General features: G+C 39.5%; 120 protein-coding genes, 5 tRNA genes and 1 pseudogene (2 of these 126 only partly in view). 92 read left to right on the top strand and 34 right to left on the bottom strand.

What is annotated here, in order from left to right:
• Positions 1-163, bottom strand: partial view of a Maf family protein gene (locus IF202_RS13995; RefSeq protein WP_191595522.1) — the 5' portion only. 440 nt of this gene lie to the left of the window's left edge; only the first 163 of its 603 coding nucleotides appear in the window; it begins with the start codon at positions 161-163; its stop codon lies beyond the left edge, outside the window.
• Between the two features lie 116 nt (positions 164-279).
• On the opposite strand from IF202_RS13995, the gene IF202_RS13990 reads away from it, so the two are divergent.
• The 7 genes from IF202_RS13990 to fabF all read left to right on the top strand — a co-directional run bounded on the left by IF202_RS13990 (position 280) and on the right by fabF (position 5,405).
• The gene (locus IF202_RS13990) at positions 280-822 is read left to right on the top strand and encodes a YceD family protein (RefSeq protein WP_235963526.1); all 543 of its coding nucleotides are present in this window, start codon (positions 280-282) and stop codon (positions 820-822) included.
• A 17-nt stretch (positions 823-839) separates the two neighbouring features.
• Positions 840-1,019 carry a 50S ribosomal protein L32 gene (gene rpmF / locus IF202_RS13985; RefSeq protein WP_024025546.1) on the top strand — a complete coding sequence of 60 codons (180 nt, stop codon included), beginning with the start codon at positions 840-842 and terminating at the stop codon, positions 1,017-1,019.
• An 11-nt stretch (positions 1,020-1,030) separates the two neighbouring features.
• Positions 1,031-1,975: a fatty acid synthesis protein gene (locus tag IF202_RS13980; protein ID WP_191595521.1), complete on the top strand. Its 945-nt coding sequence runs from the start codon at positions 1,031-1,033 to the stop codon at positions 1,973-1,975.
• Positions 1,976-1,987: 12 nt separating this feature from the next.
• Complete coding sequence (gene fabD, locus IF202_RS13975; protein WP_191595520.1) at positions 1,988-2,911, top strand: ACP S-malonyltransferase; 924 nt, start codon at positions 1,988-1,990, stop codon at positions 2,909-2,911.
• 45 nt (positions 2,912-2,956) lie between these two features.
• Positions 2,957-3,691, top strand: a complete 735-nt coding sequence (gene fabG, locus IF202_RS13970) for a 3-oxoacyl-ACP reductase FabG (RefSeq protein WP_191595519.1) — start codon at positions 2,957-2,959, stop codon at positions 3,689-3,691.
• 131 nt (positions 3,692-3,822) lie between these two features.
• Positions 3,823-4,056, top strand: coding sequence for an acyl carrier protein (gene acpP, locus IF202_RS13965; RefSeq protein ID WP_191595518.1), 234 nt, complete (start codon positions 3,823-3,825; stop codon positions 4,054-4,056).
• Between the two features lie 107 nt (positions 4,057-4,163).
• Positions 4,164-5,405: a beta-ketoacyl-ACP synthase II gene (gene fabF, locus IF202_RS13960; RefSeq protein WP_191595517.1), complete on the top strand. Its 1,242-nt coding sequence runs from the start codon at positions 4,164-4,166 to the stop codon at positions 5,403-5,405.
• A 44-nt stretch (positions 5,406-5,449) separates the two neighbouring features.
• On the opposite strand, the gene IF202_RS13955 is transcribed toward fabF, so the two are convergent.
• Positions 5,450-5,857 (bottom strand): PA2817 family protein, encoded by a 408-nt coding sequence (locus IF202_RS13955; RefSeq protein ID WP_191595516.1) that lies wholly within the window; start codon positions 5,855-5,857, stop codon positions 5,450-5,452.
• A gap of 62 nt (positions 5,858-5,919) precedes the next feature.
• On the opposite strand from IF202_RS13955, the gene IF202_RS13950 reads away from it, so the two are divergent.
• From IF202_RS13950 to queF, 3 genes are read left to right on the top strand one after another with little or no spacing between them, the layout of a single operon-like run.
• A complete protein-coding gene (locus IF202_RS13950) occupies positions 5,920-6,834 on the top strand; it encodes an ABC transporter ATP-binding protein (protein WP_191595515.1) in 915 nt (304 codons plus the stop codon).
• Positions 6,835-6,838: 4 nt separating this feature from the next.
• Entirely contained in the window at positions 6,839-7,612 is a 774-nt protein-coding gene (locus IF202_RS13945) for an ABC transporter permease (protein ID WP_191595514.1), read from the top strand.
• 12 nt (positions 7,613-7,624) lie between these two features.
• The gene (queF, locus tag IF202_RS13940) at positions 7,625-8,440 is read left to right on the top strand and encodes an NADPH-dependent 7-cyano-7-deazaguanine reductase QueF (protein WP_191595513.1); all 816 of its coding nucleotides are present in this window, start codon (positions 7,625-7,627) and stop codon (positions 8,438-8,440) included.
• 101 nt (positions 8,441-8,541) lie between these two features.
• Here queF and bcp read toward each other — a convergent pair whose 3' ends face one another.
• Positions 8,542-8,991 (bottom strand): thioredoxin-dependent thiol peroxidase, encoded by a 450-nt coding sequence (gene bcp, locus IF202_RS13935; RefSeq protein ID WP_191595512.1) that lies wholly within the window; start codon positions 8,989-8,991, stop codon positions 8,542-8,544.
• A gap of 194 nt (positions 8,992-9,185) precedes the next feature.
• Here bcp and dapA point away from each other — a divergent pair, with 194 nt between their 5' ends.
• From dapA to IF202_RS13910, 5 genes are all read left to right on the top strand, one after another.
• Positions 9,186-10,067, top strand: coding sequence for a 4-hydroxy-tetrahydrodipicolinate synthase (dapA, locus tag IF202_RS13930; RefSeq protein WP_191595511.1), 882 nt, complete (start codon positions 9,186-9,188; stop codon positions 10,065-10,067).
• On the top strand, positions 10,064-11,137 hold the full coding sequence (locus IF202_RS13925; protein WP_191595510.1) for a hypothetical protein: 1,074 nt from the start codon (positions 10,064-10,066) through the stop codon (positions 11,135-11,137). The genes dapA and IF202_RS13925 overlap by 4 nt, the downstream gene beginning before the upstream one ends.
• Before the next feature lie 43 nt (positions 11,138-11,180).
• A complete protein-coding gene (gene purC, locus IF202_RS13920; protein WP_191595509.1) occupies positions 11,181-11,897 on the top strand; it encodes a phosphoribosylaminoimidazolesuccinocarboxamide synthase in 717 nt (238 codons plus the stop codon).
• Between the two features lie 77 nt (positions 11,898-11,974).
• The gene (locus tag IF202_RS13915; RefSeq protein ID WP_191595508.1) at positions 11,975-13,219 is read left to right on the top strand and encodes a lipoprotein-releasing ABC transporter permease subunit; all 1,245 of its coding nucleotides are present in this window, start codon (positions 11,975-11,977) and stop codon (positions 13,217-13,219) included.
• Complete coding sequence (locus tag IF202_RS13910; protein ID WP_191595507.1) at positions 13,212-13,913, top strand: ABC transporter ATP-binding protein; 702 nt, start codon at positions 13,212-13,214, stop codon at positions 13,911-13,913. Before IF202_RS13915 ends, IF202_RS13910 begins: the two co-directional genes overlap by 8 nt.
• An 86-nt stretch (positions 13,914-13,999) precedes the next feature.
• Here the strand turns inward: IF202_RS13910 and IF202_RS13905 are convergent, their stop codons facing one another.
• Positions 14,000-14,518 (bottom strand): DUF2062 domain-containing protein, encoded by a 519-nt coding sequence (locus IF202_RS13905; RefSeq protein WP_191595506.1) that lies wholly within the window; start codon positions 14,516-14,518, stop codon positions 14,000-14,002.
• A gap of 257 nt (positions 14,519-14,775) precedes the next feature.
• Between IF202_RS13905 and IF202_RS13900 the strand changes: the two genes are divergently transcribed.
• The 9 genes from IF202_RS13900 (at position 14,776) to pgm (ending at position 22,936) form a co-directional block, all read left to right on the top strand.
• Positions 14,776-16,503, top strand: a complete 1,728-nt coding sequence (locus tag IF202_RS13900; protein ID WP_191595505.1) for a ComEC/Rec2 family competence protein — start codon at positions 14,776-14,778, stop codon at positions 16,501-16,503.
• Positions 16,504-16,517: 14 nt separating this feature from the next.
• Positions 16,518-17,144 (top strand): MotA/TolQ/ExbB proton channel family protein, encoded by a 627-nt coding sequence (locus IF202_RS13895; RefSeq protein WP_191595504.1) that lies wholly within the window; start codon positions 16,518-16,520, stop codon positions 17,142-17,144.
• Entirely contained in the window at positions 17,141-17,563 is a 423-nt protein-coding gene (locus IF202_RS13890) for an ExbD/TolR family protein (protein ID WP_191595503.1), read from the top strand. Before IF202_RS13895 ends, IF202_RS13890 begins: the two co-directional genes overlap by 4 nt.
• A complete protein-coding gene (lpxK, locus tag IF202_RS13885) occupies positions 17,560-18,597 on the top strand; it encodes a tetraacyldisaccharide 4'-kinase (RefSeq protein ID WP_191595502.1) in 1,038 nt (345 codons plus the stop codon). Before IF202_RS13890 ends, lpxK begins: the two co-directional genes overlap by 4 nt.
• On the top strand, positions 18,590-18,787 hold the full coding sequence (locus IF202_RS13880) for a Trm112 family protein (RefSeq protein WP_191595501.1): 198 nt from the start codon (positions 18,590-18,592) through the stop codon (positions 18,785-18,787). Before lpxK ends, IF202_RS13880 begins: the two co-directional genes overlap by 8 nt.
• Positions 18,784-19,254 carry a low molecular weight protein-tyrosine-phosphatase gene (locus IF202_RS13875; RefSeq protein WP_191595500.1) on the top strand — a complete coding sequence of 157 codons (471 nt, stop codon included), beginning with the start codon at positions 18,784-18,786 and terminating at the stop codon, positions 19,252-19,254. Before IF202_RS13880 ends, IF202_RS13875 begins: the two co-directional genes overlap by 4 nt.
• Positions 19,255-19,297: 43 nt before the next feature.
• Positions 19,298-20,368 (top strand): UDP-N-acetylmuramate dehydrogenase, encoded by a 1,071-nt coding sequence (murB, locus tag IF202_RS13870; protein WP_191595499.1) that lies wholly within the window; start codon positions 19,298-19,300, stop codon positions 20,366-20,368.
• Positions 20,369-21,172, top strand: coding sequence for a glutamate racemase (gene murI, locus IF202_RS13865; protein ID WP_191595498.1), 804 nt, complete (start codon positions 20,369-20,371; stop codon positions 21,170-21,172).
• 120 nt (positions 21,173-21,292) lie between these two features.
• Positions 21,293-22,936 (top strand): phosphoglucomutase (alpha-D-glucose-1,6-bisphosphate-dependent), encoded by a 1,644-nt coding sequence (gene pgm, locus IF202_RS13860; protein WP_191595497.1) that lies wholly within the window; start codon positions 21,293-21,295, stop codon positions 22,934-22,936.
• Between the two features lie 88 nt (positions 22,937-23,024).
• On the opposite strand, the gene IF202_RS13855 is transcribed toward pgm, so the two are convergent.
• From IF202_RS13855 to IF202_RS13840, 4 genes are all read right to left on the bottom strand, one after another.
• Entirely contained in the window at positions 23,025-23,249 is a 225-nt protein-coding gene (locus IF202_RS13855; protein WP_191595496.1) for a hypothetical protein, read from the bottom strand.
• 14 nt (positions 23,250-23,263) lie between these two features.
• A complete protein-coding gene (locus tag IF202_RS13850; RefSeq protein WP_191595495.1) occupies positions 23,264-24,412 on the bottom strand; it encodes a Na/Pi symporter in 1,149 nt (382 codons plus the stop codon).
• Between the two features lie 143 nt (positions 24,413-24,555).
• Positions 24,556-25,296 (bottom strand): spermidine synthase, encoded by a 741-nt coding sequence (locus IF202_RS13845; RefSeq protein ID WP_191595494.1) that lies wholly within the window; start codon positions 25,294-25,296, stop codon positions 24,556-24,558.
• Positions 25,297-25,370: 74 nt separating this feature from the next.
• Positions 25,371-26,948: a (Fe-S)-binding protein gene (locus tag IF202_RS13840; RefSeq protein WP_191595493.1), complete on the bottom strand. Its 1,578-nt coding sequence runs from the start codon at positions 26,946-26,948 to the stop codon at positions 25,371-25,373.
• 232 nt (positions 26,949-27,180) lie between these two features.
• On the opposite strand from IF202_RS13840, the gene IF202_RS13835 reads away from it, so the two are divergent.
• The 19 genes and pseudogenes from IF202_RS13835 to IF202_RS13745 all read left to right on the top strand — a co-directional run bounded on the left by IF202_RS13835 (position 27,181) and on the right by IF202_RS13745 (position 49,643).
• Positions 27,181-28,152, top strand: a complete 972-nt coding sequence (locus IF202_RS13835; protein ID WP_191595492.1) for a 1-aminocyclopropane-1-carboxylate deaminase/D-cysteine desulfhydrase — start codon at positions 27,181-27,183, stop codon at positions 28,150-28,152.
• A gap of 148 nt (positions 28,153-28,300) precedes the next feature.
• Entirely contained in the window at positions 28,301-29,182 is an 882-nt protein-coding gene (locus IF202_RS13830; protein WP_191595491.1) for an NAD(+) kinase, read from the top strand.
• 42 nt (positions 29,183-29,224) lie between these two features.
• A complete protein-coding gene (locus IF202_RS13825; protein WP_191595490.1) occupies positions 29,225-30,103 on the top strand; it encodes a rhomboid family intramembrane serine protease in 879 nt (292 codons plus the stop codon).
• Positions 30,104-30,140: 37 nt separating this feature from the next.
• Positions 30,141-30,419: a YeaC family protein gene (locus IF202_RS13820; protein ID WP_191595489.1), complete on the top strand. Its 279-nt coding sequence runs from the start codon at positions 30,141-30,143 to the stop codon at positions 30,417-30,419.
• Positions 30,419-31,243, top strand: a complete 825-nt coding sequence (locus IF202_RS13815) for a DUF2797 domain-containing protein (protein ID WP_191595488.1) — start codon at positions 30,419-30,421, stop codon at positions 31,241-31,243. Before IF202_RS13820 ends, IF202_RS13815 begins: the two co-directional genes overlap by 1 nt.
• Before the next feature lie 10 nt (positions 31,244-31,253).
• Entirely contained in the window at positions 31,254-33,887 is a 2,634-nt protein-coding gene (gene pepN / locus IF202_RS13810) for an aminopeptidase N (protein WP_191595487.1), read from the top strand.
• A 247-nt stretch (positions 33,888-34,134) separates the two neighbouring features.
• Complete coding sequence (locus tag IF202_RS17745; protein ID WP_191595486.1) at positions 34,135-35,505, top strand: polymorphic toxin type 50 domain-containing protein; 1,371 nt, start codon at positions 34,135-34,137, stop codon at positions 35,503-35,505.
• Between the two features lie 10 nt (positions 35,506-35,515).
• A complete protein-coding gene (locus IF202_RS13800) occupies positions 35,516-35,839 on the top strand; it encodes a hypothetical protein (protein WP_191595485.1) in 324 nt (107 codons plus the stop codon).
• A gap of 44 nt (positions 35,840-35,883) precedes the next feature.
• On the top strand, positions 35,884-36,264 hold the full coding sequence (locus IF202_RS13795) for a hypothetical protein (RefSeq protein ID WP_191595484.1): 381 nt from the start codon (positions 35,884-35,886) through the stop codon (positions 36,262-36,264).
• A 71-nt stretch (positions 36,265-36,335) separates the two neighbouring features.
• Entirely contained in the window at positions 36,336-36,545 is a 210-nt protein-coding gene (locus IF202_RS13790; protein WP_206705491.1) for a Type I secretion system protein TolC, read from the top strand.
• A gap of 111 nt (positions 36,546-36,656) precedes the next feature.
• A pseudogene (locus IF202_RS13785) lies at positions 36,657-36,950 on the top strand (transposase); the annotation flags it as partial.
• Between the two features lie 289 nt (positions 36,951-37,239).
• Positions 37,240-40,767: a hemagglutinin repeat-containing protein gene (locus IF202_RS13780; RefSeq protein WP_191595483.1), complete on the top strand. Its 3,528-nt coding sequence runs from the start codon at positions 37,240-37,242 to the stop codon at positions 40,765-40,767.
• Positions 40,768-40,769: 2 nt separating this feature from the next.
• Positions 40,770-41,102 (top strand): Imm45 family immunity protein, encoded by a 333-nt coding sequence (imm45, locus tag IF202_RS13775; protein WP_191595482.1) that lies wholly within the window; start codon positions 40,770-40,772, stop codon positions 41,100-41,102.
• 254 nt (positions 41,103-41,356) lie between these two features.
• Positions 41,357-41,671 (top strand): hemagglutinin repeat-containing protein, encoded by a 315-nt coding sequence (locus IF202_RS13770; RefSeq protein WP_407943815.1) that lies wholly within the window; start codon positions 41,357-41,359, stop codon positions 41,669-41,671.
• A gap of 214 nt (positions 41,672-41,885) precedes the next feature.
• The gene (locus IF202_RS13765) at positions 41,886-42,857 is read left to right on the top strand and encodes a transposase (protein WP_191595480.1); all 972 of its coding nucleotides are present in this window, start codon (positions 41,886-41,888) and stop codon (positions 42,855-42,857) included.
• Positions 42,858-43,186: 329 nt separating this feature from the next.
• Positions 43,187-44,647 (top strand): coiled-coil domain-containing protein, encoded by a 1,461-nt coding sequence (locus IF202_RS13760; protein ID WP_191595479.1) that lies wholly within the window; start codon positions 43,187-43,189, stop codon positions 44,645-44,647.
• A 172-nt stretch (positions 44,648-44,819) separates the two neighbouring features.
• Positions 44,820-48,554: a methionine synthase gene (gene metH, locus IF202_RS13755; protein ID WP_191595478.1), complete on the top strand. Its 3,735-nt coding sequence runs from the start codon at positions 44,820-44,822 to the stop codon at positions 48,552-48,554.
• A gap of 40 nt (positions 48,555-48,594) precedes the next feature.
• The gene (gene cobO / locus IF202_RS13750) at positions 48,595-49,203 is read left to right on the top strand and encodes a cob(I)yrinic acid a,c-diamide adenosyltransferase (protein WP_191595477.1); all 609 of its coding nucleotides are present in this window, start codon (positions 48,595-48,597) and stop codon (positions 49,201-49,203) included.
• Positions 49,204-49,289: 86 nt separating this feature from the next.
• Positions 49,290-49,643, top strand: coding sequence for a RidA family protein (locus tag IF202_RS13745; RefSeq protein WP_191595476.1), 354 nt, complete (start codon positions 49,290-49,292; stop codon positions 49,641-49,643).
• A gap of 77 nt (positions 49,644-49,720) precedes the next feature.
• Here the strand turns inward: IF202_RS13745 and IF202_RS13740 are convergent, their stop codons facing one another.
• Positions 49,721-50,218 carry a cyclic nucleotide-binding domain-containing protein gene (locus IF202_RS13740; protein WP_191595475.1) on the bottom strand — a complete coding sequence of 166 codons (498 nt, stop codon included), beginning with the start codon at positions 50,216-50,218 and terminating at the stop codon, positions 49,721-49,723.
• A 309-nt stretch (positions 50,219-50,527) separates the two neighbouring features.
• Between IF202_RS13740 and IF202_RS13735 the strand changes: the two genes are divergently transcribed.
• Positions 50,528-52,114 carry an ABC-F family ATPase gene (locus IF202_RS13735; RefSeq protein WP_191595474.1) on the top strand — a complete coding sequence of 529 codons (1,587 nt, stop codon included), beginning with the start codon at positions 50,528-50,530 and terminating at the stop codon, positions 52,112-52,114.
• 91 nt (positions 52,115-52,205) lie between these two features.
• Here IF202_RS13735 and IF202_RS13730 read toward each other — a convergent pair whose 3' ends face one another.
• From IF202_RS13730 to IF202_RS13715, 4 genes are all read right to left on the bottom strand, one after another.
• The gene (locus IF202_RS13730) at positions 52,206-53,042 is read right to left on the bottom strand and encodes an MOSC domain-containing protein (RefSeq protein ID WP_191595473.1); all 837 of its coding nucleotides are present in this window, start codon (positions 53,040-53,042) and stop codon (positions 52,206-52,208) included.
• Positions 53,043-53,161: 119 nt separating this feature from the next.
• The gene (locus IF202_RS13725) at positions 53,162-54,328 is read right to left on the bottom strand and encodes a type III PLP-dependent enzyme (RefSeq protein WP_191595472.1); all 1,167 of its coding nucleotides are present in this window, start codon (positions 54,326-54,328) and stop codon (positions 53,162-53,164) included.
• A gap of 263 nt (positions 54,329-54,591) precedes the next feature.
• Positions 54,592-55,011, bottom strand: a complete 420-nt coding sequence (locus tag IF202_RS13720; protein WP_191595471.1) for a DUF6691 family protein — start codon at positions 55,009-55,011, stop codon at positions 54,592-54,594.
• Between the two features lie 13 nt (positions 55,012-55,024).
• Positions 55,025-55,423, bottom strand: coding sequence for a YeeE/YedE family protein (locus tag IF202_RS13715; RefSeq protein ID WP_191595470.1), 399 nt, complete (start codon positions 55,421-55,423; stop codon positions 55,025-55,027).
• Between the two features lie 221 nt (positions 55,424-55,644).
• Here IF202_RS13715 and IF202_RS13710 point away from each other — a divergent pair, with 221 nt between their 5' ends.
• Both IF202_RS13710 and IF202_RS13705 read left to right on the top strand, forming a co-directional pair.
• Positions 55,645-56,109, top strand: coding sequence for a DUF6942 family protein (locus IF202_RS13710; protein WP_191595469.1), 465 nt, complete (start codon positions 55,645-55,647; stop codon positions 56,107-56,109).
• Positions 56,109-56,552, top strand: coding sequence for a tellurite resistance TerB family protein (locus IF202_RS13705; RefSeq protein WP_191595468.1), 444 nt, complete (start codon positions 56,109-56,111; stop codon positions 56,550-56,552). Before IF202_RS13710 ends, IF202_RS13705 begins: the two co-directional genes overlap by 1 nt.
• An 88-nt stretch (positions 56,553-56,640) precedes the next feature.
• Here the strand turns inward: IF202_RS13705 and IF202_RS13700 are convergent, their stop codons facing one another.
• The gene (locus IF202_RS13700) at positions 56,641-57,225 is read right to left on the bottom strand and encodes a superoxide dismutase (protein ID WP_191595467.1); all 585 of its coding nucleotides are present in this window, start codon (positions 57,223-57,225) and stop codon (positions 56,641-56,643) included.
• A 158-nt stretch (positions 57,226-57,383) separates the two neighbouring features.
• Here IF202_RS13700 and IF202_RS13695 point away from each other — a divergent pair, with 158 nt between their 5' ends.
• The 4 genes from IF202_RS13695 (at position 57,384) to IF202_RS13680 (ending at position 61,778) form a co-directional block, all read left to right on the top strand.
• The gene (locus IF202_RS13695) at positions 57,384-58,301 is read left to right on the top strand and encodes a hypothetical protein (RefSeq protein ID WP_191595466.1); all 918 of its coding nucleotides are present in this window, start codon (positions 57,384-57,386) and stop codon (positions 58,299-58,301) included.
• A gap of 220 nt (positions 58,302-58,521) precedes the next feature.
• Positions 58,522-59,427, top strand: coding sequence for a sulfate adenylyltransferase subunit CysD (cysD, locus tag IF202_RS13690; RefSeq protein WP_191595465.1), 906 nt, complete (start codon positions 58,522-58,524; stop codon positions 59,425-59,427).
• A gap of 46 nt (positions 59,428-59,473) precedes the next feature.
• Positions 59,474-61,087 carry a sulfate adenylyltransferase subunit CysN gene (gene cysN / locus IF202_RS13685; RefSeq protein WP_191595464.1) on the top strand — a complete coding sequence of 538 codons (1,614 nt, stop codon included), beginning with the start codon at positions 59,474-59,476 and terminating at the stop codon, positions 61,085-61,087.
• 220 nt (positions 61,088-61,307) lie between these two features.
• Complete coding sequence (locus IF202_RS13680) at positions 61,308-61,778, top strand: Lrp/AsnC family transcriptional regulator (protein WP_235963524.1); 471 nt, start codon at positions 61,308-61,310, stop codon at positions 61,776-61,778.
• 96 nt (positions 61,779-61,874) lie between these two features.
• Here IF202_RS13680 and ctlX read toward each other — a convergent pair whose 3' ends face one another.
• The 4 genes from ctlX to IF202_RS13660 form a co-directional block, all read right to left on the bottom strand.
• Positions 61,875-62,801, bottom strand: coding sequence for a citrulline utilization hydrolase CtlX (ctlX, locus tag IF202_RS13675; RefSeq protein ID WP_191595463.1), 927 nt, complete (start codon positions 62,799-62,801; stop codon positions 61,875-61,877).
• 2 nt (positions 62,802-62,803) lie between these two features.
• Positions 62,804-63,892, bottom strand: coding sequence for an ornithine cyclodeaminase (locus tag IF202_RS13670; RefSeq protein WP_206705490.1), 1,089 nt, complete (start codon positions 63,890-63,892; stop codon positions 62,804-62,806).
• Between the two features lie 452 nt (positions 63,893-64,344).
• Positions 64,345-65,097 (bottom strand): siderophore-interacting protein, encoded by a 753-nt coding sequence (locus IF202_RS13665; RefSeq protein WP_191595462.1) that lies wholly within the window; start codon positions 65,095-65,097, stop codon positions 64,345-64,347.
• Complete coding sequence (locus tag IF202_RS13660) at positions 65,078-65,545, bottom strand: MarR family winged helix-turn-helix transcriptional regulator (RefSeq protein WP_191595461.1); 468 nt, start codon at positions 65,543-65,545, stop codon at positions 65,078-65,080. The genes IF202_RS13665 and IF202_RS13660 overlap by 20 nt, the downstream gene beginning before the upstream one ends.
• 192 nt (positions 65,546-65,737) lie before the next feature.
• On the opposite strand from IF202_RS13660, the gene IF202_RS13655 reads away from it, so the two are divergent.
• From IF202_RS13655 to nadA, 16 genes are all read left to right on the top strand, one after another.
• Positions 65,738-66,217, top strand: coding sequence for a transcription elongation factor (locus IF202_RS13655; RefSeq protein ID WP_191595460.1), 480 nt, complete (start codon positions 65,738-65,740; stop codon positions 66,215-66,217).
• Positions 66,218-66,411: 194 nt separating this feature from the next.
• Positions 66,412-68,193: an aspartate--tRNA ligase gene (aspS, locus tag IF202_RS13650; RefSeq protein WP_191595459.1), complete on the top strand. Its 1,782-nt coding sequence runs from the start codon at positions 66,412-66,414 to the stop codon at positions 68,191-68,193.
• Positions 68,194-68,357: 164 nt separating this feature from the next.
• On the top strand, positions 68,358-68,915 hold the full coding sequence (ruvC, locus tag IF202_RS13645) for a crossover junction endodeoxyribonuclease RuvC (RefSeq protein WP_191595458.1): 558 nt from the start codon (positions 68,358-68,360) through the stop codon (positions 68,913-68,915).
• Positions 68,912-69,514: a Holliday junction branch migration protein RuvA gene (gene ruvA / locus IF202_RS13640; RefSeq protein WP_191595457.1), complete on the top strand. Its 603-nt coding sequence runs from the start codon at positions 68,912-68,914 to the stop codon at positions 69,512-69,514. The genes ruvC and ruvA overlap by 4 nt, the downstream gene beginning before the upstream one ends.
• A 3-nt stretch (positions 69,515-69,517) precedes the next feature.
• On the top strand, positions 69,518-70,531 hold the full coding sequence (gene ruvB, locus IF202_RS13635) for a Holliday junction branch migration DNA helicase RuvB (protein ID WP_191595456.1): 1,014 nt from the start codon (positions 69,518-69,520) through the stop codon (positions 70,529-70,531).
• Positions 70,532-70,540: 9 nt separating this feature from the next.
• Positions 70,541-71,221, top strand: coding sequence for a protein TolQ (tolQ, locus tag IF202_RS13630; RefSeq protein WP_191595455.1), 681 nt, complete (start codon positions 70,541-70,543; stop codon positions 71,219-71,221).
• Positions 71,221-71,649, top strand: a complete 429-nt coding sequence (gene tolR, locus IF202_RS13625) for a protein TolR (protein WP_191595454.1) — start codon at positions 71,221-71,223, stop codon at positions 71,647-71,649. Before tolQ ends, tolR begins: the two co-directional genes overlap by 1 nt.
• On the top strand, positions 71,649-72,596 hold the full coding sequence (locus tag IF202_RS13620) for a cell envelope integrity protein TolA (protein ID WP_191595453.1): 948 nt from the start codon (positions 71,649-71,651) through the stop codon (positions 72,594-72,596). Before tolR ends, IF202_RS13620 begins: the two co-directional genes overlap by 1 nt.
• Positions 72,597-73,895, top strand: a complete 1,299-nt coding sequence (gene tolB / locus IF202_RS13615; RefSeq protein ID WP_191595452.1) for a Tol-Pal system beta propeller repeat protein TolB — start codon at positions 72,597-72,599, stop codon at positions 73,893-73,895. It abuts the gene before it with no gap.
• A 19-nt stretch (positions 73,896-73,914) separates the two neighbouring features.
• A complete protein-coding gene (gene pal / locus IF202_RS13610) occupies positions 73,915-74,478 on the top strand; it encodes a peptidoglycan-associated lipoprotein Pal (protein ID WP_191595451.1) in 564 nt (187 codons plus the stop codon).
• The gene (gene ybgF / locus IF202_RS13605) at positions 74,475-75,266 is read left to right on the top strand and encodes a tol-pal system protein YbgF (RefSeq protein WP_191595450.1); all 792 of its coding nucleotides are present in this window, start codon (positions 74,475-74,477) and stop codon (positions 75,264-75,266) included. Before pal ends, ybgF begins: the two co-directional genes overlap by 4 nt.
• 41 nt (positions 75,267-75,307) lie before the next feature.
• Positions 75,308-75,383, top strand: a tRNA-Lys gene (locus IF202_RS13600).
• Positions 75,384-75,411: 28 nt separating this feature from the next.
• Positions 75,412-75,487 (top strand) — tRNA-Lys (locus IF202_RS13595).
• Between the two features lie 28 nt (positions 75,488-75,515).
• Positions 75,516-75,591, top strand: a tRNA-Lys gene (locus tag IF202_RS13590).
• Between the two features lie 28 nt (positions 75,592-75,619).
• Positions 75,620-75,695, top strand: a tRNA-Lys gene (locus IF202_RS13585).
• A gap of 41 nt (positions 75,696-75,736) precedes the next feature.
• Positions 75,737-76,780, top strand: a complete 1,044-nt coding sequence (gene nadA, locus IF202_RS13580; protein ID WP_191595449.1) for a quinolinate synthase NadA — start codon at positions 75,737-75,739, stop codon at positions 76,778-76,780.
• Positions 76,781-76,803: 23 nt separating this feature from the next.
• On the opposite strand, the gene IF202_RS13575 is transcribed toward nadA, so the two are convergent.
• A complete protein-coding gene (locus IF202_RS13575; protein WP_191595448.1) occupies positions 76,804-78,324 on the bottom strand; it encodes a coiled-coil domain-containing protein in 1,521 nt (506 codons plus the stop codon).
• Positions 78,325-78,435: 111 nt separating this feature from the next.
• On the opposite strand from IF202_RS13575, the gene IF202_RS13570 reads away from it, so the two are divergent.
• Together IF202_RS13570 and IF202_RS13565 are read left to right on the top strand one after the other, a co-directional pair.
• Entirely contained in the window at positions 78,436-79,002 is a 567-nt protein-coding gene (locus tag IF202_RS13570; protein WP_191595447.1) for a nitroreductase family protein, read from the top strand.
• Positions 79,003-79,093: 91 nt separating this feature from the next.
• A tRNA-Ser gene (locus tag IF202_RS13565) sits at positions 79,094-79,181 on the top strand.
• Between the two features lie 111 nt (positions 79,182-79,292).
• Here IF202_RS13565 and IF202_RS13560 read toward each other — a convergent pair.
• The 3 genes from IF202_RS13560 to yciH all read right to left on the bottom strand — a co-directional run bounded on the left by IF202_RS13560 (position 79,293) and on the right by yciH (position 81,232).
• Entirely contained in the window at positions 79,293-79,700 is a 408-nt protein-coding gene (locus IF202_RS13560) for an acyl-CoA thioesterase (RefSeq protein ID WP_191595446.1), read from the bottom strand.
• A gap of 28 nt (positions 79,701-79,728) precedes the next feature.
• Complete coding sequence (locus tag IF202_RS13555) at positions 79,729-80,739, bottom strand: GGDEF domain-containing protein (protein ID WP_206705489.1); 1,011 nt, start codon at positions 80,737-80,739, stop codon at positions 79,729-79,731.
• 148 nt (positions 80,740-80,887) lie between these two features.
• Positions 80,888-81,232: a stress response translation initiation inhibitor YciH gene (gene yciH / locus IF202_RS13550; RefSeq protein WP_191595445.1), complete on the bottom strand. Its 345-nt coding sequence runs from the start codon at positions 81,230-81,232 to the stop codon at positions 80,888-80,890.
• A gap of 143 nt (positions 81,233-81,375) precedes the next feature.
• On the opposite strand from yciH, the gene IF202_RS13545 reads away from it, so the two are divergent.
• On the top strand, positions 81,376-81,915 hold the full coding sequence (locus IF202_RS13545) for a GNAT family N-acetyltransferase (protein WP_191595444.1): 540 nt from the start codon (positions 81,376-81,378) through the stop codon (positions 81,913-81,915).
• Here the strand turns inward: IF202_RS13545 and IF202_RS13540 are convergent.
• The 3 genes from IF202_RS13540 to IF202_RS13530 are packed head-to-tail and all read right to left on the bottom strand — an operon-like array spanning position 81,869 to position 84,206.
• Positions 81,869-82,621 (bottom strand): pseudouridine synthase, encoded by a 753-nt coding sequence (locus IF202_RS13540; protein WP_191595443.1) that lies wholly within the window; start codon positions 82,619-82,621, stop codon positions 81,869-81,871. The genes IF202_RS13545 and IF202_RS13540 overlap by 47 nt on opposite strands.
• Positions 82,621-83,556: a D-2-hydroxyacid dehydrogenase gene (locus IF202_RS13535; protein ID WP_191595442.1), complete on the bottom strand. Its 936-nt coding sequence runs from the start codon at positions 83,554-83,556 to the stop codon at positions 82,621-82,623. Before IF202_RS13535 ends, IF202_RS13540 begins: the two co-directional genes overlap by 1 nt.
• A complete protein-coding gene (locus IF202_RS13530; RefSeq protein WP_191595441.1) occupies positions 83,553-84,206 on the bottom strand; it encodes an arylesterase in 654 nt (217 codons plus the stop codon). The genes IF202_RS13535 and IF202_RS13530 overlap by 4 nt, the downstream gene beginning before the upstream one ends.
• A gap of 25 nt (positions 84,207-84,231) precedes the next feature.
• On the opposite strand from IF202_RS13530, the gene IF202_RS13525 reads away from it, so the two are divergent.
• Genes IF202_RS13525 through IF202_RS13515 form a run of 3 tightly spaced genes read left to right on the top strand, consistent with a single transcriptional unit; the run spans position 84,232 to position 89,757 of the window.
• Positions 84,232-84,915 (top strand): ABC transporter ATP-binding protein, encoded by a 684-nt coding sequence (locus IF202_RS13525; protein ID WP_191595440.1) that lies wholly within the window; start codon positions 84,232-84,234, stop codon positions 84,913-84,915.
• Positions 84,912-87,371 carry an ABC transporter permease gene (locus IF202_RS13520; RefSeq protein ID WP_191595439.1) on the top strand — a complete coding sequence of 820 codons (2,460 nt, stop codon included), beginning with the start codon at positions 84,912-84,914 and terminating at the stop codon, positions 87,369-87,371. Before IF202_RS13525 ends, IF202_RS13520 begins: the two co-directional genes overlap by 4 nt.
• Positions 87,372-87,414: 43 nt before the next feature.
• Positions 87,415-89,757: a DNA polymerase II gene (locus IF202_RS13515; protein ID WP_191595438.1), complete on the top strand. Its 2,343-nt coding sequence runs from the start codon at positions 87,415-87,417 to the stop codon at positions 89,755-89,757.
• Positions 89,758-89,799: 42 nt separating this feature from the next.
• Here the strand turns inward: IF202_RS13515 and IF202_RS13510 are convergent, their stop codons facing one another.
• Entirely contained in the window at positions 89,800-90,582 is a 783-nt protein-coding gene (locus IF202_RS13510; protein WP_191595437.1) for a TatD family hydrolase, read from the bottom strand.
• Positions 90,579-91,766 carry an EAL and HDOD domain-containing protein gene (locus IF202_RS13505; RefSeq protein ID WP_191595436.1) on the bottom strand — a complete coding sequence of 396 codons (1,188 nt, stop codon included), beginning with the start codon at positions 91,764-91,766 and terminating at the stop codon, positions 90,579-90,581. The genes IF202_RS13510 and IF202_RS13505 overlap by 4 nt, the downstream gene beginning before the upstream one ends.
• 114 nt (positions 91,767-91,880) lie before the next feature.
• Here IF202_RS13505 and IF202_RS13500 point away from each other — a divergent pair, with 114 nt between their 5' ends.
• From IF202_RS13500 to IF202_RS13475, 6 genes are all read left to right on the top strand, one after another.
• Complete coding sequence (locus IF202_RS13500) at positions 91,881-92,816, top strand: chemotaxis protein CheV (RefSeq protein WP_191595435.1); 936 nt, start codon at positions 91,881-91,883, stop codon at positions 92,814-92,816.
• Between the two features lie 111 nt (positions 92,817-92,927).
• On the top strand, positions 92,928-93,743 hold the full coding sequence (locus IF202_RS13495; protein ID WP_191595434.1) for a sulfite exporter TauE/SafE family protein: 816 nt from the start codon (positions 92,928-92,930) through the stop codon (positions 93,741-93,743).
• A 131-nt stretch (positions 93,744-93,874) separates the two neighbouring features.
• Positions 93,875-94,867, top strand: a complete 993-nt coding sequence (gene hemH / locus IF202_RS13490; RefSeq protein WP_191595433.1) for a ferrochelatase — start codon at positions 93,875-93,877, stop codon at positions 94,865-94,867.
• A 1-nt stretch (position 94,868) separates the two neighbouring features.
• Positions 94,869-95,609 (top strand): HAD family hydrolase, encoded by a 741-nt coding sequence (locus tag IF202_RS13485; protein WP_191595432.1) that lies wholly within the window; start codon positions 94,869-94,871, stop codon positions 95,607-95,609.
• Entirely contained in the window at positions 95,606-95,941 is a 336-nt protein-coding gene (locus IF202_RS13480; RefSeq protein ID WP_206705488.1) for a hypothetical protein, read from the top strand. The genes IF202_RS13485 and IF202_RS13480 overlap by 4 nt, the downstream gene beginning before the upstream one ends.
• A gap of 79 nt (positions 95,942-96,020) precedes the next feature.
• Positions 96,021-96,533, top strand: a complete 513-nt coding sequence (locus IF202_RS13475; protein ID WP_328797230.1) for a topoisomerase DNA-binding C4 zinc finger domain-containing protein — start codon at positions 96,021-96,023, stop codon at positions 96,531-96,533.
• Here IF202_RS13475 and IF202_RS13470 read toward each other — a convergent pair.
• Positions 96,530-97,417 (bottom strand): TIGR01777 family oxidoreductase, encoded by an 888-nt coding sequence (locus IF202_RS13470; protein ID WP_191595431.1) that lies wholly within the window; start codon positions 97,415-97,417, stop codon positions 96,530-96,532. The two genes, IF202_RS13475 and IF202_RS13470, sit on opposite strands and share 4 nt — an antisense overlap.
• Positions 97,418-97,583: 166 nt before the next feature.
• Here IF202_RS13470 and IF202_RS13465 point away from each other — a divergent pair, with 166 nt between their 5' ends.
• From IF202_RS13465 to IF202_RS13435, 7 genes are read left to right on the top strand one after another with little or no spacing between them, the layout of a single operon-like run.
• A complete protein-coding gene (locus tag IF202_RS13465; RefSeq protein WP_235963522.1) occupies positions 97,584-97,991 on the top strand; it encodes a sirohydrochlorin chelatase in 408 nt (135 codons plus the stop codon).
• Between the two features lie 38 nt (positions 97,992-98,029).
• A complete protein-coding gene (locus tag IF202_RS13460) occupies positions 98,030-99,421 on the top strand; it encodes a Wadjet anti-phage system protein JetA family protein (RefSeq protein WP_191595430.1) in 1,392 nt (463 codons plus the stop codon).
• A complete protein-coding gene (locus IF202_RS13455; RefSeq protein ID WP_191595429.1) occupies positions 99,421-100,065 on the top strand; it encodes a DUF4194 domain-containing protein in 645 nt (214 codons plus the stop codon). Before IF202_RS13460 ends, IF202_RS13455 begins: the two co-directional genes overlap by 1 nt.
• A gap of 9 nt (positions 100,066-100,074) precedes the next feature.
• Positions 100,075-103,491 (top strand): SbcC/MukB-like Walker B domain-containing protein, encoded by a 3,417-nt coding sequence (locus IF202_RS13450; protein ID WP_191595428.1) that lies wholly within the window; start codon positions 100,075-100,077, stop codon positions 103,489-103,491.
• Between the two features lie 11 nt (positions 103,492-103,502).
• Positions 103,503-103,817, top strand: a complete 315-nt coding sequence (locus IF202_RS13445; RefSeq protein ID WP_191595427.1) for a BolA family protein — start codon at positions 103,503-103,505, stop codon at positions 103,815-103,817.
• A 16-nt stretch (positions 103,818-103,833) separates the two neighbouring features.
• The gene (locus tag IF202_RS13440; RefSeq protein ID WP_191595426.1) at positions 103,834-104,136 is read left to right on the top strand and encodes an STAS domain-containing protein; all 303 of its coding nucleotides are present in this window, start codon (positions 103,834-103,836) and stop codon (positions 104,134-104,136) included.
• A gap of 10 nt (positions 104,137-104,146) precedes the next feature.
• The gene (locus IF202_RS13435) at positions 104,147-105,292 is read left to right on the top strand and encodes a fused response regulator/phosphatase (protein WP_191595425.1); all 1,146 of its coding nucleotides are present in this window, start codon (positions 104,147-104,149) and stop codon (positions 105,290-105,292) included.
• Between the two features lie 33 nt (positions 105,293-105,325).
• Here the strand turns inward: IF202_RS13435 and IF202_RS13430 are convergent, their stop codons facing one another.
• A complete protein-coding gene (locus tag IF202_RS13430; RefSeq protein WP_191595424.1) occupies positions 105,326-105,973 on the bottom strand; it encodes a UPF0149 family protein in 648 nt (215 codons plus the stop codon).
• A 96-nt stretch (positions 105,974-106,069) separates the two neighbouring features.
• Here IF202_RS13430 and IF202_RS13425 point away from each other — a divergent pair, with 96 nt between their 5' ends.
• The 4 genes from IF202_RS13425 (at position 106,070) to IF202_RS13410 (ending at position 109,879) form a co-directional block, all read left to right on the top strand.
• Positions 106,070-107,836, top strand: a complete 1,767-nt coding sequence (locus IF202_RS13425) for a RecQ family ATP-dependent DNA helicase (RefSeq protein WP_191595423.1) — start codon at positions 106,070-106,072, stop codon at positions 107,834-107,836.
• Positions 107,827-108,348 carry a SprT family zinc-dependent metalloprotease gene (locus IF202_RS13420; protein WP_191595422.1) on the top strand — a complete coding sequence of 174 codons (522 nt, stop codon included), beginning with the start codon at positions 107,827-107,829 and terminating at the stop codon, positions 108,346-108,348. Before IF202_RS13425 ends, IF202_RS13420 begins: the two co-directional genes overlap by 10 nt.
• A 114-nt stretch (positions 108,349-108,462) precedes the next feature.
• Positions 108,463-109,302, top strand: coding sequence for a tRNA 2-thiocytidine(32) synthetase TtcA (gene ttcA, locus IF202_RS13415; protein ID WP_206705487.1), 840 nt, complete (start codon positions 108,463-108,465; stop codon positions 109,300-109,302).
• A gap of 10 nt (positions 109,303-109,312) precedes the next feature.
• Positions 109,313-109,879: a YfaZ family outer membrane protein gene (locus IF202_RS13410; RefSeq protein ID WP_191595421.1), complete on the top strand. Its 567-nt coding sequence runs from the start codon at positions 109,313-109,315 to the stop codon at positions 109,877-109,879.
• A gap of 77 nt (positions 109,880-109,956) precedes the next feature.
• On the opposite strand, the gene IF202_RS13405 is transcribed toward IF202_RS13410, so the two are convergent.
• From IF202_RS13405 to hemN, 3 genes are read right to left on the bottom strand one after another with little or no spacing between them, the layout of a single operon-like run.
• The gene (locus IF202_RS13405; RefSeq protein WP_191595420.1) at positions 109,957-110,499 is read right to left on the bottom strand and encodes an adenine phosphoribosyltransferase; all 543 of its coding nucleotides are present in this window, start codon (positions 110,497-110,499) and stop codon (positions 109,957-109,959) included.
• Between the two features lie 23 nt (positions 110,500-110,522).
• A complete protein-coding gene (fnr, locus tag IF202_RS13400) occupies positions 110,523-111,281 on the bottom strand; it encodes a fumarate/nitrate reduction transcriptional regulator Fnr (protein WP_191595419.1) in 759 nt (252 codons plus the stop codon).
• Between the two features lie 21 nt (positions 111,282-111,302).
• Positions 111,303-112,673 (bottom strand): oxygen-independent coproporphyrinogen III oxidase, encoded by a 1,371-nt coding sequence (gene hemN / locus IF202_RS13395; protein WP_191595418.1) that lies wholly within the window; start codon positions 112,671-112,673, stop codon positions 111,303-111,305.
• A gap of 179 nt (positions 112,674-112,852) precedes the next feature.
• On the opposite strand from hemN, the gene IF202_RS13390 reads away from it, so the two are divergent.
• Positions 112,853-113,437: an alpha/beta family hydrolase gene (locus tag IF202_RS13390; RefSeq protein ID WP_191595417.1), complete on the top strand. Its 585-nt coding sequence runs from the start codon at positions 112,853-112,855 to the stop codon at positions 113,435-113,437.
• Between the two features lie 72 nt (positions 113,438-113,509).
• On the top strand, positions 113,510-113,737 hold the full coding sequence (gene tusA, locus IF202_RS13385; RefSeq protein WP_191595416.1) for a sulfurtransferase TusA: 228 nt from the start codon (positions 113,510-113,512) through the stop codon (positions 113,735-113,737).
• A 99-nt stretch (positions 113,738-113,836) separates the two neighbouring features.
• Here the strand turns inward: tusA and IF202_RS13380 are convergent, their stop codons facing one another.
• Together IF202_RS13380 and IF202_RS13375 are read right to left on the bottom strand one after the other, a co-directional pair.
• A complete protein-coding gene (locus tag IF202_RS13380) occupies positions 113,837-114,430 on the bottom strand; it encodes a CBS domain-containing protein (RefSeq protein WP_191595415.1) in 594 nt (197 codons plus the stop codon).
• 48 nt (positions 114,431-114,478) lie between these two features.
• Positions 114,479-114,784, bottom strand: a complete 306-nt coding sequence (locus IF202_RS13375) for a hypothetical protein (RefSeq protein WP_191595414.1) — start codon at positions 114,782-114,784, stop codon at positions 114,479-114,481.
• Positions 114,785-115,025: 241 nt separating this feature from the next.
• On the opposite strand from IF202_RS13375, the gene adhP reads away from it, so the two are divergent.
• A protein-coding gene (gene adhP, locus IF202_RS13370) for an alcohol dehydrogenase AdhP (protein WP_191595413.1) crosses the window boundary here: on the top strand, positions 115,026-115,343 show its start. 693 nt of this gene lie beyond the right edge of the window; the window shows 318 of its 1,011 coding nt (coding positions 1-318); its start codon is at positions 115,026-115,028; its stop codon lies beyond the right edge, outside the window.

Genomic DNA, 115,343 nt, shown 5'->3' with positions numbered 1-115,343 from the left:
ATGCTTTAGCTATGGTTAAACGTTTTACTAAATCTATCGCTGACTCTTGAGAAAAAGGGCTTTCGTCAATGTTTGGGCTATGGCATTCAAATGTTATGTTCAGGCGCGTTAATAGGCTTTTTCGGTAGGGTGAGGATGACCCCAAAATGATATTTTTTTGCATGCTAATTTTATCGTTTTGTTAGAATTAAAGAATATTTTACTTTTTTTTACGTCTAAAGCTTCTAAAGAGTGAAAAAAATCACTTTAACACCACTTAGACTTTGACAATTAGGGCGCTTGGCAATAGTATTTGCCGCCATGTTGAATGATACGTTACCTAAATATTTTGACCCTCGCAAATACGCCAGCCATGAGTCGGCGCTTGAAGGGTACATGCCCCTTAATAAATTTAAGGAGCTTTGTGCTATATTAGCCTCTGATGAAGGTAATGTTTTTATTCATCTAGACTTTAGAGTTGATGAGGATAGGCGCTACATTGCTACTGGATCATTAACCGCTCAAGTACAAGTTGTTTGTCAGCGTTGTATGGGAGCTGTTTCTCATGATTTGGCGTTAGATTTATCCTTGGCCTTTGTTTATGATGAAGACCACGCGAAAAATATACCGGATAATTACGATTCTGTTGTCATGATCGACGGTGACGTAATTCTAGTGGATATGGTAGAGCAAGAAATCATACTTGCCTTACCAATTGTCGCTTATCACGAAGAAAGTGGTTGCAACCCAACAGCTGTAAAGTATGCATCGTCTACCGATGACGCACCGGATGACGAAAAACCGAATCCATTTAGTATATTGGCCCAATTAAAGGCCAAGTAAAGTTAGGAGCTCCAAAAATGGCAGTACAAAAAAGTAAAGTTACTCGTTCACGTCGCGGCCAGCGTCGTTCACACGATGCTTTGACTAGCGCAACTCTATCTGTAGAAAAGACTACTGGTGAACTTCACCGTCGTCACCACATTTCTGCTGATGGCTTTTATCGTGGTCGTCAAGTTATCACCCCTAAAGGTGAGTAACTAAGGTACCCATGATTAGGGTAGCTTTAGACGCTATGGGCGGGGACTTAGGTCCCCGCATTGCATTTGATGGCGCGGTAGATATTCTCTCCCGCCATCAAAATGTAGTCATCACTATTTATTATTCCCCGTGTTCTGGTTTAAATCTCCCTACACCTAATGAACGTTTATCTCTGGTAGTTTGCTCTGATGTGATTGATGGAGATGAAGAGATAGTTTTATCTTTATTTCGGCGTCGTAATAGCACCCTTTATCGCTCATTAGATGCCTTGGCACAATGCTCTTCGGATGTTGTTGTAACTGTAGGTAATACTGGAGCAATGGTGGCCCTTGCCCGCCATATATTGGGTTTATTGCGACCTAAACTATACCCCGCATTAATTAGGGAGCTTTACTCTAATCCATTACGTTGTCTAGTTGATTTAGGAGCTAATGTACATTGCCCGCCATCTATGTTGGTTGGTTTTGCAGAATTGGGTGCTGCGTATATTGAGGCTTTGAGTGATGAGACTCCAAAGGTTGGTTTGCTTAATGTAGGTGTTGAAAGTACTAAAGGAAGTGCTGTTATTAAAGAAGTTGATGGTGTTTTATCAAACCAATCTTGGCCGATGTATCTTGGTTATGCTGAGGGTACAGAGTTATTTGAGGGTGAAAAAAACGTCATTGTTTGTGATGGTATGGTTGGAAATGCAGTGTTAAAAGCTTCAGAAGGTTTGTTGTCTTTTATGATGAAGCGGTTTGGAAATGTGGATGGCGCATCGTCTTTGTTTGAGACTTTTTACCAAACTGAACGCCGGCATGGCGCTTGTTTAGTCGGGGTACGTGGCAATTTGGTAAAAGGTCATGGTTGTTCTGATTTGACGGCAATGATTGGTGCTATTGAATATGGAATTGATATTGCGCGAGCAGACTTGTACTCTGCTATGAAAGCGCGGCTTTGTAATGAGATTTTATAGTTAGGAGATTGAATGAGCACTAAATTAGCTTTTGTTTTTCCTGGGCAGGGTTCTCAGCAGTTGGGAATGTTGGCCGATTTGGCAGAAAAACACGATATAATAGAGAAGACCTTTGCAGAAGCATCAGATGTTCTTGGTTATGATTTATGGGATCTGGTTCAAAATGATACAGAGAAATTAAATCAAACAGATAAAACCCAACCCGCTCTTTTGACTGCAAGTGTTGCTTTGTGGCGTCTTTGGGAGCAACAGGGTGGCGACAAACCTGCTTATGTTGCGGGACATAGTTTAGGTGAGTATTCTGCATTGGTTTGTGCTGGTGTTGTGGCTTTCTCTGATGCTGTCTCATTGGTTAAGTTACGCGGCGAATATATGTTGCAAGCCGTCCCGGCAGGTGAAGGTGCGATGGCGGCTATTATCGGTTTGGATGACGACAAGGTTGTTGCGGCGTGTGAAGCGGCAACCGGTATTGTAAGTGCTGTGAACTTTAACTCACCAGGCCAGGTTGTTATTGCCGGTCATGTGGCAGCGGTTGAGAACGCAATGGCGAATGCTAAAGAGGCTGGTGCGAAACGCGCATTACCTCTTCCTGTTAGTGTGCCATCTCATTGTGAACTGATGATTCCTGCTGGAAAAAAATTGGCGGAAAAATTAGAATCCATTGAATTTAACACACCATCTTGTGTTCTTGTTCAGAATGTAACTGCTCAAGCGGTATCTGATCCCTCTATCATTAAGGCAAATTTAGTTACTCAATTGAGCGAGCCTGTATTGTGGACTCAATCTGTTGTATTGCTTTCTGAGCTAGGTGTTGTGAAAACACTTGAATGTGGTCCTGGTAAAGTATTGAGTGGCCTAAATAAACGAATTATTAAGGGACTTGCTTCATCATCTCTGGGTGATTTGGCTGGTTTTGAAGCGGCGCTGTCTGAATAGTGTTGTTTTATATTTATTGAAGTAGATCGATAGTTGGAGATATGTATGAGCCTTGAAGGAAAAATTGCTTTAGTTACTGGAGCGACTCGTGGTATCGGTAAAGCAATTGCAACTGCACTTATTGAGCAAGGTGCTACCGTTATTGGAACCGCAACGAGTGAGTCTGGTGCGCAAAGTATTAGCAAATATTTGGGTGACAGCGGTAAAGGCTGGGTTTTAGATGTATCATCTAGCGAATCTGTTGATTCTGTTGTTAAAGAAATTACAGCGGAGTTTGGTGCGCCAACTATTTTGATTAATAATGCGGGCATTACTCGTGATAATCTAATGATGCGGATGAAGGAAGATGAGTGGGAACAGGTTATTAATACTAACCTCACTTCTGTGTTTCGTGTTACAAAAGCTTGCTTACGTGGTATGACTAAAGCAAAATTTGGTCGTATTATTAGTATTAGTTCTGTTGTTGGCTCTATGGGTAATGGCGGACAAACGAATTATTCTGCAGCAAAAGCTGGGTTAGAAGGTTTTAGTCGTTCTTTGGCAGCAGAGATTGGATCTCGTGGCATTACAGTTAACTGTGTTGCTCCAGGGTTCATTGAAACGGACATGACTAAGGAGCTTCCTGAAGAGCACAAGGCTAAATTAGTCGAAAAAGTGCCTTCAGCTCGCCTTGGTCAACCAGAAGAAATTGCGGCAGCAGTCGCATTTTTGGCGTCGCAAGGCGCTGCTTACATCACTGGAGAGACATTACATGTCAATGGCGGTATGTATATGTCGTAATTTGAGTTGAATTTTATATTTAATTCAACGAAAATACGTTTCCGGTTTAGTGTAAGAATCACGCCTTTTAGGTTATCGAATATTATAATATGCTCACACTGAGCTATTAACGAGTAGAGTAGGAATTTCTAATGAGCAGCATCGAAGAACGCGTTAAAAAAATTGTATGTGAACAACTAGGTGTTAAAGAAGAAGATGTTATCAATTCTGCATCTTTTGTTGATGACCTAGGTGCAGATTCCCTAGATACAGTAGAGTTAGTAATGGCTCTTGAAGAGGAATTTGATACTGAAATTCCTGATGAAGAAGCTGAAAAAATCACTACCGTACAAGCAGCGAACGACTACATCAACGCTAACTTGTAAGATTTTGGTTTACTGAGTTTCCCGAAAAGCCGCTTGTATTCTTTATGAGCGGCTTTTCTTATTAATAGCTCGTCAAAAATTAAAGGGCGAATTGCTGGAGGAATCTTATGTCTCGTCGTCGGGTTGTAGTCACAGGAATGGGAATGGTGACACCCCTTGGCAATAATGTGAAAGATACGTGGGATAATATACTGGAAGGAAAGAGTGGTGTTTCGGATATCACTTGTTTCGATGCTAGCCAGTTTTCCACTCGTTTTGCGGCACAGGTTAATGGTTTTGATGCGACTCAGTATATGAGCGTAAAAGAAGCCCGCAAAATGGATCTTTTCATTCAATATGGCATTGCTGCTTCCGTTCAAGCATTAGAAGATGCCAATCTTAATGCTGACACAACGGATTTGTGCCGCGTAGGGTGTGCAATAGGTTCAGGTATTGGTGGTTTACCAATGATTGAAAAAAACCTAGAGCTCTTGAATGAATCAGGCCCGAAGCGTATTTCTCCTTTTTTTGTTCCAGGCGCGATTATTAATATGATTTCTGGTCATGTTGCAATTCGTTTTGGCTTTAAAGGTCCTAACATCTCAATTGTAACAGCTTGTACTACTGGTACTCATAATATTGGTATGGCTGGTCGTATGATCGCTTATGGCGATGCTGATGTTATGGTTGCTGGCGGTGCGGAAATGGCTATTACTCCTTTGGGTATTGGTGGCTTTGGTGCTGCAAGAGCATTATCTACTCGTAATGATGACCCAAAGACAGCAAGTCGTCCTTGGGATAAAGACCGTGATGGTTTTGTTATGGGTGATGGTGCTGGTATTTTGGTTTTAGAAGAGTATGAGCATGCCATTGCTCGTGGCGCTAAAATATATGCCGAACTTGCTGGTTTTGGTATGAGTGATGATGCACATCATATGACAGCTCCACCAGTAACAGGTGAAGGTGCTGCTTCTGCAATGCGCGCTGCGTTGAAGGATGCTAATCTTAAACCTGCAGATATTGATTATATTAATGCTCATGGTACGTCTACACCGGCCGGTGATTTAGCCGAAACTCAAGCAGTAAAAACACTGATGGCTGATGATGCTTCTGATGTGGCAATGAGTTCTACTAAATCTATGATAGGGCACTTATTGGGTGCTTCTGGAGCGGTTGAGTCTATTTTCTCAATTTTAGCGATTCGAGATCAGGTCGCACCGCCCACAATCAACCTCGAAGAATTGAGCGAAGGTTGTGATTTAAACTATGTTCCTGGTACACCGCAAAAACGTAAAATTGATGTTGTGTTGAATAACTCGTTTGGTTTTGGTGGTACTAATGGGACTTTGGTCTTTAAGAAAATTACTTGAAAAATAAATGGGCGAGCTTAAATAAGCCTCGCCCATTTATGCTTTTAATGTACTTGGGTTGGTGAACCACGTAACGAATTGATCTCATCTGAGATGTTGTAACTTTTACTCTGACTGTCTAGTTGATATAAACGATCTTCCAGCTGTTGGTAGAGTTCAATTTCTTCGTCGCCTAAAAAGTGCAGGCATTCTCCGCCTGTAAACCACAATAGTTCCCTTTTAATTAGTGGGACTAGGTTTGCATAGCAACGAATGAAGCGTGATAATATTTCTTGTGAATTAAATGTGTAGTCATGAGTGTTTTCCTGAATGTCATTTATCAGGTTGTCCCATTTTTTCAAGAAGTCTAATTCTTCTTCAGCTAAATCTGGCTGATTAAAAGGATCGTGCTCTGCGATACGTTGGCGTAAATCAGCGAAAGCGTCAAATATGTATTGTGTGCGTGATTCCACGTAAAACCCTATTCAAATAAATAACAATATAAGTCGGCTATTGCCGTGCGAGATATTTAATTATGACATATGCAATCGAAATTAGTGACCTTAAAAAACGTTACGAAGGTGGTTTTGAAGCATTAAAAGGTATAGATCTAAAAGTAAAGAAAGGAGATTTCTTTGCTTTACTTGGACCAAATGGTGCGGGTAAGTCCACTACAATTGGTATTTTGTGCTCTTTAGTAAACAAAACCTCAGGTAATGTCTCTATTTTTGGTACCGACATTGATAAAGATTTTGCTGGGGCAAAAAAACATCTTGGTGTCGTTCCTCAAGAGTTTAATTTTAATGTTTTTGAAACTGTATTTAATGTTGTCGTTACTCAGGCTGGCTTTTATGGAATCAGTCGATCTGTTGCGATTAAGAGAGCAGAGAAATATCTAAAGCAGTTGGATTTGTGGGATAAAAAAGACGATCAATCTCGTATGTTATCTGGCGGTATGAAACGTCGTTTGATGATAGCAAGAGCTCTTGTGCATGAGCCTGACGTGCTTATTCTTGATGAACCAACTGCGGGCGTCGATATTGAGTTACGTCGCTCTATGTGGGAATTCATCAAAGCATTAAATGAGCAAGGTACGACAATTATTCTGACGACTCATTATCTAGAAGAAGCAGAGCAGTTGTGTCGTAATATTGCCATTATTAATGATGGTGAAATTGTCGAAAATACGAGTGTCAAAGCCTTGTTAAAAACGCTCAATCAGGAAACCTTTATTTTAGACCTGGATAAAAATATTCCAGAGGGTTGGAATTTGCCAAATTATAATGTAGTGCTAAATCAAGACGCCAGTTCTATTGAGGTAGAAGTAGTAAAAGGGCAGTCACTTAATACTATTTTTAAAGCTCTAGATACTATATCTGTGAATGTTATCAGTATGCGTAATAAATCTAATCGACTCGAAGAGCTTTTCGTTAAATTAACTAAAGGGTAAGTAGATGAAAAACTCTGAAATCTGGATTGCGTTTTATACTATTTTAATAAAAGAAATTCGTCGATTTACTCGCATATGGCCGCAAACATTATTGCCGCCGGCAATTACAATGACTTTATACTTTGCTATTTTTGGTAACTTAATAGGTGATCGAATTGGTACCATGGGTGGGTTTAGCTATATGGAATATATTGTTCCTGGCTTAATCATGATGTCCGTGATTACAAACTCCTATTCAAACGTATCATCCTCATTTTTTTCCGCTAAATTTCAGCATAGTGTGCAAGAGCTATTAGTATCGCCTACACCTAACTGGGTGATCTTAGTAGGTTATGTTTTAGGCGGTGTAACGCGGGGCTTACTTGTGGGTTTAGTTGTCACAATATTGTCGTTGTTTTTCACTCATCTAGCATTGGAGAGCTTATTTATAACTGTTCTAGTTGTGTTTTTAACTGCGATTATGTTTTCGTTGGGAGGCTTTGTTAATGGTATTTACGCACAGAGTTTTGATGACGTTTCAATTGTTCCTACTTTTATTTTAACGCCACTAACTTATCTTGGTGGTGTTTTTTATTCTATTGATTTGCTACCAAGCTTTTGGCAATCCGTATCATTGCTTAATCCTGTACTTTACATGGTTAATGCTTTTCGCTATGGGGTCCTAGGGGTGTCTGATATCAATATATATTGGGCGTTAGTGATTGTAAGTTGTTTTATTGCTGTGTTGTTTTGGTATAGCTTGTATTTGCTGGATAAAGGCAAAGGTATTAGAAACTAAGGAAAATGTTATATGGGTTTTTTGCCTTTAGGTCAGCAGACAGAATATGTTTCTGAGTACGATTCTGGGTTGCTTTACCCCATTGCAAGAGTCGATAAATGGATAGATATGGGCATTCAATCTGAGCGTCTTCCATTTCATGGGGAGGATGTGTGGAATGCCTATGAATTATCTTGGTTAAATTTGAAAGGTAAGCCTATGGTTGCTTTGGCGGAATTTCGTTTGCCTTGTGATTCGCCGAATATTATCGAATCTAAGTCGTTTAAACTATATTTGAATTCGCTAAATCAGATGCGTTATGAGTCAGTCTATGATGTTCAGGCTATTCTAGAAAAAGATTTATCAAACGCTGCAAAAGCCGACGTTACTGTTATTATTAGAGATGTTGACTCTATTTCTTCTCTGGTTGTGCTAACGCCAGACTATTGCATCGATGAATTAGATATTAATGTTACAGATTACCAACCAAATGCTGATTTATTAGTGATCAAAAGTACATCTAACATTGTTGAAGAGCGCTTAGTTAGCCATCTTTTGAAATCGAACTGCCCAGTTACTAATCAGCCTGATTGGGGGTCGGTTTTTATTGATTATAAAGGACCACAGATTGATCATGAAAGTTTACTGAAATATGTCATTTCTTTCAGAGAGCATACTGATTTTCATGAGCAATGTGTAGAGCGTATTTTTATCGATATCATGCGTCACTGTCGGCCTGAACATCTAACCATTTATGCCAGGTATGTTCGACGAGGAGGTCTTGATATTAATCCTTATCGCTCTTCTATGCCTTTGGTGTTGGGAAATGATCGTTTAACTAGGCAGTAACGACTAAGAGTTAGGGTAAATGCATTTGTTTAATAAAAAAGCACGACCAAATTGGTCGTGCTTTTTTATACTGTGTTGATAAGGAGAGTTTGAGATAGATACTATTTTAAAATCTGTGCTGCATGCTCTTTGGTTTTTACTTTGCTAATGATGTCTTCAATCATACCGTTTTCATCAATGATGAATGTTGTTCTGACTGTCCCCATAGACTCTTTACCCATGAATTTTTTGAGCTGCCATCTTCCGTATAGCTCATGTACTACTTTATCTGTATCTGCGATTAGAGGAAAAGGTAAGTCGTATTTGGTAATGAAGTTTTGATGTTTTTTCTCAGTGTCCGTGCTGATGCCAAGCACCACAAAGCCTTTTTCGAGCAGTGTATTGTAGTTGTCTCGAAGGTCGCAGGCTTGAGCTGTGCAGCCAGGCGTAGAATCTCTTGGGTAAAAGTATAAAACTACCTTTTTACCTTTGAATTGACTAAGAGTAATTATATCGCCGTTTTGATCTTTCGCGTTAAATTCTGGTGCTTTTTGTCCAATTTCAATTGTCATAACTTTATTCTCTATTCAATGTGATTTTTAATGGAAAGTGACTGGAATATTATTAGCTTATCAACACATAGGGTGAAAATCCCCTTGAATAATGTTTCTTATTAATTTACACCTGCTTTACGCACCTCAATTATTGTTAAACCAGAGTCTGGACGTTACTATAGGCGCGCTTATAATTTTATCGGAGACTCGGAATGATCACAGGTAGTTTAGTTGCGCTTATTACACCTATGTCACCAGATGGCGCTGTAGATACTAAAAAATTAGATGATCTAATAGAGTTTCATATTAATGAGGGGACTCACGGTATTGTCGCAGTAGGGACAACCGGTGAATCTTCTACATTGACAAACGAAGAACATGCAAATGTTATTCGTCAAGTTGTTACTACTGTAAATGGCCGTATTCCTGTTATTGCAGGTACTGGTGCAAATGCAACCCATGAAGCCATTGATCTTACGCGACGCGCTAAAGAAGCAGGCGCAGATGCTTGTTTACTGGTAACGCCTTATTATAATAAACCGACACAAGAAGGTTTATATCTTCATTTTAAAGCGATTGCTGATGCAGTCGATATTCCTCAAATTCTTTATAACGTCCCTGGCCGAACCGTGTGCGATATGCAAAACGATACCATAGTGCGGCTCTCTACGATTAAGAACATCGTAGGTGTCAAAGATGCGACAGGCGATCTAAAGCGCGGTGAGGCACTAGTTAAAGCAGTACCTGAAGGTTTTGCTGTTTATTCTGGCGATGACCCAACAGCGGTCTCCCTTATGTTGATGGGGGGTAAAGGCAACATTTCTGTAACTGCAAATGTAGCGCCTAAAGCTGTGGCTCAAGCCGCAGAGTTTGCATTGGCTGGTGACACTGAAAAAGCTCATGCTATGGATAATAGTATCAAGCTACTGCATAGAAATTTGTTCTTAGAATCTAACCCTATTCCGGTTAAATGGGCTTGTAGTCAATTAGGTTTATGTAATGAAGGTATTAGATTGCCATTAACCCCTTTATCCGAACAGTATCATTCCGCCGTTAGAGACGCGATGGTTCAAGCTGGAGTTCTATTAGTATGAAAAAACTCACTTCGAAAATTATTGGAATTAGTTCATTTACTTTACTATTATCGGGCTGTAGTTCGCTGTATACGGACCACTCAAATGATTATCAAGATGAAAAGCCAGTTGAGAACTCATTGAAGGCGCCAGCTAATTCAACATCATCTAATGATCGTTTGGTTATTCCAAATGAAAATACAATTGCAGATTTAGAGTCGTCTAAACCTTTTGTAACACCACGTGCTAAGTTTATCTTTTACCCTATGGTTGCTGTTGGTATAACCGAAAAAGATAATGCAATTGAATTTTCTATTCCAGCGAATGTATCTCAATCTAAGCATATTATTGTTGATTTCCTTTCTGCTCTATATGGTGCTGGAGAGTCTATTTCTTCGCAAACAGAGAGTCTTATCACTTCAGTACCTTTTGAGTTTCATCCGCAAGGTAGTTTGGCGTCATTATGGAGTAGCATTACTCGTGTGTACCCTGCAAGAACTGCCTTCTCTTTTGAATTTACAGTAATTGAAGGAAGTACATTGGTGTCGGTTCAATTCCGTGAAGAGCAAAAAGACAGTGAACCTAGTGATTGGATGAGCCCAATTAAAAATGAAGATGCATACTCTACTGCAATCCGATTATGGGGAACAATAGGTCGTAAATTAAATGAATCTTCTGCTTATTTATCTAATATTGACGATACTCCAGATTCTCCAATTTGGATCAATCATAGCGGTCTTTACTCTATTCATTTAGGAAATAATGTTTCCCTTGCTGAAATTGATGCAAAATTAAACGCGGCTGGAATGTATGTCATGGAAGGTTCTGAGAATGTACTTGCTCCAGTACCGCAAGAAGAGGTAGCGCGTATTGGTGATGTGGTAGATTTTAGCATTCCAATAGCTAATGGTGAAAAACAAAAATTATTCAGCGTACGTCGTCGTGATTTAGATGATGTTAGTTGGGATAAACGTGAATATTCTTATGAAATCACGCAGCAAAAAGCTGGTGATTTTTTATATATTGATGTCTCAAAAATGGAATACCCTGAAGTTGTTTCATTTCATCTGATACAACGTTTTGTAAACTAAAGAAAAAATCATTCCTTATAAAATGAAAACCGGAGACTTTCCAATGGAAAAGCGACAAGAGCTGTATGCTGGCAAGGCAAAATCTGTATTTCGTACAGATGATCCTGATAAAATGGTTCTAGTATTTCGAGATGATACGTCGGCATTTGACGGAAAAAGAATTGAACAGCTAGACCGTAAAGGTATGGTTAATAATAAGTTCAACGCTTTCATCATGACAAAACTACAAGAAGCTGGCATTCCTACTCATTTTGAAAAATTACTCAGTGGAACTGAATCGCTGGTTAAGTGTCTAGATATGATGCCGATTGAGTGTGTTGTTCGAAATGTAGCGGCTGGTAGTTTATGCCGTCGTTTGGGCGTAGAAGAAGGTATTACTCTAACGCCACCAACATTTGAATTGTTCCTTAAGAACGATGCATTAGGCGATCCAATGATCAACGAGTCACATGTTGAATCTTTTGGTTGGGCGAAAGCTGAGGACCTTGTTAAAGCCAAAGAGCTTACTTATAAGGTTAATGATGTATTAAAGGCTCTTTTCGCAAAAGGCGGAATGATTCTGGTTGATTACAAACTGGAATTTGGTATTTACAAAGGTGAAGTTTTATTAGGAGATGAGTTCTCTCCGGATGGCTGTCGTTTATGGGATGCTGAAACCAAAGAAAAATTAGATAAAGACCGTTTCCGTCAGGGTTTAGGTGGTGTTATTGAAGCCTATGAAGATGTAGGTCGTCGTATTGGTATTGATTTCGACGCATAACTTCAGATTGGTGACTTTGTTTATAATGGAGGAACTTAGTTTCCTCCATTTTTGCTATGCAAGGATAAGGATACACATTGATTAATTTCCTCCCCATTGCTATCGGTTTGCGCTATGCACGTGCAAAACGCTCCAATCATTTTATTTCTTTTATTAGTTTTTCTTCTATTGCTGGCCTCGCTCTTGGTGTGATGGTCCTTATTACTGTTTTATCGGTAATGAATGGCTTTGATCGTGAATTACGTCAACGTATTTTAGGTATGGTTCCCCATGCTACTTTATGGGGGAACCCAGAACTAGATGATTGGCGATCTACTGCTCAGCTTGTTGAAAAAATGCCGAATGTTGTAGGAGTAGCTCCAAATATTCAAGCCCAAGTTATGTTTCAGTCTGGTTCTAGTGTTCATGGTGCTATTTTAAATGGCATCAACCCAGAGATGGAAAAAAAGGTCTCTATTATTGACGAGAATATAGCGACTGGGTCGTTAGAGGCACTTGATGAAACTCGATTTGGTATCGTGTTGGGGGCACAGTTAGCGAAAATGCTCAAAGTAGAGATAGGCGATAAAGTCACTGCTATTCTGCCAAAAGCGAATGTTTCTATTGTCGGCGTTGCACCCGTTTTAAAACGTTTTACGCTCGTAGGAACTTTTGAAGTAGGGGCCGAGTTAGACAGTAGTCTTGCTTATATTAATATAAAAGATGCTGCTAAATTAAAGCGTTATAAAGAAGACTCTGTTGAAGCATTAAGAATTTCATTTGATGACTTGTTTGTTGCACCTTCTCATATCTGGGATATTGCTCGTGCAGTACCTGGACAGAATAGAGTCAGTGATTGGACTAGAACTCACGGTAATTTATTTCAAGCAATCAAGATGGAAAAGACCATGATTGGTTTGTTGCTTCTACTTATTGTTGCTGTAGCCGCGTTTAATATTGTCTCTACTTTGGTTATGGTGGTAACAGATAAGCGTAATGATATTGCGATTCTAAGAACAATGGGGCTAACATCTGGTCAAGTAATGTGGATCTTTATCGTACAAGGGATTTTTATTGGTATGTTGGGTACACTTATTGGTGTCGTATTGGGCGTGACTTTAGCGCTCAATGTGAGTGAAATAATTGCTGGGTTACAAACTTTATTGAATGTTGAGTTTTTAAGCGCAGATGTATATTTTATCAATTACTTACCGTCACAGCTTGAATGGTCTGATGTGGAGTTGATTGTATCTTCTGCCTTTATCATGACGGTTGGTGCAACAATATATCCAGCGTGGAGAGCGTCGAAAGTAGAGCCTGCGGAGGCATTGCGCTATGAATAGTGACATAGTACTAGAGTGCCAATCGCTTTCTAAGCAATATCAAGATGGTAAGCAGATTGTTGATGTTTTTAAATCTATTGATCTGGCTTTATACAAAGGAAAAGCCTGTGCCATTGTTGGTGCCTCTGGTTCAGGAAAAACCACTTTATTAAATTTGTTAGCTGGGTTGGATTTGGCAACGTCTGGTGATGTGAAGTTGTCACAAGTGTCCTGGTCTAGTATGAAAGATGCAAAACGCTCTAAAATGCGTAATAAAGAAATGGGCTTTGTTTATCAGTTTCATCACTTATTACCAGAGTTCACAGCGTTAGAAAATGTCTTGATGCCAATGTGGATTGCTGGTGTTAATAAAAAAGAAGCTAAATTACGTGGTGAAGAGCTGTTGGCTCAAGTTGGGTTAAAAGACCGTTTGAATCATAAACCATCACAACTATCGGGTGGCGAAAGGCAGCGTGTCGCAATTGCACGAGCGTTGGCGAATCGGCCTGCTTGTGTATTGATGGATGAGCCTACAGGTAATCTAGATGAGGCGACGTCTTTGGACATTCAAAACCTAATCAATGAACTCAAAACTACCTATAATATGGCATTTCTTGTCGTGACTCATGACGAAAAAATGCTTAGCTGGATGGACTCTGCCTATCGACTATCGCAGGGTGATTTACAAATGTTAAAAGAATCTGATGTTTCATAGGATAGAGCGGAAGATATTTTAAGTAAGTCTGTGTAATAACGTAAAAAGCCAAGGCAATTTTTTGCCTTGGCTTTTTACGTTATTTATTAGTTGTTTTTGTTACGTAACTTGCGCTCTTTCCAACGCTTAATGACGTGAAAGCGCCAAGAAACAATAATAATGGCATAGCCAATGGCGCCTATTACCAATCCAGATGCAATTGAACCGACATAAAGGGGGAGCCAAATATGCTCCATTTTATCCCATATCCATTCAACGGAAAGTTTGAAGTGCTTTGTATCATTCGAGCCTAGTATTAAAATGCCTACTTTGTAGTTGAAGTAAAAGACAAATGGCATTGTTAGTGGATTAGTTATCCATACTAGTGCTATAGATAAAGGAATGTTTGCCCGTAGTGGAATGGCAAGTAAAGCCGATGCGAGCATTTGAAAGGGCATTGGGATGAAAGCCCAAAATAAACCATTAAAGAATGCACGAGCGACTGATTTTCGATTTAAATGCCATAAGTTGGCTTCATAAATTTGAGACCCTAAGAGTCCTAACGCTTTACTTTTCTTAAGCTTCTCAGGGTTGGGTATGAATTTTCTTAAATGGCTTTTCGGCATAATCAGGTAGAAAATAGTTTAGCAATTTAAGACATGGAGGTCTTATGTTACTAAGTAGTTTGTCCATTTTGATGGGCGCCATTTTGGTGCCGAGTGATTATTTGTGGGTGTATTCTACGCATATCATTTTGATGTGTCTCTACTTAATCTACAGAAAGAGTTTAATAGTCATATGTTTGACTTTACTGTCCTTAATTATCGTCATATTTAGTGAGTTTTCAAATGAAAGGCCTTTAGCATTAAATATCGGACAAAAAGTGCTCGTTAATTTTTTTGATAAAGAGCTAATCATCAAAGATGTGAGTCTTATAGACGCTCATTCAGTGCCAGAAGGGGATAATCTTAGTATTGTTTACTTCTCTCAAGATGGTGACCTCCACACACTTAATAATTTTTCCCTTACTCGTACTAACGCTCATTTGTATGAATATAATAATGAATCTGCAAATGTTTTTTTGCATGGTGTCATCGACCGCATTACATTGCCCGATAAAAATGGCCCATGGTGGCAGCGTAATCTTTATATTAAACGGCAGTCTGCTCAGCTGAACCTTCAATTTTCTAGCGTTAAATTTAATATAGCCACTCCATTAAAGTTGTCTATAAGGGAGCGTTTTTTTATTAAGTTAGATCAAGCATTTTCTAGCTTTTCATCGTGGCGTTTTTCAAAGGCGTTATTACTAGGTCAGGATAATCTATGGGGCGAGCGAGACACTTGGATAGTTCGTACACTAGGACTAGCGCATTTATTTGTGGTTTCAGGTCTACACACGGGCTTTATGTTTGTTATTGGGCGTTTAATCAGTCGATTAGTATGGCAAACCTGTCCGGCTAGAGTGTTGTTATCAGGCATTACACGTTGGCATTGTGATGCGATAATTATTATTCCTCTTTTATTTGGTTATGCTTACTTAACAGAGTGGGGAGAGCCTGTGGTAAGGGCTTCAATTATGTTAAGCCTATATTTATGTTCTCGGATGTTGGCTCTAAAGTTTTCGGCTTATAGTATTGTTACCTTGGCTTTATGGCTGGTTTTGCTTATAGAGCCTAGGTCTATATTAAGCCCAGGTTTGTGGTTGTCCTTTAGTATGGTGTATTTATTAATTGGTTTTTGTCAGACAGCAACGAAATTATCCCGTTTATTTATACTACAAGTGATGCTAACTACTGCTTCTATGGTGATGATTCTCGGTTGGCAAGAGGCTATTTCGAGTGGTTCTATTTTAATGAATGTCTTACTCATTCCATTCGCCGCGTTACTCTGGTTTCCTTGGGGCATTGTTTCTTGTCTTGAAGTATTGGCCTTAGGTTCTACCTACAGTTATGCTCTGTTGGACTCTTTACTAATTCACCTTATTGGTGGTCTTGAATGGGTTGCTTTTACTATACCTTTATTGTTTTTTGAGACTTTTTCGTCAAATATTCCAAGAATGGTTATGATTTTCCTAGTAGGCTTTTGGGTATATCAAAGTCCTCTTAAGCGCAGTTTAATTAGCGTAATTTGTATTTGGTTTGTACTATTTTCTTCTATGATAATTGATATAAATAACCCGGAATTTTCTTTGCTAAATAGCGAAAATGAACTGTTTTTGAAAAATGGAAACAATATTTTATTATCAGATGCCTGGGCTGGTAATGAAATCGAAGAACTGATGTTTGGTGGTTATCTAGCTAGCAGGTTTAATAAAGGTTACATGCTATCGCCAAAAAATATTAGAGAGTTATCTTCTCAAAATCTGCTAAAGCACAATGTCAAATGGATTGTTTTAAAACGGAAAGCGCCTGATGAAGTTGTTAAAATGTTAGATGCTTTACAGGTTGATTGGCTGGTGATTTCATCAGGAGAGTCTCTAGGGTTCTATTTTCAAAAAAAACGAATTTCATTGCGTCATTCCGCCTGCATTTATTCATTTTTTCTCTTTAAATCTGATACTTGCAAACGTGTAGAAAAGTTAGAGAGTGTGTTAAATTACATACATACTTAAAATTGGAGAGCAAAGTGTTAGCCTTTATTCAAACTGGTGGTTTTTTTATGTGGCCGTTAATGGCGTGCTCTATTTTAACGCTTGCTATTATTCTTGAGCGATTTTGGACACTTCGTAAAGCTGGCGTGGCTCCGAACGGTCTTTTAAATGAAGTGATGACGCGATTACGTGATGACCGAATGACAATTGATTACATTCGTTCTATGCAATCTAAAGCAGGATTATCTTCTATTTTTGCAGCTGGATTATTAAATTCAAAGCATGGCCGTAATGCAATGAAAGAAAGCGTTAGGGAAGCGGCGAGTCATGTTATTCATGAATTAGAACGTTTTATGAACACCCTTGGTACCATCGCCGCTATTTCCCCTTTGTTGGGACTGTTAGGTACTGTTGTTGGCATGATAAAAGTCTTTTCCGTATTAATGGAAAGTGGAGCAGGTAATACTGCGTTATTAGCTGGCGGCATTTCAGAAGCGCTTTTAACAACCGCAGCAGGGTTAGGTGTTGCTATTCCTGCTCTTATTTTTCATCGTTTTTTTAGTCGTAGAATTGACGTGCTTGTTGTCACTATGGAGCAACAATCAACTAAATTAGTTGATTCATTGCATAGTGATCGTGATAAACCGGGAGTAACCAAGTGAGATTTCGCCGACAAAAAATCGATGATGTTCAAATTAACTTAACGCCGTTAATTGATGTTGTTTTTTTGTTGCTGATTTTCTTTATGGTCAGCACCACGTTTAATCAAAGCACTGAGCTCACTATAGACTTACCAACAGCCACATCCCAAGCGCCTAGCTCTGACCGTTCAAAAAATGTAGAGCTGGTTATTACCGCGGATGGTCAATATGTGATTAATGGGCAGACACTTATTAATGAAAGAGTTAGTACGCTTGTTCAAGGGTTGAAAGAGGTAACTAAAGGCGACAATAATAAACCTCTGATTATTACTGCTGATGCAAAAGCATCTTATGACATGGTACTTCGAGTGTATGATGCTGCTGCAAAATTAGGCATTACAAAATTGGCGCATACAGCACAAAAAGAGCAAGCGCAGTGAGTATAGAATCACTTTTTACTCGTTCTTGGTACGGGCATTGTGGTTGGACAAATATACTTCGTCCTATTCAACCTCTGGTTAGGCATGTCGTTGAATCTAAAAGAACGTTTTTTTTAGAAGAGAGCGATGCGTCTTTTAAGGCTCCAGTCCCTGTGATTATTGTCGGCAATATCAGTGTTGGTGGCACAGGAAAATCTCCCATGGTGGTTGCTCTTTGCCAGTTGCTTATCGAGCAAGGTTATCGACCTGGCATCGTTTCAAGAGGGCATGGTGTTAATATTAATAAACCAATGAGTGTTCAGGCAGATAGTTTAGCCAGTATGGTTGGCGATGAGCCAGTTATGTTGGCTCGCCGTACAAATTGCCCTTTGGTTGTTTTCCCCAAAAGAGCCACAGCAGTTAAGTATTTACTTGCGACAACAGACGTTAATATCGTTATCAGCGATGATGGTATGCAACATTATCAGCTTGATAGAGATATTGAAATTGCAATGTTGGATGCCAAACGAGGTTTGGGGAATGGTCAATTATTACCTGTTGGACCATTAAGAGAACCCGTAGAGCGGCTCAATGATGTCGATTTTATCGTCAGTATTTCAGATGAAATGACAGACACACTCGAAGCACTTAACTTGCCTATTGTTTTGGCACCTTTGGTTTCTACACAATTAATATCGTTAGATGGAACTAGGCAATTAAGTTGTGGTGAGGCATTTTCAGAACAAAAAAAATGGCATGTTATGGCTGGCATCGGTAACCCAAAACGTTTTATAGATACATTGCAAACATTAGGTCTAGAGAAGAGAAATACGAGCCATCAATGGTTTAAAGACCATCATTCATTTAGCGTTTCAGATATTCCCACTAATGATGGGGTTATTATGACGGAAAAAGACGCGGTGAAATGCCAATCTCTTAATCTATCAAATACAAATGTTTGGTACTTACCTGTTTCTATGGTGTTGCCGGAAACATTTCAGCAAGCCTTTTTAGAAAAATTAAATCTTATTAAAGTGGATGATTACCATGAATAAAGCACTATTAGATATCCTTGTTTGTCCTGTTACTAAATCAATGTTAACCCTAAGTAAAGATGGTAATGAGTTGATTAGTAAAGTTGGCGGTATGGCTTACCCTGTTCGTGATGGCATACCAGTGCTATTGGAGACGGAAGCTCGTACATTGACAGCAGAAGAACGATTAGAGTCAGGTTCTACAAAATGAAATCCTTTAAAGTACTGACAGTCTGCTTAGGCAATATTTGTCGATCACCTGCAGCTCAAGGTATTTTAGAAAAAATAGCATCTGAAAATAACATGTTTTTAGAGTTAGATTCTGCTGGAACAGCGGCGTACCATCTTGGTAAGTCTCCAGATCCGCGTTCGACTTCTGCCGTTAGAAAGAATGGAGTAAACATCACGGGTCAAAAAGCCAGACAGGTTATGCTGTCAGATTTTGATGAATTTGATTGGATTCTTGCAATGGATAAGGAAAATCTAGCAAATCTTCATAAAATACAACCTGAACAAAGTCGAGCAAAGCTTGTCATGTTTGGTGAATTTAGTTCACAAGTAAGCTTTGGCGAAGTAGATGATCCTTATTATGGTGGTGACGAAGGATTTGATCTAATGCGAGAACATCTTACCGAAATATCAAATGCGTTTGTACGTCACCTTAAACATCAAATCTAGTCGTCCATTCATGTAAACTACAACAAGAAGATTTAGCCTTTTCATGACCATGCTATTTAATACTGAAAACTCATTTGCCCAGAACATTGAAGAAAACATTCAAAAAAATGTGTCTCTAGAGACGTTTAATACCTTCCGTTTTTCCTATTGTGCAGAGTATTTCGCTATTGCGGATAGTTTAGATTCCTTAAAGGTATTATTGGCTTGGGCTAAGCATTTTGAAAAGCATATCACTGTTATCGGTGGTGGCAGTAACTTACTTATTTCTGCTGACATTCCAGGATTAGTCATTATAAATAGATTGACTGGAATACAAGCTAGGGAGCATTCAGGGAATTTTGTTAGCCTTACTGTAGCAGCTGGTGAAAATTGGCATCAGACTGTTGAACATACGGTACAGCAGGGCTGGTTTGGTATTGAAAACCTTGCGCTTATTCCTGGTACAGTGGGTGCTGCACCAGTACAAAACATTGGTGCATACGGCGTTGAAGTTAAAGATGTTGTGACTAGGGTTCAAGTCGTTGATAGAGAGACTGGAGATGTGTATTGGATTAACGCAAACGATTGTGGTTTTGCGTATAGGGACAGTCATTTTAAAGGTAAGTGGAAAGACAGATATATTATTACGTCGGTAGAAATCTTACTTAAAAAACAAGCAGAACTCTTGCTCAGTTATGGCGGTTTAATAAATCAAATCCATGGCGAAGCTGATCTTCTTAGTGTGTTTAATGCCGTCTGCCAAGTACGAAGTGAAAAACTACCTTCACCAGATAAGCTGGCTAATGCTGGCAGTTTTTTCAAAAACCCAATTATCAGTGTTGCGCAACACGATGAATTGAAAACGTCTTTTCCTCAATTAGTGTCTTTTCCATTTAATGGTGAATATAAGCTTGCGGCTGGTTGGTTAATCGATCAAGCAGGTTGGAAAGGGCAAAAATATTTGGGCGTTGGCGTATATGATAAGCAAGCGCTTGTTTTGGTGAATTATACGGAAAGAACGGCTAAAGCGTTATTAGAGCTTGAAGTGAAAATCAAAAGTACAGTGTTTGACCGTTATGGTGTAAAACTTGAAAGAGAACCTGTTCAATTACCTTGTACTCGTGAGATCGTCTAATTGAAAATTGGTATCATTGATTCTGGTGCTGGCGGCTTAACTATCCTCAATGCTATACATAATAAACAACCTTATCTCGACTTGTTGTATTTAGCAGATGAGGCTTATGCACCGTATGGTGATAAAAGCATTACCCAGTTACAGGATAGGCTGGTAAAAATTGGTCAGTTTTTTGAATCAGAAAAAGTATCCGCCATTGTCGTGGCTTGTAATACAGCAACTGTTGCCGCGATAGATGTGCTTAGAGCCAGTACAGCGTTACCTGTCATTGGCGTTGAGCCTGCGGTGAAACCTGCTTTTCGAATAAGTAAACAGCGTAAAGTGGCCGTACTTGCTACTCCAGTTACGGCCAAAAGCGCGCGTTTAAATCAATTAATTCATCTTTGGAAAGCAGATAGCCAAGTGGCTATTATGTCGAGTGGCACATTGGCTTTTGATATTGACGCTTTGCCTGAAACACAAGAAAAGATAGAAGATACCATTCATCAGCTCAGTAAAGAAATACTAGAAAAAAAGATAGATACCTTAGTGTTAGCTTGTACCCATTACCCTTTAGTGAAGCACTTGTTTGAAAGGGTGTTAGGTGATGAATGCGAGATTATTGAACCAAGTGAAGGCGTTACCGCTCAGCTTATACGTCGGTTATTAGATAACCATTCCGATAGCGTGAGCGCGCTCATGAAGTCTAAGCCAATAGGTGAAATTGAGCTATGCAGCTCGTTTGGAACGAATAATATGAAAAGGCTGATGTTTTGGGTATCAAAACCTGAAGCCATTACTACTCAACGAGTGGTTAAGATTTAGGTCTCCCTAAAGATCACTGCAACAACAGACTCTATTATTGCTCGGTTAAACCGTTGAAAGACTTATGGATTTAAGGGAGACTAATTAGATCGGTTTTAAAGACTTTATAAGGCGTTAAATATGGCAATTCATCCTTTAGCTGGACAACTGGCTCCTCACGATTCTCTCGTGAATATTCCCGAACTCATGACGGCTTATTACCTAAAAAAGCCGCGTATTGAAACGCATCCAGAAGAACAAGTAAGCTTTGGTACATCAGGTCATCGTGGTAGTGCATTATTAGTCAGTTTTAATGAAGACCATATCTTAGCGATTACTCAAGCCATTGCAGAGTATCGACAAGCTCAAAAAATAACGGGACCTCTTTATCTTGGTAAAGATACTCACGCATTGTCTGAGGCGGCATTTAAAACCGCATTGAGCGTGCTCACCGCAAACAATGTTCGAGTTCGAATACAATTAAACGGCGGATTTACACCCACCCCCGTTATTTCTCATGCGGTGTTAACACACAATAAAATTCAAAGCGACCTTAGTGATGGTGTTGTTATTACGCCTTCTCATAACCCTCCAGAAGATGGAGGTATCAAATACAACTCTATAAAAGGTGGTCCAGCAGATAAGGATATTACAGATCGGATTGCTAATCGGGCGAATGAGCTATTAGGAAAAAAACTTGAGGGTGTTAAGAGATTTACACCAGAAGAAGTTGAAAAAAGTGGATTGATTGAACCTTTTGATTACATTAATCACTATGTTGATGATCTAGAAAATATCATAGACATGACATCTATTGCTAAAGCAAAAGTTCGTATTGGTGTCGATCCAATGGGCGGTTCAGGTATACATTACTGGGAACCTATTGCGAAAAAATACGGCTTAGACATAACGCTAGTGAATCCAGAGGTTGATCCTACCTTCCGTTTTGTACCCGTTGATAAAGATGGGCGTATCAGAATGGATTGCTCATCACCTTATTCAATGAGTGGTTTATTAAAACTGAAAGATGATTTTGATATTGCTGTCGGTAACGATCCAGACTACGACCGTCACGGTATTGTTTGTGCGGGATCTGGTTTGATGAATCCAAATGCCTATTTAGGGGTTGCGATTGAGTATTTGTCTCAGCACCGAGAAGCTTGGCCTAACGATGTTCAATTTGGTAAAACGCTAGTATCAAGTGGAATGATTGATCGAGTTGTAAAAGGCCTTGATAGAACACTTTGTGAAGTGCCAGTAGGTTTCAAATGGTATGTAGAAAGTATGTTTGAAGGCTCAATGGCATTTGGTGGTGAGGAGAGTGCAGGGGCATCTTTTTTACGTAAAGATGGGACGGTTTGGACAACAGACAAAGATGGTTTTATTTTGGCTTTACTTGCCGCTGAAATATTGGCTGTCACAGGTAAAGATCCACAAACTCTTTATTTAGAGCAAGTAGAAAAATACGGACAACCTTTTTATAAGCGCATAGATGTCGTTGCAACACCTGCACAAAAAAATATTCTCGGAGCGCTTGATACAAAAGATGTAACGCAAACAGAATTAGCTGGTGAAACTATTGAAAGTGTATTGACGCATGCACCAGGTAACGGTGCAGCTATTGGTGGTTTAAAAGTATCCACCAAGAATGGGTGGTTTGCGGCTAGGCCATCTGGCACAGAAAATGTGTATAAAATTTACTTGGAAAGCTTTGTTTCTGAAGAGCATCTTGCTGAGTTGGAAAAAGAAGCGAAAATATTAGTTGATAGTGTCTTAAAGGCTTAATTTTTATTTCGACGCTTTGAGTTGCATTCAACCATAAAAAAACCTCAGCATTTTGATAGATACTGAGGTTTTTTTGTTCTTAGGTGTGCTATTTATTCTTTTTAGACTCTTCAAGAAGATAGGCAATAAAATTCTTGATGCTATTCAAATTAAACTCTGCGCTTGTCATATGATGATCTAAATCTTTGATCTCATGTTCTTGTTGAAGGTGCTCACGGCGAACTACTTCTTCTTTTAGTTCTTGTAGTGTGAGTTGTGTTTCATCAATTAACTTATTTAGTCTTTCAGTCGATAACACATGTAAATTGCTCATATAATTCTCCTTAATTAAAGTTGGCTGCTAATGCCTAAGCAAAGGGCTGGAGCGACAAAAAATACACCTAGAATATAGCCAAGAGCCGCAAATTTGTTTTCGGCAGCTGTCGCACCTAAAGCTTCTGCAGCTTTGACAGGTAGGTTACGTAAGATGGGAAGGCCATAAATAACGACGACGCCTAAAATGTTATAAACAAGATGGATAAAAGCAATTTGCAGTGCGGCTTGAGCATTACCTGTTACGGCAGTTGCAGCAAGAACAGCTGTCACACAAGTGCCAATGTTTGCACCTAAGGTAAAGGGATAAATTTCTCTTAGCTTAAATGCACCAGATCCTGCCAGTGGCACCATCAAAGAGGTTGTTGTTGAAGAAGATTGAACCAAAACAGTGACCAAAGTACCTGACATAATTCCAGACAAAGGGCCTCGGCCGATTGCTGTATGCATGATGTCTTTTGCTTTACCCACCATAAGTTTCTTTAGTAGCTTACCTACCATGGTGATTGCGACAAAAATCAAAGCAATACCAATCAATATAAGCGTAATACCACCGATTTGATCACCTAGGGAATGAGTTGCACTTTTTACGGTGTTCACAACTGGCGCTGTGGCGGTTTTGACAAAATTAAAGCTTTTGATTGATGAATCACCAGAACCGTAAAACAAGCTAGATAACCAGCCCCCCGTTTTTTCTAAAAGACCAAAGGCCATTTCCAGAGGTAAGAATATAAGAACAGATAGTAGATTGAAAAAATCATGTACCGTTGCAGCAGAGAAGGCGCGTTGGAATTCTTCTTTAGCACGAACGTGGCCCAGAGAAACAATGGTATTTGTGATAGATGTACCAACATTGGCACCCATAACCATAGGGACGGCCAATTCAACAGGAAGCCCACCAGCGACCAGTCCAACAATGATTGACGTAACAGTTGAAGATGATTGAATCAGTGCTGTGGCGACAATACCTACGACCAGGCCTGCAAATGGGTTGCTAGCAAAAGCAAATAGCTCTTTTGCATGACCACCAGCAGCCATTTTAAAACCACCACCGATCATGCCAACGGCGCAGATTAATAAATACACTAATAGAGCAACAGTTATCCATTGCATATAGTTTTGAGATTCACTTTTGTTTGGAAGTACCGCTTGATTATTTTCCATTGTGACGTTCTACCTAATAGTTAGTTGGTAAAACGGATACTACGTGGGTACCTTTACAGAAATGTGACTTGAGATTTCTTTGTTGGGCAGTTTCTACTGCTCGCCTAGTTATAAGCTGAGCAGTATGAGGTTGATGACGATTTTTAAAGAGGAGTTAATCGTGATAACCACTTAGTGAGAGGGATATCTAGTTGAAGGCCTATTTTTTGAGCGATCGCTTTACGTTCTTTTGTTGCCAAATGACATTTCTTTTTGCCTGCAATAATAACCCAGTTACCAGTACCTGTATCAACGGCGCTAACGTCAATGAAATGTTTTTTGATGAGGTTGTTTAATTCATCATGATCTTTTTGTTCATTCCAGCAGTTTAATGCCAACCAACCATCGTCTTTGATGTTTTTGGCGCAGTTCTCTATAAAGCTTTCTTGCAAGACGGCTCGATCCATACCGTCGGTGTTATAAATATCAGTCATTAAAAGATCGACTTTTTTCGGTAAGCCTTGTTCTAAATAGTCAATAGCATTAGTAACTTCTAATGTTATGCGTTTTCCTTGAGGCAGCTTAAAGTACATCTGCGCTGCATCTAGAACTTCTTGACGTAATTCTACCGCTGTAATTTGGACACTCGGAATGGAGTGGTAAAGTGCGTTAAGTAAGGTTCCGCCGCCTAGTCCTAAAATGCAAACTCGTTTAGGTTGGCAGAATATTAAAGGTAAAACCATTGCTTGCGTATATTCATGCTGAAGGATATGAGGTGTTGATATTCTAATTCTACTTTGCTCATCGCCTTCAGCGAATGATAAAATTCGGTATTTGCCATCATCAAAAACGCGAATTGGACCGAGTTCATCTGCACTGTCATGTAATAAATTTTGGTGACTCATTGTATTCCTTTGCTGAAAGTGATGTAAAAAAACAAGATTTCGAATCTTCTAGTCTTAGCTGTACGTAATATTAATTAAATGATTGGTATGTCTCTTAAGTGCTTTAATAGTATTTGGGCTGGATGAGGGATATCGACATTGTTGAGCTGTTTTGCTTGTTTTCGGGAAAAGTACCCAGTGGCAACAAGTTTATCATGAAGCTCTTGTTTCACTATTGCTTCTTCCCAAGACGATTTACCTTCATTTGTGTCAATCGTACTAAAGCAATTAACCTTTTCTATATGCAGTTCGAGCCCAAGAATGCGATAAATTTCTTGCCAATTTTGTGTTGATGTTATCGAATCGGTTTTTTCCGATTCATGGGCCATTAAATAGTAAGTGGATTTTTCACAAACCAATGGTTGCTTGATTAAATGTTCTTTTTTCCCCGCTAGCCAATCCTGCATAAAATGAACAGTTGGGATTTGTCGACTAGTACTAAAGTTTTTAGCGTATTCCGAGCGATAAGTGAGAGTCATAGAAGGATCTATACCGATAAATGGCAATCCGTAAAAAGACAAATTCTGTATCATATCAAGATTTTTACGAGCAGCTCGATTAAAGGACTTCATAAAGCCGAGTTTATACAATGGTTTACCATTTGGCGTATAGGGTGCGAGGTAAGCTTGAAAGCCTAAACGGCTTAACATTTCCATCGTATCTAATACTAATTCTGTTTCAAAATAGCTGGTGTAAACATCTTGAATCACAATCACTGCTCGTAGCCGATCTTTTGGACTAAGAGACTCAATCGACAGGGGGGTTGCTAAACGAATACCTCGGCGTACCATTTCTTTTTTAAGGTTGAGTTTACTAAACTGGGTGCTATTGCTTAAACCAAGATATTTGTTGCTGATACGGTTAACCCAGCGACTACCCATTATCCAATTATAAGGTTTAGGAAATATGGAGGCGACTGGACTTATGAATTCTAAAAAGCCAATTAGATAATCTTTAAATGGGCGTAAATAGCGACTGTGATAAAGTTCAAGAAAATTTGTTTTAAATGCTTCTATTTCAATATTGCTAGAGCCCTGGTCTATGCAAAACTCGCAGGGAGAGAAACTCATCATAGATTCATAGACTTCGTTGGAAAAGTCATAATCTCCACGACGCTTACTAATAGTGTTTTTTAGTTTTGGAAAGAAACTGATTAGATAATGGCTCCGTTTTATCGCTTTACTGGCTTTTTTTAAGTCGAACTTCTGTTGGTTTATTCTTCTTAACCATTCACTCATCAATAATGTTCTTTTTGACGAATGGACATTGAGCTTCAATGAAGCATCAAGCTTGCTATCGGCCATATGTTTGGATAGATCGATGATTAATCCATCTGTAATCAATAGACCGTTTTTTGCTCTATTAGAGAGAAATGCAATATCTTGAAATTCTTCTAAAGCAGATAGTTCAACTAGAGAGCGAATATCTTGTTCACTCTTAGGACTAATAATCGCCTGAGGTAGAGTTTGATAAAGTGGGTCATCTATCGAAAGAGTCGCCGCATTCGTAAAATCTGGATGTATGTCTCCTGAAAAACCTGAAGCATTAAGGCGCTCAATAAATGAAAGGTATTTTGCCTGAAAAGGTGACGCTTCGGAAAGTTTGGGAATCACGTTTCATGTCCATAAATGATGAGTGTAGGAATTTTAACAAAAAATGCACTTGAAAGTGACACTTATAAAATCAAACCATGCTTAATAATAGATTAAGGCTGCTAAACGGCAAGTACCGACTTTGTCGGTGATGTAGATATGTATCACTGAGATAAACAAAGGTTCTATTAATAGGTTATATTGTTTGTTACGAAACCGTATCCTTCAACTTTTCCTTCGATTAGGTCCATCTGTGTCATTAATACACTCTGTGATATTACCTGCATCTTACCAATGTCTTTCTCATCACGATTATCAAGTAGATATTTATCGTGGAGATCTAGAGCATGCAACCGCACCTGGTAATAAATGGCACAAACTTCAGTATCACCTAAAGGAAGCCAGAAAGCGTAATGCGACTGTGATTGCAACATTTGGAGGACCGTTTTCTAACCATCTTCATGCGTTTGCCATGACGCTTAAAAATTTACCTTTTAAAGCTGTTGCGGTTGTTCGTGGCGAGTTGCAGCCACAATTAACGCCGACATTAAGAGATGCTGTGGAATGTGATGTTGAATTATGGCCATCCTCTAGATCAGACTATCGGCTAGAAACATCTTCTGAAGTATCCAGTATGATCAATACACTTTATGAGAATGTTTACTGGATTCCAGAAGGGGGTGGTGGACACCTAGGTGCGTTAGGTTGTCGAGACTGGGCTGATAGTATTTACCACCTTGATACTGAGTACGACGCATGGGTTATATCATCAGGTACAGGAACGACCGCCGCTGGATTACTAGCTTATGATAAAGCACCTGATTTACATGTTTTTAGTGCGTTAAAAGGTGCTGCAGAGCAAGAAGGCGATATTATTGAGTTAGCTAATCGACTCATTGAAAAAAACGTAGTCGAAATAGGTGCTTCTGAAATAAGTTGTTCAAAAAAATTATTTTTCCATGATGATTGTCATGAAGGTGGTTATGCAAAGCAAAGCAAAGCATTAAAGGATTTTATACAAGAGTTTGCAATAGCTAATCCAAGTAGTGCACTTGATCCTGTTTATACTTGTAAGAGTATGTTCGCGATTTTAACTGCAATTAAAAAGGGTATCTGGCCTTATTCCCGTACATTATTTATCCATACAGGAGGGCTGCAAGGCTGGAGAGGCTATCCTTCAGAGAGCAATCCGTTTATATCATCGTCTGAAACTCAATCTTCATAACGAGAATAGCTTTAACCATATGGCGAGAGTTGACGGCTTCATGTTAAGGTTGCGACACTTATGTAAAACCCACATAAAGTCTAAATAAAGCGATAACATCACAAAGTGGGTTGTTTTTATTACACTGGCAGACGAAAGAGAATGACGAATGAGTCCTTTTAAACGTGTTGGGATTATTGCTCGATTAGACAAACCTCAGATTATAGAAACAGTGAAAAAACTGATGGAGTATCTTCAAGAAAAAGACATTGCACCTGTCCTTGAAGGTCAGCTAGCGGCGATGATGCCAGGTATTAAAGTGGCGTCTTCCATGCTAAAAGAGTTAGGTGATCATTGTGATATGGTCATGGTAGTTGGTGGCGATGGTAGCTTTTTAGGTGCAGCTCGTGCGATCTGTAACTACGATATTCCTGTATTAGGTATCAACAGAGGCACATTAGGTTTTTTAACAGATATTTCTCCACATCGTTTACAAGAAGAGTTAGACCCAATTTTTCGTGGTGAATACCATGAAGAGAAACGCTTCATGATTGAGGCTAAAATAAAACGTCAAAATCGACCAAGTGGTGAGGGAATAGCTCTTAATGACTTGGTTCTACACCCAGGTAAATCTGCAAGAATGATTCGCTTTGATCTATTTATTGATGATCAGTTTGTAATGAATCAAAAATCCGATGGTTTAATTGTTGCTACGCCAACAGGCTCAACTGCTTATGCTCTGTCTGCTGGTGGACCTATTTTACTGCCAAAACTTGATGCATTGGTATTAGTGCCTATGCACCCGCATACATTAAGTAATAGACCTATTGTGATTGATGCGAATGCGCGAATTCGTATTGTTGTGTGTGAGTCAAACCTTACATACCCAAGTGTTAGCTGTGATGGGCAACTTAATATTACTGCTGCGCCTGGTGATGAAATTCATATTTCGAAAAAAGCAGGGAATATTCGATTGATCCATCCTAAAGATCATGATTTCTATAATGTTTGTCGTGATAAGTTAGGCTGGCAAAGCAGTTATCGTGCTTAAAATTTAATTGTTTATGTTTGTTTAAAAGGTGCTGCGTAGGTTATGTATTTAGTTTATCAATTTGATGTAAATGATGACCCAGTGATGCTGAGTAAAACATTATGGCGATTGAAAATATCCCATAAAATAACAATGAATAAAAACCAGAATGAACTATGGCTGTCAGACCCCTCACACCAAGCAACAACGCTGCAATTAATTCAAACGTGGAAAGATGATCCTCAAGCATTACTCCGCGTTAATCTTAATAGAAACCAAGAACCTAATCATTCAAGGGGTCTAATGAGTCAATTTCGTAGCGCACCAGCGACTGTCATTATCATTTTAGCCGCTCTTATTGTCGCGGCTATCACACAATTAGATTCGGACGTGATGAAGATAAGATACTTCACCATTAGTCCACTTGAGGTCATCGGTAACCAAGTTCGTTTTTATCCTTTATCTGAACTAATGACCAAAGGTGAATATTGGCGGTTTTTTTCGCCTGCGTTGTTGCATTTTAGTGTGATGCATATCGTCTTTAATGTCTTGTGGGTATGGGATGTAGGCCGACGCTTAGAGCGAATCGTTGGCTCGTCTTTGTGGTTACTGGGTGTTTCTCTTATCGCAATTGTGAGTAATGTTTTACAATTTGAAATTACTGGAAACCCTCTTTTTGGCGGTCTTTCAGGTGTTGTTTACGGTTTGATTGGCTTTGCATGGCTCATGCCTATTTTAAACCGTCAATGGCCAACAATTATTAGGAAGCCATTAATGATTTTTTTCATGGTGTGGCTAGTCGTAGGTTATACACCGCTGACTGAAATGATAGGTTTAGGCAGTATTGCCAATACAGCCCATACCATTGGCTTAGCATCTGGTTTGGTGTTAAGTCTGGTTTATTGGTTTGTAGCAAAAATACGTTCGTATAAAAATGTTTGAGCGTCACTTAGTAGGCGTCGTTAGATGAGAGTATCCCATGAATTTTAAAGAAATGATCGACAACATGTCACCAGAAGTTTATACGAGCTTAAAGCAAGCTGTAGAACTGGGTAAATGGCCTAATGGTGTACGTTTAACAGAAGAACAAACAGAGTTATGTCTACAAGCTGTTATTACTTACGACTACAGCAACAAAACAGAGAAAGACCGAGTCGGCTATATAGACACTAAAGTCCATGATGCGTGTGAGAGTAAAACTTCAACGAATGAGCATGAAACGATTAAATGGGTTGATAGTCCTAAGGGAAAAATTTGATGTTACAAGGTAGCCTCAAAAAAATGTCGACCGAAGTAATAGATAATAATGTTCAATATTATCTAGACCTTGGGAATCAACGTGTTGCAGTAAATGATTTATTAGGAAGAAAGGTCTCTTTACACATAGACGGTACGATTCATTGTACGAATTGTGGAAAAGTCACTAAGAAATCTTTTAGCCAAGGTTACTGCTTTAATTGTTTTAGAAAGTTGGCCGCTTGCGATACTTGCATGATGAGCCCAGAGAAATGCCATTTCCATTTAGGGACGTGTCGTGAGCCTGAGTGGGCTGAACAGTTCTGTATGCAAAGCCATTATGTTTATTTAGCAAACTCTTCTGCATTAAAAGTGGGTATCACTCGAGGTACTCAGCTGCCTACACGTTGGATAGATCAAGGCGCTACCCAAGCCCGACCTTTATTTCGAGTCAATACTCGAAGAATGTCTGGCCTAGTTGAAACCTTGTTTAAATCTGAAGTAGCGGATAAAACAAACTGGCGCAACATGTTGAAGGGTTCTTCTATCGTTATGGATCTTGAACGAGAACAAGAACGCTTGATCGGCCAGCTTTATGAAGGCCTAGATGCCTTGCAGCATGAGTTTGGCCTGCAATCTATTACCGATTTATCTGATGAAAATGAAACACACGAATTCAATTATCCCGTTTTAGAATATCCCACCAAGATAACCAGTATTAACGCCGAGAAAACACCGCTCATTGAAGGGACTTTAATGGGGATTAAAGGCCAATATTGGATATTAGATACTGGGGTAATAAATATTCGCAAGTACACGAGTTACCAAGCGACATTGACATTTTAGGAGAGAAGAGATGAAAGAGAGTCAGCCTTCAACGATATATTTAAAAGATTATAAAGTTCCTCCTTTTCTAATTGATAAAACTGAGCTTACCTTTGATCTAGACGAAACCACTACCGTAGTGACATCTCGTTTACACATGCGTCGTAACCCTGCATCAGGTAAATCTACTGAGCCATTGGTTTTAGACGGTGGAGAAGACGTTAAACTGATTGGTCTTGCAATGGACGATTATGCGTTACCACCAGAAGAGTACCGCATAAGCGAAGGTAAGCTTATCATTACCGCGACAGCGGATGAGTTTGTTTTAACTTGTGAAACATTAATCGAGCCGCAAAATAACACTCGTTTAGAAGGACTTTATCGTTCTTCGTCTATGTTTTGTACTCAGTGTGAGGCAGAAGGTTTTCGTCACATTACGTATTACTTAGATCGACCTGATGTCATGTCTGTTTTCACCACGACCATTATTGCAGACGAAGCGCGTTATCCTGTGATGTTGTCTAATGGTAATCAAGTTGAAAAAGGCAAAACTGAAGAGGGTAAAACCTTTGTTGTTTGGCATGACCCTTTTCCGAAACCTGCGTATTTATTTGCCTTGGTTGCAGGAGACCTTGCGGTTAAAAACGATTCCTTTGTGACGCAAAGTGAACGTGAAGTAACACTCCAAATTTTTACTGAGCCTCACAACCTAGATAAAGTAGATTACGCAATGGAAGCGCTTAAACGTTCCATGCGTTGGGATGAAGAGGCTTACGGTCGTGAATACGACTTAGATATTTTTATGATTGTGGCCGTTGATGATTTCAACATGGGCGCAATGGAAAATAAAGGGCTGAATATATTCAACTCTTCTTGTTTGCTTGCGAGCCCAGAAACCACAACAGACGATTCTTACCTTCGAGTCGAAGCCATTGTTGCACACGAGTACTTCCATAATTGGTCAGGCAACCGTGTTACGTGCCGTGATTGGTTTCAGTTAAGCTTAAAAGAAGGTTTTACGGTTTTTCGTGATCAAACCTTCTCGGCTGACATGCATTCAGAAATCGTTAAACGTGTTGAAGATGTGTCTTTCTTAAGAACAGCCCAGTTCGCAGAAGATGCTGGTCCAATGTCTCATCCTGTTCGTCCTGCTTCTTTTATCGAAATTTCAAATTTCTATACCTTAACGATTTACGAAAAAGGCGCAGAAATTGTCCGTATGGTTCACACTTTATTGGGTGCTGAGAAATTCCGCGCTGGGTCTGACCTATACTTTGATCGCCATGATGGACAAGCGGTTACCTGTGATGATTTTATTACCGCAATGCAGGATTCATCAGGCGTCGACTTAACGCTTTTCAAACGTTGGTATTCTCAAGCAGGCACACCGGTTGTCACGGCAACAGATGAGTTTGATAGCGCTTCAGGAACCTATCGTTTAACCATGAAGCAACAAACGCCAGCTACTAAGAATCAACCAACAACACTGCCGCTTCATATTCCTGTTCGAGTAGGGTTGTTAGACACTTCAGGTAAGGTTCTTACGTCAGCATTAAGTGGCAGTACGTCAGAAGAGCATGTATTACATTTGAATTCGAGCGAACAAACTTTTGAATTTACAGGCTTAACGTCTAAACCTGTTCCTTCATTATTACGTGGCTTCTCTGCACCAGTGAAGTTGCATTATGATTATTCAACCAGTGATTTACTCTTGTTAATGTCTTCCGATACGGATGGTTTTAATCGTTGGAGTGCGGCACAGCAGATTGCAGTCAACGAACTGACTATGCTCATCAATCAGTCGATTGCAGGTGAATCATTATCCCTTGAATCGCAATTGGTTAAAGGTTTTAAAGCCTTGTTGAGTGATGAAAGCTTAGACCCAGCCATGGTTGCGCTCATTCTAACCTTGCCGAGCCAAGCGTATTTGTCTGAGTTAGCCAATCCGATTCATCCAGCCGCTATTAAAGAAGCGCGTCAGTATTTAAAAACGTTACTGGCTAATGCGTTGTCTGGTGAATTTGAACTACTTTATAACAAACATAATATTCAAGGCGAGTATCAAGCGACAGCAGAAGACATTGCCCATCGTTCGTTGAAAAATACAGCCTTGTCTTATTGGGTGGAAACAAACAGCGATCAAGCTCATCAAGCTACATTTGAACAATTCCGAACAGCCAATAACATGACAGATCAATTTTCTGCTTTGTCCATTGCCGTGCATTCAAACAATGCGAAAGCGACAGATATGCTGGCGGCTTTCTACGAACAATGGAAAGCAGAACCTCTGGTTGTGAATAAGTGGTTAATGTTAAGTGCAAGCCAAGATAGTAGTGATGCGGTTGCAAGTGTTAAAGCCTTGATGGAACACACAGCCTTCGATTTGAAAAATCCAAATAAAGTCCGTTCTGTATTAGGTGGGTTTGGACAGAGCATCTCTGGTTTCCATAATGAAGATGGCAGTGGTTACCACTTTTTAGCAGATCAAATCATTCTGTTAAATTCGCGTAATCCACAAATTGCCTCTCGTCTTTGTACGCCGCTTACCCGTTGGAAAAAAATGGAAGCAAAACGCAGCGAGAAAATGAAAGCAGAACTTGAACGTATCTTGGCGCAAGACCTGTCGAAAGACGTTTACGAAGTTGTTTCTAAAAGCCTTGCCTAGGTGCAAATACGTTTTTAGATGATTTTTTAGATAGCGGTTTTTAAAAACCTCCTTGATTGTTTCTTGGAGGTTTTTTACTTTTTATTGATGAATGTATTTTTTGTGTTTTTTAAACTGTAATAGAGGTTACTGACTGTACAATTAAAGATTGGTTTTGATGTTACTGTAATTTACAAAGCTCTAAGAAAAAGCTTGAAGGCTTGATAATATTGGACTCTTAGGGTGCCTGTCCTGTTAAGATGTCACCGTGGGTGGGGAAAGCATTGACGACCAAGCGCAATTCGCAGACGTAAACCGCGATGTGGCAACCAGCCAAGAAATCACCAAAGACATGGAGCGTGGTGGGTTGGATGCCAGTGTGGCCGTGGATCACAGGTTACTGACGGAAGCAGGGCGTAATGAGATCGCTAACGATTTTGAAGCCACTAAAGAAGCCCTAATTAACAGTGCTGATTTTATCGCCGACGAACTTGCCGTACTTGGAGATGATTTGCCTGAAGAGCTTCGAGCGAAACTAGGCGACACAGGTGAAGATTTCTATGATGCTTTGATACGTGGTGATTTCACTCAAGAAGACATTGACCTGATTATGTCTCGGTCAGGTGTGGTTGCTGGGTTAGAAGCACTGGAAGTAGTGAATGCTAATGAAAGTGAGGCAGCTGCAGCGTTAGTTGATATTAAAGGAGAAACAGAAACCGTTCCAAATAATGTAACTATAGGAAGTGATGGCGTTATTGCAATTGAAATAATACCAGATAACCCTAATATAGTAGAGCAAGGCCTTGCAGGGCTTGGTCAAATACAGCAGTCGATTGACGAGTTATCAGAGACCAATCCAATAGCAGCAGAAGCGGTAATGTTTGGTCTAGGTGCAGTGACAGGTGGTGTGGTAACGCAAGCTGCAGGCTATGCGGTAGAGAAAGCAATAGAGCTGACATCAAATGTTTCTGATACTGTTTCGAATGCAATTGAGTCAGTCGCAAGCACTATAGATGATGTATTGAATGGCGCTGGAGGGGTTGTCACTGGAGAAGGCACAGAAGATTTTGTGGATGGTATTGTAGATGAGCAAGAAGATCCCGATTACTATGAAAATGCCGAACTAGGAAAATCCAACCAAGATATTAAAGATGGTATTGTACTAGCGGCAGAGATTGTTGGATTAGGGCTTGGTACTAAGAGTGTAACGAGTGGTTCAGGGAGCGACTCTGGGTCAAATAGTTCTGGTGCAGAGGTTAATAATAATTTACTTCAAAGCACAAAGGTAGAAGATAGATTTCCTTCAGCGAGTCAGCCAAATTTAAATATTGCTGAAGGAAGTCAGAATAAGCATATTGTAGGTACTAACCAATATAAAACTGCAAGTCAGTCCGGTGTACGCAGCACTATTAATGATGGTATTGACCCTCAAAAATTAGTCAATCAATATGCTGGAACTGGGCAACACGTTAATCCCAATAAAGCTCCACTAGGTCAGCCTGGTTCTACAGAAAGGATCAAGACCGATAGCCCTATTGGTGAATATGTCGATGTTCAAGGTATAAATCATGGGCCTACTAATAATTTTACAATTAGGTATAGCAAAAAAGGTGTGCATATAGTTCCTGCTGCACCTTAAGGTAAATAATATGCGAGATCAAAAATCTATAGAACGAAATTTACAACTATATGATCGGGTTAAGATGGCGTGGGTAACACATTTAATTGGTGTTATATCTGTTTTGGTTCGATCTATTGGGCTTTCTTATAGTGAGGAAACTAAAACTATTTCACTCCATGTAGTCTTTGAATCAGACCCTAGTGAAGATGAGGTAGAATTGTATGAAGACGCAGAAGCAGAATTTATTTCTGGTTTGGATGATGAATATTTAACGTATTTAGATATAAAGGTAATGGGCAAGGAAGCTATTGAACAACCGAGCTGGGGATTTGTTTTTAAACGTTTAGAGTAATGGTGCAGAGGTAACACCCATTTACTGGCGCTGCTATTGCTTTAATGACAAATAAATCTACTAATTTTAATGTTTTTGTGAGCGGTTCAGTTTCTAATCTTTTAGGTCAAACTACAGGTTTAGTAGTTGATGAAGCTAAGTCTAATGGTCTGAAATTTAATTTTGATAATATTGATCTAGGTGAAATTGATTTTCTGCAAGCTGGTGTATCTGGAGCGGCAAGTGGAGCTAGTTCTGTATTTAAAGCGCAGCCAACGCTTGGAAGAATTTTGATGGGAGATGTTAGTGCAGGGTTGTTTGTTGGTGTCGCAGAAAGTTCTGTACCAGAATATACGGTAAATGATCTTTTTAGTATTGAAAATAATGTAGATCAAAAGCTTACTAGGACAGGCACCCTAAGAACTCAGTATTTACAAAGCCTCTAGCTTTTTCTTGACCATATTTAAATACACTGTATATAATCACAGTATATTTTCTCAAGGAAGAGAGATTGAATATGCCAAGGTCAAGGAAAGAACAAGTCAGTTTACAAGACACCCCTTATTACCATTGTGTGGCTCGTTGTGTGCGACGGGCTTTTTTGTGCGGTGATGATCCTGTTACAGGAAACAGCTATGAACATCGTCGTGGCTGGATAGAGACCAGATTACTCTTTTTAGCCTCCGTCTTTTCTATCGATATTTGTGCTTATGCCACAGCTTACTAGGACAGGCACCCTAAGAACCCAGCATTTACAAAGCCTCTAGCGTTTTCTTGACCATATTCAAATATACTGTATATAATTACAGTATATTTTCTCAAGGAAGAGAGATTGAATATGCCAAGGTCAAGGAAAGAGCAAGTCAGTTTAGAAGATACCTCTTATTATCATTGCGTGGCTCGTTGTTTGCGACGAGCTTTTCTATGCGGTGATGATCCTATTACTGGAAACAGTTATGAACATCGTCGTGGCTGGATAGAGACCAGATTACTCTTTTTAGCGTCTGCCTTTTCCATAGATATTTGTGCTTATGCCGTGATGAGCAATCACCTTCATGTTGTTTTGCATGTAGACGCTGAAAAGGCGAAATCATGGTCAACGTTAGAAGTATTACAGCGCTGGCAAAGCTTACTGGGACAGGCACCCTAAGAACCCAGTGTTTTCAATAGGTTACGAGTTCTTTGAGAGGAGCTTACTGGGACAGGCACCCGAAGAATCTAGTGTTTTCAATAGGTTACGAGTTCTTTGAGAAATTAGTCATTTAATCAATTCTAAGTCTCTGCATTTAGACTCCTATCGAAAATCATCCTCTTATCGTTAAATATCCGCTGTCGATCAGGTCTCTGAAAGTTACCAATCTGAGAAAGAAGGCACCTTTAAAGTCAAAGCCAACAGTTCAGGTTCGGTGGCACAAACCGCGGTGGAAAGTTCCCTTGTTAGCACGGGTGGCAACGTTAGTGTGACGGCGGATGACAACATCACCCTAGAAGGCGCGACACTCAGCAGCAGTGAAATACTGTCTTTGGCCGCTGGCGGTAACGATGCCGAAGCCGTTACACAAAACTCGGCGGGCGATTACATCAATGCCGATGGGGAAGAGGTGGGCGATATTAACATCACCACCCAAGCCTTAACCAACACCTCCTACAGTGAATCGTCTTCTGGTTTTCGAGGCATCTTAAAAGACATGGTAAAAGGCTTTTCGGTCTTGGCTTCCACACTCACACTCGGTGTGGTTCATGGTGATATTGCCGTTGGAGAATCTGAATCTGTTCGCAGCGAATACACCACCCAACAAGCGTCTAACCTACAATCCAATGACTTAACCATAGACGCCAGCAACGACGTGTCGATTATCGGATCAAACGTTTACGTGGCCGATAGCGCCACCATCAACGCACAAAACGTCGTGATCGATGCAGCACAAGAAACCAGTGTAGAAAGCGAATCGCACACCACATCGAGCGTATCGGCAGACGGCGCTTCGTTCTCTTCGGAAACTGGCGAAGCGACTTTAGTGAGCCTTACGACCACCGATCAAACGGAAACCACCACTAACACCTCGAATACTTGGTCTGGTTCCAGCTTGGATGTGGGTAATTTAACCATCAATGCACAAGAAAATGTTGCCATTATTGCCAGTGACATTACGGTAGAAAATGACGTTAATATTGACGCAGAAAACATCCTAATCGGTGGGCGTGAAGACACATCGAACACCACAACAGACAGCATAACCAAAACAGAAACACTTACAGTAGGGGTGAAAAACGCCTATGTAGATGTGCTGTTGACAGTTCAAGCGTTAAAAGACGCCAAAGACGCAGTAAATGATGCCGAAGATGCGTATGACGAAGCGAAAGCAAAAGTCGCCGCAGGGACATTACCAAAAAGTGACTTAGAGTTTTATAAGTATCAAATAGAGTCTGCCGAAGACAAAGAGAAATACGCTCAAATAGCGGTTACGAGTGCAACAATAGCCGCTGTTACCAACTCCGCCACCTATGGTTTTACCGCGACGGCTGGTGTCAGTACCTCGACAACTACGACCTCTCAATCGTTTACAGAAGGCGTTTGGAATGGCTCCAGTATTAGCGTTGGCAATAGCGCTTCTATCAACAGTGGTAACAACCTGACAGTTGAAGGCTCGGCTGTTGCGGCAGGTGAAACATTGGAAGTGAATGCCGATAACATTGAAATACTTGCCGGTACCAATACTTACTCGACAACAACCAGCAGCGATACCCAAAGCGCGAACGTTAGTGTCAGTTACAGTGGTGGCCCTTCTGTGTCTGGTAGTGGCGGTGTCAATACCAGTTCAAGCGACAGCAGCAGCGACAGTACTTCCTATACAAACTCAAGTTTAAGTGGCGGTAGTATTGTCAGCAACAGTGACTCTTTAACATTGGAAGGCGGTAACATTTACGGTGATAGTGTTGATATCACAACGGATCAATTAAGCATCACCAGTTTACAAGATACGGCAGAAAGTGAGAGTCAAAGCCAAAGTGTTGGGCTTAATATAGGTGGTTCTAGCGACAGTGATTCCAATAATGTATCACTCAGCTACAGCGAGACTAATACAGAGTCTAGCTACGCCAGTGTTAACCAGCAAAGTGGCATTCTCGCTGGTGATGGTGGTTACCAAATTAATGTGACAGGCAACACCAATCTAGAGGGTGGGTTAATTGTCTCAACCGATGTCGCAGAAACAGAAGGGAATAATAGCTTTAGCACAGGGACTCTGACTCAGAGCGACCTTGAAAACCACGCAAGCTTTAGCGGTGATAGCTTTGGTGTGGATGTATCTGCCAATGAAACAGACACAGGAGGTTATGGCATATCCAACTCCATGGGGAGTGGTGATACCGCCTTTAACCAAACCTCTACCACGAGCAGTGGCATCAACACGGCCAACATCACCATTACAGATGGCACGGCACAGCAAGTACTCACAGGAGAAACGGCTGACCAAGCCATTGCCAATGTAACCACAGACACCACCACAGAAACAGCGGAACTGAATAGTGGTGCATTAAACAATAACTTCAATCAAGCAGACGTGGAAGCACTTGTTAATGCAGAGCAAGCCGCGGCGAAAAGTGTTGACCAAATGGCGACACAAGCCAAAAACCTGCTTGGTGAATTTATCGTTTCTAAAACAGACACTCTAGATGAGAAATTAGCAAATGGTGAAATAACATCAGAGCAATATAGTGAGGAAGTTCAGACTTTACAAAACTACAATTTATTACTGAATACCGTCAGTGTTGCCATCACCACGCCAACAAACGGTGTGGCAGGGCAAGTGGCTGCGGCCGCTTCACCAGCCGCATCGTATGCGATTGGTCAATACTTTAAGAGTCAGGCTGCGAGCAATGGTGGCCAATTGAGCGGTGGAGAAGAAGCAGCTCATGTATTGGCGCATGGCATATTGGCTGCTGCCGTTGCTTCTGCGGGTGGTAATGACGCATTAACAGCAGGTGTCGCTGCTGGCGCATCAGAAGCGGTGGCCCCGCTTTTATCTCAATGGCTGTATGGGGAAGAAGATGGCAGCAAACTTAGCCTAAGCCAACAAGAAACGCTTGGTTCAATTTTAAGCCTGACCTCAGCCGCGATTGGCGCGACGACAGGGGATATGAATGATGCGGTGGCGGCTGGGGTGGCGAGTGAGACAGCGGTGGAGAATAATTACGCTGCTTCTCTCTTTGTTCAGGCAGCAGAAATTGTATTACCTAGAGTCGCGCCGTTGTTAGGAGCGGCAGCAGCTGGAGCAGTACTAGAAGATCAAATAGAGAGGCTTAAAAACTCACCTGAATATGAAGAAATGACTGACGTGATGAAAATCACAACAATATATGCGCTCTACAAAGTTTCTCAAGCTGATGTTCCAGCCATTGGTGGAAAAGAGATACATGAAGTTAATTTAGAAGATAATATCCTTGCTCAACCTATCCCAGACAAAGAGGGTGTTTATATTTTACCAGGAGCGGACGGCTCTGAAATTCAAATAGATATTACGAGTGGAGGCTATCAACCTGCAAGCGAGACAGGTGTTTCGACAGAAACGGTCGTCGGAGGTGGTTATCAGATAGCAGATGATTTAGGGCTAGGGGCGGTTTATAGTAAGGAGTTTGACTCTGATGATTTTAAACGTAGCCTGGTGAATTTACCTGTGGGAGAAAGGGTTGCAGAAATTAAAACTACAGTGAATGAGTTACAAACAGAACTTGGCCTAACTAAAAGTAATAAATTAACAAAATTAAATCAAAGAGACGTGTATGTAGGAGAAGATGGGTTCCTTTACGCATTAGATACTCAGCATGCAACTTTTGAAAAGGTCAACGCTAAAACAGGTAAGCATATAGAGGAAGTTAATTTAGATTTAACGGAACAGAATAAAAATAAGTATGATAGTAGTGGTAGTCATGATTTGAAGGTTAAATAAAAATGATTTGGAAAAAAATTTCAGATATAAAATCCGACTCTCTTCAACTTGGTGATATTTTATCATGCAAGGCAACATATCCATATGAAGACAGAGTTGAAATGATGCTTTTTGATAATTTAGATAAAAATAGAGGAATGGGGCTTATATGTACAACAGGTATTAAGTCAGGAAAGATTGCTGTTGTTCTGCCTATCGAGTCTACATTCAATGGCAAGAATGTATCCGTTGAATGGCTCATTCAAAACTGGAATCATTGGATTTTTCTGGATAGTGATATAAATGAAGTGTTTGTATCTAAAGGTTATAGTTTAACTAATTTAGTCCTAGATTAATCGGTACAGGAAGAGCTTTGTCCCGTCCAGACGTCCAGATACTATTAAGGGGCAAGTTTACTGGGACATATATGGACACTCCCGTGCCGTCAAGCCGTAGTTATTCTGCCATCAAGCTCGTAGCTTACTGGGACAGGCACCCTAAGAATCTATTGTTTTCAATGGGTTACGAGTTTTTTTGAAAAACCTAGTCAGTTAGTCAATTCTAAGTCTATGCATTTAGACTCATATCGAAAACCATCCTCTATTGTTAAATATCCGCTGTCGATCAAACCTCCCAAAGCTATCAATCGCAGAAAAAAGGCACTTTTAAAGTCAAAGCCAAAAGCTCTGGCTCTGTGACCCAAACCGCGGTGGGCAGTGGCTTGGTGGCCAATGGTAACGTCAGTGTACAAAGCGGTGAAAACATCACCCTTGAAGGGGCGGAACTCAGCAGCGGCGAGACGCTTTCTTTAGGCGCAGGTAACGACGGAGCAACCGCTGTCACACAAAACGAAAACGGCGATTACGTTAATGAAAGCGGTGACGTGGTGGGGAACATCACCCTCGCCACACAAGAATTGCACTAGCTTACTGGGACAGGCACCCTAAGAACCTAGTGTTTTCAATAGGTTACGAGTTTTTTTGAAAAACCTAGTCAGTTAATCAATTCTAAGTCAGAGATTTTACTGGGACAGGCATGTTAAGAACCCAGTGTTTTCAAGGCTTCCAGCTTTTTCTTGACTACATTCAAATACACTGTATATAATTACAGTATACTTTCTCAAGGAAGAGAGGTTGAATATGCCAAGGTCAAGGAAAGAGCAAGTCAGTTTAGAAGATACCCCTTATTATCATTGTGTGGCTCGTTGTGTGCGACGAGCTTTTCTATGCGGTGATGATCCTATTACAGTAAACAGTTATGAACATCGTCGTGGCTGGATAGAGACCAGATTGCTCTTTTTAGCGTCTGCCTTTTCCATAGATATTTGTGCTTATGCCGTGATGAGCAATCACCTTCATGTTGTTTTGCGTGTAGACGCTGAAAAGGCGAAATCATGGTCAACATTAGAAGTATTACAGCGCTGGCATACATTACACAAAGGAACAATGTTCACTCAACGATATGTGAGAGGGGAGAACTTACCAAATTACGCTGTAGTGCTAGCCGAAACGATTGCAGAAACCTACCGACAACGGCTGATGGACATCAGTTGGTTTATGAAAGAGTTAAATGAGCCGATTGCCCGAAGAGCGAATTTTGAAGACAACTGCACTGGCCATTTCTGGGAGGGACGTTTTAAATCCCAAGCATTATTAGATGAAGCCGCGTTAATGGCTTGTATGGCCTATGTTGATTTAAACCCACTTCGAGCGAGCATGAGTAAAACACCTGAAGAATCAGATTTTACCAGTGTGAAAAAACGCATTACTTCTGCTAAAAGAAAACACCAACCAAAAACACTATATCCTTTTATTGGTAATCCAAGAAAAGGCATGCCGAAAGGCTTACCTTTCAAATTAACTGACTACCTTGAATTGATCGATATGACAGGTCGAATCATACGAAAAGATAAACGAGGGTCAATAGATGCCTCATTACTCCCTATTCTTAAGCGTCTAAACATCTCAACCGAAAATTGGTTGTGTATCGCAACTGAATTTGAGAAAAGAACAGGCAGTTTAGTTGGGCAAGAGCATTCAATAGATCATTATTGTGAGAAAAACCAACGACAGAGAAAACCTAAAAGGCAAAGCCTTCAACTATCCGCCTAACCAGCTATAAAAACTCAATGAAAATCCATTCATTATCATAGTGATTTGCCTCAGTATGAATCAGTGTGCCTCCAATTCAGCGTTTAAACCCTTTTCTGCAATATTTTTTCTTCAAATATAATAAAAGAGACTTTTGAATCAACTCCTTGAAGCATTGTACAGATTCTGAATGTCGTGTTTTATAATGCCTGTCCTGTTAATTCTCGTGGCGTGAATCCCATTTAAAGCCTTATATTGACTCGTTCTTTGCATTCCTTACCCGAATCTGTCATAAAAGAAGTAACTTATTGTCGACCTTTTGACTTGAATTCAGGTATTAAGGAGTGAAAATGAAAGCACGTAAAAGAATATTCACCCCAATTCTATTAGGGTTAATGGTTTCTGCCTGTAGTACTTCTTCCAACACTTCTTCTAGCAGTGATGCAGGAACCATAAGCGCTTTGGAAAAAACAGAGATTGCAGATCTAATAGAGAGCTCTGAAAAAGAGCAAACTGATATATCTGTTTTAGATACTAAAAAGCTGAGTAATGATAATGCTAGGCTTCTAGATAATATCGCGTCAAAAAATACAATGATTCACTCGCTCAATCAACAATTGGCTACAAATGACATCAAAATCTCGTCTTTGAACCAATCACTTGATGAAAAGGATGCTCTGATTTCTGCTTTGCAAACATCGGTGTCTGATGCTCGAGATTTAGCCGAGTTGGAAAAACAAAAGCAGTCCAGAGAAGATCTAGAGTCTCAAAATGCCGCGTTAAATCTAGATAACGAGCTTCTAACTCGTCGAATTAATCAATTAGTGAATGAAAACACGTCATTAAAAGAACAAATTGTAAGCTTGCAAAACACACCGACGTCTCAAGATGGTTTGCAAGAAAATTATTATGCTTTGCTTACTAAGAATACCAAGTTGCAAGAAAAATATGCCAACCTCGAAGTAGACAACACTGCAAACTATCAGCAATTAATCGCATTGAAAAAAGAGAGCCTTGTACTGGCAGAGCAATTATCTGATGCCAGAGCTGAAATTGCAGATCAGAAAAGAATTAATGATGCTTTCAAAATAAGAGAACAAGAGAATGCGCTAAAATTAAAACGCGTACTTGTTAAAAGTGAGTCATCTGAGGCTCGTTGGAAAGACCTTGATAATCAACTTGCCCAAGCTCAACAGCAGAATGAAACTTTAGCCTCTCAGCTGAATGCTGTAAGGGTGGAATTAATAGCAAGTGAAAATAAACTTGGGGAGCTTTCTTTAGCGCTTGATAACGCTCAAAAAAATCTAGATCTACAAGAAAATGACGGTATTTCAATTGGAGCCGCAATGGACGCATTGCGATCTCAAATGTTAGTAACGCTACAAAATGTTGAATGGCTTTTACCAAGTGAGAGTGCTCTTTATGACACTTTTGAAATTCTTGTTTCAGCGGATGTACAGCCTTCGTTTGCGGGACAAACGTTTTCAGCGGAATTAGTAACAGACAGTGATACTAAGATGATTAGTGACAGTATTGTGAATGCCGTCGTTCAAAATGGTCGTTTACAATGGCGCTGGCGTGTATCAGGTTTGAATGAAAACACAAATGCACAACTTAACCTTTTTGTTAGTCAACAAATTAACATTGAAGGTCAAAATATAATGAGACAAGTCTATCGAGATGGCCAGAATGTATCTCTGATTAATACGAATCTGTTTGAAAAATACGGGTATTGGGGAATAGCTATTTTACTTGGTTTGTTGGGTGGCTTCTTTATCGGCCGTTTGAATAAATCAAAAAATACGCTTTAATCTTTCAATGCTAAATTTGGCGTTATAGGAATAGAAGGCAGATCACATATTTTCACTGACCTGCTTTCTATTCTTCCCTCGAATCATTCAACTCTACATTACTTTTTTTCAACGCGAAATTAATTGCTTTTCGGTATAGTACTCTTGCATATTCTTTCTTGAGGTAGTGGTCGTGGTAAAGTCTGGTTCGTATTCTATTATTGAAAAACGTTTAGCTGAAAATGTATTGATCCTTGATGGCGCTATGGGCACCATGATTCAAGCGTATAAGTTAGAAGAGCAAGATTACCGTGGTGAGCGCTTTGTCGATTGGGAAAGCGATCTAAAAGGCAACAATGACTTGTTGTCTTTGACTCAGCCTCAAATAATCAAAACTATCCACACAAGCTATCTTGAAGCTGGTGCGGATATCATCGAAACGAACACCTTCAATGCTAACTACATATCCATGCTTGATTATCACATGGAAGCGCTTAGCTACGAACTAAATTTTGAGTCCGCTCGACTTGCTCGTGAAGCGGCAGATGAATTCACTAAGCAAAACCCAAATAAACCTCGTTTTGTTGCGGGTGCGGTTGGCCCAACCAGTCGTACTTGTACTATTTCACCCGACGTAAATGATCCTGGCTTTCGTAATGTACATTTTGATGAGTTGGTTGAAGCCTATACAATAGCTGTTGATGGCTTGGTTAAAGGTGGCGTAGACCTTATTCTTATCGAAACCATTTTTGATACCTTGAATGCCAAAGCCGCAATTTATGCCGTATTAGACTATTTCGAAAAAACAGGTGTCCGTTACCCAATCATGGTTTCCGGTACGATTACTGATGCATCTGGTCGTACTTTATCTGGTCAGACTACGGAAGCCTTTTGGAATTCCATTTCCCACGCTAAACCTATTTCTGTTGGCTTAAACTGTGCGTTAGGCCCTAAAGAGTTACGCCAGTATTTAGATGAATTATCTCGTATTGCTGATGTTCATGTTTCTTCTCACCCAAATGCAGGCTTACCAAACGCGTTTGGTGAGTACGATGAGACACCTGAAGAAATGCTTGAAGAAATTCAAGAGTGGGGTGATTCCGGTTTCTTAAACATCATTGGTGGTTGTTGTGGTACTTCACCAGAGCATATTAAAGCCTTTGCAACCGCCTTTGCTGATGTGAAACCACGCGTCATTCCTGAAATAGAAAAAGCATGTCGGTTATCTGGTCTTGAGCCCTTTAATATTGATGGCAATAGTTTGTTTGTGAATGTAGGCGAGCGTACTAACGTGACTGGTTCAGCCATGTTTAAACGCCTTATTAAAGAAGGTGACTTTGACTCTGCCTTGAGCGTGGCTCGCCAACAAGTAGAAAATGGCGCACAGATTATCGATATCAACATGGATGAAGGCATGTTGGACTCTCAGGCTGCAATGGAGCGCTTTTTAAAATTGATCGCGTCGGAACCTGACATTTCTCGTGTTCCTATTATGTTGGACTCTTCTAAGTGGGAAATTTTAGAAGCAGGTTTAAAATGGGTTCAAGGTAAAGGCGTTGTGAACTCCATAAGCATGAAAGAAGGCGAGGAGAACTTCAAAGAACAAGCACGTAAGCTGATGAAGTACGGCGCAGCGGTTATAGTGATGGCTTTTGATAGCGAAGGGCAGGCAGATACTCGCGCACGTAAAATCGAAATATGCCGTCGCTCTTATCATATTTTAGTAGACGAAGTTGGCTTCCCACCAGAAGACATTATCTTCGACCCGAATATCTTTGCAATTGCGACCGGTATTGAAGAACACAATCGTTATGCGTTGGACTTTATAGAAGCCACTGGTGATATTACTCGTGAGCTTCCTTACGCTAAGATTTCTGGCGGTGTATCGAATGTCTCTTTCTCGTTTCGCGGTAATAATCCCGTTCGTGAAGCGATTCATACGGTCTTCCTTTATCACGCCATCAAACAAGGCATGACAATGGGTATCGTTAATGCAGGGCAGTTGGCTCTGTATGAAGATATTCCAACCAAACTACGAGACGCAGTGGAAGACGCTGTATTGAATCGCACACCCGATGCAACAGACAATCTATTGGCTATGGCCGGTGAATTCGCTGGCACAGGTGAAGTCGCTGAGAAAGAAACTCAAGAATGGCGTAATTTACCTGTAACAGAGCGATTAAGTCATGCGCTCGTTAAAGGTATTACTGATTTCATCGATGAAGATACCGAAGAAGCACGTTTGTCTTTTAATCGACCTTTGGAAGTGATCGAAGGGCCTTTGATGGATGGAATGGGTATTGTTGGTGATTTGTTTGGTGCTGGTAAAATGTTCTTACCTCAAGTGGTTAAATCCGCTCGAGTGATGAAAAAAGCCGTCGCTTTTTTGATGCCGTATATCGAAGAAGAGAAAGCGCGAAACATGGACACAGGTTCATCAAGTAATGGCAAAATTGTCATGGCGACAGTGAAGGGTGATGTTCACGATATCGGCAAAAATATCGTTGGTGTTGTACTTCAATGTAATAACTTTGAAGTTGTCGATTTGGGCGTTATGGTATCAGCCGAAAAAATCCTTCGTACGGCAAAAGAAGTGAATGCAGACATGATTGGTTTGTCAGGCTTAATTACGCCATCGCTTGATGAAATGGTTCACGTAGCTAAAGAAATGGAACGCCAAGGTTTTGAATTACCAGTGATGATTGGCGGAGCAACAACGTCTAAAGCGCATACCGCTGTGAAGATTGAGCAAAACTATAAACGTAATCAAGTGGTTCATGTGACCAATGCATCCCGTAGTGTTGGCGTTGCCAGTGCATTGCTAAGCAAAGACACAGAGCGTCGTCAGAAATTTGTTGATGAGATTAAAGCGGATTATGAAAAGACTCGAATCCGTTATAAAGATCGCACAAAAGCAGGTCGACGGGTGTCTCTTGAAAAAGCACGATTAAATAAAGCGCCGATGAATTTTAAAGATAATATTGTGACGCCAAAGAAACTTGGTGTGACTGTGCTCACTGAAAAAGATATCGACTTCGCCGTTGTGAAAGAGTACATCGATTGGACACCATTTTTCCAAACATGGGAATTGGCAGGCGCATACCCACGCATCCTAACGGATAAAGTGGTGGGTGTTGAAGCAACGCGGGTTTTTGAAGACGCGCTCGTGATGTTAGAAGAAGTTATCACGAAAGGTGAGCTAACTGCTCGAGCTGTTGTTGGTGTATTTCCAGCAAACCAAGTCAATCACGATGACATTGAAATTTACGCAGATGATTCTCGTGAAGAAGTCATTGAGCGATTGTCTTTCTTACGTATTCAGAATGAATTAACCGCACCGGGTAAATACAATCATAGTTTGGCTGATTTTATTGCGCCAAAAGAAGACGCTATTCCTGATTATATTGGAGCGTTTGCTTGCGCCGCTGGTTTTGGTATTGATCCTTTAGTAGCGAAATACGAAGCCGATCATGACGATTATAATTCCATTATGATTAAGGCCGTTGCTGATCGCCTTGCAGAGGCTACTGCAGAATATTTACACGAACGTGTTCGTAAAGATATTTGGGGTTATGCTGCTAATGAAGACCTTACTAATGCTGAATTGATTAAAGAAAAATACCAAGGGCTTCGCCCGGCACCAGGTTATCCTGCTTGTCCTGATCACACTGAAAAATCCAAACTGTGGGATTTACTAGACGTAACCAAGAATACTGGAATGGAAATGACGGAAAGTTATGCCATGCTGCCAACGGCTGCAGTAAGTGGTTGGTATTTTGCTCATCCAGATGCAACGTATTTTGGTGTTGGTAAAGTCGGCCCTGATCAAGTCGATAGTTACGCTGAGCGTAAAGGAATGAGTAAAGACGACGCTGAACGTTGGTTGGCTCCAAACCTTGGATATGATCCAGAAGACGACCGTATTTAACATTAAATCATCTCATAGTCTAAAAAGGTGAACTGAACCCATGGCAAAAACCATTACAGACCCAGAACAACATAAGAAGCGCATGCAGGCAATTAAGTTGCATGTAGATAAACGCATCGCCAATGCACAAGAAGATAAAGGCACTTTTGTATTGCTGACGGGTAATGGCAAAGGTAAGTCTAGTTCTGCACTGGGTATGGTGGCTAGAGCGTTAGGCCATGGCATGAAAGTGGGTGTTGTTCAGTTTTTAAAAGGTGAATGGAATACGGGCGAAATCGATTTTTTTAAAAAACAAAATGGTGTCCAATGGGAAATTATGCCTGCGGGTTTCACTTGGGAAACTCAAAATCGAGAATCTGATATTGCCTCTTCACAACAAGCATGGGAAAAGGCAAGTGCTATGTTGTCAGACCCTAGTATTGATTTGGTTGTGCTTGATGAATTAACGTATTTATTGCATTACGAATATTTGAATGAAGATATTGTACTACAAGCGTTAATGGGTCGCCCTGATAACCAACATCTTGTCGTAACAGGTCGTGGCGCTTCTGATGCCTTGGTAGAACTTGCTGATACAGTGAGTGATATTAAAGAAGTTAAACATGCTTTTAAACGTGGGGTTAAAGCGCAAAAAGGGCTCGAATTTTAAGCGTTAGCGGTTTTGAGCTTTTACTTGTGAAATAAAATTTCCGATAGAATATCGTTATTATTTTTATTTATTATATAGAGGTTTGTATGGCGACAATTGAACGTATAGAAGGAGGCTCTCGCATGAGTCGTATCGTAAAACACAATGGTACTATTTATCTTTGTGGTCAAGTTGGAGCGGATGCTAATACAGGCATTACCGAACAGACTGAAACGATGCTCGAAAAAGTAAAGACGCTATTAGAGCAGGCAGGTTCGGATAAAGAGCACATATTATCAGCAACGATTTACATTCGAGATATGAAAGACTTCTCAGCAATGAATGCTGTTTGGGATGCTTGGGTGCCTGAAGGTTTTGCTCCTGCTCGTGCGTGTGTTGAAGCACGCATGGCCAGAGCTGAGCTATTAGTTGAAGTGTCTGTCGTCGCAGCAGAGAAATAGTTTTATAGAGATAGGCTGATGCGTCAGCTTATCTCTTTTATGCTTATCTTTTCTTGTAAAGAATAGGTTATGAACGACTATAATATTTTCTTAACGCTTATGTTGTTTTCTACCAGTACATTGCTAAGCACACGTATAGTACGAGCCATATCTCTTGATAAATTCATCAATAAAATGCCAAAATCGAACGGAAAGTCGTCATGAAAATCACTAAATAATTCAGAAGATATTTCCAGTAATAAACTATTCTCTAAGGAGTAAAGGCTGCCCACACGCTCATGCAATGCGATCATGGAGACAAAGCCAATAGCCTCACCAAAAGAAACGGTTCGAGTATGTGTTTCTTTATTTTCATGATGTTTATAAAAGTCTAAGTTTCCATGCAATACAGCATAAAAGCTCCCGCCTTTATTCCCATAAGCAAAAACTTCATCTCCTGTTGCTGCGTCATATAAAATTCCATTTTCTAATAAATAGTATATTGATGCATCAGATAGCGCGCCAAATATAGAGCCTTCTTTTAAATGTGAAGGTGACAGGTTGTATTGGGAATCTTTTACTAAGACGGTTTTCATTTTCGCCTCCGTCAATATGAGTATTATTATACCATCGGCTACAAAGTGTTTTTCTTGATAGTCGAGCTGTATTGTTTAGTTTTAGCTTTAATTTTTTCGAAACAATAGGCCTTTTTTGTATTCTCTGGTAACCCTGATTACATACTGTGTAACAGAGTGCTTTCGTTTACTTTTAAAAAGAAATGTTTTACCTATCAAAATAAGCGTTTTGTCTCTTAAAAAAATAGACGGATCTGTGCGATAATGACTCACATAATCATGGTTCTTTAATAAGGGCTAAAACTTACATACGATAAACGGAAGAATGCTTTGTTAACAACGGCTAATATCACCATGCAATTTGGTGCCAAACCTCTTTTTGAAAACGTTTCTGTTAAATTTGGTGAAGGTAAGCGCTACGGCCTTATTGGTGCTAATGGATGTGGTAAGTCTACATTCATGAAAATCCTTGGCGGAGACCTAGAGCCTAGCTCAGGTAACGTTTCTAAAGATCCAAATGAACGTCTTGGTAAATTGAAGCAGGATCAATTTGCTTACGAAGAATTTTCTGTTCTTGATACTGTTATTATGGGTCACACAGAGTTGTGGGCAATAAAAGCAGAAAAAGATGCGATTTACGCGAACCCAGAGATGACCGAAGCTGATGGTTTACGTGCCGGTGATTTAGAAGGTGAGTTCGCTGAAATGGATGGTTATACCGCTGAGTCACGTGCTGGAGAGTTGTTGTTAGGTGTTGGTATTTCTAGCGATCAACACTACGGTCTGATGAGTGAAGTGGCTCCTGGCCTAAAACTTCGAGTTTTGTTGGCCCAAGCTTTATTTTCTGATCCTGAAATTCTATTACTGGATGAGCCAACAAATAACTTGGATATTAATACTATCCGTTGGTTGGAAGGTGTTCTAGTTGAACGTAACTGTACTATGATCATCATTTCCCATGACCGTCATTTTCTTAATTCTGTTTGTACTAATATGGCAGATTTGGATTACGGTGAATTGCGTTTGTTCTCTGGTAATTATGATGAATACATGATGGCATCAACTCAAGCCCGCGAACGTTTGCTTTCTGATAATGCTAAGAAAAAAGCTCAAATTAACGAACTTAAATCTTTTGTAAGCCGTTTCTCTGCTAATGCATCAAAATCCAAGCAAGCAACATCTCGTGCGAAACAAATTGATAAGATTCAATTAGAAGACGTTAAACCTTCTAGTCGTCAGAATCCGTTTATTCGCTTTGAGCAAGAAAAGAAATTACATCGTCTTGCTGTACAAGTTGAAAACCTTGCAAAATCTTATGATGTTGAATTGTTCAATAAATTGAACATGATGGTTGAAGTGGGTGAGCGTATTGCGGTTATCGGTCCAAATGGTATCGGTAAAACAACATTGCTTAAATGTTTAGTTGGTGACACAGAATTAACCAAAGGCACTGTGAAATGGTCTGAAAATGCGCAGATTGGTTACTACGCTCAGGATCATGCTCATGATTTTGAGAAAGACGTAGATTTGATCGAGTGGATGTCCCAATGGGGTCAAGAAGGCGACGATGAGCAGATTATTCGTGGCACACTAGGGCGCTTATTGTTCTCTCAAAATGACATCAAAAAATCTGTTAAAGTGTTGTCTGGTGGTGAGCAAGGTCGCATGTTGTTCGGTAAAATGATGTTACAAAAACCGAATGTGCTTGTGATGGATGAGCCAACAAATCACATGGATATGGAATCGATAGAGTCTTTGAATCTGGCGCTTGAAAATTATCCAGGAACTTTGATTTTTGTTTCTCATGACCGTGAGTTTGTATCGTCTCTTGCTACTCGTATTATGGAAGTGACAAGTGACGGTATTGTCGATTTCCACGGCACATATGACGAATATCTGTCTAAATTAGACGCTTAAGATTCTAGCTTTATATCGATCTTAAAATATCCCAAAAAAAGGAAGCCAATCGGCTTCCTTTTTTGTTTTATTAGATAGTTAGAATGATTTTTTAGCGACGGTCTAAATATGAATAAGACTCTTGGTATTCAAGTACTTCTACCTTGTCATCAAGGTTGATTACACCAGTATTAAGGGCAATCAAATTAATGCCAAACGTAATACCTTCTTTTCCTAATAAACGGAATTTCCCCAGCGTCTTTAATGGCTCACCTTTTTTCATTCTTTCTGCTGTATCTGGTTTTATCGTAATGAAAATACAACGCTCACAAGGTTTAACGTTCTCAAATTCAACTTCACCAATTTTAATCCGTTTCCAATTATCTTCTTCAAACGCATTATTGCCTTGAACAACAAGGTTAGGGCGGAATTGAGCCATAACGTTCGTTTCTGGGCAGGTCCGATTTAGTTCTGCCAGTGATGACTCTGTAGTCAGTAAGAAAGGGTAACCATCAGCAAAAGCGACTGGTGATTCAGGTCGACGACTGGTGTAACGCTTTGATTGATTTGTGAAGTGAGCAAGATTGATTGGTTGTTTTAATAGTTGGCCAAACCAGGCATTAATGTCTTCTTTAGCCAGTTGAGCTTCAAGTCTGTCGTCCCAAATCATAACTTCTTGGTGATTATCGGAGAAGTTACTTGGGTTGATAGTGATTTGATTGGCCATGTCAGGGTGAGATAGTTGCCATTTACTTTCTTCAATCAAGGTTGCATTAATTAAAGTAAGTGTTGGGTGCTCTCGGCCTGTGATAAAACTACCATCGGGTTTTACTAGCATATAGCGGCGATCACCCCAAAGACCAGCGTGGTCAACCTGACTACTTTTTAGCGGAATCCCTTTGACAGATTTAATAGGGTAGATCGAGAGTTCACTTAAAATGTAAGACATGGGGCTTCCTTTTATATTGGCTTTTATTATTACTTAGAACATCATTCTTTCCAACCCATAAAAAAGCCTCAGAGCTTGGGCTGTGAGGCTTAGTGGTATTAAATACGAGTAAAAGAATCTTACAAGTAATAAGAAGCTAACGGGGGAAAGCCGTTGAATTCAATTGCACTGTAAGTGGTAGTGTACGCACCTGTAGAAAGCCAGTACATGCGGTCACCTATCGCTAAATTAAGTGGTAACCCGTATTTGTAGTTTTCGTACATGATATCCGCACTGTCACAGGTTGGGCCAGCGATGATGACTTCTTCTAATTCGCCTTTCTTATCTACATAAATTGGGTACTTGATAGATTCATCTAAGGTTTCAATTAAGCCAGAGAATTTACCCACATCTGTAAATACCCATCGATTAAGTGCTGTATTTGATTTACGAGAAATTAAAACAACTTCACTGACTAACACACCAGCATTAGATATTAGCGAACGACCAGGTTCAAGAATAATACGTGGTAATTCTGTACCAAAATCCTCTTCTAAGAAGCGTGTAATCTCTTCTGCATAGGTAGATAGCTCATTAGTACGGGTAATATAATTAGCTGGAAAACCGCCGCCCATATTGATCATTTGCAGTGTAATGCCTTCTTCTTCTTTAAGGCGCTCAAAAATTACCTTTACACTTGCAATAGCCGCATCCCAAGCTCCAATATCACGTTGCTGTGAACCAACATGAAAAGAAACACCGTAAGGAGTAAGTCCAAGCTCTTTTGCCAAGACAAGTAAGTCCATTGCCATATCAGGGCGGCAACCGAATTTACGTGAAAGAGGCCAGTCAGCAGTCGCTGTACCTTCTGTTAGTATGCGAACATAGATGTGCGAGCCTGGTGCTGCTTTAGCTATGTTGCGAAGGTCTGCTTCAGAATCTGTAGCAAACATACGCACGCCTTTCTCATAGAAGTAGCGAACATCGTTTGCTTTTTTGATTGTGTTGCCATAGCTAATGCGATCTGGAGATACATCACCAATGGCAAATAGCTTATCCAGCTCATAACGTGATGCTACGTCGAAGTTTGAACCTCGATCACGTAACAGCGTTAGAATTTCTGGTGCTGGGTTGGCTTTGATTGCATAAAAAATATCGGCAATAGGAAAGCCTTTAGTGATTTCTGTATAGGCTTCATTCACGATCTCTGTGTCAATAACCACAAAAGGTGTTTCTTTTGTTGCAGCAAAAGCTTTGAAGCGAGCGAAGCGCTCAGGTGTGTAGAAAGCGTTGACGTCAATAGTCATAGATAGATCCTCATTGTACAAAACATAAACCGATTTTAAGTAAACGCCTTTAGCTTCTCCCGTCCTACTTATGGCTGTTACTTATCCGGTTTTTTAATGACCTTAAGCGACTAGCGCAGCAGTTGAAGCGGTGCGGATTATGTTCAGCAATGACGCGGGCGCAATTTAAAACCAGAGCGATCTGACGTCAAGTGTTTTTTTAGGTTTTTTTAATAAAAAAAGAGACTGCGATGAGTCTCTTTTATCTGAAGTTTATTGAAACGTTATTTATTCGTTATATAAGCCTGAAAATAATGCAGTCCACTGCCAGCGATCAAGGCGGCAACAAAATAAACCCCTTCGCTTGGATTGTTTACTAAAGCGGTTAATCCAGGCCCTGGGCAGTAACCACTTAACCCCCAGCCAATACCAAAAAGTGATGAGCCAATAATCAATTTTGAATCAATTTGTTGTAATGTTGGGATTTGCCATTTTCCTGAAAATAGAGGAGTAGTACGTTTTCTTTGGACAGAATAGCCTATCATTCCAACTGAAATGGCGCTGGCCATAACAACGAGTAGAGAAGGGTTCCAATCTCCAAAAATATCTAAAAATCCAATAACAACAGATGGGTTTGTCATCTCTGAAAAAGCCAAACCTAAACCAAACAACAAACCAGAAATCAGTGTAATAACAGCATACATAATTATTCTTTTCCTAATTTGTGATGGATACGGTGATGATTGCTACGACCATGAAAACAGCAGTAGCAACTAATGATCGTGGTGATAATCTTGAGATACCACAAACACCATGCCCACTGGTACAACCACCGCCAAGTCTGGTGCCATAACCTACTAGCAGGCCTGAGATAATCAATAGCCATGGACTTCTACTTTCAGGAAATGCAACCGTTTGCTCAGTAAGTACACCATAAGCACTGCCTCCAATAATGAGACCTGCGATAAATAAAAAAGGTAACAAGCGTCCTTTCTTAAACAAAAGCTGCGATAAAATACCGCTTATACCAATTACTTTGCCAAGACTTAATAGGTAAATAGTAGTTGCCAAGCCAATTAATAGACCGCCAATAAGCGGGTTAAATATAGTGTCCATGAAAACCTCATACAGATATATAAGTATATTCTAATTTATATAATTAGATAATACTAATGTTGTGGTGGAATATATTTTAATTAGCTTATTAAGTCGGATTGGTTATTGGTTGATAGGGTTGTCTTTTGGGTGTGCTTTTAATTTCACAGTTTTTACCTATTAGATAGCTGAAAATAGCCAAGGTACAATGTACTCTTGGTTATAATAGAGAAGGAGACAGAATGAAGGAGTTATGGCTTGGCGCTTCAATTGAGAAGGCTCGGTGTGTTTTTCTTTTGCCTAATCGGCCTATTTTACCCGGCGTGAACGATGAACTCACTGTGGCGACATATGATGTAGCTGCTTTAATAGACCTTAACGGCAATCACTGGCGTAAAATTTTTACGATAATAGCTAAATTGGTTGTACCTACTTATTCTAATTGGCGTGAATTTCGTAATAATAACCTGTTAAATGAAGTAGGAATTGTCTTTTCAATCGATCAAATAAAAGATTATGAAGGTGTAGTTTATGTCATTGGAAATACATTTCGTGATGTTTTCCCCATCTCTGCTTTAGCGAAAGTATTAGGTGATAGGCATCTCGCTTATGTATCCCTTCCTTATATTTGGAGCCCCTATTTAGATTATCGTCAATTTCCTAACATACTGATTGAATCACTACGTGAATACACTTTGGAGAAGTAATGCTTAAAGCTTTAAAAAGCCTGTTTACACTTCCTGTTGAACAGGGCGAACAAATATCGTATCAAAAAGCAGTTGCTTCACTGTTGATGGAGGTTATGCTCGCTGATCATGAGGTTAATGAACAAGAGGAAGCGCAAGTTAAATCCTTTCTTCGAGAAGTAAGTGAGCTTGGAGACGACATTGATATTCTTTATCAAGAAGCTCGTACAGGAGTGGAGGATGCAAATGATTTGTATCAATTCACTAAGGTTGTGAATGAGACGGCGACATTGGAACAAAAAATGTTGTTATTAAAAGCCTTATGGCGTGTTGCGTTAGCAGATAATAATATTGATGCACATGAAGACCATCGTATTAGAAGAATTAGTGAGCTGTTGTTTATGCCTCACTCAGAGTTTATTCAAGCAAAGTTATTTGTGCAGCATGAAATGAAAACTGAATAGATTTGCTTGTAACCATAAAAAAACGCGGCATAGGCCGCGTTTTTTTGACTGGACTGACTAACGTTTTAAATAAAACGATTAAAAAGTCTTAAGCTGAAAAGTTTGCTGCCGCAAATTCCCAGTTAGCTAATGCCCAGAAACCTTTAAGGTAGTCAGGGCGAACATTGCGGTAATCAATGTAGTAAGCGTGTTCCCAAAGATCGACAGTAATAACAGCAGTTTGACCACTTGTCATTGGTGTTGCTGCATTACTTGTGTTGACGATTTCAAGAGAGCCGTCTGCATTTTTTACCAACCAAGTCCAGCTAGAACCGAAGTTGTTCACTGCTTTGTCGTTGAATGCTTCTTGGAACTGAGCAAAAGAACCCCATTTCGCATTGATTGCTTCTGCTAGAGAGCCTGTCGGCTCGCCGCCGCCATTAGGGCTTAGGCTATTCCAGAAGAAAGTGTGGTTCCAGATTTGAGCTGCGTTGTTGAAAACAGGTCCAGCTGAAGCAGATGTAATGATCTCTTCAAGTGTTTTGTTTTCGAATTCAGACCCAGGAAGCAATCCGTTCAACTTCACAATGTAGGTGTTGTGGTGCTTGCCGTGATGGTACTCAAGCGTTTCTACAGACATGTGAGGCTCAAGAGCATCTTTGGCATAAGGAAGGGCTGGTAATTCAAAAGACATTTCAATTCTCCTTGCTTTTTAATTAACGAAAAATACTTGTTATCAAGCAGTTAATGGTGCTTATATAGTAACACTGAACAATCTAAGATAATATTATTTAGACTTGTTCTGACTGGATTGTTCATAATTTTTACTAATAGCGAATATATAAGATTTTCATGAATAGAGACGATGATGTTGAGATCCCAAGCCTGACTCTGGATCAGGATGAAGTCAGTGAAAGACGACCTAATGTAGCTGAAACAAGAAAACGGCCTACACCTTCTCCTACAAAGCCTGCTCACGCACCGAATCTAGTGCATAAAAAGACCAGTCTTGTTGGTGTTTACTTTTTACTCCTAGTGATTTTATCAGTTTCTGCGAGTGCGGGTTATTGGTTATGGCAACAAAACATTCAGCTTCGTGAAGAGCTTTATGGTGCAAAAGGTGAAATACAGAACCTTGACCATCAATTAATCGCGGCAGATGTTTCTGCTAATCAGCAAGGTCAAACCTTAGAAGAAACATTAAAAACGCATGACAGTGAAATTCGTAAGCTTTGGGCAATCGCTTACGATAGAAATAGAAAGGCAATTGCTGATAATAGCGCCGCTATTGAAACACTGGAACGTAAAAATTCTGAGATGCGTGACACAATATCAACTCAATCTAAACGTGTTGCAATTCAAGCCGAAGCTTTTAATGATGTTGAGGCTGGATATAATAAGCTGATCCCTACCGTTGCGGCCATCGATGACGTAGTAAAAACAATGTCTTCAACTCAAGAAGAGCAAGCCACTCAGCTGCAGACAGCAGAAGCCAAAATTTCTGCATACGAGAAAAATAATGATATTCAATCATTAAGTTTGTCTCAAATTCAGCAAGACTTGACGACACTACATCAAAAAATTGCAGCCTTTGAAAACAAACCTGAGGCAGTCAGCTCTGCCGATGTTGTTGAAATTGAAAAGCAACTGGCGACTCAGCAGGATGCGATAAACTCAAGTGATGCATTTAGAACACAAGTGAACGGTGAAATTATCCGATTACGTAAACAGATTAACCAACTTATGTTGGAGCAACAGCTCAACGAATAGTAAGTGATAATAGAATAACTCACATTTTAAAAAGGCTGATTCTCAGCCTTTTTTATTACCTGAAATACAGTGGAAAAACTAAATTCACCATTTGAGATGTAATTGAGCGCATCTTTTTAAATATAAATATTCAATTAAAGTCTAAGTGGTGGAGTTTTTATAACTTTAAGGCATGTTATAGTGGAAAAATACACACTCCTTACAACAGAGATGAGGGTTTATGACTGAGGAAAGGTTAACTCACTTAAAGCAGCTTGAAGCGGAAAGTATTCACATTATTCGTGAAGTTGCGGCTGAATTTGATAATCCGGTAATGCTGTATTCCATTGGTAAAGATTCGGCGGTCATGCTGCATCTTGCTATGAAGGCATTTTACCCTGGCAAACCACCGTTCCCTTTGATGCACGTTGATACAACGTGGAAGTTCAAAGAGATGATCACTTTCCGTGATGAATTGATGGCGAAGTTAGGTTTAGATCTTATCGTGCATAAGAATCAAGAAGGTATTGACCAAGGTATCGGTCCATTCACTCATGGTAGTTCTAAACATACAGATGTGATGAAGACACAAGGCCTTAAGCAAGCCTTAGACAAATACGGTTTTGATGCCGCATTTGGTGGTGCTCGTCGTGATGAAGAGAAGTCTCGTGCCAAAGAACGTGTGTATTCTTTCCGTGATAAGCAACATCGTTGGGACCCTAAAAACCAGCGTCCAGAGCTTTGGAATATCTACAACGGTAAAGTAAACAAAGGCGAGAGCATTCGTGTTTTTCCATTGTCTAACTGGACGGAATTGGATATTTGGCAATATATTTACTTAGAAAGCATTCCAATTGTGCCTCTTTACTTTTCTGCGAAACGCCCAGTGGTTGAACGTGATGGCACTATGATTATGGTTGACGATGAGCGTATGCCGTTGAATGGTGAAGTACCTGAAATGAAGTCGGTTCGTTTCCGTACCTTGGGTTGTTACCCTCTAACAGGTGCAGTGGAATCTGAAGCGGCAACGTTGCCTGAGATCATTCAAGAAATGCTTTTGACAACAAGTTCAGAACGTGAAGGCCGAATGATTGACCATGACTCTTCCGGTTCAATGGAAGAGAAGAAAAAACAGGGCTACTTCTGATCTTGAAGTAAAGCAAGTTTCGAGCAAAGAAAGTTTGGAGTGAAACATGTCTCACCAGTCAGAATTGATAAGCCAAGACATACTTGGTTATTTGAAACAACATGAAGAAAAAGATCTACTGCGCCTTCTTACTTGTGGCAACGTAGACGATGGTAAAAGTACGCTTATTGGTCGTTTATTGCATGACTCTAAATTGATTTATGAAGATCATTTGGATGCAGTAAAGCGCGACAGTAAAAAATCCGGTACGCAAGGCGAAGAAATTGACTTAGCTTTGTTGGTAGATGGTTTGCAAGCAGAGCGCGAGCAGGGCATTACGATTGATGTGGCTTACCGTTACTTTTCTACTGAGAAGCGTAAGTTCATTATCGCGGACACACCGGGACACGAACAATACACACGTAACATGGCAACAGGCGCATCAACGTGTGACCTTGCGATTATTTTGATTGATGCGCGTTACGGTGTTCAAACACAAACTCGTCGTCATTCTTACATCGCCGCTTTGCTTGGTATTAAGCATATTGTGGTTGCCGTGAATAAGATGGATTTAGTGGATTTCTCTGAAGCGAAACATGACGAGATTAAAGCGGATTACCTGGCGTTTGTTGATCAGCTTGGCAATCGTAAACCACAGGACATTCAATTTATCCCAATGTCGGCGTTAAAAGGCGACAACGTGGTAAACCCATCGGAAAGTATGCCTTGGTATAAAGGCTTGCCTTTGATGGGCATGCTGGAAACAGTTCAAATTAACCGTGACGTGAAACGTGATTCATTCCGTTTCCCTGTTCAGTATGTCAATCGTCCGAATCTCGATTTCCGTGGTTTCTCTGGAACCATCGCCGCAGGTGTTGTTAAACCAGGTGATGAAATTGTTGCCTTGCCTTCTGGTAAGAAATCAAAAGTTTCTGAGATCGTGACGTATGATGGCAATTTAGAATCGGCAAAAGCAGGGCAAGCGGTAACGATTACACTGGAAGATGAAATCGATATAAGCCGTGGCGATATGTTGTCTCATCCAGGTCAAGAGCCGTTGATTGCGTCAACGCTTCGCACTTCTGTTGTGTGGATGGCGGATCAACCATTGGTGCCAGGAAAATTATATGATTTCAAGCTAGGTACACAAACGGTTCCTGGTAAAGTACATCATTTCAATCATCGTATTGATGTAAACACACTTGAACACACTAATATTGATACCCTTGAGTTAAATGGTATCGGTGATTGTGTCATTCAGTTTGATGCGCCAGTTGCTTTTGATGAATATCAAAATAGTCGTTTGACTGGTGCTTTGGTTATTATCGATCGCTTGACGAATGTGACTGTTGGTGCAGGTATGGTTGAAGAAGCCATTGCTGAATTGGATGCTGATTCTGTTGTTAGCGCAGAAGATCGTGCTGCTCGCCTTGGTCAAAAACCAGCGGTTATTGCACTTTCCGCTGACGTGTTGGCGAAAGCTGATGCAGTAGAGCGCCTATTGTTGCGTCAAGGTATTGTTACCTTGGTAAAAGCGGATGCAACAGCGCAGGAAGCGGCTTTGATTCGTCAAACAGGTGTTGCCTTCTTGGTAGCGGATACCGTGATTGCAGATTCTGAAATCACAGAAACCAACCTGGATGAAGTGGTTGAGCGAATTATTGAGAGTGTTCGTTTGTAATACTTTCATAATCAGTGCTTGATTTTTAGATGTAAAAATCAAGCTGAAATATATGAAAATAACCTCCAATAGCTAGATTATCTAATTACTGGAGGTTTTTTTATGTCTCAATGCAATAGAGTATTTAAGTCACATTAATTAAATTTGTTTTAAAGCTACCTAGCAAATTGTCAATAATATAAAAAGTGTGCTCAAATTATTATTATATTGCTAGACTATAATGAACAAAATTCAATCTTCTGAGGAAGCCATGCATCCCACTCGTCCCCATTCGTACGATAAAATAGACAGAGAGCTCATTGCTTTATTGCGCAACGATGGGCGTGCGTCTTTATCCAAACTGTCTAAACAGCTCCACGTGTCTCGTGGCACAGTACAAAATCGATTAGACCGATTACAAGCATCTGGTGTCTTATTAGGCTTTACTGTTCGGGTATGTGAAGACTATGGAATAGACACCATTCGCGCCATTATGATGATAGAAGTTGTCGGAAAATCGACCACCCAAGTTATTCGATCTCTTAAGGGGTTCCCTGAACTGATTACATTGCACTCTACAAACGGTGCATGGGACTTATTAGCTGAAATACAAACATCGAGTCTTGCTGAATTTGATCGAGTACTAAATCAGGTGCGAATGGTTGATGGCGTGCTGAACAGCGAAACCAGTATTTTATTAACGTCAGCTTAAAGTAGGGTTAATCAACGAGAAGGCGTGTTCGCCCAAAAAACACGCCGATAATTTTACGGCGTGCTCTTTTCCATTATAGTTATTCCAATTATGTGTTTATCTTGGTGTGAGATGCACGCCAGCAAGAGTACATCGGACTGACCCTCCTGCTAATTCAATGCTGGGAATATCTAACTCTAATAAGGTCGATGACTTTTTGATAATGCTTACTTGTGCGGCCGTTAATGCTGCTGACGCTCTAGATGATAAAGCAAGAATACTTTTCTCACCATTGTGTAATTCAATCGCATTGCCTGCAAAGTCAGCAATTTGAGATTGTGTTAAATCAATGACTTCACGACCTGAATATTCAAATCTCTTAATCATTTCATCACGGCGTTTCGGATTTTTTATCATATCCAAGCAAATAAGAACAAAAGAAGTCGCAACACACATCAACACATTGGTGTGATAAATCGCGACGCCATTGTCATCTTCGGCCTCAAACACCATGGGCTCATAATTAAAATGGGTGCAAAATCGTTCCAGTACGATCGGATCTGTGCGATTGGATTTCACCGCATAAGCAATACGGTCAATATGATCTAGCACCATAGCGCCTGTGCCTTCCAGAAAAATACCATCTTGCTCTAAACCAGAATAATCAATTACATCTTGTACTCGATACTGGTTTTTAAGCATATCCACCACATCTGAACGACGCTCTTTTCGACGCGCCTCAGAATACATCGGATAAAGAGCCACATGGCCACCAGAATGGGTAGAAAACCAATTGTTCGGAAAAACAGAATCTGGTGTTTCAGTGCTTTCATCTTCGAAAATGTGAACTCGAATTCCAGCATCTTCTAGGCGCTTCGCCGCCACACTTAACTCTTTAAACGCTGAGCGTGCCAGTTCCATTTTATCCATCTCCGCGCTATCTTGCTGAAAAGCATTATCAGCGGCCGTTTCCGGATTTACTTTGAAATGATGCGGTCGAATCATCACCACCGCTTGAGGAGCCTGAATGTTAGACAGCGCCATCTTTACGCCACCGCCTTTGACATGGCACCTGAACGGCGCACCATGCCAAACAAATCACGAGGCTCATCCGGATCGGCAATCATATCAAGGTTTTCATAGGTTGCACTCATTCCTGGACGACTTATCTGATCGCGAATATAACGCAGTGCTGAAAAGTCTTCTGTCGCAAAACCAACACCATCAAATAGGGTTATTTCATCATCATTCTCACGACCCGCCAATTCATCACGAATGACTTGCCATAACTCGTTCACAGGATAGTCATCATCAAGCTGCTGTAACTCACCTTCAATACGCGTTTGTGGCGGATACTCAACAAACAACTTAGAACGCAAGACAAGCTCTTTTTGTAGTTCAGTTTTACCTGGGCAATCTCCACCAATAGCATTGATGTGCACACCAGAAGGCACCATGTCATCGGTTAAAATCGTGGCATTTAGCTTATCTGCGGTACAAGTTGTAATAATATCGGCGCCGGTAGCCGCCTCACGAGCAGAATCACACACCACAATATCAAAGCCATAGCTCTGCATATTATCAACGAATTTTTCGCTTGCTACAGGATCAATATCGTAGAGTCTTAGCTTCTCAATACCTAATAAGGTTTTAAACGCTAAGGCTTGGAACTCAGATTGTGCACCATTACCAATCAAAGCCATGCAACGTGAATCTTTACGAGCAAGATGCTTCGCTGCCACAACGGAAGTAGCGGCTGTGCGCAGTGCGGTTAATATGGTCATTTCTGTAAATAAGATAGGATAGCCTGTATACACTTCCGATAAGACACCAAAGGCCGTAACTGTTTGTAGTCCTTCTTTCATATTTTTTGGGTGACCATTTACATATTTAAATCCGTAGAGCTCACCGTCACTGGTTGGCATCAATTCGATCACGCCTTCTTTTGAATGAGCCGCAACACGTGGTGTTTTATCAAACAGTTGCCAACGTCTAAAATCTTCTTCCACATATTCAGCAATGCCTTTGAGCATATTTTCTATACCCAGTTTACCAATGATTTTCATCATGTTATCCACACTCACAAAAGGCACAATGTTTAGATCTTTATTCATGTTTAGTTTGTCGATAGTCATCGTTTTACTCTCCGCTTTACGTTTCAATACTTGATTTTGGTAAAGTTTAGAGAAAGATGCTGCCAAGTAAAATGGCAATTATATGCAGATATTTAATAAGTTTTTGTCATATTTAACAAATGTTTTGATCAAAATGACATTTCATTCAAAATGACATTTCATTCAAAATGATCGACTCCACGAATAAGCGATTCCAACGTTATCATCGATCGATAAGCCTTAGGGCCAAACATCTTCTACATAATTCGTCAGGTGGCAATGGCGGCGTACAACGAAAATATCTAAGAGAATGGTGATATGGAGTGCAGAGCTCACTATAAGACTTATATCAAAGTAAAAAATATGTTCGAGAATAGAAGGTTCTTAAGTGACCTATAAATGGACTATTCAATTACTAAATAGTCCATTGTTGGCTTTTTTATCTGTCTTAATATTACGATGTTGGCATTGAGTTATTGTTGAGACGAATAAGCTTGGCCAGCGTCGATACGCTTTTCGATTTTATGTTGTTCTTCGTTATTGCCTAACTTCCAATAACTTGAAATATATAAATACTCTTTAGGTATGGTTTTTTCTTTTTTAAAAAAATCACGTAAAGTCTTCATGCTGCTAAATTCACAAGCTGCCCAGATTGAAGCTTGGCCTTCTAGCCAATCTAAAGATTTCACTTCATCTAATAATGCGCTGACATTTTTTCCAGGATAGGGGTTAATAACCCACTTTAATGTCATACCACTTGGGTGCTTTAAGTCTTGAATGTCAGCCTTGCTGATAACCTCTATTACCGCATAGCCTTTGGAGTCATTTGGTAGCTCGGCGAGGTTTACGCTGATTGCAGGTAGGGCAGTCATGTCGCCAACCAATAATTTCCAGTTCGATGACACTTCAATCATTTTTTTAGGACCAGGGCCGCCAACAAGAATAGAGTCATTCTCTTGTGCTTTTTTTGCCCATGTGCAAGCGACACCACTGTCTTCGTGTAGCATAAAGTCGATATCTATTTCATCTGATCTTTGGTGTCGAATAGTATAGGTTCTGAGTAAAGGCTTAGCGTTACCATTGGGGAAAATGAGTTTCACATAACCACTTTCTTGATTTGCTGGGATCGTTGTTATGTTTTCACCGCCCAAAGTCACTCGTAGCATATTTGGAGTTATTTGCTCTTTTCGGATAACAATTAATTCTCTAGGCTTTGGTTTGTTCATTGTAGACTCCTGATGTTTTTGATTCTGCTTGCTGCAGGTTGCTCGCCATTATGTTTGCAATGTGAATGAAGTCTTTGACTTCTTGATCTGTTAATCCAGTTGTCATGGTCTGAATAACGTGTGTGTTGAGTTTGGTTATTTCTATAAGTAACTCGTTGCCTGAATTAGTTAGATTAAGTAGTTGGCTACGATGATTGCTTGGGTCTCGAATTTTTTCTACGTGTTTTTCGCTTACTAAATCCTTTAATATCCTTGTCACTTGGGATTTATCAAGTGAAATCCTATTGGCTATATCGCTGGCAGTGCAACTATTGATGTGCTTTATGCACTTAAGTGTGCGGATGTGGCTTACTGAAATAATTACTCCAGAAGTATCAATGGCTTCTTTCATTTTACTTCTGTATTGATGTGTTAGTTTGTGCAGTGATTCTGCAATTGAATCTTTCAAACTGCTTCCTTCTTTATTAAATGGTAATCATTATCAATATAAGATCCTCAGTTGATAAAGTCAACTGAGGGTGTTGTAAATGTTAAAAAAGGCATGATTTATCCTTATTTTGAGTGGTAGCGTACTTCCAGTGCTGTCTTTATAAAGCTGAACCACTACAATGCCTGAATATAAAACGAAATAGATGAGTGTATGGATAAACAAAAAATACATGATGCAATTACTTCGGCGCTACTGCGGCGTTTTGAGACCGCTAAATGGGCTGCTGAGCAAGCGCATGACGCAGCCACAAGTAAAGAGAGTATTGCTGAAAATAAATACGACACTTTTGGTTTGGAGGCTTCATATCTCGCTCATGGGCAATCTCAACGCGTTCTGGAGTGTGAGCAAGATTGGCTGTCTTTTTCTAAGTCCGTGAAAAGTATGGAGCAGGATGTTGTTGGTTTATGGGGTTTTGTTAAATTGATCTCGGTTGATTTGCAACATCTAAAATATTTCTTTATTTCGCCTTGTGCTGGTGGGTTAACTGTTGAATATGATGATATGTCTGTCTTTTTGGTCACACCATCAAGTCCAGTTGGCAAGCTATTAATAGGTAGGTCGGTTGAAGACGAAGTGGATTTGCTTCAAAGCGGTCAACAAGTCGCATACGAAATAGAGGCTGTTTTATAGTAAGAACTAGATGATGGCTTTATAACTATGACAAATTTAACTCAAACCCTAGAGAGTCAGACTCTGTTCGCATATAATGCTTTGCCTTAAAAAATTCTGTTCTTCTGCTTGTCTTTGATTGTTAATTAAAAGCAAACAGAAAACACTCTAAGAACACATTCATCTCTTACTGAGACAGTAATAGGAAAGAAATTATGCGCAGCCATTATTGCGGCGAATTAAATGCTTCTAATATTTCACAAGAAATCACTTTATGTGGTTGGGTTCATCGTCGTCGAGACCACGGTGGCGTTATCTTTTTGGACATTCGTGACCGCGAAGGTATTACTCAAGTAGTTTTCGATCCAGATCGTGCAGAGAGTTTTGCTATTGCTGACAGTGTTCGTAATGAATTCGTTGTCAAAATGACTGGCTTGGTTCGTGCTCGTCCAGAAGGAACTGTTAACCCAAACATGAACACGGGTGAAATTGAAGTATTGGGTACAGAATTAGAAATTTTAAACTCTGCTCAAACACCACCATTTCAGCTTGATGAAAATCAAACAGTTGGTGAAGACGTTCGTCTTAAAAATCGTTTTATTGATTTGCGTCGCCCTGAAATTCAACAAAAAATGCGCTTCCGTTCGAAAGTAACGTCTGTTCTTCGTAATTACTTAGACGACAACGGTTTCTTAGATATTGAAACGCCTATTTTAACTCGTGCAACACCTGAGGGGGCGCGTGATTATTTGGTACCTAGTCGTACTCAGCAAGGTAGTTTCTTTGCACTTCCTCAGTCACCGCAACTGTTTAAACAGTTGTTGATGGTGTCTGGTTTTGATCGCTACTACCAAATTGCAAAATGTTTCCGTGATGAAGATTTACGTGCTGACCGTCAGCCAGAATTTACTCAAGTCGATATTGAAACGTCGTTTATGAGTGAAGAACAAATCATGGGTATGACTGAGAACATGATTGTTGAGCTGTTTAAAGAATTAATGGATGTTGATTTGGGTACATTCCCACGCATGCCTTATTCTGAAGCGATGGAAACATACGGTAGTGATAAGCCTGATCTTCGTATTCCTCTAACAATTGTGTCTGTGTCTGACCTAATGAAAGACGTAGATTTCAAAGTGTTCTCTGGGCCAGCAACGGATCCAAAAGGCCGAGTTGCCGCACTAAAAGTACCTGGCGGTAATTCGTTGACTCGTAAACAAATAGATGAGTACACGAAGTTTGTTGGCATCTATGGTGCGAAAGGTCTGGCTTATATCAAAGTAAATGATAAGACTAAGCTTGAAGATGGCGATGATTGTGGTCTGCAATCTCCAATCGTCAAATTCTTACCAGTTGCAGTGCGTGAAGCGATAGTGGCACGATTAGACGCTCAAGACGGCGATTTAATCTTCTTTGGTGCGGATTCTGCAAAAGTAGTTAACGAAGCGCTGGGTGCATTGCGTTGCAAGCTAGGTGAAGACATGGATCTTTACACTTGTAAATGGGCGCCTCTTTGGGTTGTTGACTTCCCTATGTTTGAAGAAACTAGTGATGGTGGTATTACCGCAATCCATCATCCATTCACGGCGCCTTCATGCTCTCCAGAAGACCTTAAAGCGAATCCTTTGACGGCATTGTCTCAGGCATATGACATGGTTCTTAATGGTACTGAGTTAGGTGGTGGTTCTATTCGTATTCACCAGTCTTCAATGCAGGAAACAGTATTTGAGCTTCTTAATATCAGTAAAGAAGAGCAAGAAGAAAAATTCGGTTTCTTGTTAGATGCATTGAAATTTGGTGCGCCACCACATGGTGGTTTGGCGTTCGGTTTAGATCGATTGGTTATGTTAATGACCGGTTCTCAATCGATTCGTGATGTTATTGCTTTCCCGAAAACGCAAAGTGCGACTTGTTTATTAACTCAAGCACCTGGCGCTGTAAGTGAAAAGCAACTAAAAGAATTGAATATTCGAGTTAGAAAACCTGTTACAGAATAGTAATGGTTAGTCTTTAAACTTACGTTAAAACAGTAAGTTATGTTAAAGATTTGCAAGAAAAATGTAAAAGGCCGCTTATTAGCGGCCTTTTTTATATTTTTACATTGCATACTTGTGTAAGTACTGTTGGAATATACAGTAATGATAAATAATGTAGGCAGCGAATGACAACCACGAGAATATTAGCAATTGATCCGGGCTCTCGAATAACGGGGTTTGGTATCATTGATGTTTCAAATGGTAAATCAGTTTACGTTAACAGTGGTTGTATCCGTTTACCGGATGAAGTTCTGTCAGTAAGGCTTAAGCATATTTTTAATAATGTCTCGACTTTGTTGGCTGACTATAAACCGAATGAATTTGCGATTGAGGAAGTGTTTTTAGCTAAAAATGCTAACTCCGCCTTGAAGCTTGGTCAAGCCAGAGGGGTTGCTATTGTAGCTGCCTCTTTACAGGATTTATTCGTGAATGAGTATGCTGCACGACGAGTGAAACAGTCTGTAGTGGGTAATGGTAATGCCGATAAAGAACAAGTGCAGCTTATGGTTCAATTATTACTAAAGCTTACTTCTAAACCTCAAGCTGATGCAGCTGATGCGTTAGCAATCGCTTTGTGTCATGCAAATACACGTACTTCTGGCGGTTTGGAATATGGTGTTGGTAAGCGAGCGGGGCGTTCTTCAAAACGCTGGACTGAACAAGACGTAAGGAAGTCGTTGTGATCGGAAGAATTGTAGGTACTTTGATAGAAAAAATGCCACCTGAGCTTTTGGTTGATGTGAACGGCATAGGGTATGAGATTAGTGCCTCTATGACGACAGTTTATGATCTACCTCAAATTGGTGAAACGGTTACTCTGTTTACTCATTTTTTAGTAAAAGAAGATTCACAAACACTGTATGGTTTTATAGATAAAAATGAGCGCGCTTTATTTAGAGTGCTGATTAAAGTCAATGGAATAGGTCCAAAAATGGCCTTGGCCGTATTGTCTAGTATGTCATCTGAAGAGCTGATTACAAACGTACAAGAATCGGATGTGACTGCATTAACCAAAATTCCTGGTGTTGGTAAAAAAACAGCAGAACGCCTTATTATTGAACTGCGAGATAAACTAGGACAGGCGGCAAAGAATGATTTGTTTTCTGCGCCGACAGTGTTACGTCAGGTACAAGCAGACCCTAGGCAAGAGGCTGAGTCTGCACTTATTTCTCTTGGCTATAAGCCTCAAGAAGCAGCAAAAGCCATTGCTGGTGTTCCAATGGATGCTTCCAGTAGCGAAGATGTTATCAGGGCAGCCCTGAAAGGAATGTTAAGGAACTAGGGCATGATTGAACAAGATCGTATTATTTCAGCTGAGTTAAAAGGTAATGATAGGCAAGTGGATCGTGCTATTCGTCCACAGGCTCTTTCTGAGTATATAGGCCAGCCTGTTGTTAGAGAGCAAATGGAAATATTCATTCAAGCGGCTCGACAAAGAAAAGAACCACTTGATCATACTTTAATATTTGGTCCGCCGGGGTTGGGTAAAACAACTCTGGCGCACATTATTGGTAATGAAATGGAAACAGATGTAAAAACAACGTCTGGTCCTGTGTTAGAGCGTGCAGGTGATTTGGCTGCATTGCTAACTAATTTAAATGAAGGGGATATTCTTTTTATCGATGAAATTCATCGATTGAGCCCCGCCATTGAAGAAATTTTGTATCCGGCTATGGAAGATTATCAACTTGACCTTATGATAGGTGAAGGCCCTGCTGCAAGATCAATAAAAATTGAACTCCCTCCTTTTACGCTTGTTGGTGCAACAACACGGGCTGGACTCTTGACCTCACCATTACGTGATCGATTTGGTATAGTGCAGAGACTAGAATTCTACGATGTTGAGTCGTTAACAACGATTGTTGCTCGATCAGCGAGTAAAATGGGGATGGATCTTGATAGTTCAGGTAGCTTTGAAGTTGCCAGACGATCTAGGGGTACACCAAGAATTGCAAATAGATTGCTTCGTCGAGTAAGAGACGTGGCGCAAGTTAGTGGAGAGGAACTTGTTGGACAAAAGGTTGCCCAACGAGCTCTAGATATGTTAAGTGTAGATAGTCAAGGGTTTGATCACTTAGATAGACGTATGTTATTGACTATGATAGAAAAGTTTGACGGGAGACCGGTGGGCTTAGACAGTGTTTCTGCCGCTCTCGGGGAAGATAAAGATACAATAGAAGACGTCATTGAGCCGTTTTTGATTCAGCAGGGATTTGTTATTAGGACGCCAAGAGGCAGACAAGTGACAAAGCGTGCATATGAACATTTTAATTACCAGCTACCTACGGATTTTAAATAGAGGTTAATAATGTCAATTTGGGGACTTATCGCCAGCGCCAGTATCGTTGTTCAACTTGTTATGTTGATACTTTTAGCGGCTTCCGTTTTTTCATGGATTGTAATATTTCAACGTATTCGTGTGTTGAAGCAAGCAAAGAAAGTTCGATCTGCATTCGAAGATCAGTTTTGGTCTGGAATCGATCTGAGTCAGCTTTATCGAAAGTTGACTCAAGAAGGTCGCAAAGTAGAAGGTATGGAAACCATTTTCACTTCTGGAATTAAAGAGTTTACCAGATTAAGACAGAATCAAAATGTTGATCCAGATGCTGTTATGGATGGTATTCAGCGTACGATGCGAGTAGCACTTTATCGGGAAGAAGAAAAATTAGATCAACATTTACCTTTTTTAGCAACCGTTGGCTCAACCAGTCCGTATATTGGTTTGTTTGGAACAGTGTGGGGGATTATGCACTCCTTTATCGGTTTAGCTGAAGTCCAGCAGGCTACTCTGGCTACTGTTGCTCCTGGTATTGCTGAAGCGCTTATCGCAACCGCAATAGGTCTGGCCGCCGCTATCCCTGCGGTAATTGCTTATAATCGATTTTCATCTGCTGCGGAGTCTCTTGGTGCTAGTTATGAAAATTTTGCCGATGAATTCACAAGTATTTTACATCGGAAAGTACATGTTAGAGAGGGAGGCGCTGCATAGTGGCTCGTTCTAGAAGAAGAAATAAACGTCGCCCAATGGCTGAAATTAATGTAGTTCCATATATTGATGTCATGCTGGTGCTGCTCGTTATATTTATGATAACAGCGCCTATGTTAACGCAGGGTGTTGATGTTGATTTACCGAGTGCAAATGCTGCACCAATTCAAAATGATGAAAACGATGTTCTTATTGCTTCAGTGGATTCTAAAGGGCAATTTTATATTGATATTGGCGGTGAGCAAGAGTCCATAGGTTTAACGCAGCTGAAAGATAGGGTTAGAAAGGTGCTAAGTCAAAACCCTACAATGTCGATATTAGTTAGAGGTGATAAAAGTGTACCTTATGGTGATGTTATCGGTTTGATGGTTGCCTTGCAGGCAGCTGGAGCGCCAAAGGTGGGCTTGGTCACTGAGCCGGATGTGAAATAATGAATTGGTTCAAAGATGATGGCTATGGTATTCCAGTATTGTTAGCAATAGGCATACATGCTGGTATAATTTTAACAGGAATAATTGCAGTAGATTTTAGCGATAACGAAACGCAAAAACCAAAAGTTCCTGTGATTGTTAATGCTACTATTATTGATATATCTGACACCGTCATTGGTAAGCGTGAATCACAAGAAAAAGAAGCCAAAAGACAAGATGTTGCGGCTAAGAAAAAGCGTGAAGAAGAAGCCGCTAAAAAAGTAAAAAGAAATACTGAAAGAAAAGCTTTAGAGGCAAAGCAGAAAAAACAGGCGCAAGCTAAAGCAAAGGCAGAAGAAGCCGCTAAAAAAGAAGCTCAAAAGAAAAAAGCAGCCGATGAGGTTGCTGCCAAAAAAGAAAATGAAAGAAAGCAAGCTGCAGAAAAAAAGCGATTAGCGCAAGATGCAGAGAAAAAACGTTTAGAAAAACAAGCTGCAGACGCAAAAAAAATCAAAGAACAAGAGCTTCTTCATAAGATAGAAGCTGATCGCCTTGCAAACGAAGAGCGTAAGCGACAAGAAGAAGCTAAAAAAGTTGTTGAGCAAAAAAGGCAGGCTGAAGAGGCAGCTGCTCAGGCAGCAGAAAAAGAGCGTGCCGCTGCAGAGGCTCAAATGGTGCAATCCATTAGCAGCTTGATATACAGTAGAATTACCAAAGCTTGGATACTTCCACCAAATGCAAGAAATGGGATGAAGACTAAGTTACGTATTAATTTCTTCCCGACTGGTGAAATTAATAATGCACAGGTAACAGAAAGTAGTGGTGATGTTTTGTTTGATCAAAGGGCTCTTGATGCTGTTTATAAGGTCAAACAAATTGAAGAGTTAGCAGATATTGATTCCATTACTTTTGAAAGAAATTTTCGTCAAATAGATTTAATTTTTAACCCGCAAGATTTGAGAAACTAAATGATGTTTAAACAATGGTTAGGTGCTGTATTCGCTTGCTTAGTATTCATAAGTTCAGCAAAAGCTCAGCTAGTAATAGAGATTACAAGTGGAGCTGATCAGCTGCTGCCAATAGCAGTAGTTCCTTTTGCGTATGAAAATGTTGCGCCATTATCAGATGATATTGCACAAATAGTTGAGGATGATTTAGCTCGGAGTGGTTTGTTTCAGCCTATCCCAAGATCTAACATGCTAAGCATGCCGTCAAAAGAAGTCGATGTTTATTATCGTGATTGGCGTCTGTTGAAAAGCGATTATGTTGTAATTGGCACCGTACAAAAACTTCAGAACAACCAATATCGTGTTGGTTTTGAATTGTTAAATGTTTTAAGCCAAAAGCCAGTACAGAAACACAGCTCAATAGATGTTGGGGCAAACAATTTACGAGACGCTGGCCACTATATTAGTGATAAGATATATGAATTATTAACCGGTACAAAAGGTGCATTTAGCACTCGTATTTTATATGTAACTGCTGAAGGGGACAGAAAAGCGCCTTTGTTTAAGTTACAAGTTGCCGATGCAGACGGCCACAGACCACAAGTTGTAGTGGAGTCTAAGGAGCCTATTTTGTCTCCATCATGGAGTCGTGATGGCCGCAATATTGCTTATGTAATGTTCAGAAATAGACGCCCTAATATATTTATTCAAGAACTTGCAACTGGAAGGCGTCAACAAATAGCACAATTTCGTGGACTAAACGGTGCGCCAGCATGGTCACCAGATGGTAAGAAATTAGCGTTAGTATTATCGAAAGATAATAACCCAGAAATTTATACTTTAGATATTGCGACTCAAAAACTTGAGCGCATGACAAATCACTATTCTATTGATACTGAACCAAGCTGGGAGCCAGATGGTAAGGGAATTGTATTCACGTCCGATCGAGGGGGAAATCCACAGATATATCGATTAGACGTAAGTAGTAAGCGTGTGGAGAGAGTTACTTTTGAAGGTGATCTAAATACTAGAGCAAGTATGACGCCAGATGGACGATACCTTGTGACGGTTCAAAAGAACGAGGGCAATTATCATATTGCTTTACAGGATATGAAAACCGGCCGTGTACAAACTCTCACAGAAACTTACTTAGACGAATCGCCAAGCATTGCGCCAAATGGTAGCATGGTGATGTATGCCACTACCCATAAAGGAAAGGGCATATTAGCAGTAGTATCCGTTGATGGCTTAGTTAAATATAGGTTACCATCGGCAGAAGGTGATGTACGTGAACCATCTTGGTCTCCGTATTTCAAATAAAGACATTAAGGAGTGAATAATGAGTGCAAACAAATTAGGTAAAATTGCTGTAATCGGTTTATCTGCAGCAGTAATTGCAGGTTGTAGTACAACTGCAAGCGAAACGGATTCATCTTCAGTTTCTGAAAATGGTAGCTCTACACAGACTGACGGATCAACTGGCGATTCTGATCAAGCATACGGTGCAGGTGAAGATGGTTCTTTAACAAGCGTTATCGTTGGTGATGGAACTGGTATGGATTCTTTGATCGGAGTGGAAACTGTATTCTACTTTGACTTTGATAAATCTGTTGTTCGTCCAGAATCTCGTGAAGCATTGGCAAAACACGCTGCATACCTTGTTGCAAACCCAGAAGCACGCCTAGTGTTAGAAGGGCATGCTGACGAACGTGGTACTCGTGAATACAATATGGCTCTTGGTGAGCGTCGTGCTAAAGCGATTAGTCGTTACTTGACTATTCAAGGTGTTTCAACATCTCAAGTTGAAACTGTAAGCTTTGGTGAAGAAGTGCCTGTTGCATTTGGTCATGAAGACAATGCTTGGCAGTTAAACCGTCGCGTTGAAGCTCGTTACGAAAAATGATCTTTAAAGACTTAAAGATTCGCTCTTTTGCAGTGGTGCTGTGTTTCACAGCACCACTTGCAATAGCCGAAATACAGCAGGTGGGAAATACGCTTTCTCAGGGTGCAGCTGCAGATTTACTCTTCCAGCTAGAAACCTTGCAGCAGGAAGTGCAAAGTCTTCGTGGTCAACTAGAAGAGCAGGGGCATGAATTAAAGTTAATGAAAGGAAATCAGAGGGATCGCTATATTGATCTTGATAAACGTATTTCTTTACTCATGACGTCGAATGCAAGCTCTCCAACTAACTCTTCTGTTTCTACTAAACCTCAAGCTGCATTACCTTTAAATCCGGTTGTTGACGTTAAAAAAGAATCTCCAGCAGTGGTGGTTCTCACTTCTCCATTAACGCCAATCGAATTGCAAGCACCAACAGAGCAGTCAAAACAGGCTTATAGTAGTGCTTATAATTTAATTCGTGAACGAAAGTTTGATGAATCAGAAGTGGCATTTACAGAGTTTGTAAAAAAATACCCTAATAATACACTAACAGGTAATGGTTATTACTGGTTAGGTGAGGTAAAGCTAGTGCAAGGAAAGTCTAGAGAGGCATTAAGCTCTTTTTCTACTGTGATTCAAGGGTTCCCAGGGCATGGTAAAGAAGCAGATGCACTCTATAAGATGGGCACAGTAAGTGATCAGCTTGGTGATACAGTAAAGGCTAAATCCTATCTCCAAGATGTAATCAGACGTTTTCCTGATAGTAAAGCGGCTAAATTAGCGGCAGGATATTTAAGTAAAACTAAATAGCTTGCAATCCTCAACGGTGTCTGTAATATACGCAACCCGTTGGGTCGTTAGCTCAGTTGGTAGAGCAGTTGACTTTTAATCAATTGGTCACTGGTTCGAATCCAGTACGACCCACCAACATTTTTTTATTCCTTTTGTGATTTTTGGGTCGTTAGCTCAGTTGGTAGAGCAGTTGACTTTTAATCAATTGGTCACTGGTTCGAATCCAGTACGACCCACCAACATTTTTTTATTCCTTTTGTGATTGTTGGGTCGTTAGCTCAGTTGGTAGAGCAGTTGACTTTTAATCAATTGGTCACTGGTTCGAATCCAGTACGACCCACCAACATTTTTTTATTCCTTTTGTGATTTTTGGGTCGTTAGCTCAGTTGGTAGAGCAGTTGACTTTTAATCAATTGGTCACTGGTTCGAATCCAGTACGACCCACCAAAAACACTCATGCCGCTCCCAGTTTCTTAAGGGGTAATGATATGTCCGAACTTTTCAATAAAATTGCACTTCGTGAGACCGTTCAGAAATATTTATCTGACGCTGAAAGTCGATTGGAAAGTGATCCTGTTGATAATGAAGAACTCCGCGCTGAAATTAAATCTCTACTTAAACAAAAAGACGCCGTTCTCGTTGCTCATTACTATACAGAAGATGCTATCCAAGAATTAGCTGAGGAGACTGGCGGTGTTATTGCTGACTCATTAGAAATGGCGCGCTTTGGTGCGAACCATGACGCGACAACGCTAGTTGTTGCTGGCGTAAAGTTTATGGGTGAAACCTCTAAAATTTTGAGCCCAGAAAAGAATGTTATAATGCCTACACTAGAAGCTACCTGCTCACTAGATATCGGGTGCCCAATTGAAGAGTTTTCAGCATTTTGTGATCAATACCCTGATCGAAAAGTTGTTGTGTATGCAAATACTTCTGCAGCTGTAAAGGCTCGAGCTGACTGGGTCGTTACTTCAAGTATTGCTCTGGATGTTGTTGAGCATCTTGTTGATCAAGGTGAAAAAATAATTTGGGCACCTGACCAGCATTTAGGTGGTTACATTCAAAGAGAAACTGGCGCAGATATGATTCTTTGGGATGGCGCATGCATTGTCCATGAAGAATTTAAAGCAAAAGGCATTTTAGATTTGAAAATGGTCTATCCTGATGCTGCTGTGCTTGTTCACCCTGAGTCACCAGAGCCTGTGGTAGCTCTAGCTGATGTTGTGGGCTCAACATCACAGTTATTAAGTGCATCGAAAAAAATGAGTAACAGCACTTTTATAGTGGCAACAGACCGTGGCATATTTTATAAGATGAAACAGGCTTCACCAGAAAAACGTTTTATAGCAGCTCCTACTGCTGGAACTGGTGCGAGTTGCAGGAGTTGTGCTCATTGCCCTTGGATGGCATTGAATAGCTTAGAAATGCTCCGTGATTCACTTAGGGATAATACTGGTCAGATTCATATTCCTGAAGAAACCAGAGTAAAAGCACTTGTACCTCTTCAACGAATGTTGGATTTCAAAATATAAAATGGCCACTTACCTAAAGGCTTTTAGTTAAGAGTCTTTAGGTATTTAATTTCCAGGTCAGAAAAAGCCAATTGCAGCCTATCGCATTCAAGACTCTTTTTATTATACGTCACTCTTAATTCTTGATGATTCTTACTCGTTGCAATCTCGAGTAGTTTATTCTTCAGATCCGTTGTTTGTTGTACTAATGTTCTATTTTTTTCTCGCTGCTCTAGAAGTGACTTAGACTCGGCTGATGTGGTTTTACTATCACTATGTAGTGCTTCAACCTTTGCTTTGAGCTCATTGTTAGTGTCTTCTGCTGAGTCTAGTTCTTGTGCTAACAATGTTACGCATGTTTCAGACTCAAGCAGTAAGCGCTCTAACATTTTAGTGTCTTTATCTTGCTCAATTAGACCGTCTGTTGGCATATTTTCTAGTGCAGTGTCCAATCCAGTACGAAGCGAATTAAGCGTTTCTTTTTTGTTTACATGTAGTGTTTGAAGATTACCTATTGCAGTTTCATTATTACTAGATAACTGTGCCTCCATTTCCGCTATTTTAATATCCTTTGCATTGATGTCCTGTTTTAAAGAAGTGATGGAAAGGTTGGATGATTTAAGTTCGTTATCTAATTGTAGAATAAGAGATTCTGACTCTTCTGACATTCTTTCCATTTTTGCTATCGCTACTTTTTGGGCTTCTAATGCACCTTGAGAGTTATTGCTTTTCAATGTTTTCTCAATTTCATTCTTAAGTTGATCAATAACCATTTTTTGTCTGTTGGATAGGCTGCTCAACGTTGATATTTGTTTAAATGATGTATTGCTCATTGAATTTTGAATTTTTTTAATTTCAGGTGCATGCAGCTGAACTTCGCCATAATCAGTAGCGCTTTCTTTTTGTGTAGCTTCTATTTTTTTTATTTTCTTTTGCAATTCATCAATTTCAGCTTGTAGGCGAACTAGCTCTACTTGCTTTATGCCTAACTGATTTACTCGCTTTGTTGCTCTATCTATATTTTTTCGTAAATCTTCATTTAACAATAATTGGTTTTTGGTTAATGACTCCTTGGTTACCAGGAGTTCAGATGCTTGCAAGAATTCCTCTTCCATATCTTTTAGATTTTTATTTAATTCATTTGTGTCTGTTGTTTGTAATTTTGGTGCAGACAAAGCATAGAGTAAGTTGGCTAGGAAGCGATTTAATATAGGCTTAGGGGTTGCACTGGCTTGATTTAATACAATCGCTCTTTCAGCCTTAAGTATGGTGCCCCATAATTTTAGTGTATTGGTCTCGTGCTGATCTTCATGATAAAGGCGAATACTGTCAGCGGCGTGATTTATTTGCAGATCTAAATGATGCGCAAGATGCTTAAAGGCATTCTGGTTTTCGGACACTTCTGTATTGTCCGAAGTAACATCTTCCGATGAGGCTTCTTGTTCTTTTACTGTATTCTCTTGGTGTTTCTTTTTGAGTAAGTGTGACAAGACTAAGAAAGTAACATTAGCTAATAGAAGAAATGTGGTGAGCTCAAGCAGTGTCCAAATCAACCACTTTGACATAAAACCCCCTAGACCAAAATTAATAGGTATGATATTCATTATTGTTTAGATGCAGTAGTTAAAAAGGTTTGCTTACTGCTTTCTTCTAATACTAACGGAATACTGTCTTTTATGAGTAAAGAATTTATAGAATTTATGCGTAATCGTGTATCTCAACCTTCTCTTGAGGCGCCAGCGCCTAGCCAAAGCGATTGGGAGTTAGTTCTAGATGCAGCTAGTCGAGCTGCTGATCATGGTAATTTGAAGCCCTGGAGGTTTCGTATATATGAAGGCGAGGGTAGAGCTAAGCTAGGTCAAGTCTACTGGCATCATGCACTAAATGAAGTGGATAGCATGCCTAAAAGCAAAGAAGAAGGATTTATCAAAAAAGCCTATCGTGCACCAGCCATACTACTAGTGTACGCACGTATTCAAGAGAACCCTAAAGTTCCTTCTATAGAGCAAGTTATGGCTGCCTCAGCAGCTGCTCAGCAAGTTTTGTTAGGTCTTAATGCTCTTGGTTATGGGGGAATGTGGCGCAGTGGTCCTGCATGCTTTACTCAAAAAACAAAAGAGCTACTATCTCTTGAAGAAAATGATCAGATAATTGGACTCATTTATGTAGGAACGCCAATAACTGCCGCTAAGCCGATTTTAGATACCAAACTAGAAGAGCACTTAGAGTGGGTAAGAGATTAATTTTAAAGGCTAATTTAGTTAAAAATGTTGCAATTTTATTCCTTCATCACTATTATGTGCGGCACAAATTACGCATAGCGTGAATTGTTTTGGTGAGCTGTCCGAGCGGCCGAAGGAGCACGCCTGGAAAGCGTGTATGTCGAAAGGCATCAAGAGTTCGAATCTCTTGCTCACCGCCATTATTTAGTCAGAAAGCTTTACTCTGGCGATAAAAAAACCGTTTCAGAAATGAAACGGTTTTTTTATGTCTGGAATTTAATAAAGACTATTAATAATCAATGATCGAAGATTTAGTCTAATAATAAATGTACTTGCTCAAATACGATAGGGCGACCTTCTGGTGTTGTTGATGTCACTGTCATTGTTGCTTTGAGCATAAGTTGATCGTCAGCGATACGATGGACAGTTTGATGAAAGGCGAATTTTAGTTTTGACGTCCGCTCAACCGTGGTCTGTATATAGAAGGTATCGCTGCTTTTTAGCGAGCGTTTGTATTCTAATTCCGCTTTGATCAGAACAAGGTTTATGCCTTGTTTGGTTATTTCAGCAAAATCTAACCCTTTAGATTTAATGAACTGATGTCGAGCATGCTCTAGGTAGTTTTGATAAACAGCGTTGTTCACTATGCCTTGCATATCACACTCATAATCTCGCACTTCAAAAAAAACTCGATTCGACTGCTCTAAATTATTTTGCATGCTACTGCCTTATAAAATGACATATTTCTTATTCGTTATGAATGACACAGTTCTTACCAGAGCGTTTTGCGTAAACTAAATGATGTTGTGCTTTTTCAATAAGTTCATTAGGGCTTTCATCACCAAAAAGTGTCGATACGCCAATGGATACAGTTACTTGTCTAAGTAGAAGTTTCGAGTTTTTATAACGTATTTTCTGTATAGACACGTCATGTCTCAACTTTTCTGCAAATTGAGAGGCTACGCTTAACTCTGTTTCACTAAGTAGCATAGCAAATCGACCTCCCGTTAAACGAGCTATCGAACCGCCTTTTGGTAACGCCCCTAATAAGAGTTTTGAGAGGTATCGGATAAGAGATGTGCCTACCTTTTTGCCATATTCTTGATTTATTACGCCAAGATCATCGATATCAATGAGAAGTAGTGTTAAGTCGTCTTCTGAGTAAGGGACTAGAGAAAACAAGGTGCGCTCAAAACCCTTTTCATTCGCTAGTAATGTTAAAGGATCCGTTTCTGTACTTTTCTTAGCATCAAGAAGTTCCGCTCTTATTGCTGCTAACTCTTCTTGAGCAGTGATGAGTGTTTGGCTAAATTGCTCAACTATTTGATTCGTTTTAAAGGCCGTTTGCTCTAATAAAGAGGCAATTTGTCCTAGTTGTTTAGGATCATTGCTTTTTTGAAGTATTTGCTTTGCTTTACCAACGGTGCTTTGAAACTGGTTTAGTTCATCAGAAACAGAATGGGTCTCCGTTTCTAGATCTTCTGTTATCTGCTTAAGTACTGGCCCTTGACGATGGGCATATTGAAATTCTTCAGATAAGAGAAACTCACTAAAAAGCTCTTGGGAAACAAACGCAGGCAAACTGCCGAATCGGCGCAGGGCGCGATCGACTACCTGATTCAGCTCTGGACTTCTGTTAGAAGAATATTCATACCAAATACCATAGTTGTATGGCGTAGGTGGAATATCTAATTTAGCCATTAAGGGGATAGCAGAGCGCATTAATTGGCTGGCTTGCTTTTTGTTATGCTGGAACATCGAATCCTCTGTTGTTATTAATCATCACTGAGATGCTCCGTTATTACAGTGATCTATACCGTTTAATATCACTGCATGCCTATGATACTGATTAAATTTTGCACTTACATAAAATAACATTCTAGATCTAATAAGTAAAAATAGCGAATTAACGACCAAAAAGTTTGCTCTTATAACCTGCTACTTCAAGTAAGGACTTCACTTTTTCACGGTTATCGCCTTGAATCTCAATTTGTCCGTCTTTAACCGAGCCGCCAGTTCCACATTGTGCTTTTAATTTTTTGCCTAGCTGTTTGAGAGCCTCTTCGGTGAGAGGGAGGCCTTTGATCGTTGTTACGCCTTTACCTTTACGGCCTTTCGTTTCTAAAGCAATAAGAACGTTACCATCTCCAATCGTTTGATCACTTTTGCATTTACAGTCAGAGATAGGTTGTTCGCAATCAGAGCAAAGCCGGCCTTGATCTGTTGAATATACTAGATTTCGATTCTTCATGGATTACACCTATAAGACCCTTTGAATGCAATACATATTACCATTTAGACCAAAGTGATTCAGGTAAAAAAAGCATTATTCAGCATTTATTCAATAACTACACTAAGCTAACGATGTCACCAGACTTTTATGCGAATCAGAGTATGAAAAAAACAATTATTATTCGACAAGCTACAGAATTAGATTTGGATGACATTTTACAGTTTGAATTTTGTAATAGAGATTGGTTTGGCCAATTTTTAACAGAAGAAGAGCTAAGCCTAGAGACAAAGGATCATTTAAAGCAGCATCTTAGTAATAATCTAAAAGGTTTATTTTATCTGGTTTTTTCACCTGATGGAATGCTAATAGGGCGTTTTAATGTCCAGCCGTTAAGTGGGAAGTCACAAGCGTTAGAAGTGTCATACAGAATAGCTAAAGAGTGCAATAATCGAGGTATTGCTAGGTATGTTCTTAAGCGTTTATTGTTATTGTGGTCAAGTTATGGTGTCGAAGAAATCTACGCTCAGGTGGCGGGGCATAATAACGCATCAATAAAGGTGCTTATTTCTTGTGGCTTCCAAATTAGCGAAATTCCCAAAAACAATATTAATTTTGAATCGGCAATGCATGATAGCTTTGTTTTTCGGTGGTCTGCTATTGGCCACTCAAGCTTTCATCTAGACCCTCCTCATAAGGGCTAAGTCGATTAAGGATATTCGTTATCTGATCACTTAGTGGTGCTTTTAAAATTACAGAGTATTCGGTAATAGGATGTATGAATTCTAAACTAGAGGCGTGAAGCATTAGTCTAAAATCTTCTGGCCAAATACCTTTAACTACTTTATTTATGTGCCTACAGCCATAGCAAGAATCACCCACAAGAGGATTTAGTTGGTGTTTGAAGTGACGCCTGATTTGATGCTTTCGGCCTTGCTTCGGTGATACTTTCACCCAACTTAAGCGCATGCTGTTGTAACGGCTCACAGGTATAGGTAACTGATAGTGAGCTAATCGTATAAATTGTGTTTCAGCTTCTTTTTCCGTGCCTTCTATTTTAAATCGTGAACGACCTTTTTGTTCATTGAGCTTTGCTAAAGGGTAGTTAATAACACCTTTAGGTTCGCAAAAGCCTCTAACCAAACAATGATAGGTTTTATTCGTTAGGGATTCTGAGAACTGTGCTGAAAGCCGCCTTGCAATATCGGGACTGAAAGCCATAACAAGAACACCAGATGTTCCTCTATCTAGACGGTGAACAGGAAATACCCATTTCCCTGTCTGATCTCGTAACCTTTGCACAACAGCATCTTCTTCATCTTTTGCCAAATGCGTTCGATGGACCAGCAGTCCAGCCGGTTTATTAACGGCAACCAGATATTCATCTTGATATAAAATATCCAAAGTCATTAATGAGTCTCTATAAAAGAGGTTATTTTTTGTATGGCAATATCGACTAATGTTTGCATTGCCTCATTACTCGCCCAAGCGATATGAGGTGTTAATAGAAAGTTAGGATATTGAGTTAGTTTTTGCAGTGGGCTATCTAGCGGCATAGGCTCTTGTGTAGCAACATCAAATGCAGCACCTGCTATAATTCCTTTTGTAAACGCATTTAACAACGCGTGCTCGTCAACGATGCCGCCACGGCTCATGTTAAGCAATAGAGCGCTTTGCTTCATAAGAGATAACTCAGCATCGCCTATTAGGCTTCTCGTTTCTTCCGTTAGTGGACAATGTAAGCTAACGACGTCTGCGATTTTTAGTGCCTCTTCAAAATCTATATGCCCACTTCTAATCTCATTAACGCCTTTGCGTTCTGCAAAAATCACCTTCATTCCAAAAGCTTGCGCTATAACGGCAACCTTTTGACCAAGTGACCCCCCACCAATAATAACCATTGTTGTTCCGTTAAGGTCTTGAATAGGGTGTTCTAAGAAACAAAAAAAATCAGATAAGGACCATTTTCCAGATTTAACATCGTCTAAATAAGAGACTAAATTTCTTCTAAGCGCTAATAACATCGAAAAAGTGTGCTCTGGAACGCTTACTGTTGAATACCCAGCGACATTTTGCACGGCGATATTGTTTTTTATACAGGCAGCGCTATCGACATTGTTCGTTCCTGTTGCCATAACCTGAATAAGATTTAATGAAGAACTACTTTCAATGGCTTCTGAATTAATAATGACTTTGTTGGTTAGTACTATTGAGGCACCTTTTATTCGATCAATAACTTCATCTTGTTGAGTATTTTCATACTCAACAACTTCTGTCACTTGAGAAGGTAACTGAATTTTTATGTATTCAGGAAAAGATCCACGATCTAAAAAAACGGCTTTCATGTTTTGTCCTTATCGTTATTGTCCTTATTATTTTCTAATAATAATGGTTCTAAATATGGCAAGATATTATTTAATACGATTTTTTGACCCTGCTTATTTGGGTGTAGTCCATCATCTAGCATTAAATCTTTATGTAAAGCGACGTCTTGAAGCATAAAAGGCAAATAGGCAATCTTGTATTTATTAGCAATGTCTTTGTACAAGTTGAAAAACATTTGCGTGTAGCGTTTTCCATAATTTTGAGGAATCTGATTACCAATTAATAAAACCGTAGAGTTTGCCTGTTCGGCTTGCTCAACCATTGTTTCTAAATTTATTGTGGTCTGATTCAATGGATAACCACGTAAAGCATCGTTAGGACCTAACTCTAATATAACCCAGGTTGGTTTGTGAGTTTCTAAAAGAGGTTGAAAACGAGATAAACCGCCTTGGCTAGTCTCTCCACTAACACTGGCGTTTACAATTTTTATTTCTGGATTTGATTGTGAAAGTTGCTTTTCAAGTAAACTAACCCAGCCATCCTGTTGTCGTAAGTTATAGGCTGCACTAAGGCTATCTCCCATTATTAATAATGTGGAAGCCGAAGCGAGAGAGCTAATTAACAAAAGCATTATTGTACTTAGAACTACGAGTTGTCTTTTTAAAAACATATAAAACCTTTTAGAGTAAATCACTATGGCGAACAGTACTGCGATTAAAGTAACTAATTTAACCCACACAGTGACTTCAAATACAGGGAATTTAACCATATTGAAAGGAATAAATATGGAAATTCAGGAGAGTGAGTCAGTGGCCATTGTTGGTTCGTCGGGCTCAGGCAAGTCAACACTGTTAGGTTTGCTCGCTGGATTAGATGTTAATACATCGGGTGATATTTTTTTATATGATCAACCATTTTCCAGTCAGAATGAAGAAACAAGAGCGTTGATGCGTGGTCAATATGTCGGTTTTGTTTTCCAATCGTTTCATTTGTTACCGAGTCTTCAGGCTATCGAAAATGTCATGCTGCCAGCAGAATTAAAAGGCGATAAAGATGCACGTAAGAAAGCAAAAGAACTCTTAGATAAAGTTGGTTTATCTCATCGCTTGACCCATTACCCAAATCAATTGTCTGGTGGTGAGCAACAACGCGTTGCGATTGCTCGCGCCTTTGCTTCGCAACCTAAAATTTTATTTGCTGACGAGCCTACAGGGAATCTTGATGAAGAGAACGGTAACCTTATTATTAAGTTGTTGTTTGATCTTAACCGATCTCAAGGCACGACATTAGTAATGGTGACGCATGATAATGACCTTGCCAAAATGTGTGATCGTCAATTGATTATGTCGGCAGGACACTTAACGGAAAACAAACTATGAGCTTTACATTTCGTTTAATGCTTAGGGACATCCGAAGTGGGGATCTTGTAACCCTGTTAATGGCGCTTATTATTTCGGTCAGCACAGTCACCTCTATTGGTTTGTTTATTGACCGGTTACAACTGTCTTTTGAACAAGAGTCTGCGAACCTCTTAGCTGCAGACAGGTTGATTCGTTCAGATGAAGGTATTTCCAATGATTGGAGGGTGAAGGCACAAGATCTAGGTCTACAACTAGCAGAACGAACTTCTTTCTCTACTATGATGTTTGCTAATGACGCGCTTCAGTTATCTCAGGTGAGCGCAGTCACTGATAACTATCCTTTGAAAGGCAATTTCCTAGTTGACGATACATTATTTGGTACAGGTTTTGCTTTTAATGAGTCACCTAAAACGGGTGAAGTCTGGGTGTCTTCACGTCTTGCTAGTCTGTTGAATATAAAAATTGGTGATATTGTTGAAGTCGGTGATGCCGAGTTTAGCGTTGCTAAATATTTAGTTAGGGATCCTGGTTCGAGCACTTCTGCTTTTGCTATTTCACCCCGTGCTGTTATTAATTTAGCCGACCTTGCATCCACCAATGTGATCATTCCTGGTAGTCGTGTTCGCTATTCTTTATTGTTAGCAGGTGCACGAGATGAGCTTGCTCAGTATGAAGAGTGGGTTACGCCACAATTAAAAGAAGGCCAGCGCTGGCGAACACCGACTCAACAAGGTGAAAGAATAGGAGATACTATTGGCCGAGCTGAGTCCTTTTTATTACTGGCTGGTACACTTGCTGTAGTAATGTCTGGTGTTGCTATGGCGCTTGCTTCTGCGAGATTTGTGAAACGACACTTAATGCAAGTCGCTATTCTGAAAACGCTTGGAGCCACACCGAAATTACTAACCAAAGTATTTGTTCAGCAACTTTCTGTACTTTTTGTTGCTGGTGCATTAATTGGTTTAGCTATTGGTTGGGGGATGCAGGAAATTATTGCCTCTTTGCTAGCTGGACTTATGTCGACCGAGCTGCCAGAGCCATCTATTAGTCGTTTATGGTTAGGTGCCTCGACTGGGTTAGTTTCTATGTTGGTATTTTGTATTCCTCTTATGTTACGCCTCATTAAGATTTCGCCATTATCTGTTTTGCAACCAAATGCTAGAATTGAACAAAATACCTTATTCGTTTATTTGATAGGTTTTGTTGGTATGTACGGATTAATGTGCCTTTACACCAATGGCTTCTTACTACCTAGCATTATGACAGTTGCTATTCTAGGAATTAGTCTACTGGTGGCTGTGATTGGTTGGTCTATTTTTAAATTGGGACGATCTCTAACATCAGGTGCAACTAGTGGTTGGCAAATTGGCCTTGCGTCTTTATACCGAAGACTGGTTCCGAATTTGTTTCAACTTTTAGTGTTCACATTAATTATCATGCTAGGTCTTATTTTGGTTGGGGTTAAATCCAGCTTAATTGCTGACTGGCAACAGCAGCTTCCAGAAAACGCCCCAAACCACTATTTATTTAACGTTCAATCCACTCAAATTGATCAAATAAATAACGAAACAGATAATTTAAATATTGAACGTTCTGATTGGTATCCAATGGTTAGAGGTCGGGTGACGGCAGTCAATGAAACATCTGTTCAAGAGCTTTACCCAGAAGAAAGGGGTGAACCTGAATTGTATGAGCGTGAGCTCAACCTCACATGGTCCGATACATTAGGTCAGGGCAATGAGCTTGTATCAGGAGATTTCAATGCAGAAGGTCTTTCTGTAGAACAAGATGTTGCAAAGGAAGCGAACCTTTCTCTTGGTGATGAATTAACCATTAACATAGGTGGCAATATTGTGACCTTGCCAATAACGTCTATTCGGACGGTTGATTGGGGGACTATGCAGCCTAATTTTTATCTGATATTGCCAAAAAGTGCTCTGCAAAATTACCCTGCCAATTTTGTTAGTAGTTTATTTATTAGCGAAGCAGATGCACAGCCTTTCTACAAAACCATGTCACAGTTTCCAACAGTATCCATTTTGAATGTTGGCGACGTTTTAAAACAAATACAAACTATCATAGGCCAGCTTTCTCAAGCTATTCAATTGGTTTTGTTTTGTATATTAAGTGCTGGGGCTTTAGTTTTGTTAGCGAGCGTACGATCAACATTAGAGGAGCGTTTAGAAGAAGGGGCATTGTTACGAGTACTGGGGGCGAGAAGTGCTTTGGTTAGACAGGCTCTATTAATTGAGTTTGGGGCACTAGGTCTGTTCTCAGGGTTGATCGCTGCCATTGGCGCAGAAACCTGCCTGTATGGATTACAGGTGTTTGTTTTCAACTCTGAAGCGAGTTTTCATCCATTACTTTGGTTATTAGGGCCTCTTATAGGTGTTTGTGTTATATCCGCTATCGGTATATTTGCCAGCAGGACTGTGTTAAAAGTGCCTCCTATGCTTTTATTGCGTGGACTTTAATCACTATTACCTTATATAAGGTAATGTACGCTAGGCTGTTTAAATGTTTGTAGAAAAACAAGGTTATCTTTTGACCCGTCATACTCGTGAAATGGCCGGACATATAGAAATGAGCCTTTTCATTAAAACAAAGGAAGGTACCGTTAAGGTTCTTCCTGATAAGCAGCTTAGTGTTTTTTTTACTGATGCACCGATTAGCGAACTTCCTAATGAAATGGTTGGCGTTGAATGCTCAGTATCTCAGTTTTGTTCTTTTGATAATAACCCCGTTACCTTAATACAAAGCCAAAGCCTTACTCTTCATAAGCAAATGATCAGTTTTGTTAAAAAAAATGGATTCTCTGTTTTTGAAGAAGATATTAAACCCCACAACCGTTATTTAATGGAAAGAAATATTAGGGGCGCAGTAAGGTTTATAGGTATTCCTGATTCGTCAAACCAAACTTACAGTCAAGCTCGAATCATTGCAGGGGACTATCAACCAGACTGGAATGTTTGGTCGCTTGATATAGAAACGTCTGTAACACACAACACTTTATTGTCTATTGGGATTATGGCTAAAGATCAACGTGTGGCTTTTGTAGTTACTGATTCTCCGGTTGAAGCGGATATTATTCAGTGTTTTTCAGATGAGAAGAGCCTTCTTTTAGCTTTCATACGTTATGTAAAAATGCATTCACCCGATATATTTATAGGCTGGAATCTTATTGGCTTTGATTTACAGTTTATTGATCAACGTTGTCATGCATTGGGAGTTCGCCCTGCTTTTGGTATCAATGGAGAGAGCTGGAATATCCGCTCATCAGACAATCAAGGTCGATACTTTGCGAGTATTCCGGGGCGAGTTGCTCTGGATGGAATAACCTTGCTTAGAGTGGGTGGCTATCACTTTGAATCTTTCAGTTTAAACAATGTCAGTAAAGAAATTCTAGATGACGGAAAGTTATTACACGGCGTAGAGCGTTGGCAAGAAATTGAAAGGCTACACAGAGAAGATTTGAATGCGTTTGTAGCCTATAACTTACAAGACTGTGATTTAGTTTTACGTATTTTCGAGAAACTCAAACTTATTGAACTTCAACAAACACGAGTTGACTTAACGGGTATTCCTTTTGAGCAGCCTGGTGGCTCTGTTGCATCTTTTGAGAATCTTTATTTACCACGATTACATAAAGCAGGGTGGGTTGCTCCTGCGTGGAGCGAGGACGATTTTGTTGCAAGCCCAGGTGGCTTTGTAATGTCATCGATTCCAGGTTTATATCAAAACGTATTGGTGTTTGATTTTAAAAGCCTATACCCAAGTATTATTCGAACTTTTTTCATTGATCCTTTAGCACGCGTCACAGCGGCACATAAACCATCAGGTGAAGGCGCTCAAACAAGCTCAATAGTACCTGGTTTTCTTGGGGCACACTTCGATAGACAGAATGCTATATTACCTGAGCTTATCGCTGAGCTTGCTCATGCTAGAGAAAAAGCAAAAAAAGAAAACAATGATATTTTGAGTTATGCGATTAAAATTATTATGAATTCTTTTTATGGTGTATTGGGCTCTAATGTATGTCGTTTCTATCACGCAGAGCTTGCTAGTTCTATCACGATGCGAGGCCATGAGCTATTAGCAAGAGCAAAAGGTTGGATTGAAGAACGAGGAGGGAGAGTGATTTATGGTGATACAGATTCTTTATTTGTGACCATGAATGACCCATTAGCAGACCCTCAAGTATTGGGTGAAAAATTGTGCTGTGAAATAAATCAATGCTTACAAGAGTGGTGTAGTGACTACGCTCAGTTAGAGTCTCATTTAGAATTAGAGTTTGAGCGAGTGTACGATCGTTTCTTCATGCCGACCATTCGTGGACAAGAAGAAGGCAGTAAAAAGCGTTATGCTGGGCGATCCAAAGGTGAGCTGATTTTTAAAGGGTTAGAAGCGGCTAGAAGCGACTGGACACCGCTCGCTAGACAATTCCAACGAACATTGTTCGAAAAAATATTCAACGATGAGAACCCAGTTACTTATATACAAGAAACAATTTTAAAGCTTAGGTCTGGAGATTATGATGAACTCTTAGTCTACAGTAAGCAACTTAGCCGTCCTTTAGCGTCTTATACTAAGAATAAGCCACCTCATGTAAGAGCGGCTGCATTAGTGGATCAGAAACGAGCAGAGCTTGGTCAGCCTCCTGAATTTGATAAAGGTCGAAAGCGTGTCTATTACCTTTATCAAATATCAGGTGTGATTCCCTATGAAAATAATTCAGATCTTATTAACCTTGATTATGAGCATTATATCGAGAAGCAAATCGAACCGATTGCTGAGAGTATTCTCCCGCTCTTTCATACCGATATGGACAGTCTTCTGTCTCAACAGATTTCTCTGCTTTGAAGCGAATTAAAATCATGCTTGGGCTTTAGCCCGAAAAACCTCTCAATCTGTTACTTTAATACCAAATAAGGACTCAATGTTTTTATTAGTTTGTTGGTTTAATGTTTCAGAGGCTATGCCTTTCAGTCGAGCGACTTCCAACGCTACCCAAGGTAAATACTTAGGGTGATTTTTTTTAGGACGAGGGCGAATGTTTCTAGGTAGTAAATAGGGTGCATCAGTTTCCAACAAAAGCCTATTTAATGGAATGTAAGGAACGGATGCTTGCAAGTCTGCACCACGACGTTCATCACATACCCAGCCAGTAATACCAATATAGAGGCCTAGTTCTAGGTAGTTTTCCAATTCTTTTTGATTTCCTGTAAAGCAATGGATTACAGATCTTTTAGCTAATTCTGGATGAACCTTTAATCTTTCAAGCATTTCATCATGAGCGTCTCTTTCATGTAAGTACAAAGGGAGTTCGTACTCTAACGCCAATTCTATTTGCTCATTAAAAGCGTAATACTGTTCATCTGGCGTGGAATAGTTTCGATTGAAGTCTAATCCAGTTTCTCCAATAGCGATTGGTCTTGATGCTTGGATAAGCAAAGAACATAAACGCTTACTCTCTGTGCTCCATGTTTTTGCTTGATGAGGGTGACAGCCTAGAGTATTCCATATATTCGGGTATTTTTGGCTTAACGGCAAAATAAGCTTACTTTCTTCTAGATCCGAAGCAATGCAAATCATCCCGTTAACACCAGCGCCTCGCATATCTAATAAGGTTGTATCAAGATCATCAAGAAGAAAAGGGTGATTTATATTTACACCTATGTCTATCATAAAGAACTCACTTCACGAGCATGTCTAAAACTTTCCACATATAGCCCTTTAAGTGTTTGCTTGGATATGCCTTTGTATTCTAGTTGTTTGAAGGGGATTTTCTCCCACCTTCCAGCTTCATACGCTTCAACTATTTTTAAAACACCTCCTAGATTACCACTGTATTCTAGCAGTGCTGCTTTGATATTTTCATCAAGAGGGAGTTCTTTCAATAAAGTAGGTAAGTCTTCATCAAAAAAGCTCGGTAAGAAAGAGAAAAGGCCTACTAAAAAAGCTCCATTCGATTTTGGAAATAAAACCTCAGAAATATTTTGACAGAAAAAAGCTCGAGAAATTGCCATTGAAACCAAGCTGGCAGGTTTGCCTGAAATGCTCGCTAGCATTACTAGGCTAGCCCATTTTATTAAATCTCTTATACCTATTATTTCGACCGCTCTCTGAGCGGTCGAAACGTTGAATTGGCTATGATAAATGCTCGTATGCGTTAATTTTATAATACGATAAGTAAGTGCAGGGTCCCGTTCTATACAGGCAGCTAATACTTGAATGGATGTGTCGCTGTTATTAAGTTCTGTGAGTAAGTCAAAAAGAATTGTTTTATAATTTAAGACTTTTTTTCCTTTTATTAGTGTTGTTTTCTTTATGAAATCGCCACTAAAATAAGCATTGGGTATGCCGTCTTTCATTAAAGTAAATTGGTCTGATGTTTCTATTTTATTGATCCACAAGTTCTTATGTACTAATAATGAATCGGAGCAGTGCTCAATAATAGTATTAATAGGCAGGCTATCTAAACTAAAAAGAACATAAGAAAATATGCTTAAAAAATCATCTGAGAGCACTTTAGGGTCTGGATTTATTATACCTAACTGAAAACCTTGAAGACGTAAGTCATTTAACATATCAAGGTGATTTTGCTCAGATAATGCTTGAGTATTTAAAAAAATGATCATGCAAGCATTTTGGTGAAGGGGCAAATTGCTTAGTTCTTCTATACTCATTTCAATGAAAAAAGTTTTTTGATGTGTTATCTCATTAATGTCCACATCAAAAAAAATAGAACTTAAAAAAGAATTTTCAATATCTATTACTGCATTTTTTGAGTGCAGTATATGATAAGCCATTGTTTGAGAGAGGCTATTTACAACTGTTTCACGGCAAAACAGTATGTCATTGTTCTTCATTCAACATCCTTAGAAGAAGACTGGTCACAAAAAAATACTGTAACACTTAGCTGAATGCAATATCATGGTTATAATAGATTAATACATTAATTAGAAAATGTTTGGAGTAGCTATATGGCAAGCATGTTAGAAGCCGTAGACCAAAGAACTAAATTGGTAGGTGAGAATCGTTTAGAGCTTCTTATGTTCCGCCTTGGTGGGATGCAAATGTTTGCAATCAACGTTTTTAAAGTTCAAGAGGTAGTGCAACTTCCAAGATTGAATTTAATGCCTCATAGACACCCATCAGTTGCTGGTGTTACACACTTTAGAGGTCGAACGATTCCTGTTATTGATTTGTCTGAATCTGTCGGAATGAAGCCGATAGACAGAACTAAACCTTCTAACTTGATCGTTACTGAATATAACAATACCGTTCAAGGTTTTATGGTTGCTGATGTCGATCGTATTATTAATATGAACTGGAATGAAATTTTACCACCGCCAAATGGCGCAGGCCGTCAGCACTATTTAACGGCAATTACTAGAGTGAATGATCGTATTGTTGAAATTATTGATGTGGAAAAAGTGTTGGCTGAAATTTCACCTTATGATGGCAACATTAGTGATGATGTAATAGATAAAGATCTATTATCTCTTGCTAAGGGTTTAGAAGTATTGATTATCGATGACTCTTCGGTTGCCCGTGCTCAGTGTCGTTCCACATTAGACTTTCTGGGCATAGAGGTTCATGAAGAAACTAACGGTAAAAAAGGTCTAGAAAGACTCAAGAAGTGGGCTGCTGAAGGTGAAAACGTTCCTGAAAAGCTTCTTATGGTGATTACAGATGCTGAAATGCCGGAAATGGATGGTTATCGTCTTACAAAAGAAATTCGAGAAGATTCCAGACTTAAAGACTTGCACATTGTTCTGCATACCTCTCTAAGTGGCAGCTTTAACAAGGCCATGGTTCAGAAAGTTGGTTGTGATGATTTTCTATCCAAGTTCCAACCAGACAAACTTGCTACACTAATTCAAGATAGAATGCGTAGTGTTGTCTATCGCGAATAAGCAGCTCAATAATCTATAAGAGAAGCAGGCGTCAGTCTGCTTTTTTGTTTTTAACCTTATGCTGATATAAACATACATTAGCGACCTCTAGATAGTATTGATGTTTTTCTTATGCCGAGCGAATTGATTTTTTTGTTAATACTTGTTGGGGCAGGTACTGGAACCATTAGTACTCTTATAAAAATTTCGCCTGCGCTTATTGCCATTCCTGCATTCTTTTTTTTCCTCCCATTTTTTAACTTGCCTCTTAATGATGTGGTGCTCCCAGTCGTGTCTACTTGTTTAATTGCTTTCATCCCTGCTCATCTATATTTGTGGATTCAATCGATGAAAAGAGGTGAGGTAGACTTTCAACGTCTTGTTAATTTTGCTCCTGGTGTCGTAATGGGAGGGATTATTGGTGCTCAATTACTTTCTTTGATTAGTTTTTCACTTTTTAAAGTGACATTTTCTTTGATCGCGCTTGTTTCGATACTTAATATTGTGATGACATTGAAGTTTATAAGCGTACCTGTAATTAGCATCAAAAAATGGATGTGTTTACCTATTGGTTTACTGGTTGGCACTATTTCACTTCTATCTGGCAGTGGTGGACGAACATTAAGCGAAAGCCTTCTTATTACCTGCAATACTGAATTGAAGAAAAAAGAGGGTACTGTTAATGGATTGATTGTCTTTGCCTCCATTGCCGCTATGGTTGGTTTTATCTATCCAGCTCAAGCTTTTGATTATTCTATTCTTTCTAAACTAAATAGTTTGACGTTTGCGGGTTCAATGCACCTACCTTCGTTAATGATTTTAGCCCTAAGTCATGGTTTATTTTGCTGGTTGTGCCGTAACAGAGCAAATAACACACTAGACAATACAGTTTTGTCTGTCAGTTATGTCACCTTCATTTTCTGCACTTTGATTAGATTATGGGTTTGATATTTGTACTTGTTTTTTAAACATTTAACCCCAATTAGATAGCCTATAATGAACATATATTTAAAAAGTGACTCAGGCATTATTTCATTACTTAGAAAGTTGCCTAAACACAAGATTTTAAAAGGTATTGCATGAAAAGCATGAGTAATTACGGTGTATTAATGATTAACTTAGGTACACCTGATGCCCCTAATACACCAGATGTACGCCGTTTCCTTAAAGAGTTTCTTTCGGATCGTCGGGTTGTTGATCTTAATCCTTTGATTTGGAAGCCAATTCTAAACTTAGTTATATTGACATTGCGACCACCTAAAGTAGCTAAGGTATATCAACAAGTATGGATGGATGAGGGATCTCCTCTACTTGTTCTCAGTGAACGATTAAAAGACAGTTTAAAGATTGCTTTACATAAGAAAACAGGAACGGCGATACCTGTTGAATTAGCAATGACTTATGGCAATCCAAGCGTGGAAGTTGCAGCAAATAAACTGCGAGAGCAAGGTGTTGAAAATATATTAGTTATACCGATGTACCCTCAGTTTTCTGCAACAACAACAGCTGCTGCGTATGATCGTTTTATGCAATCACTTAAGAACTGCCCGCACTGGCCTTCGCTCCAGTTATTACACGATTATGCTGATCACCCTCTGTATATCAAAGCACTTGCCAACTCCGTAAAAGTACAGTGGGCTAAACAAGGCGAACGACGACACTTAGTGCTGTCTTATCATGGAATTCCAAAGCGATATGTAACGAATGGCGACCCATATGCTCGCCGTTGTGAAGCGACAAGTAGACTAGTAGCGGATGAGTTAGCATTAGAAGACAGTGAATGGACCCATGTATATCAATCTCGCTTTGGTCGAGAAGAGTGGCTAAAACCATATGCAGATGCGACTTTAAAAGCACTGCCATCTATGGGGATTGATAAAATTAATGTTATTAGTCCAGCATTTTCAATTGATTGCATAGAAACGCTTGAAGAAGTTACATTAGAATTAGGTGATGAGTTTAAAAATAATGGCGGTAAATCCTTTGATTATATTCCAGCTCTAAATGATTCTTCTGATCAAATTGAGCTCTATATTAGCCTGATCGAACAAAACACCAAGCAATGGACGTAAAATGACATACAACAATACACATATTAAAACCATCGCTTTTGACGCTGACGATACTCTGTGGCGCAACGAAGAAATTTTCATTCATGCTCAAGATCAGTTTATTAATTTACTTCTTCCATATCATGATGAAGCCTACATACGCGCCCATCTAAACGATGTTCAAGTCGGAAATTTAGAAAACTTTGGTTATGGTATCAAAGGTTTTACGCTTTCAATGATAGAAACGGCCATCACACTAACAGAAGGCAGGGTAACTGGAAGTGAAATACATGAAATAATACAGCTTTCTAAATGCATGCTGTCATCACCAGTTGAGTTATTACCAAATGTTGAAAAAGTCTTATCTGGTTTAAAAGGGCAGTTTCAACTTTTTGTCATAACGAAAGGTGATTTGTTAGATCAGGAAAGTAAATTGGCACGCTCTGGTATAGCCGATTATTTTGACGCGATTGAAATCGTCAGTGATAAAAACGCCAATACATATGAACAAATTATTCAAAGACATAAATTATCAGCAAAGAATTTCCTTATGGTTGGGAATTCTATGAAATCAGACATATTGCCTGTTTTAGATGTTGGTGCTCATGCGCTTCATGTGCCGTATCACAGTACTTGGGCTCATGAAGAGGTTGCTGATGATGTGTTACTTAACTACCCGCAACTAGAATCTTTAGCTGACATATCTGAAGTGATAGCTTGGTTAGAAAAAAGCCCTACAAATGAAGTTAAGGCAGTATCATGAAACACCTACAAACTATGGTAATGGTAGGTTTGCTTATTTTTATATCTACTTTTGCTCAAGCTGATGAAAGCTCACTTGATAAGGCCAAAAATGGCGCAGTTGAGCTCTGGGAAAAAACCAAAACAACAACCTCTGAAATAGTGTCTAGCGCATCAGATAAAGCAGCAGAAATTGGTGAAAATAGTTCTGAGATAGGCGGTAAGATATCTCAAGGAGCAAAAGAAACTGGGCAGACTATTTGGGATAATATGAAAGAACTCGGCGCAGCCACTTCTGATGGCGCTAAAAAGGGCGTTTCGAAAATCCGCGATTTTGTTGGAGATGAAAGCTAGCATTAAAAGAGAGTGGTATGTTTTACTAAAAACCAGAACATTTTAAATGCCTACTTAATGATATTAAAGAGTAAGACTCGTGACAGAGAAAGACATTAAAACACACACTCACTCTGTCTCTAACTGGGAACAAGAGTTCCTAGATCAAGGTGATGCTCACATTACATCCGCTAAAGTTCGTTACCGGTGCCCGAAATGTGAAAGTTTATTGGTTTTGAAGAAAGGTGCTAATGGCTCATTTTGGGGTTGTGAGTCCTATCCCAGTTGCGATTACACCGCAAATAATGAAGAAGGGAAGCCTGTGAGGGCAAAGCGCTATCTCTGTCCTGCTTGTCAATCACCACTCAGGAAGAAAACATTCAAGGATAACGTATTTTGGGGGTGTTCGAATTATCCAGATTGCAAAGTGACCGTTCAAGATGATAGTGGCATCCCATCTGAAACAAAAAAATACCCATGTAGGTCTTGCGGGCACTATTTAGTCAGAAAGAAGAGTAAAAATGGATATTTCTGGGGATGCATTACCTATCCCAAATGTACCAACACATTAAATGATGAAAAGGGTTTGCCTGTATTGAGAAAGAAACGTTAACGAAGCTGATGCTTCTCTTCAATATCAAATAATGCCGCCTTTAAGTCTTTATACTCAAACTCAAAGTTCTTTTCTTGTAGTCGTGAAGGTGTGATTTTTGGACCTTCAGTTAATAAAGTAGCCATTTCACCAAAGATCAAATTAAGAACCCATCTAGGTGTCGGCAATATTGCTGAGCGGTTTAGTGATTTAGCATAATACTTTGCAAAGGTTTTCTGATCAATAAACTCTGGAGCAACAAGGTTGTAAACTCCCTCATAAGATTTGTCAGCCATTGCAGATACAATAGCATTTATCACGTCATTAATATGAATCCAAGAAAACCATTGTTTCCCATCTGTAAGAGGTCCACCTAAGCCGAGTTTAAATGGCAGTCGCATTTTATCTAGGGCTCCACCAACACCAAGTACAACACCTAAACGAAATATAACTACCGCCTGAGGGTCAGGAAACAACATCGCTGTTTTTTCCCATGCGTCGCATAATTCATGCGCAAAGCCTGCTTTATGTAAGGTATTTTCATTAAAAACACCTTCTCTTGCTACTCCGTAATAACCCACAGCTGACATTGAAATAACTCGTTTCGGCGGGTTCATTAGATTACGCCTAATTTGATCAGTTAAACCAATACGGCTTTCATATAAAGCTGTTTTGCGTTTTTCACTCCAGGGTTTGCTTGCTATATTTTCACCCGCTAAATTGATAAACACATCGAAGGTTTCATCAAGGGTGTTTAAAGAGGAAAGGTTAATTTGTTCTACACGCGAGTCCAGTGATAAATTGAATTTTCTTACTATTGCATAAATCTTATGATCGTTTTTCAACAGCTCATCAAGTAAATAACGACCAATGAACCCTGTTGCACCAGATAGTAAGACTTTCATTTGTTAGTACTCCATTTATTGCAATCATTTATTTATACGCATAAAAAACGAAATAAGATCAATAAGTTCTTATATTTAAGATATTAGTTAATTTTTTACCTATAAGATTAGAAGTTTTGCAGGTTTTTCAATCTGCACCTTCTTTTTCTCAAATAGGATGGCTAAAATGGGGGATCAAGAAACATTAGGTATCAAAATGCTACGCAAAGAATACGATCACATCATACTTCTTGCACATGGAAGTCCAGATCCTCTTTGGAAACAGCCGTTCGAATCATTGTATTCAGAAGTCAGCCAAACTTATGGTGTGGCAAATTCGAGCTTGGCTTATATGGAATTAACATCACCAACCTTAGAAGATGCTATTGCATCACTTAACAGTGATGTGAAAAAAGTCGCTGTGCTGCCACTTTTTTTAGCGGTTGGTCGCCATTTGAGGCATGATGTACCTGAGCAAATAAAAGCCCTACAAAGAAGTGATTTAAAAATTGAACTATTGCCTCCCATTGGAGAAGACGCATTAGTAAAAAACGCCATGCAAGTAGCAATCGCTCATCATTTAGGTAAAGCTTAGTATGACGTTATTTTTAGCTGATTCATGGAGTCGAATTAATGTTATTTAAACATCTTCCTGATGAAATATTTCAGGCATTAAGCGGCTCAAATAGGGCACTAATTGAAGCAGTATTGAATGATCTAGCGGATGTTTTTTATGATCACGCAGAAGACCCTATAAAAGATAAATCAACCATTATTGAGTCAATTGAAGATACACTTCACAAAGTTGATACCTTTGCTTGGCATGATGAGCAAAAAGAATCATTTGATTCACCAAAAACAATTCATGATTACGCACTTCGTATTTATCACCGATTGGTCAATACAGGCTGGCTAGTTGAAGAACAAGAGCTTTATCGTGTCAGCGTTCTAATGACCCCCCAAATCTCTATGTTGCTTCGTTCACTAGTAGAAATTAGTCGCCACGGTAAGCGTAATTATGGCGCAACCGTGTTAAGTATTCTTAGTAACTTAGAAGCTGTTGCTAAGCACCCTAAAGAGCGTGGTGTAACACTGCGTCAATCTGCAGAAGCCTCGCGGGATTTTTCAGCCCATCTAAACCAAATATTATTAGGCATTAGGAGTTTACAGAGAGAGCTCTTTGCCAGCCGAGACCCTAAAGTTATTGTGGCAGGTTTTTTTGACTTATTTGTAGAAGGTATTTTAATTGCTGACTATAAAACAATTAAAACCAGTAACAATCCATTCCGTTTTCGCCGTCAAATTCTAGAACTTACTCAAGACTTTTTATCCAACCCAGAAACAATGGCTGAAGTTGCTCAATGCTATGTTGATCAACAGCTAATTACTATGGCTGAAGCTGAGGCCATGGTTGAGAAAGACTGCCGTGATATTATTCAGACATTTAGTAATATTGAACAGCGACTAGAGCGAATAGATGAATATCGTTATCGTCTAGAAAAACGTGCAGCGGATACTGCACGTTATATGGATAGCTCACGACCTGGTATGGCCAATAAGATCGCTGGTATTATTTCTGACATCGCGAAATTCGAAAAGCCGCCGATATTAAAGAACATTGTAGGTGCTCGTTTTGTAGGGGTTGCATCCGCGGCCCAACCAACCAAACGACGTGAGCCACCGCCACCACGAGTAATGACACCATCAGAAGTATCTGCTGACGCGATAAAAATGCGCGATCAGCAACGACGCTTCCACGAAGCGAGACAAGTTACGTTACCTAAGATGCAAAGTTATTTAGATAAACAAATGGGCTCACATACAAGTAAACACATCTTAGAATTTACCATTGAATCCGTTGAGGATTTTGTTTGTTTCGATCATTTACGTTATATCGGTTCTCTTGGCGTTAGTGCCAAAACATTAGAAAATATCTTTGAAATACACTTTACCAACGAGTATTTGGATGTACATAAGTTCGTTGAATGTCGCGAATTTAACGTGGTACGTAGGAGCAAAGCTTAATGCTTAAAGAATTAAAAAAAGTAGTTGAAGAGTCCGGCAAAGACGCTCAAGAGTTCCAGCAGACAGCAAATTTTGTTATTGCTAATCAATTCGCGAGCGCTTACAAGCATGGACAACGTAAGCATTACTTGCTGTTAGAGGCTTATCAAGAATACTTTGATCGCTTATTTGAAGCATTAGGCATGAAACTCTATATCAATGAAAATGAACGTTTGGCTGGAGTATTACCAGTACAAAAAGAAGCGTTTGTTCGCTTGAAGACAGAAGAAACGTTGTTCTTATTAGTTCTTCGTCAAATATACGAAGAAAAAATAGAGAATTTTGAAGTAGATAACGGCTTTGTTGCCACTAATACGCATACGATTCTAGATAGGTATGTACAACTTGTTAAACGAGAGATCCCAAGTGAAACTCGCTTTAAAGACATATTAGCTTTGTTTAGTCGTCATGGTGTATTGATTCGCGGAAAATCTTACGAAGAAGACAGTAAAAACCAGATGATAAACATTACGCCAGTCGTACGATTGATTGTCACAGAAGCATATCTACGCCAATTAGAATCTTTTAATGGAGCAGATCCTGACGAAGATGATATTGATTCAGACGTAGAATTAGAAACATCACAAGAAATCAATCAAGACTAGGGCCAAGATATGAAAAAGTTAAATCGAATCGTATTAGTAAATTGGTACCTACTTGGTGCAGAAGAAATCAATATTCGTGGTAATACCGCAATCATAGGACCTACAGGTTCTGGGAAATCCTCTTTATTGGACGCTATTCAAACTGTACTAACCGGTGCTAGCAAGCGTCACTTGAATTACAACGCTAGTGCTAATGATGGTAAAGCAAGTGGTCGTAGTATTCGTTCTTACATTCTGGGCATGATAGATTCAGGTCAAGAAAATGCAAAAGCGTTTGGGACACAACCAAGACAAGATGCAACAAGCTACCTAGGCTTAGTATTTGAAGACAGCATAACAGGTAAAGAATCTACCATTGGCCTAGCGCTGAGTGCATCCCTTTCTACACCTGAAGAAGATGTTCTTGGGCGTTTCGTCTTACCTAATTACGGTGTTAGAAAAACAGATTTCATCGATGCTTTAGAGGGAAAAAGCTATAAAGCCAAACCTTGGATAGAAGTTCGTGAAACGATCAAAAAAATATGTCTTGATCCCTATATAAAATCAGGAAGTGCTTCTGCGACTCAGTACATAAATCGTTATCTTGAAGAGCTAAGCCCAAGTACAGATCAACTTATCACACTAGATAGTTTCTTAAAAAATTTCAAAAATGCATTGAAATTTGTGCCTATTGCATCACCAACTCGCTTCGTTCAGGATTTTGTATTGGCTGAGGCGCCACTGCAAGTTGGTGCTTACCAAAAATCGTTAAATGAATATCGACATTTAGAAGCCAAAACATTAGAGGTTTCCAAGCGTATTGATGATTTAAAACTCATTCAACAAGACTGTGAGAAAAAACATCAGCAAGAGCAGGGTGCAATAAACTATCAATGGATAGCGACTGAAGCACGTTTTGATGAGCTTGGCAGCAAACAAGATGATATTCAAGATCAATACGAGCTACAAAAAGAACGCGAAGAAGAAATAGAAGAAGAATTAACAACTCAAGCCAGTCTACTTAAGCAACTGCAAGGACAATTACTCCGTTTTGAGCAGCAGTACGAACACTCAGATGTTGGTTTGAAACTCCAGCAACTAGAGCAGAGTAAAAAGTTATTGGTGTTACAAAGCCAACAAGACCAAAAGGCGATTTTACAAGTTCGCCAACTCACCTTATTACTATCTTCTCTGAGTGTTTTTAGAGATGTTTTATCTAATGACACATTAGTATTAATTAAAGAGTTTTCAGAATTTGATTCTTTAATTTCAGAAGATGGCCGCGTTCAAGGTAATTTGAAGCCACTAACTCAAAAATTGAGCATGCTCAATAAGTTACTGGATACTGAAAAATCCCAAGTGTTTGGAAAGCGTTCTGAACTGAATCGTAATATCTTGAATCTAAAAGACGAATGTAAGCAGTTAGAGTCTGATGTGTCTTCTTTAAAAGGAGGTGTTAGTCCATTATCACAAAACACTAAACGCCTTGTAGCCTTGCTTAAAGATGCCAATATTACGGCAACACCATTAAGCCACTTAGCAGAGGTAACTGATCGTAAATGGCAAGACGCTATTGAAGGTTATTTAGGTGCTCAGCGCGAAGCCTTAATTGTTGACCCTGAAGATGCAGAAGAGTCTATTCGTATATTTCGAGCGCATAGACGCCAATTAATGGGCTGTCGCGTAATCGATACGACACAAACACGACTTTGGTTAAGCCGTGGAGACCGAAATTCTGCACTTCGTTTTATTCGTTGCGAAAATGATCATGCTCAAGCCTACCTTAATCGTCGATTAGGTGGCATTAAGCCTGTTGAGACAGAGCATGAATTATTGCGTGAAGACAGTGCCATGACGGCTGACGGCATGCTGAAATTAGCAGGTACTATTTCAACAATTCGTTCAGTGCCTCATATGATGGTCGGCATTAATACAGAAGGAATGAAAGAGTCCAGAGAAGGCCAATTGTCTGAGCTTAGTAGTGAGTTGATGGATTTACTTAAATCAGATCAACGCCTAGAACAAGCAGATTCTTTACTTGGTCGCATTATGGCGAACAATCAGTTTGATATAGATAATCTTGCTAACGCTGGACATACGGTAACAAGGTTGGCCCAAGAATTAGAATCCGTTGAAGCTGAAATTGCACAATTACAAAAACATGATGATACGGAACTACAAGAACGTATCGAAGAATTGAAAGTTCGAATCACAAGCACAGAACTTGAGCAGAAAAAACGGGACCGTGAACGCCAACAAATTGCCGAGCAATTTGGTGCATTGAATACACAAAAAAGCCAATTGAGTTCTGCTTTATCTGCATTAGATGAAGAACGTAATCGTTTAACATCAAATCCAAAATATGATGCTGAGTTTGCAAGTGAGCGTTATTCACTACTCGAAAGCAGCATGGTAAATGGTGCAGCCATTTATAAAGAAGCGATTAGCCGGGCAGACAAAGCCACTGAAAAAGCTCGTAGCTTTGATCAAAAAGTCCGTAAAGAAGTCGCCGACCATTACTCTAAGTACCATCAGGCCAATCTAGATAATGATACTCAACTAGATTATTTAGAATCTAAATTTGAAGAGTTTGAGCATTATGTTTCCTATCAAATTGATGTTCTGAGTGAAACAGAATTAGCTAAATACGCTAAGCGAGCAGAGTTGGCGCGCCGAGAAGCTGAAGAAACATTCCGTTCTGATTATGTTTCTAAGTTGAAAGACTCTTTGGATCAGGTTGCTCATATTATCCGGGAATTGAATGGCAGCTTAAAGCGTCGTCCATTCAATCAAGAAATCTACCAGTTTCGCTATTACCCAAATGGTGATATGAAAGACATATTAGATTTAGTAGAAAGGTTCAGCGCTCAAGATCAAGCAAATGTTGGTGGTTTGTTTGATCCTCAAATGAGTGATGATCCAGAGCATGTACGCGCTATTACAGCAATTCAAGAACTCATTTCTGATGAAGAGAAACAACAAGATCTTGCTGACTACCGTAAGTTCTATAACTTTGAAGTTGATATTTCAGACATAGCTGGCAACAAAAAAACAACCTTGAGCCAGCGAATTCAGACTGGTTCGGGTGGTGAGCACCAAATTCCATTCTATTTGGCTATCGCAGCAGCATTGTCTACCACTTATCGTTTACATGAAACGATGGAAGGTGAGATTGTTGGTGGTTTCTCTTTAGCTATGTTCGATGAAGCCTTTAATAAGATAGATATGGTTAAAACATCTACCTGTATGGGCTTCATGAAAGACATTGGCTTGCAAGTTATTGCCGCCGCACCAGACGATAAACGCGCAGTAATGGCGGCTAACATGGATACCATTATAAGTGTGTGGCGTGAAGGCGGAGCTGTTTCTATTGACGTTGCTTACCCGAAAGAAAAAGGTCAAGTGTTGCTAAATGGTCAATCAGATAGCTTGCTAACAACGGCATAATTGAGAAGTATATGAAGGTACAAGCACAAATAGATCAACGTATTAAAGAACAGGTTGATACATATCATATGACGCTTGAAAACGAGAGTCATATGCATAATGTTCCTGAAGGCAGTGAATCGCATTTTAAACTTGTGTTGGTTTCTGATGACTTTGATGGGAAACGATTAGTTCAGCGCCACCAGTTAGTTTATGGAATATTAGAAAACGAAATGAATAAAATCCACGCACTTGCTATGCATTTATATTCGATAAAAGAATGGAATGAGCGAAATTCACTTTCTCCCTTATCGCCAAAATGTCACGGAGGCGATAAGGGAGTATAACCTTATCGAATAAATTATGAGTATTTCAGTTACCGTTAATGACTCTACAAATACCGCCACAATTACTATTGTAGGTAGTTTCGATTTTTCTTTGTTCAATGAATTTCGTGATGCCTACATTAATTTAGATAAAACACATAACCACTATATTATCGATATGAGTATGGTTGAATATTTAGACAGTGCGGCTCTTGGAATGCTTTTAAGTATGAGAAATACCATCGAGTCAGAAAGCAGTATTACTTTGGCTGGAGCGAATGATTTTATCAAAAATATTCTCATGATTTCTCGCTTCGACAAACGCTTCGGTATTCAATAAGGATCGCTCTATGAAATTATTATGCGTAGACAGTGAACCGGTTTATCGCGAAATTGTTTCTCTATGTGCAGAAAAAGAAAATGTCCTTGTGAAATCTGTTGCCACCTATGAAGAAGCAGTAGCGGCGTTTATTGATTATGCTCCAGATATAGTGACGCTAGATGTTGTTATTAAAGGAGGCAGTGGCTTCAATTTAGTTAAAACATTCAAAGAAATCTCTGGCACTCGCTTTGTACCTATGATTTTTCTTGCCTCCCACACATCTGACTCAGTAATGGACAAATGCTTTCAATCTGGTGCAGATGACTTTATTCCGAAGCCATTTAATGAAGTGTTGTTTAATATCCGATTAAAAACCCATATGCGTCATATCGAATTAATGAAAGAAATGTATAGGAAAAACAAAGCGCTTACCTATATACAAACAGTCATTGATCGTGAACATAAGATGGCTCATCAAGTTCTTAGTCATATACAAAATCGCAGTGAAAGTAATTCAGACCATGTCGCTATTACCAGGCTTTCAGCCGCTAGCTTTAATGGTGATCTTGCATTAGTTAAAACACGTAGTGATGGTGCTAGGCTGGTTTTTGTTGGTGATTTTACTGGTCATGGTTTACCTGCATCTATCGGTGCTTTACCTGTTATGCAGGCTTTTTTTGATGCTGCTGATGACTTAGTTGGCGTTGGTGAGCTGGCCGCCCAAATTAATAGAATATTACTTAGCATATTGCCTGATTACATGTTCTGTGCAGGCTACTTAATATTAATTACGGCAAATGGAAATATCACCTATTGGGGAGGTGGGATGCCAAACGCTCTTATTCTTCGTCAGTCGGGTGTAATAGATGATCTTCGATCAGATCATATGCCGCTTGGTGTATTGTCTGCTTATGAGTTTGAAGATGATCTTAAAAGTGACGCACTAGAAAATGGCGATACATTGGTCATTGTTTCGGATGGTGTATTAGAGCTAAAAAATCACTACAACAATATGCTGGGGAATGATCAAGTAAGAACTTTTGTATCTAATGCTTACGCTGAAAAGGACTTAATGGAAGCACAGAAAATAATTGAGAAAAAACTTACCGATTATTTAGGTGAGTCAGAGCAATTGGATGACATTACATTAGTTGCGCTAAGAAATACCCATTAGCCCAAAGGAATAAGGCGAATGGGTATCTGGATACTATGCTTTTCTTCCACTTTTTTTCTTGTTTTTATTATTTTGAGACTTCTTAGGCGATGCTTTTGGAAAAGGACGCTTTTCTTGTTCAGTTCTCAATACTAAGAATAAGTCAGTGACGACCTCTGGAATTTGAGCGATACAAGAGTTGGTTAATTTTTCACTAGAACGAATTTGAACAACTTCTTCATCATCAAATAAATCCGAAGCAACCATCACAGGCAAAAGCAATTCAGCAATCACTTCTTCTTTCTCTTCCTCAAACCAATGCGCTTCAGTCATGAATACGCCTTCCATGAAACCTGTCGCCCATTCTTGAAGTTCACTTAATTCTTCAGGTGACGAACTTACTTCTAATTCACAAGGTATTAAAAAGCCTTCTTCAGACTCTAATTCTTTTTGGATATCTAAAAACAAACGAGACAAGTATTGCAGTATTTGTTTCTCTTGTTTTTCAGTTTCAAATTGTGGAGTGTCTTCAAAAACAACAGGCAACCATTGTTCTTCAGTTATGTTAGCGGGGCAAATTGCCAAAGCCGTCAAGAAACCATGAGCCATTACAAAATTTTGACATTCTTCATGAACTTGGTCTGACTCCAAAAAAGTTTCTAATGTTTCTAACTCAAGATCATCAAGAGGTTGGTGTGCCATGTAAATGTTTCCTTAATACAGATTAAGGAATCGATTCTAGCGAAAAGAAGCTTAAAAATCGATGCACAAAGCACGCTGTTAAGAGATAATTCTAAAATGAATTTAAAGAATAGTACTCTTTCACGTTTAGGCTATACAGAATACCGCCCATTACAAGAGCAGGCGATCGATGCTCTGTGTTCTGGTCAAGACGTTTTGCTAGCTGCGCCTACTGGCGGGGGTAAGTCTTTAGTCTATCAATCAGCTGGTCTTATTAGATCGGGTATTGCTGTTATAGTCAGCCCGTTGTTGTCTCTTATGTCTCAACAAGTAGACGAATTAAATAAAAAAGGTATTCACGCTAAATTCTTAAACTCAACATTAAACCCTGGTGAGCAAGACGATCTCGTTTGGGCAATACGTCACAAACATATAGATTTACTGTATTTATCACCAGAAAAATTAGTACAACCTTCCGTTATCGGTTTCCTTCATAGTTTTGATATCTCTCTGTTTGCGATCGATGAGGCTCATTGTATTTCTCAATGGGGGAGCTTTTTTAGACCCGAATACAGTCAACTTGGGCAGTTAAAAACATCGTTTCCCACAGTACCTATTATTGCTTTAACTGGGACGGTCGATCAAAAAACCATTGGGAGCATTCAAGAGTCCTTACAGCTTGAAAATAGCCTTATCTTACGCAGTAGCTTTGATCGTTCTAATATCAATATTCAGATAGCTCAAAAAAGAAAAGCTAAACAGCAAATACTTTATTTCCTCCATCACGAAGTACCTGGTGAGAGTGGTATTATTTATTGTCGTTCTAGGAAAAAAACTGAAGAGCTAGCAGCTTGGTTGTGTGAATTAGGCTTACCAAGCTTAAGCTATCATGCCGCAATGTCAGAAGAAGATAAACGAAGAAATCATCAAACCTTTGATGAAAAACACGGAATCATTATGGTTGCGACAACGGCATATGGGATGGGTATAGACATTGCTCATGTACGTTTTGTTATTCATTTAGATTTACCAAGTAGCCCTGAAGCCTATTTTCAGGAAGTAGGTCGGGCTGGTCGTGATGGCATGCCAGCCAAATCTCTTTTGCTTTATGGCTTACAAGATATGTTACAGGCTCAACAGCTAGCAGGCTTACAACCATTATCTGCCGAAGGTGAAAAACAGCGCTTAAGTAGTCTGTTTCGCATTTTAGAAGGGCGTGGATGCCGCCGAAAAAATCTTCTCTCTCATTTTGATGAAAGTATTCCAGCCTGCAATTATTGTGATCGATGCTTATCAACAAAGTCAGAGCAAAATATGACAACGGCCAGCCAGAAAATATTGTCTCTGGTTTATCATACTAAGGGTTTACAACCCTTTTCAGTGTTAATACAAATATTATTAGGCAAAAAAAACAAAGCGACTACAGCAATCAATGCAACATCATTAGCCATATTTGGAAAGGGCAAAGAGTTAGCAGAAGCACAGTGGAAATCTGTTGTTCGACATCTCATTGCCTATGATTACATAACGATAGAGCAAACTAATACTCTCTCTGTTCACATCAATGAAAAAGCACGTGATGTATTACAAGGAAAAGTTCAAATAATACTGCCTAGTGAACGGTATTACCCAACATTAAATGAAGATCAGCTAGTAATCGACAGTGCTCACTGGCATAAAGTATTAGCTTGGAAGTATGAACATGGCACTGTAAATATAAGCGATACGCAACTTAGGCTTATTTGCCTTCATAAGCCTAAAACAGTTGCATCACTGAGCCGCTTGACAGGATTATCAAAAGAAATGGTTCTGGATTTTGCCGATTCTCTTATCAATATTATCCATGAGTTAGACAAAAAAGAGAGTGGGGTGCCATGCCTTTAAACTCACATTCTAGTCTGCTGAATAATGGTTCAAATATAGATACACTGACAATTGTTACTAATAAAGTACATTGTTGTTTTGATAAAGCCGATGCTTTTTTTGGTAATACATTTAACCGCCCTACATGTAACCTTAAGCAAAGAGGTAGGGCTGCAGGTACAGCACATTTACAAAAAAATGAAGTACGTTTTAACGTCTTTATGTACTCCCAAAATCCAGAGGAGTTTATTAGTACTGTTGTTCCTCATGAAGCCGCACACATTATTGTTTTTCAAATTTATGGTAGTAGTGCGAAGCCCCACGGTAAAGAATGGCAGGCTGTCATGTTGAAAGTATTTGGGATTAAGCCCAATAGAACTCATTGTTTCGACGTGCCGCCCCCTAAGCAGGTGTTTGAGTACTTTTGTGATTGTAATCGACATGAGTTTACTAAACGACGTCACACTAAAGTCCAGCAAGGAGTTCTATACATCTGTAAGGCTTGTAAAGCATCATTGCAATTTAAAGGTTAAAAGCAATCTAACGTTATAAAAACTCAAAAATAGTGAATTTCTGTGACCTTTCATTTTTAATGCGATTAGGTGTTCATTATAGTAAGATAGTGTCGTTTTATTTACAGTGTATGAATGATGGATTTATCGAACAAACCTAAAGAAAAACTTGAGTTAAACAAACTCCAGAAACGCCTTAGAAGATTAACTGGCCAAGCTATCGCTGACTTCAATATGATTGAAGAAGGAGATAAGGTAATGGTCTGCTTATCTGGAGGAAAAGACTCTTATACAATGCTTGAGATTTTACAAAATCTACAAGCAAGTGCTCCTATTAAGTTTAGTATCATAGTCGTTAACCTCGATCAGAAACAACCTGGTTTTCCAGAGCATATTTTGCCTGCTTACTTAAAAGAGGTTGGGGTAGACTTTCATATTTTAGAACGCGATACTTACAGCATAGTGAAAGAAATAGTCCCTGAAGGCAAAACGACTTGTGGTCTATGCTCTCGTTTAAGACGTGGTTCACTCTATGGTTTTGCGGAAGAAATTGGTGCTACCAAAATTGCACTTGGTCATCATAGGGATGATATTCTAGAGACCTTGTTTCTAAATATGTTTTTTGGTGGAAAAATGAAATCTATGCCACCAAAGCTTTTAAGTGATGATGGAAAACATGTTGTCATTCGTCCGCTTGCATATTGCAAAGAAAAAGACATAGAGAAATTTTCTACTATCAAAGAATATCCTATTATTCCTTGTAATCTTTGCGGGTCTCAGAAAAACTTACAACGACAAGTTATAAAAGACATGCTACATACGTGGGAAAAAGAATTTCCAGGTAGAACCGAATCTATGTTCACTGCACTTCAAAATGTTGTACCGTCGCATTTAGCAGACACAGAATTATTTGATTTCAAGGGATTAAAGCAATCGAAAAGTGCGCTTGATCGCTTAAATATTATTTCACTATAGGATGATAAGAATGAATCATACTTACAAAACCATACTTTTTACTGTTGGAGTTCTAGGCTCTTCTTTAACATATGCTTCAACAGCGGCTATTAGTTTGACAAATGGAACAGCCAAAGGTGATGTCAACTTAAACATGGGAGCTTTTGGTGTTAATGCTGGAATTACCCATGATAATGACGAAAATAGCTCATTAGCACATGTTGGTGTTACTGTAGAAGATTCAGAATCAAATGGACCTCTGCAAGTTGGTGTTGGTGTGCGTGTTTATGTTATTGATGCTGATTTAGATGATGATGATAATGAATTGTCTGGCGCCTTTAGTGTCGGTGGCTGGTACCGATATACAATCCCTCAAGCGAATCGCCTTAGTATTTACTCTTCTATTTATTACTCTCCAGAAGTATTGTCTTTTAGCAATCTTGACCATATGTACACTTATGACTTCCGTCTTGAATATATGGCAACACAAAATGCTCGTACTTATATAAATTATGGTAATACTGTTGTTGTTTATGATGACGACAGTCGTAAAGAAATAAACAAAGGGTTTTCTATTGGTGCACAAGTAGACTTCTAAAATAGTAAACTCTAGATATAAAAAAGGTGGCTTATAGGCCACCTTTTTTATATCTTCAAATGAGACTATTTACACAATCACTCGCCAGCATAAGCGCAGAGACTAAAAACAGGCACATCGCTGTCTCTTAACTTCTCGCTACCACCTAGGTCAGGTAAATCGATAATAGCAGCAACCTCTTTGATGTTCGCTCCTTGTGAGGTTAATAATTTTATTGCAGCGAACAAAGTGCCGCCTGTTGCAATTAAATCATCAAATAACAAAACTTCATCTCCAGGCTTAACGGCATTTTCTTGGATTTCCAATTCAGCTTCACCGTATTCTAGTGCGTATTTTTGTGAAATGGTTTTACCTGGAAGTTTGCCTTTTTTGCGTATTAAAATAAGAGGCTTCTGAAGCTCATAAGCCAATACAGCGGCAATTAAAAAGCCGCGGGCATCAATACAAGCAATGTGAGAAATATCAGTAGACATGTAACGATGTACATAAGCATCGACCACCATTCTCATCCCTTTCGGATCACTGAATATAGGTGTAATGTCACGAAAACTAATGCCTTTCTTAGGCCAATCTTCTACGGTTTGTATGAGTGATTTAACGTAAAAATCATCGTAAAGCATGTCTAGTATTGCCTCAATATCAATTAAATGTGGGCGATCTTACCACAATCACTGGCAACCCCAACGAGTTTTTGCATTTCTGGCAAATCAACTATCTCAATTTCTTTACCATCGACATGGATTAGCTCATTTTTTTGAAAGCGAGTAATTACTCGACTGACGGTTTCTACTGCCAAACCAAGGTAGTTACCGATTTCTCCACGAGACATAGACAAGCGAAAAGAGGTTGCTGAATAGCCACGTTTCTTGAAACGATTTGATAGGTTTAAAAGAAATGATGCTACTTTTTCATCTGCATTCTTCTTACCAAGTAAGACCATCATTTGTTGATCATCAGATATTTTTCGACTCATCACTTTAAATATTTGATGTTTTAAAGAAGGGATTTGAGAAGATAGTTCTTCTAAATGACTAAATGGAATTTCACACACCGTTGTTGTTTCTAATGCTTTTGCTGAAACAGGATAGGCGTTTGAATCAATACCACTTAATCCAACTAATTCACTAGGGCAATAGAAGCCTGTAATTTGCTCTTCACCGTAAGCCGTAATATTAAATGTTTTTAAAGTACCAGATCGAACGGCATAAACAGAGTCAAATACATCGCCTTGTCGAAATAAAAATTCACCTTTTTTGAGCGGTTTCTTACGTTCAATAATTTGATCTAGCTTCGTAATATCTTCATCCGCTAAAGCAAGAGGTAGACACAAAGCGCTTAAGCTACAATTTTGGCATTGTGAAGTAAGCGTGCTATTAAATCGTGACTGCGTGTGTGCTGACATGTAGTGCTCCCTAAACTTGATCTAGATAACTTTTGAATATTTTATATTGTTGTTTAGATATTTATCGAAAACCATACAGATACAACGAATAAGTAATCGTCCTTTATCTGTTACGTTTAAAGTGGTCTGCATTCCACTTTTAAATATTTCTATCATACCATCTTCAATCATAGGTATAAGATCATCCATTTCTTCAGCGAAATATTCGACAAAGCTAATGTTATACTGCTCTTCAATTTGCTGATAGTCTAGTTGAAATGAAGAAATTAACGTCATAATTACCTGATGCCGTACTCTATCGTCAAAATCACTTATATAACCTTTATTAATGGCTAATTGCCCTTTTTCTATCGCACTTCTATATTTCGATAAGTCAGTATGATTCTGTATGTAGATACCATGTAAATCACTGATAGCTGAAACACCAAAAGCAACTAAATCCGTGCCTGAATGAGTTGTATAGCCTTGGAAATTCCGTTGTAACAGACCCTGTTTTTGAGCTATCGCTAAACTATCACTTGGTTTGGCAAAATGATCCATACCAATGTACTCATAACCAGCATCAATCAAATATTCGATGGTCATTTTTAGTAACTCAAGTTTGATATCGGAATTAGGTAAACTGTCATCTGATATCCGTTTTTGAGCAGGAAAGCGTTCAGGTAGATGCGCATAATTAAAAACAGATATGCGTTCAGGAGATAAGGCAATCACTTTATCTAGTGTATCTCTAAAGCCTTCTAGAGTTTGATAAGGTAAGCCGTAAATTAAATCAAAGTTAATAGATTTAATGCCCATTTCACGAGCCTCGTTCACCAAGGCAGTTACCATTTCTATAGGTTGAATACGATGTATGCTTTCTTGCACTTTATGATCAAAATCCTGAACACCAATACTGATTCTATTTATTCCCATTTCAGTTAATAGCTGAAGCTTAGAGCGGCTAATTTCGCGAGGGTCAATTTCAATACTGTAATCTTGCGTCCCATCATTAATAAGATTGAAGTGTTGCTTGATGTTATTAAACAATTCTAGAATCAGATCTTCAGTTAAGAAGGTTGGTGTACCACCTCCAAAATGAAGCTGTGTAATATCTCTAGTGTGATCTAGCATCAGGCTACGTAAGCGCATTTCTTCACCAAGTAGCTCAACGTATTCGGCTCCTTTTTCGTATTGCTTTGTCACTATCTTATTGCAAGCACAGTAGTAACAAAGGTGAGCACAAAACGGAATATGGAAATACAAGCTAAGAGGAGCTTCGGACGGCAATAACATTTTTTCAATCAAGGCTATTTTACTAACGCCAGAATCAAATTGTGGAGCCGTCGGATAAGAAGTATAGCGTGGTCCAGATAAGTTATACTTATCAATAAGCGAGGAGTCCCAGATCATGATGCATTCCTATTAAATTTTCTAATAAGAGTTTACGCATTTGTTATTTTTACTTTCTGATCCAGATCAAGGAATTAGCTCGATTAAGAAAGTCATTTTGATTAAAATGACTTTGACAAAGGTTCTAACTATTTAAAGGGTCTGCTCTAATAGACAGTTTAAAACTGATCATTTATATTATGAAAAACATCCCTTTTTACTTAGCCCATGGTGCTAGAGCAGGGCATAGCAATGCTTTTTTAAGCCAGCTTTGCCATGCCATCTCAGAACAAGGTAAGCAAGCCATCGTTCCTGTTACTTTCTCTTATATGAAAGAACAGGAAATTACGGCAAAAAGAAGGCCGCCGCCTCGTTTTCCTACATTGGTTCCGGAGTTTGCAGAGTACATAAAAAATGAGGGTGCTTGTATTGTTGCAGGTAAATCAATGGGGGGGCGTGTAGCAACGCAATTATCCAATTTATCGATGGTAAAAGGCATCGTTTGTTTTGGTTTTCCATTTTACCCCTCAGGTAAGCCAGAAAAACACCGATTGGCTTTTTTAGATAACCTTCAAGTGCCATGCCTTATTATTCAAGGAACGAGAGACCAACTTGGCTCCCGCGAATGGGTGAATAAACAGACGTTACCTGCCAATGTTCGAATAGTGTGGATTGAAGGCGCCGATCACGATTTCAAAACACTAAAAAAACAAAATACAAACATAACGGAAACGATTTCAGAGTTGGCGAGTATTACTCAGAACTGGCTTGATAAGACCACATGAACGCTTAAAAATAGAATAGCGAACCGAACTTATATAATTCGCTACATTTACGATTAGAATGAGAGATATTTTATGGAACACCAAGCCTTGCTTGATGCCACAGATTTACTTTGTCCAGAACCTGTGATGATGTTACACGTAGAAATGCGAAAATTAGCATCGAAACAAATATTAAAAGTGATCGCAACAGACCCTTCAACAACACGTGATATTCCTAAGTTTTGCCAGTTTCTTGGTCACCAACTAATCAATCAAGAACAAGAAGACGATATTTATTACTACTGGATAGAAAAAAAATAAGCATAAAAAAGCCATACTTTTATCCTTATTAGGGTCAAAGTATGGCGATTCTATGTACATATTTTCTACTACAGTTATACGTGTTCCTGTTGTTGCATCTTAAGCTACTTTTAGTTTTCTCATTGAGACCTTATGGCCAAGAATCGCACTTTCATACGTTTGAGCAAAATTGGAAAAAGACACATCAATATCTAAACGCAGTTGACGAGCAATATCATTGGATGAAATTACGCCTCGTATGGTTTTACTTTCTTCATCAATAACTAATAAATGCTGATAATTATTATCTTTTTGACTATAGAGAAGTGACTCTATATCAGAACGTTTAAGAGATGAATAAGATAACGCAAGTAAAGACTCTTTTGACCTCATTAAATCTGCCACGATCAATTCAGAACGTTTATAGCCGTCCGCAACTCGCTTGATGAACTTATCTTCAGACAAATCCTCTAGACTGATCACCCCTATAAAATGGTTTTCTGCATCCACAACGATTTTCATACGCACATGCTCTTTCTTCATCAACTGAACCAATTCATCCGCAGGCGTATTAGATTCAATAACACGAGGGCCAGCAACATAGAAATCAGTAAAGACAGTCAAAGCAGGAGAATAAGTAGTGATGTTGTCAGTCGTAGTAGGCCAAGTAAGTTCATTAACGCTTTTTGTAGACACGTAAGTTAGTGTTTTCATGATGAAACCCCAATTAAAATAAAATTAAAAGTACAAATAAAGGGTGAGTTATATCAATGAAAAAGGAGGCGCTCTTGGATGAGTGTGACGATTGGTTTTACTAGTTGTTGGGAAGTGATAATAAAAAAAATCAGACGTATCAGGTATTAAAACATTGATGTCAAAATACGTATAAGTGACATAACTATTATCTGAACCATGATCTTTATCTGGAACAGAAACTTCATTAAATCTTTGTTCTACAGTAGGCTCTAACCAACGCAATTGACTTGTTTCTTGAGCACTAACACGCTGAGAGATCGTCAACAAAGACGATGCAATCACGGCAATGATCATAAGTAATTGGATTTTCATAAAAACCTTAATATATGCTGACGTATTTTTAATAACTTTATACATCATTAATATAAGCCTACTTTATAGCAAATCCCACCTTTTTTATTAACATGACGTATATTTTCATTATATCCCTAAATTAAGGAAAAGCATTGCGATTAGTGAATCTAATCGGATAAAAACTTGATCTAGGTCTGTTCTTTATTTTGTTAATCCAGCTAACATCATGATAAGAAGTTTATTCACCAAGGAGACTATTATGAAAGCAGCTGTTGCTAGTACATTCGGTTCTATTTTGAAAATCGAAGATATCGCAAAACCAAAAATAGAGCCCCATCAGATCCTTGTTAAAATTCATGCATGTGGCGTTTGTCATACCGACTTACATGCTTGCCATGGCGATTGGCCAGTTAAACCATCTTTACCTTTTGTTCCAGGTCACGAAGGAGTAGGAGAAATAGTTGAAGTGGGCAGTGCAGTGACTCACCTTAAAAATGGTGATCGTGTCGGCATTCCATGGTTATACAGTGCTTGTGGTCATTGTGAATACTGTTTAAGCGGAGATGAAAACTTGTGT

Source organism: Marinomonas colpomeniae, assembly GCF_014803385.1.
GTDB classification, from domain to species: Bacteria; Pseudomonadota; Gammaproteobacteria; order Pseudomonadales; family Marinomonadaceae; genus Marinomonas; species Marinomonas colpomeniae.
This window is presented reverse-complemented; position numbering and strand designations above follow the sequence as displayed.

What these genes read in the sequence shown, in the direction of transcription:
- IF202_RS13720 (WP_191595471.1), bottom strand. Translation starts at nt 55,011, where the DNA reads ATGTATGCTGTTATTACACTGATTTCTGGTTTGTTGTTTGGTTTAGGT.
- IF202_RS13705 (WP_191595468.1), top strand. Translation starts at nt 56,109, where the DNA reads ATGCTTAAAGCTTTAAAAAGCCTGTTTACACTTCCTGTTGAACAGGGC.
- IF202_RS13620 (WP_191595453.1), top strand. Translation starts at nt 71,649, where the DNA reads ATGAATTGGTTCAAAGATGATGGCTATGGTATTCCAGTATTGTTAGCA.
- IF202_RS13455 (WP_191595429.1), top strand. Translation starts at nt 99,421, where the DNA reads ATGCTTAAAGAATTAAAAAAAGTAGTTGAAGAGTCCGGCAAAGACGCT.
- fabG (WP_191595519.1), top strand. Translation starts at nt 2,957, where the DNA reads ATGAGCCTTGAAGGAAAAATTGCTTTAGTTACTGGAGCGACTCGTGGT.
- IF202_RS13910 (WP_191595507.1), top strand. Translation starts at nt 13,212, where the DNA reads ATGAATAGTGACATAGTACTAGAGTGCCAATCGCTTTCTAAGCAATAT.
- purC (WP_191595509.1), top strand. Translation starts at nt 11,181, where the DNA reads ATGGAAAAGCGACAAGAGCTGTATGCTGGCAAGGCAAAATCTGTATTT.
- murB (WP_191595499.1), top strand. Translation starts at nt 19,298, where the DNA reads ATGACCATGCTATTTAATACTGAAAACTCATTTGCCCAGAACATTGAA.
- IF202_RS13430 (WP_191595424.1), bottom strand. Translation starts at nt 105,973, where the DNA reads ATGGCACACCAACCTCTTGATGATCTTGAGTTAGAAACATTAGAAACT.
- IF202_RS13390 (WP_191595417.1), top strand. Translation starts at nt 112,853, where the DNA reads ATGAAAAACATCCCTTTTTACTTAGCCCATGGTGCTAGAGCAGGGCAT.
- IF202_RS13435 (WP_191595425.1), top strand. Translation starts at nt 104,147, where the DNA reads ATGAAATTATTATGCGTAGACAGTGAACCGGTTTATCGCGAAATTGTT.
- IF202_RS13465 (WP_235963522.1), top strand. Translation starts at nt 97,584, where the DNA reads ATGGGGGATCAAGAAACATTAGGTATCAAAATGCTACGCAAAGAATAC.
- dapA (WP_191595511.1), top strand. Translation starts at nt 9,186, where the DNA reads ATGATCACAGGTAGTTTAGTTGCGCTTATTACACCTATGTCACCAGAT.
- IF202_RS13800 (WP_191595485.1), top strand. Translation starts at nt 35,516, where the DNA reads ATGCGAGATCAAAAATCTATAGAACGAAATTTACAACTATATGATCGG.
- IF202_RS13515 (WP_191595438.1), top strand. Translation starts at nt 87,415, where the DNA reads ATGTTTGTAGAAAAACAAGGTTATCTTTTGACCCGTCATACTCGTGAA.
- pal (WP_191595451.1), top strand. Translation starts at nt 73,915, where the DNA reads ATGAGTGCAAACAAATTAGGTAAAATTGCTGTAATCGGTTTATCTGCA.
- pepN (WP_191595487.1), top strand. Translation starts at nt 31,254, where the DNA reads ATGAAAGAGAGTCAGCCTTCAACGATATATTTAAAAGATTATAAAGTT.
- IF202_RS13480 (WP_206705488.1), top strand. Translation starts at nt 95,606, where the DNA reads ATGAAACACCTACAAACTATGGTAATGGTAGGTTTGCTTATTTTTATA.
- IF202_RS13440 (WP_191595426.1), top strand. Translation starts at nt 103,834, where the DNA reads ATGAGTATTTCAGTTACCGTTAATGACTCTACAAATACCGCCACAATT.
- cobO (WP_191595477.1), top strand. Translation starts at nt 48,595, where the DNA reads ATGGCAAAAACCATTACAGACCCAGAACAACATAAGAAGCGCATGCAG.
- IF202_RS13790 (WP_206705491.1), top strand. Translation starts at nt 36,336, where the DNA reads ATGCCAAGGTCAAGGAAAGAACAAGTCAGTTTACAAGACACCCCTTAT.
- IF202_RS13500 (WP_191595435.1), top strand. Translation starts at nt 91,881, where the DNA reads ATGGCAAGCATGTTAGAAGCCGTAGACCAAAGAACTAAATTGGTAGGT.
- IF202_RS13420 (WP_191595422.1), top strand. Translation starts at nt 107,827, where the DNA reads ATGCCTTTAAACTCACATTCTAGTCTGCTGAATAATGGTTCAAATATA.
- IF202_RS13670 (WP_206705490.1), bottom strand. Translation starts at nt 63,892, where the DNA reads ATGACTATCGACAAACTAAACATGAATAAAGATCTAAACATTGTGCCT.
- IF202_RS13765 (WP_191595480.1), top strand. Translation starts at nt 41,886, where the DNA reads ATGCCAAGGTCAAGGAAAGAGCAAGTCAGTTTAGAAGATACCCCTTAT.
- ruvB (WP_191595456.1), top strand. Translation starts at nt 69,518, where the DNA reads ATGATTGAACAAGATCGTATTATTTCAGCTGAGTTAAAAGGTAATGAT.
- IF202_RS13980 (WP_191595521.1), top strand. Translation starts at nt 1,031, where the DNA reads ATGATTAGGGTAGCTTTAGACGCTATGGGCGGGGACTTAGGTCCCCGC.
- IF202_RS13520 (WP_191595439.1), top strand. Translation starts at nt 84,912, where the DNA reads ATGAGCTTTACATTTCGTTTAATGCTTAGGGACATCCGAAGTGGGGAT.
- IF202_RS13825 (WP_191595490.1), top strand. Translation starts at nt 29,225, where the DNA reads ATGTATTTAGTTTATCAATTTGATGTAAATGATGACCCAGTGATGCTG.
- IF202_RS13850 (WP_191595495.1), bottom strand. Translation starts at nt 24,412, where the DNA reads ATGGAAAATAATCAAGCGGTACTTCCAAACAAAAGTGAATCTCAAAAC.
- IF202_RS13875 (WP_191595500.1), top strand. Translation starts at nt 18,784, where the DNA reads ATGAAATCCTTTAAAGTACTGACAGTCTGCTTAGGCAATATTTGTCGA.
- pgm (WP_191595497.1), top strand. Translation starts at nt 21,293, where the DNA reads ATGGCAATTCATCCTTTAGCTGGACAACTGGCTCCTCACGATTCTCTC.
- IF202_RS13470 (WP_191595431.1), bottom strand. Translation starts at nt 97,417, where the DNA reads ATGAAAGTCTTACTATCTGGTGCAACAGGGTTCATTGGTCGTTATTTA.
- IF202_RS13950 (WP_191595515.1), top strand. Translation starts at nt 5,920, where the DNA reads ATGACATATGCAATCGAAATTAGTGACCTTAAAAAACGTTACGAAGGT.
- IF202_RS13505 (WP_191595436.1), bottom strand. Translation starts at nt 91,766, where the DNA reads ATGAAGAACAATGACATACTGTTTTGCCGTGAAACAGTTGTAAATAGC.
- IF202_RS13495 (WP_191595434.1), top strand. Translation starts at nt 92,928, where the DNA reads ATGCCGAGCGAATTGATTTTTTTGTTAATACTTGTTGGGGCAGGTACT.
- IF202_RS13820 (WP_191595489.1), top strand. Translation starts at nt 30,141, where the DNA reads ATGAATTTTAAAGAAATGATCGACAACATGTCACCAGAAGTTTATACG.
- IF202_RS13830 (WP_191595491.1), top strand. Translation starts at nt 28,301, where the DNA reads ATGAGTCCTTTTAAACGTGTTGGGATTATTGCTCGATTAGACAAACCT.
- IF202_RS13450 (WP_191595428.1), top strand. Translation starts at nt 100,075, where the DNA reads ATGAAAAAGTTAAATCGAATCGTATTAGTAAATTGGTACCTACTTGGT.
- tolB (WP_191595452.1), top strand. Translation starts at nt 72,597, where the DNA reads ATGATGTTTAAACAATGGTTAGGTGCTGTATTCGCTTGCTTAGTATTC.
- IF202_RS13655 (WP_191595460.1), top strand. Translation starts at nt 65,738, where the DNA reads ATGGATAAACAAAAAATACATGATGCAATTACTTCGGCGCTACTGCGG.
- cysN (WP_191595464.1), top strand. Translation starts at nt 59,474, where the DNA reads ATGTCTCACCAGTCAGAATTGATAAGCCAAGACATACTTGGTTATTTG.
- IF202_RS13695 (WP_191595466.1), top strand. Translation starts at nt 57,384, where the DNA reads ATGAATAGAGACGATGATGTTGAGATCCCAAGCCTGACTCTGGATCAG.
- IF202_RS13445 (WP_191595427.1), top strand. Translation starts at nt 103,503, where the DNA reads ATGAAGGTACAAGCACAAATAGATCAACGTATTAAAGAACAGGTTGAT.
- imm45 (WP_191595482.1), top strand. Translation starts at nt 40,770, where the DNA reads ATGATTTGGAAAAAAATTTCAGATATAAAATCCGACTCTCTTCAACTT.
- nadA (WP_191595449.1), top strand. Translation starts at nt 75,737, where the DNA reads ATGTCCGAACTTTTCAATAAAATTGCACTTCGTGAGACCGTTCAGAAA.
- IF202_RS13540 (WP_191595443.1), bottom strand. Translation starts at nt 82,621, where the DNA reads ATGACTTTGGATATTTTATATCAAGATGAATATCTGGTTGCCGTTAAT.
- queF (WP_191595513.1), top strand. Translation starts at nt 7,625, where the DNA reads ATGGGTTTTTTGCCTTTAGGTCAGCAGACAGAATATGTTTCTGAGTAC.
- IF202_RS13425 (WP_191595423.1), top strand. Translation starts at nt 106,070, where the DNA reads ATGAATTTAAAGAATAGTACTCTTTCACGTTTAGGCTATACAGAATAC.
- IF202_RS13485 (WP_191595432.1), top strand. Translation starts at nt 94,869, where the DNA reads ATGACATACAACAATACACATATTAAAACCATCGCTTTTGACGCTGAC.
- yciH (WP_191595445.1), bottom strand. Translation starts at nt 81,232, where the DNA reads ATGAAGAATCGAAATCTAGTATATTCAACAGATCAAGGCCGGCTTTGC.
- IF202_RS13375 (WP_191595414.1), bottom strand. Translation starts at nt 114,784, where the DNA reads ATGAAAATCCAATTACTTATGATCATTGCCGTGATTGCATCGTCTTTG.
- IF202_RS13710 (WP_191595469.1), top strand. Translation starts at nt 55,645, where the DNA reads ATGAAGGAGTTATGGCTTGGCGCTTCAATTGAGAAGGCTCGGTGTGTT.
- fabD (WP_191595520.1), top strand. Translation starts at nt 1,988, where the DNA reads ATGAGCACTAAATTAGCTTTTGTTTTTCCTGGGCAGGGTTCTCAGCAG.
- IF202_RS13665 (WP_191595462.1), bottom strand. Translation starts at nt 65,097, where the DNA reads ATGAACAAACCAAAGCCTAGAGAATTAATTGTTATCCGAAAAGAGCAA.
- IF202_RS13925 (WP_191595510.1), top strand. Translation starts at nt 10,064, where the DNA reads ATGAAAAAACTCACTTCGAAAATTATTGGAATTAGTTCATTTACTTTA.
- hemN (WP_191595418.1), bottom strand. Translation starts at nt 112,673, where the DNA reads ATGATCTGGGACTCCTCGCTTATTGATAAGTATAACTTATCTGGACCA.
- IF202_RS13410 (WP_191595421.1), top strand. Translation starts at nt 109,313, where the DNA reads ATGAATCATACTTACAAAACCATACTTTTTACTGTTGGAGTTCTAGGC.
- IF202_RS13745 (WP_191595476.1), top strand. Translation starts at nt 49,290, where the DNA reads ATGGCGACAATTGAACGTATAGAAGGAGGCTCTCGCATGAGTCGTATC.
- IF202_RS13795 (WP_191595484.1), top strand. Translation starts at nt 35,884, where the DNA reads ATGACAAATAAATCTACTAATTTTAATGTTTTTGTGAGCGGTTCAGTT.
- IF202_RS13575 (WP_191595448.1), bottom strand. Translation starts at nt 78,324, where the DNA reads ATGTCAAAGTGGTTGATTTGGACACTGCTTGAGCTCACCACATTTCTT.
- IF202_RS13880 (WP_191595501.1), top strand. Translation starts at nt 18,590, where the DNA reads ATGAATAAAGCACTATTAGATATCCTTGTTTGTCCTGTTACTAAATCA.
- IF202_RS13510 (WP_191595437.1), bottom strand. Translation starts at nt 90,582, where the DNA reads ATGATAGACATAGGTGTAAATATAAATCACCCTTTTCTTCTTGATGAT.
- acpP (WP_191595518.1), top strand. Translation starts at nt 3,823, where the DNA reads ATGAGCAGCATCGAAGAACGCGTTAAAAAAATTGTATGTGAACAACTA.
- IF202_RS13725 (WP_191595472.1), bottom strand. Translation starts at nt 54,328, where the DNA reads ATGACTATTGACGTCAACGCTTTCTACACACCTGAGCGCTTCGCTCGC.
- fabF (WP_191595517.1), top strand. Translation starts at nt 4,164, where the DNA reads ATGTCTCGTCGTCGGGTTGTAGTCACAGGAATGGGAATGGTGACACCC.
- IF202_RS13380 (WP_191595415.1), bottom strand. Translation starts at nt 114,430, where the DNA reads ATGAAAACACTAACTTACGTGTCTACAAAAAGCGTTAATGAACTTACT.
- IF202_RS13730 (WP_191595473.1), bottom strand. Translation starts at nt 53,042, where the DNA reads ATGTCTTACATTTTAAGTGAACTCTCGATCTACCCTATTAAATCTGTC.
- tolQ (WP_191595455.1), top strand. Translation starts at nt 70,541, where the DNA reads ATGTCAATTTGGGGACTTATCGCCAGCGCCAGTATCGTTGTTCAACTT.
- tusA (WP_191595416.1), top strand. Translation starts at nt 113,510, where the DNA reads ATGGAACACCAAGCCTTGCTTGATGCCACAGATTTACTTTGTCCAGAA.
- ybgF (WP_191595450.1), top strand. Translation starts at nt 74,475, where the DNA reads ATGATCTTTAAAGACTTAAAGATTCGCTCTTTTGCAGTGGTGCTGTGT.
- IF202_RS13760 (WP_191595479.1), top strand. Translation starts at nt 43,187, where the DNA reads ATGAAAGCACGTAAAAGAATATTCACCCCAATTCTATTAGGGTTAATG.
- IF202_RS13740 (WP_191595475.1), bottom strand. Translation starts at nt 50,218, where the DNA reads ATGAAAACCGTCTTAGTAAAAGATTCCCAATACAACCTGTCACCTTCA.
- bcp (WP_191595512.1), bottom strand. Translation starts at nt 8,991, where the DNA reads ATGACAATTGAAATTGGACAAAAAGCACCAGAATTTAACGCGAAAGAT.
- IF202_RS13715 (WP_191595470.1), bottom strand. Translation starts at nt 55,423, where the DNA reads ATGGACACTATATTTAACCCGCTTATTGGCGGTCTATTAATTGGCTTG.
- IF202_RS13545 (WP_191595444.1), top strand. Translation starts at nt 81,376, where the DNA reads ATGAAAAAAACAATTATTATTCGACAAGCTACAGAATTAGATTTGGAT.
- rpmF (WP_024025546.1), top strand. Translation starts at nt 840, where the DNA reads ATGGCAGTACAAAAAAGTAAAGTTACTCGTTCACGTCGCGGCCAGCGT.
- IF202_RS13405 (WP_191595420.1), bottom strand. Translation starts at nt 110,499, where the DNA reads ATGCTTTACGATGATTTTTACGTTAAATCACTCATACAAACCGTAGAA.
- IF202_RS13535 (WP_191595442.1), bottom strand. Translation starts at nt 83,556, where the DNA reads ATGAAAGCCGTTTTTTTAGATCGTGGATCTTTTCCTGAATACATAAAA.
- cysD (WP_191595465.1), top strand. Translation starts at nt 58,522, where the DNA reads ATGACTGAGGAAAGGTTAACTCACTTAAAGCAGCTTGAAGCGGAAAGT.
- hemH (WP_191595433.1), top strand. Translation starts at nt 93,875, where the DNA reads ATGAAAAGCATGAGTAATTACGGTGTATTAATGATTAACTTAGGTACA.
- aspS (WP_191595459.1), top strand. Translation starts at nt 66,412, where the DNA reads ATGCGCAGCCATTATTGCGGCGAATTAAATGCTTCTAATATTTCACAA.
- IF202_RS13815 (WP_191595488.1), top strand. Translation starts at nt 30,419, where the DNA reads ATGTTACAAGGTAGCCTCAAAAAAATGTCGACCGAAGTAATAGATAAT.
- IF202_RS13945 (WP_191595514.1), top strand. Translation starts at nt 6,839, where the DNA reads ATGAAAAACTCTGAAATCTGGATTGCGTTTTATACTATTTTAATAAAA.
- IF202_RS13460 (WP_191595430.1), top strand. Translation starts at nt 98,030, where the DNA reads ATGTTATTTAAACATCTTCCTGATGAAATATTTCAGGCATTAAGCGGC.
- IF202_RS13560 (WP_191595446.1), bottom strand. Translation starts at nt 79,700, where the DNA reads ATGCAAAATAATTTAGAGCAGTCGAATCGAGTTTTTTTTGAAGTGCGA.
- IF202_RS13845 (WP_191595494.1), bottom strand. Translation starts at nt 25,296, where the DNA reads ATGAGTCACCAAAATTTATTACATGACAGTGCAGATGAACTCGGTCCA.
- IF202_RS13570 (WP_191595447.1), top strand. Translation starts at nt 78,436, where the DNA reads ATGAGTAAAGAATTTATAGAATTTATGCGTAATCGTGTATCTCAACCT.
- IF202_RS13525 (WP_191595440.1), top strand. Translation starts at nt 84,232, where the DNA reads ATGGCGAACAGTACTGCGATTAAAGTAACTAATTTAACCCACACAGTG.
- IF202_RS13555 (WP_206705489.1), bottom strand. Translation starts at nt 80,739, where the DNA reads ATGTTCCAGCATAACAAAAAGCAAGCCAGCCAATTAATGCGCTCTGCT.
- IF202_RS13855 (WP_191595496.1), bottom strand. Translation starts at nt 23,249, where the DNA reads ATGAGCAATTTACATGTGTTATCGACTGAAAGACTAAATAAGTTAATT.
- IF202_RS13905 (WP_191595506.1), bottom strand. Translation starts at nt 14,518, where the DNA reads ATGCCGAAAAGCCATTTAAGAAAATTCATACCCAACCCTGAGAAGCTT.
- IF202_RS13530 (WP_191595441.1), bottom strand. Translation starts at nt 84,206, where the DNA reads ATGTTTTTAAAAAGACAACTCGTAGTTCTAAGTACAATAATGCTTTTG.
- ctlX (WP_191595463.1), bottom strand. Translation starts at nt 62,801, where the DNA reads ATGGCGCTGTCTAACATTCAGGCTCCTCAAGCGGTGGTGATGATTCGA.
- IF202_RS13680 (WP_235963524.1), top strand. Translation starts at nt 61,308, where the DNA reads ATGAACAAAATTCAATCTTCTGAGGAAGCCATGCATCCCACTCGTCCC.
- ttcA (WP_206705487.1), top strand. Translation starts at nt 108,463, where the DNA reads ATGATGGATTTATCGAACAAACCTAAAGAAAAACTTGAGTTAAACAAA.
- ruvC (WP_191595458.1), top strand. Translation starts at nt 68,358, where the DNA reads ATGACAACCACGAGAATATTAGCAATTGATCCGGGCTCTCGAATAACG.
- fnr (WP_191595419.1), bottom strand. Translation starts at nt 111,281, where the DNA reads ATGTCAGCACACACGCAGTCACGATTTAATAGCACGCTTACTTCACAA.
- IF202_RS13700 (WP_191595467.1), bottom strand. Translation starts at nt 57,225, where the DNA reads ATGTCTTTTGAATTACCAGCCCTTCCTTATGCCAAAGATGCTCTTGAG.